At 70.9% G+C, this 115,343-nt stretch carries 92 protein-coding genes and 2 pseudogenes (1 of these 94 only partly in view); 45 read left to right on the top strand and 49 right to left on the bottom strand.

All coding sequences use genetic code 11. The annotated features are described in order from the left end of the window. Positions 1–592, top strand: partial view of an ABC transporter permease gene (locus tag ACFCXS_RS08495; protein ID WP_376642276.1) — the 3' end only. Its footprint begins 677 nt before the window's first position; 592 of the gene's 1,269 nt are visible here — the last part of the coding sequence; its start codon lies off the left edge, out of view; its stop codon occupies positions 590–592. Between the two features lie 295 nt (positions 593–887). Here the strand turns inward: ACFCXS_RS08495 and ACFCXS_RS08490 are convergent, their stop codons facing one another. Together ACFCXS_RS08490 and ACFCXS_RS08485 are read right to left on the bottom strand one after the other, a co-directional pair. Next, positions 888–2,237: a M16 family metallopeptidase gene (locus ACFCXS_RS08490; RefSeq protein ID WP_376642275.1), complete on the bottom strand. Its 1,350-nt coding sequence runs from the start codon at positions 2,235–2,237 to the stop codon at positions 888–890. Continuing rightward, positions 2,234–3,559 carry a M16 family metallopeptidase gene (locus ACFCXS_RS08485; RefSeq protein ID WP_376642274.1) on the bottom strand — a complete coding sequence of 442 codons (1,326 nt, stop codon included), beginning with the start codon at positions 3,557–3,559 and terminating at the stop codon, positions 2,234–2,236. Before ACFCXS_RS08485 ends, ACFCXS_RS08490 begins: the two co-directional genes overlap by 4 nt. Positions 3,560–3,741: 182 nt before the next feature. On the opposite strand from ACFCXS_RS08485, the gene ACFCXS_RS08480 reads away from it, so the two are divergent. Then, entirely contained in the window at positions 3,742–3,921 is a 180-nt protein-coding gene (locus ACFCXS_RS08480; protein ID WP_159030605.1) for a hypothetical protein, read from the top strand. A 103-nt stretch (positions 3,922–4,024) separates the two neighbouring features. On the opposite strand, the gene ACFCXS_RS08475 is transcribed toward ACFCXS_RS08480, so the two are convergent. Continuing rightward, complete coding sequence (locus tag ACFCXS_RS08475; protein ID WP_376642273.1) at positions 4,025–4,492, bottom strand: hypothetical protein; 468 nt, start codon at positions 4,490–4,492, stop codon at positions 4,025–4,027. Beyond that, positions 4,489–4,761 (bottom strand): helix-turn-helix transcriptional regulator, encoded by a 273-nt coding sequence (locus ACFCXS_RS08470; RefSeq protein WP_097216740.1) that lies wholly within the window; start codon positions 4,759–4,761, stop codon positions 4,489–4,491. The genes ACFCXS_RS08475 and ACFCXS_RS08470 overlap by 4 nt, the downstream gene beginning before the upstream one ends. Before the next feature lie 95 nt (positions 4,762–4,856). Here ACFCXS_RS08470 and ACFCXS_RS08465 point away from each other — a divergent pair, with 95 nt between their 5' ends. The 3 genes from ACFCXS_RS08465 to ACFCXS_RS08455 all read left to right on the top strand — a co-directional run bounded on the left by ACFCXS_RS08465 (position 4,857) and on the right by ACFCXS_RS08455 (position 7,415). Next, positions 4,857–5,846 (top strand): LLM class flavin-dependent oxidoreductase, encoded by a 990-nt coding sequence (locus ACFCXS_RS08465; RefSeq protein ID WP_376642272.1) that lies wholly within the window; start codon positions 4,857–4,859, stop codon positions 5,844–5,846. A 70-nt stretch (positions 5,847–5,916) separates the two neighbouring features. Further along, entirely contained in the window at positions 5,917–7,041 is a 1,125-nt protein-coding gene (locus tag ACFCXS_RS08460) for a hypothetical protein (protein WP_376642271.1), read from the top strand. After that, entirely contained in the window at positions 7,026–7,415 is a 390-nt protein-coding gene (locus ACFCXS_RS08455) for a hypothetical protein (protein WP_376642270.1), read from the top strand. Before ACFCXS_RS08460 ends, ACFCXS_RS08455 begins: the two co-directional genes overlap by 16 nt. Positions 7,416–7,668: 253 nt before the next feature. Here ACFCXS_RS08455 and ACFCXS_RS08450 read toward each other — a convergent pair whose 3' ends face one another. The 6 genes and pseudogenes from ACFCXS_RS08450 to iolC form a co-directional block, all read right to left on the bottom strand. After that, complete coding sequence (locus tag ACFCXS_RS08450; RefSeq protein ID WP_376642269.1) at positions 7,669–8,361, bottom strand: GPP34 family phosphoprotein; 693 nt, start codon at positions 8,359–8,361, stop codon at positions 7,669–7,671. Between the two features lie 53 nt (positions 8,362–8,414). Continuing rightward, positions 8,415–9,917, bottom strand: a complete 1,503-nt coding sequence (gene mmsA, locus ACFCXS_RS08445) for a CoA-acylating methylmalonate-semialdehyde dehydrogenase (protein WP_376642268.1) — start codon at positions 9,915–9,917, stop codon at positions 8,415–8,417. Between the two features lie 14 nt (positions 9,918–9,931). After that, on the bottom strand, positions 9,932–11,815 hold the full coding sequence (gene iolD, locus ACFCXS_RS08440; protein ID WP_376642267.1) for a 3D-(3,5/4)-trihydroxycyclohexane-1,2-dione acylhydrolase (decyclizing): 1,884 nt from the start codon (positions 11,813–11,815) through the stop codon (positions 9,932–9,934). Between the two features lie 83 nt (positions 11,816–11,898). Further along, a pseudogene (locus tag ACFCXS_RS08435) lies at positions 11,899–12,012 on the bottom strand (5-deoxy-glucuronate isomerase); the annotation flags it as partial. 100 nt (positions 12,013–12,112) lie between these two features. Then, the gene (locus tag ACFCXS_RS08430; protein WP_376642266.1) at positions 12,113–13,003 is read right to left on the bottom strand and encodes a deoxyribose-phosphate aldolase; all 891 of its coding nucleotides are present in this window, start codon (positions 13,001–13,003) and stop codon (positions 12,113–12,115) included. Continuing rightward, entirely contained in the window at positions 13,000–13,950 is a 951-nt protein-coding gene (gene iolC, locus ACFCXS_RS08425) for a 5-dehydro-2-deoxygluconokinase (protein ID WP_376642265.1), read from the bottom strand. Before iolC ends, ACFCXS_RS08430 begins: the two co-directional genes overlap by 4 nt. Before the next feature lie 451 nt (positions 13,951–14,401). Between iolC and ACFCXS_RS08420 the strand changes: the two genes are divergently transcribed. Then, positions 14,402–14,602, top strand: coding sequence for a helix-turn-helix transcriptional regulator (locus tag ACFCXS_RS08420; RefSeq protein ID WP_376642264.1), 201 nt, complete (start codon positions 14,402–14,404; stop codon positions 14,600–14,602). Between the two features lie 178 nt (positions 14,603–14,780). Here ACFCXS_RS08420 and ACFCXS_RS08415 read toward each other — a convergent pair whose 3' ends face one another. After that, positions 14,781–15,824 carry a zinc-dependent alcohol dehydrogenase family protein gene (locus ACFCXS_RS08415; RefSeq protein WP_376642263.1) on the bottom strand — a complete coding sequence of 348 codons (1,044 nt, stop codon included), beginning with the start codon at positions 15,822–15,824 and terminating at the stop codon, positions 14,781–14,783. A 154-nt stretch (positions 15,825–15,978) separates the two neighbouring features. Continuing rightward, a pseudogene (locus tag ACFCXS_RS08410) lies at positions 15,979–16,510 on the bottom strand (MMPL family transporter); the annotation flags it as partial. 160 nt (positions 16,511–16,670) lie between these two features. Between ACFCXS_RS08410 and ACFCXS_RS08405 the strand changes: the two are divergent. Continuing rightward, positions 16,671–16,910 carry a heavy-metal-associated domain-containing protein gene (locus ACFCXS_RS08405; RefSeq protein WP_362233182.1) on the top strand — a complete coding sequence of 80 codons (240 nt, stop codon included), beginning with the start codon at positions 16,671–16,673 and terminating at the stop codon, positions 16,908–16,910. A 283-nt stretch (positions 16,911–17,193) separates the two neighbouring features. Beyond that, complete coding sequence (locus ACFCXS_RS08400) at positions 17,194–19,431, top strand: heavy metal translocating P-type ATPase (RefSeq protein ID WP_376642262.1); 2,238 nt, start codon at positions 17,194–17,196, stop codon at positions 19,429–19,431. A 693-nt stretch (positions 19,432–20,124) separates the two neighbouring features. Here ACFCXS_RS08400 and ACFCXS_RS08395 read toward each other — a convergent pair. Both ACFCXS_RS08395 and ACFCXS_RS08390 read right to left on the bottom strand, forming a co-directional pair. Next, positions 20,125–21,414: a citrate synthase gene (locus tag ACFCXS_RS08395; protein WP_189588784.1), complete on the bottom strand. Its 1,290-nt coding sequence runs from the start codon at positions 21,412–21,414 to the stop codon at positions 20,125–20,127. A 179-nt stretch (positions 21,415–21,593) separates the two neighbouring features. Then, positions 21,594–23,873, bottom strand: coding sequence for an ATP-dependent RecD-like DNA helicase (locus ACFCXS_RS08390; RefSeq protein ID WP_376642261.1), 2,280 nt, complete (start codon positions 23,871–23,873; stop codon positions 21,594–21,596). Positions 23,874–24,463: 590 nt separating this feature from the next. On the opposite strand from ACFCXS_RS08390, the gene ACFCXS_RS08385 reads away from it, so the two are divergent. Both ACFCXS_RS08385 and ACFCXS_RS08380 read left to right on the top strand, forming a co-directional pair. After that, positions 24,464–24,634, top strand: a complete 171-nt coding sequence (locus tag ACFCXS_RS08385; RefSeq protein WP_157851227.1) for a hypothetical protein — start codon at positions 24,464–24,466, stop codon at positions 24,632–24,634. 55 nt (positions 24,635–24,689) lie between these two features. Then, complete coding sequence (locus tag ACFCXS_RS08380; protein WP_376642260.1) at positions 24,690–25,205, top strand: GNAT family N-acetyltransferase; 516 nt, start codon at positions 24,690–24,692, stop codon at positions 25,203–25,205. A 148-nt stretch (positions 25,206–25,353) separates the two neighbouring features. Here the strand turns inward: ACFCXS_RS08380 and ACFCXS_RS08375 are convergent, their stop codons facing one another. The 7 genes from ACFCXS_RS08375 to ACFCXS_RS08345 all read right to left on the bottom strand — a co-directional run bounded on the left by ACFCXS_RS08375 (position 25,354) and on the right by ACFCXS_RS08345 (position 34,996). Next, positions 25,354–25,671, bottom strand: coding sequence for a hypothetical protein (locus ACFCXS_RS08375; RefSeq protein WP_376642259.1), 318 nt, complete (start codon positions 25,669–25,671; stop codon positions 25,354–25,356). A 311-nt stretch (positions 25,672–25,982) separates the two neighbouring features. Further along, positions 25,983–28,166 carry a bifunctional polysaccharide deacetylase/glycosyltransferase family 2 protein gene (locus ACFCXS_RS08370; protein ID WP_376642258.1) on the bottom strand — a complete coding sequence of 728 codons (2,184 nt, stop codon included), beginning with the start codon at positions 28,164–28,166 and terminating at the stop codon, positions 25,983–25,985. 965 nt (positions 28,167–29,131) lie between these two features. Beyond that, positions 29,132–29,521, bottom strand: coding sequence for a D-ribose pyranase (gene rbsD, locus ACFCXS_RS08365; protein WP_376642257.1), 390 nt, complete (start codon positions 29,519–29,521; stop codon positions 29,132–29,134). Then, positions 29,518–30,420 carry a ribokinase gene (locus tag ACFCXS_RS08360; RefSeq protein ID WP_376642256.1) on the bottom strand — a complete coding sequence of 301 codons (903 nt, stop codon included), beginning with the start codon at positions 30,418–30,420 and terminating at the stop codon, positions 29,518–29,520. Before ACFCXS_RS08360 ends, rbsD begins: the two co-directional genes overlap by 4 nt. Positions 30,421–30,496: 76 nt before the next feature. Next, positions 30,497–32,446 (bottom strand): substrate-binding domain-containing protein, encoded by a 1,950-nt coding sequence (locus ACFCXS_RS08355; protein ID WP_376642255.1) that lies wholly within the window; start codon positions 32,444–32,446, stop codon positions 30,497–30,499. Then, a complete protein-coding gene (locus ACFCXS_RS08350) occupies positions 32,436–33,980 on the bottom strand; it encodes a sugar ABC transporter ATP-binding protein (RefSeq protein WP_376642254.1) in 1,545 nt (514 codons plus the stop codon). The genes ACFCXS_RS08355 and ACFCXS_RS08350 overlap by 11 nt, the downstream gene beginning before the upstream one ends. After that, positions 33,977–34,996, bottom strand: coding sequence for a LacI family DNA-binding transcriptional regulator (locus ACFCXS_RS08345; RefSeq protein WP_376642253.1), 1,020 nt, complete (start codon positions 34,994–34,996; stop codon positions 33,977–33,979). The genes ACFCXS_RS08350 and ACFCXS_RS08345 overlap by 4 nt, the downstream gene beginning before the upstream one ends. A 243-nt stretch (positions 34,997–35,239) precedes the next feature. Here ACFCXS_RS08345 and ACFCXS_RS08340 point away from each other — a divergent pair, with 243 nt between their 5' ends. Both ACFCXS_RS08340 and ACFCXS_RS08335 read left to right on the top strand, forming a co-directional pair. Further along, the gene (locus ACFCXS_RS08340; protein WP_376642252.1) at positions 35,240–35,605 is read left to right on the top strand and encodes a hypothetical protein; all 366 of its coding nucleotides are present in this window, start codon (positions 35,240–35,242) and stop codon (positions 35,603–35,605) included. A gap of 86 nt (positions 35,606–35,691) precedes the next feature. Beyond that, positions 35,692–36,342 carry a dihydrofolate reductase family protein gene (locus ACFCXS_RS08335; RefSeq protein WP_376642251.1) on the top strand — a complete coding sequence of 217 codons (651 nt, stop codon included), beginning with the start codon at positions 35,692–35,694 and terminating at the stop codon, positions 36,340–36,342. Between the two features lie 7 nt (positions 36,343–36,349). Here the strand turns inward: ACFCXS_RS08335 and ACFCXS_RS08330 are convergent, their stop codons facing one another. After that, positions 36,350–37,150 (bottom strand): MBL fold metallo-hydrolase, encoded by an 801-nt coding sequence (locus ACFCXS_RS08330; RefSeq protein ID WP_376642250.1) that lies wholly within the window; start codon positions 37,148–37,150, stop codon positions 36,350–36,352. Positions 37,151–37,236: 86 nt separating this feature from the next. On the opposite strand from ACFCXS_RS08330, the gene ACFCXS_RS08325 reads away from it, so the two are divergent. Beyond that, on the top strand, positions 37,237–37,830 hold the full coding sequence (locus ACFCXS_RS08325; protein ID WP_376642249.1) for an ABATE domain-containing protein: 594 nt from the start codon (positions 37,237–37,239) through the stop codon (positions 37,828–37,830). Between the two features lie 16 nt (positions 37,831–37,846). Here ACFCXS_RS08325 and ACFCXS_RS08320 read toward each other — a convergent pair whose 3' ends face one another. Next, complete coding sequence (locus tag ACFCXS_RS08320; protein WP_376642248.1) at positions 37,847–38,155, bottom strand: hypothetical protein; 309 nt, start codon at positions 38,153–38,155, stop codon at positions 37,847–37,849. 335 nt (positions 38,156–38,490) lie between these two features. Here ACFCXS_RS08320 and ACFCXS_RS08315 point away from each other — a divergent pair, with 335 nt between their 5' ends. The 3 genes from ACFCXS_RS08315 (at position 38,491) to ACFCXS_RS08305 (ending at position 40,845) form a co-directional block, all read left to right on the top strand. Then, positions 38,491–39,315: a Scr1 family TA system antitoxin-like transcriptional regulator gene (locus ACFCXS_RS08315; protein WP_376642420.1), complete on the top strand. Its 825-nt coding sequence runs from the start codon at positions 38,491–38,493 to the stop codon at positions 39,313–39,315. Further along, positions 39,302–39,511, top strand: coding sequence for a DUF397 domain-containing protein (locus ACFCXS_RS08310; RefSeq protein WP_376642247.1), 210 nt, complete (start codon positions 39,302–39,304; stop codon positions 39,509–39,511). The genes ACFCXS_RS08315 and ACFCXS_RS08310 overlap by 14 nt, the downstream gene beginning before the upstream one ends. 134 nt (positions 39,512–39,645) lie before the next feature. Beyond that, positions 39,646–40,845 (top strand): MFS transporter, encoded by a 1,200-nt coding sequence (locus ACFCXS_RS08305; RefSeq protein WP_376642246.1) that lies wholly within the window; start codon positions 39,646–39,648, stop codon positions 40,843–40,845. Positions 40,846–40,849: 4 nt separating this feature from the next. Here the strand turns inward: ACFCXS_RS08305 and ACFCXS_RS08300 are convergent, their stop codons facing one another. Both ACFCXS_RS08300 and ACFCXS_RS08295 read right to left on the bottom strand, forming a co-directional pair. Next, positions 40,850–41,653, bottom strand: a complete 804-nt coding sequence (locus tag ACFCXS_RS08300) for a sugar phosphate isomerase/epimerase family protein (RefSeq protein ID WP_376642245.1) — start codon at positions 41,651–41,653, stop codon at positions 40,850–40,852. A gap of 44 nt (positions 41,654–41,697) precedes the next feature. Then, the gene (locus tag ACFCXS_RS08295) at positions 41,698–42,672 is read right to left on the bottom strand and encodes a GNAT family N-acetyltransferase (RefSeq protein WP_376642244.1); all 975 of its coding nucleotides are present in this window, start codon (positions 42,670–42,672) and stop codon (positions 41,698–41,700) included. Positions 42,673–42,855: 183 nt separating this feature from the next. Here ACFCXS_RS08295 and ACFCXS_RS08290 point away from each other — a divergent pair, with 183 nt between their 5' ends. Continuing rightward, positions 42,856–43,428: a dihydrofolate reductase family protein gene (locus ACFCXS_RS08290; protein WP_376642243.1), complete on the top strand. Its 573-nt coding sequence runs from the start codon at positions 42,856–42,858 to the stop codon at positions 43,426–43,428. 116 nt (positions 43,429–43,544) lie between these two features. On the opposite strand, the gene ACFCXS_RS08285 is transcribed toward ACFCXS_RS08290, so the two are convergent. Beyond that, on the bottom strand, positions 43,545–44,594 hold the full coding sequence (locus ACFCXS_RS08285; RefSeq protein WP_376642242.1) for a LacI family DNA-binding transcriptional regulator: 1,050 nt from the start codon (positions 44,592–44,594) through the stop codon (positions 43,545–43,547). 333 nt (positions 44,595–44,927) lie between these two features. Between ACFCXS_RS08285 and ACFCXS_RS08280 the strand changes: the two genes are divergently transcribed. The 4 genes from ACFCXS_RS08280 to ACFCXS_RS08265 all read left to right on the top strand — a co-directional run bounded on the left by ACFCXS_RS08280 (position 44,928) and on the right by ACFCXS_RS08265 (position 49,420). Further along, entirely contained in the window at positions 44,928–46,079 is a 1,152-nt protein-coding gene (locus ACFCXS_RS08280) for a Gfo/Idh/MocA family protein (protein ID WP_376642241.1), read from the top strand. Beyond that, complete coding sequence (locus ACFCXS_RS08275; RefSeq protein WP_376642240.1) at positions 46,076–47,230, top strand: dihydrodipicolinate synthase family protein; 1,155 nt, start codon at positions 46,076–46,078, stop codon at positions 47,228–47,230. Before ACFCXS_RS08280 ends, ACFCXS_RS08275 begins: the two co-directional genes overlap by 4 nt. A gap of 32 nt (positions 47,231–47,262) precedes the next feature. Further along, the gene (locus ACFCXS_RS08270; protein WP_376642419.1) at positions 47,263–48,060 is read left to right on the top strand and encodes a sugar phosphate isomerase/epimerase family protein; all 798 of its coding nucleotides are present in this window, start codon (positions 47,263–47,265) and stop codon (positions 48,058–48,060) included. Positions 48,061–48,235: 175 nt separating this feature from the next. After that, a complete protein-coding gene (locus ACFCXS_RS08265; protein ID WP_376642239.1) occupies positions 48,236–49,420 on the top strand; it encodes a hypothetical protein in 1,185 nt (394 codons plus the stop codon). Positions 49,421–49,433: 13 nt separating this feature from the next. Here the strand turns inward: ACFCXS_RS08265 and ACFCXS_RS08260 are convergent, their stop codons facing one another. Continuing rightward, entirely contained in the window at positions 49,434–49,634 is a 201-nt protein-coding gene (locus ACFCXS_RS08260; protein WP_376642238.1) for an SCO3870 family protein, read from the bottom strand. Beyond that, on the bottom strand, positions 49,631–50,611 hold the full coding sequence (locus tag ACFCXS_RS08255; protein ID WP_376642237.1) for an EamA family transporter: 981 nt from the start codon (positions 50,609–50,611) through the stop codon (positions 49,631–49,633). The genes ACFCXS_RS08260 and ACFCXS_RS08255 overlap by 4 nt, the downstream gene beginning before the upstream one ends. Positions 50,612–50,746: 135 nt before the next feature. On the opposite strand from ACFCXS_RS08255, the gene ACFCXS_RS08250 reads away from it, so the two are divergent. The 3 genes from ACFCXS_RS08250 (at position 50,747) to ACFCXS_RS08240 (ending at position 54,627) form a co-directional block, all read left to right on the top strand. Continuing rightward, positions 50,747–51,664 carry a LysR family transcriptional regulator gene (locus ACFCXS_RS08250; protein WP_376642236.1) on the top strand — a complete coding sequence of 306 codons (918 nt, stop codon included), beginning with the start codon at positions 50,747–50,749 and terminating at the stop codon, positions 51,662–51,664. Positions 51,665–51,996: 332 nt separating this feature from the next. Next, entirely contained in the window at positions 51,997–53,829 is a 1,833-nt protein-coding gene (locus ACFCXS_RS08245; RefSeq protein WP_376642235.1) for a glycoside hydrolase family 3 protein, read from the top strand. A 114-nt stretch (positions 53,830–53,943) separates the two neighbouring features. Next, complete coding sequence (locus ACFCXS_RS08240) at positions 53,944–54,627, top strand: hypothetical protein (protein WP_376642234.1); 684 nt, start codon at positions 53,944–53,946, stop codon at positions 54,625–54,627. Positions 54,628–54,849: 222 nt separating this feature from the next. Here the strand turns inward: ACFCXS_RS08240 and ACFCXS_RS08235 are convergent, their stop codons facing one another. The 4 genes from ACFCXS_RS08235 to ACFCXS_RS08220 all read right to left on the bottom strand — a co-directional run bounded on the left by ACFCXS_RS08235 (position 54,850) and on the right by ACFCXS_RS08220 (position 65,229). After that, on the bottom strand, positions 54,850–56,991 hold the full coding sequence (locus ACFCXS_RS08235) for a DEAD/DEAH box helicase (protein WP_376642418.1): 2,142 nt from the start codon (positions 56,989–56,991) through the stop codon (positions 54,850–54,852). A gap of 98 nt (positions 56,992–57,089) precedes the next feature. Further along, positions 57,090–58,427 carry a BREX system ATP-binding protein BrxD gene (brxD, locus tag ACFCXS_RS08230; protein ID WP_376642233.1) on the bottom strand — a complete coding sequence of 446 codons (1,338 nt, stop codon included), beginning with the start codon at positions 58,425–58,427 and terminating at the stop codon, positions 57,090–57,092. After that, positions 58,424–61,255, bottom strand: coding sequence for a BREX-2 system phosphatase PglZ (pglZ, locus tag ACFCXS_RS08225; RefSeq protein ID WP_376642232.1), 2,832 nt, complete (start codon positions 61,253–61,255; stop codon positions 58,424–58,426). Before pglZ ends, brxD begins: the two co-directional genes overlap by 4 nt. After that, positions 61,255–65,229, bottom strand: a complete 3,975-nt coding sequence (locus ACFCXS_RS08220; protein WP_376642231.1) for a hypothetical protein — start codon at positions 65,227–65,229, stop codon at positions 61,255–61,257. The genes pglZ and ACFCXS_RS08220 overlap by 1 nt, the downstream gene beginning before the upstream one ends. 639 nt (positions 65,230–65,868) lie before the next feature. Here ACFCXS_RS08220 and ACFCXS_RS08215 point away from each other — a divergent pair. From ACFCXS_RS08215 to ACFCXS_RS08170, 10 genes are all read left to right on the top strand, one after another. Then, positions 65,869–66,531, top strand: a complete 663-nt coding sequence (locus ACFCXS_RS08215) for a hypothetical protein (RefSeq protein ID WP_376642230.1) — start codon at positions 65,869–65,871, stop codon at positions 66,529–66,531. Between the two features lie 125 nt (positions 66,532–66,656). Then, a complete protein-coding gene (locus ACFCXS_RS08210; RefSeq protein WP_376642417.1) occupies positions 66,657–67,562 on the top strand; it encodes a hypothetical protein in 906 nt (301 codons plus the stop codon). A gap of 22 nt (positions 67,563–67,584) precedes the next feature. After that, positions 67,585–67,884, top strand: a complete 300-nt coding sequence (locus ACFCXS_RS08205) for a hypothetical protein (protein ID WP_376642229.1) — start codon at positions 67,585–67,587, stop codon at positions 67,882–67,884. 56 nt (positions 67,885–67,940) lie between these two features. After that, positions 67,941–69,221, top strand: a complete 1,281-nt coding sequence (locus ACFCXS_RS08200; RefSeq protein WP_376642228.1) for a putative T7SS-secreted protein — start codon at positions 67,941–67,943, stop codon at positions 69,219–69,221. Positions 69,222–69,232: 11 nt separating this feature from the next. Further along, complete coding sequence (locus ACFCXS_RS08195; RefSeq protein ID WP_376642227.1) at positions 69,233–69,787, top strand: hypothetical protein; 555 nt, start codon at positions 69,233–69,235, stop codon at positions 69,785–69,787. Next, positions 69,780–70,436, top strand: coding sequence for a hypothetical protein (locus tag ACFCXS_RS08190; RefSeq protein WP_376642226.1), 657 nt, complete (start codon positions 69,780–69,782; stop codon positions 70,434–70,436). Before ACFCXS_RS08195 ends, ACFCXS_RS08190 begins: the two co-directional genes overlap by 8 nt. Next, positions 70,433–71,074: a hypothetical protein gene (locus ACFCXS_RS08185; protein ID WP_376642225.1), complete on the top strand. Its 642-nt coding sequence runs from the start codon at positions 70,433–70,435 to the stop codon at positions 71,072–71,074. Before ACFCXS_RS08190 ends, ACFCXS_RS08185 begins: the two co-directional genes overlap by 4 nt. 386 nt (positions 71,075–71,460) lie before the next feature. Further along, a complete protein-coding gene (locus tag ACFCXS_RS08180) occupies positions 71,461–71,886 on the top strand; it encodes a hypothetical protein (RefSeq protein WP_376642224.1) in 426 nt (141 codons plus the stop codon). Positions 71,887–71,968: 82 nt separating this feature from the next. After that, entirely contained in the window at positions 71,969–72,823 is an 855-nt protein-coding gene (locus ACFCXS_RS08175; RefSeq protein WP_376642223.1) for an inositol monophosphatase family protein, read from the top strand. 19 nt (positions 72,824–72,842) lie between these two features. Further along, entirely contained in the window at positions 72,843–74,108 is a 1,266-nt protein-coding gene (locus ACFCXS_RS08170) for a hypothetical protein (protein WP_376642222.1), read from the top strand. Here ACFCXS_RS08170 and ACFCXS_RS08165 read toward each other — a convergent pair. After that, a complete protein-coding gene (locus tag ACFCXS_RS08165) occupies positions 74,080–74,496 on the bottom strand; it encodes a hypothetical protein (protein WP_376642221.1) in 417 nt (138 codons plus the stop codon). The genes ACFCXS_RS08170 and ACFCXS_RS08165 overlap by 29 nt on opposite strands. Further along, positions 74,496–74,825 (bottom strand): hypothetical protein, encoded by a 330-nt coding sequence (locus ACFCXS_RS08160; RefSeq protein WP_376642220.1) that lies wholly within the window; start codon positions 74,823–74,825, stop codon positions 74,496–74,498. The genes ACFCXS_RS08165 and ACFCXS_RS08160 overlap by 1 nt, the downstream gene beginning before the upstream one ends. 153 nt (positions 74,826–74,978) lie before the next feature. On the opposite strand from ACFCXS_RS08160, the gene ACFCXS_RS08155 reads away from it, so the two are divergent. Further along, positions 74,979–75,236 carry a winged helix-turn-helix domain-containing protein gene (locus ACFCXS_RS08155; RefSeq protein WP_376642219.1) on the top strand — a complete coding sequence of 86 codons (258 nt, stop codon included), beginning with the start codon at positions 74,979–74,981 and terminating at the stop codon, positions 75,234–75,236. Positions 75,237–75,264: 28 nt separating this feature from the next. On the opposite strand, the gene pglX is transcribed toward ACFCXS_RS08155, so the two are convergent. From pglX to ACFCXS_RS08110, 9 genes are all read right to left on the bottom strand, one after another. Continuing rightward, complete coding sequence (gene pglX, locus ACFCXS_RS08150; RefSeq protein WP_376642218.1) at positions 75,265–79,092, bottom strand: BREX-2 system adenine-specific DNA-methyltransferase PglX; 3,828 nt, start codon at positions 79,090–79,092, stop codon at positions 75,265–75,267. Positions 79,093–79,249: 157 nt separating this feature from the next. Continuing rightward, positions 79,250–80,722: a hypothetical protein gene (locus tag ACFCXS_RS08145; protein ID WP_376642217.1), complete on the bottom strand. Its 1,473-nt coding sequence runs from the start codon at positions 80,720–80,722 to the stop codon at positions 79,250–79,252. Continuing rightward, on the bottom strand, positions 80,719–82,128 hold the full coding sequence (locus tag ACFCXS_RS08140; RefSeq protein ID WP_376642216.1) for a tyrosine-protein kinase family protein: 1,410 nt from the start codon (positions 82,126–82,128) through the stop codon (positions 80,719–80,721). Before ACFCXS_RS08140 ends, ACFCXS_RS08145 begins: the two co-directional genes overlap by 4 nt. Continuing rightward, positions 82,128–82,613, bottom strand: coding sequence for a hypothetical protein (locus ACFCXS_RS08135; RefSeq protein ID WP_376642215.1), 486 nt, complete (start codon positions 82,611–82,613; stop codon positions 82,128–82,130). The genes ACFCXS_RS08140 and ACFCXS_RS08135 overlap by 1 nt, the downstream gene beginning before the upstream one ends. Before the next feature lie 76 nt (positions 82,614–82,689). Beyond that, positions 82,690–87,153: a BREX system serine/threonine kinase PglW gene (gene pglW / locus ACFCXS_RS08130; RefSeq protein WP_376642214.1), complete on the bottom strand. Its 4,464-nt coding sequence runs from the start codon at positions 87,151–87,153 to the stop codon at positions 82,690–82,692. A gap of 330 nt (positions 87,154–87,483) precedes the next feature. Next, a complete protein-coding gene (locus ACFCXS_RS08125; protein ID WP_376642213.1) occupies positions 87,484–88,920 on the bottom strand; it encodes a S28 family serine protease in 1,437 nt (478 codons plus the stop codon). A 134-nt stretch (positions 88,921–89,054) separates the two neighbouring features. Further along, on the bottom strand, positions 89,055–89,447 hold the full coding sequence (locus ACFCXS_RS08120) for a hypothetical protein (protein ID WP_376642212.1): 393 nt from the start codon (positions 89,445–89,447) through the stop codon (positions 89,055–89,057). 143 nt (positions 89,448–89,590) lie between these two features. Further along, entirely contained in the window at positions 89,591–93,310 is a 3,720-nt protein-coding gene (locus ACFCXS_RS08115; RefSeq protein WP_376642211.1) for an ABC transporter ATP-binding protein, read from the bottom strand. 134 nt (positions 93,311–93,444) lie between these two features. Then, positions 93,445–94,296: a serine hydrolase gene (locus tag ACFCXS_RS08110; RefSeq protein ID WP_376642210.1), complete on the bottom strand. Its 852-nt coding sequence runs from the start codon at positions 94,294–94,296 to the stop codon at positions 93,445–93,447. A gap of 144 nt (positions 94,297–94,440) precedes the next feature. Between ACFCXS_RS08110 and ACFCXS_RS08105 the strand changes: the two genes are divergently transcribed. The 4 genes from ACFCXS_RS08105 to ACFCXS_RS08090 all read left to right on the top strand — a co-directional run bounded on the left by ACFCXS_RS08105 (position 94,441) and on the right by ACFCXS_RS08090 (position 99,406). Then, complete coding sequence (locus tag ACFCXS_RS08105; RefSeq protein WP_376642209.1) at positions 94,441–96,735, top strand: glycosyltransferase family 39 protein; 2,295 nt, start codon at positions 94,441–94,443, stop codon at positions 96,733–96,735. 80 nt (positions 96,736–96,815) lie between these two features. After that, on the top strand, positions 96,816–97,469 hold the full coding sequence (locus tag ACFCXS_RS08100) for a hypothetical protein (protein WP_376642208.1): 654 nt from the start codon (positions 96,816–96,818) through the stop codon (positions 97,467–97,469). A 178-nt stretch (positions 97,470–97,647) separates the two neighbouring features. Then, positions 97,648–98,271 (top strand): hypothetical protein, encoded by a 624-nt coding sequence (locus ACFCXS_RS08095; RefSeq protein ID WP_376642207.1) that lies wholly within the window; start codon positions 97,648–97,650, stop codon positions 98,269–98,271. A 325-nt stretch (positions 98,272–98,596) separates the two neighbouring features. Beyond that, complete coding sequence (locus ACFCXS_RS08090) at positions 98,597–99,406, top strand: endonuclease I family protein (protein ID WP_376642206.1); 810 nt, start codon at positions 98,597–98,599, stop codon at positions 99,404–99,406. Positions 99,407–99,444: 38 nt separating this feature from the next. Here the strand turns inward: ACFCXS_RS08090 and ACFCXS_RS08085 are convergent, their stop codons facing one another. The 3 genes from ACFCXS_RS08085 to ACFCXS_RS08075 all read right to left on the bottom strand — a co-directional run bounded on the left by ACFCXS_RS08085 (position 99,445) and on the right by ACFCXS_RS08075 (position 103,652). Beyond that, positions 99,445–101,136, bottom strand: coding sequence for a thiamine pyrophosphate-binding protein (locus ACFCXS_RS08085; protein ID WP_376642205.1), 1,692 nt, complete (start codon positions 101,134–101,136; stop codon positions 99,445–99,447). Then, complete coding sequence (gene speB / locus ACFCXS_RS08080) at positions 101,133–102,113, bottom strand: agmatinase (protein WP_030838119.1); 981 nt, start codon at positions 102,111–102,113, stop codon at positions 101,133–101,135. Before speB ends, ACFCXS_RS08085 begins: the two co-directional genes overlap by 4 nt. A 66-nt stretch (positions 102,114–102,179) precedes the next feature. Continuing rightward, positions 102,180–103,652, bottom strand: a complete 1,473-nt coding sequence (locus ACFCXS_RS08075) for a sodium:solute symporter (RefSeq protein ID WP_376642204.1) — start codon at positions 103,650–103,652, stop codon at positions 102,180–102,182. Positions 103,653–103,775: 123 nt separating this feature from the next. Between ACFCXS_RS08075 and ACFCXS_RS08070 the strand changes: the two genes are divergently transcribed. Together ACFCXS_RS08070 and ACFCXS_RS08065 are read left to right on the top strand one after the other, a co-directional pair. After that, positions 103,776–105,251 (top strand): PucR family transcriptional regulator ligand-binding domain-containing protein, encoded by a 1,476-nt coding sequence (locus ACFCXS_RS08070; RefSeq protein WP_376642203.1) that lies wholly within the window; start codon positions 103,776–103,778, stop codon positions 105,249–105,251. A 124-nt stretch (positions 105,252–105,375) separates the two neighbouring features. Next, complete coding sequence (locus ACFCXS_RS08065) at positions 105,376–106,164, top strand: phosphatase (protein WP_376642202.1); 789 nt, start codon at positions 105,376–105,378, stop codon at positions 106,162–106,164. Here the strand turns inward: ACFCXS_RS08065 and ACFCXS_RS08060 are convergent. From ACFCXS_RS08060 to ACFCXS_RS08050, 3 genes are all read right to left on the bottom strand, one after another. Continuing rightward, positions 106,157–107,065, bottom strand: coding sequence for an acyl-CoA thioesterase (locus ACFCXS_RS08060; protein ID WP_376642201.1), 909 nt, complete (start codon positions 107,063–107,065; stop codon positions 106,157–106,159). The two genes, ACFCXS_RS08065 and ACFCXS_RS08060, sit on opposite strands and share 8 nt — an antisense overlap. A gap of 35 nt (positions 107,066–107,100) precedes the next feature. Next, entirely contained in the window at positions 107,101–108,258 is a 1,158-nt protein-coding gene (locus ACFCXS_RS08055; RefSeq protein ID WP_376642200.1) for an acyl-CoA dehydrogenase family protein, read from the bottom strand. Between the two features lie 564 nt (positions 108,259–108,822). Further along, on the bottom strand, positions 108,823–109,437 hold the full coding sequence (locus tag ACFCXS_RS08050) for a TetR/AcrR family transcriptional regulator (protein WP_376642199.1): 615 nt from the start codon (positions 109,435–109,437) through the stop codon (positions 108,823–108,825). Positions 109,438–109,524: 87 nt separating this feature from the next. On the opposite strand from ACFCXS_RS08050, the gene ACFCXS_RS08045 reads away from it, so the two are divergent. Genes ACFCXS_RS08045 through ACFCXS_RS08030 form a run of 4 tightly spaced genes read left to right on the top strand, consistent with a single transcriptional unit; the run spans position 109,525 to position 115,185 of the window. Continuing rightward, positions 109,525–111,141, top strand: a complete 1,617-nt coding sequence (locus ACFCXS_RS08045; RefSeq protein ID WP_376642198.1) for a carboxyl transferase domain-containing protein — start codon at positions 109,525–109,527, stop codon at positions 111,139–111,141. Positions 111,142–111,155: 14 nt separating this feature from the next. Then, on the top strand, positions 111,156–113,072 hold the full coding sequence (locus ACFCXS_RS08040; protein WP_376642197.1) for an acetyl/propionyl/methylcrotonyl-CoA carboxylase subunit alpha: 1,917 nt from the start codon (positions 111,156–111,158) through the stop codon (positions 113,070–113,072). Next, complete coding sequence (locus tag ACFCXS_RS08035; protein WP_376642196.1) at positions 113,069–114,019, top strand: hydroxymethylglutaryl-CoA lyase; 951 nt, start codon at positions 113,069–113,071, stop codon at positions 114,017–114,019. Before ACFCXS_RS08040 ends, ACFCXS_RS08035 begins: the two co-directional genes overlap by 4 nt. Before the next feature lie 5 nt (positions 114,020–114,024). Beyond that, entirely contained in the window at positions 114,025–115,185 is a 1,161-nt protein-coding gene (locus tag ACFCXS_RS08030; RefSeq protein ID WP_376642195.1) for an acyl-CoA dehydrogenase family protein, read from the top strand. Positions 115,186–115,343: the final 158 nt, after the last annotated feature.

Here is a 115,343-nt window from a genome sequence, read left to right as displayed (position 1 = left end):
GGTGGAGGAGAAGAGCAGCCGTGTGGTGGAGTTGCTCCTCTCCACCATCCGCCCCTGGCAGCTCCTCGCCGGAAAGCTCATCGGCGTCGCGGTCGCCGGCCTGACCCAGCTCCTGCTGCTCGGCGGGGCAGCGGTGGCGCTCGCGCAGGGCACCGGCGCCCTCACCCTGCCGAGTGCGGTGGGCGGGTCGCTGGTGACGATGGGCGTCTGGTTCCTGCTGGGCTTCTTCCTCTTCGCCGCCCTGCTGGCCGCGGCCGCCGCCCGGGTCTCGCGGCAGGAGGACCTGCAAGGGGTGGTGCAACCGGTGATGCTGCTCATCACCACGCCGTTCGTGCTGGGCATCGCCCTGCTGAGCAAGGACGCGCACGACCCCTTGATCGAATGGCTGTCGCTCGTACCGCCGCTCAGCCCGATCCTGATGCCGGCCCGGATGCTGCTGGGCACCGCAGCCGCCTGGCAGGTCGCTCTCTCCCTGGTGCTGGCGGTCGCCGCGCTGGTGGGCATGACCCGCGTCGCGGGGCGGATGTACGCGGGCAGCGTGCTGCGCAGCGGCTCCCGGGTGCCCTTCGCCGAAGCGCTGCGGGTGCGCTAGTTCCCCGTCCCCGGCCGGCCCTCTCCTGTCCCCCTCCCCCGACTCCCTCTTCTGTCCCCCTCCCCCGACTCCCTTTTGTTCTCGACCCGACCCTCTGCTGTCCCCGGCCGACCCCCTGCCGGAAAACCTCGAAGGAGCACCTCATGAGCACCGCCCTCTGGATCGCCGTCGGTATCGCCGTTGTCGTCGCCGTTGTCGCGGGTATCAAGAAGAGCCGGGGCTGACCCGCCCGATCGGCTCGCACCGAGGGGCTGTGTCTCCGAGTGGTCACTCGCAGACACAGCCCCTCGGGCCGTCAGAAGGTCAGTTCGCCGGTGGCGCCCCTGCGCAGGGGCGCCACCGCCGTCCCGTCGGCGACGACCACCCCGGTGAAGTCGGCGGGCCGGAAGAACCGGCGGGCCGCCTCGCCGACCTGGTCGTGGGACACGCCGTCCAGCAGCGGCCCCCAGTTGTGCAACCAGTCGGCACCGACCCCGACATGCAGCAGGTTCGCCAGCCCGGACGCCAGGGCTCCCGGGGACGACATCGCCGTCGCGGTGGAGCCGGTCGCATACCTCCTGGCGGCGTCGGTCTCCCGCGCCGAGGGCGGGTCGGCGGCCATGCGTTCCAGTTCTTCCCTGATCACCGCGAGAGCCGCGACGGTGTGCTCGGCGGCGGTGTCGGCCTCGACCATCAGCGTCGAGGTACCCGGCACCGACTCCACACCCGAACCGAGCTGGTAGGCGTACCCCTTGTCCTCGCGCAGGCGCGTGACCAGCCGGGAGGCGAAGGACCCCCCGAAGACCAACTGGGCCAGGTGCAGGGCCGGGTAGCCCGGGTCCGTGCGGGGCAGGGCGGGGGCGGCCAGCCGGATCACGCTCTGGACGGCGCCGGGCCGGTCCACCTGCCGCAGGGGCCCGCCCGGGAACCAGGGCGGCACCTCGGGAACGTCGCCTTCGGGCCCGGGCTCCCACGCCCCGAACAGCTCGGTGGCCATGGCGACGGCTTGCGCCGGCTCCAGGTCCCCGACCAGCACGAGCACCGCGCCCCTGGCGCCCAGGTGCCGCGCGTGCAGTCGTGCCAGGTCGTCCCGTGTGCAGGCGGCGGCCTGTTCGGGCGTCGGCTGCCAGCGGGCGGCTCTCTCCTCGCCGTACCTCCGCCGCAGCAGGGCGTGCTGTGCGAGCGCCGCCGGCTGGTGGGTGGCCAGCCGTATGCGGCGTGCCAGCCGTTCGCGCTCGGAGGCGAGAGCTTCCTCGGCCGGTTGCGGCGCGGCGAGGGCACCGGCCAGCAGGGCGAGTACGGCGGACAGGCCGTCGGCCATGGTGTGACCGGTGACGGTGAGCTTGCGGGCGTCCGCGGAGGCGTCCAGGGTGGCGCCGTGCGCGGCCGCCGCCGCGTCGTGGTCGCCGGTGCCCCGGTGGACCGTGCCGCTCAGCAGGAGCCCGGCCAGCAGCTGGCAGTGCGCCACCTCCCCGGGTGCCGTGGCGGCGTAGGGGACGGTGAGCCGGATCTCCACCAGGGGGACGACGGGAGCCGAACACACCACGACGCGCAGTCCGTTGCCGAGAGTGAGGTCGGCATCGGGCAGCGGCAGCCGTCCCTGTGTGACGCTCGCCTCCGGCAGGCCGCCGTACGCGAGGAGTTCCCTCGCCGCACCACCGGTCATGCCGCCGTCTCCCGTGCGATGTCCCGCGGCACGGCCCGGCGTTCCGGCACGAAACGCACGACCGCCCGGTGGGAGGACCTGAGCCGGGCGGCCGCCCGGCTCACCTGTTCGCCGGTCACACCGGCGCGTACCAGCTCCGGCAGCTCATGGGTCAGCTCTGCCTGGCCGAAGAGCGTCTCGCGCAGGCCGAGCAGCTGTGCCCGGGTGCCCGCATCACCGAGTTCGCGCATCGCCCCGGCGGCCCAGCGGGCGGTCGTGGCACGGAGTCGCGCGGCGGCGACCCCGTGCGTCGCCAGCGCTTCCAGCGCGCCGTCGAGCGCGTCCAGGACGTGCTCAGCGCCTCGCTCGTGCTCGTGCACGGCGAACAGCGTCAGCAGATCCGGCCCCACCGTGTCCAGTGGCAGCCCGAAGAGACCGCAGCCCACCGAGAGGCTCTGCGCTCCGGTAGCCGCGGTCGGACCTCGGCGCAGCAGGGCGTCTCCGTCCTGTCCGAGCAGTGCCGCCAGGACAAGGTGGGCGAGGTAGTCGGAGCGTTCGGTGACCGGGTCCGGCATCCGGTAGCCCACCGCCACGGCGGGTGAACCGGCGTGCGGGTCGGCGACCGTCAGCCGCCTCTCCTCCCCCGGTGCCGGCTCGTGAGGATCGGACGGCCGTACCGTCGGACGCGCCGGCAGGTCCTCGAAGTGCCGGCGTACGAGACGTTCCGCCATGGGGCGGTCGAAGGCGCCGGTGACGGTCACCACGGCATTTCCGGGACCGTAATGGTCGGCGAAAAACCTTTCACACAACGCAATGTCGAAGGCGGCGAGGTCGACGGTTTCGCCGTACCCGTCCCTGGCGTTCTCCGAGCGCCGGTGCAAGGCCCGCGGAAGTGCCCAGGGATGGTTTCCGTACGGGCGATTGCGGACCATGAGCCGGATCTCCTCGTCGATCACCGCGGTCTGCGTGCGGAGGTTTCCCGCGGAAATGCAGGGCGAGCGCATTCGGTCCGCTTCGAGGGCGAGCAGCATTTCCAGTGCGGAGGCGGGTCCGGCAGCGTAATAAACCGTCACGTCCTGGCGGGTGCGGGCGTCACCGTAACCGCCGGCGCGTTGCACCCGTGGCAGATAACCCTCGGGCTCGGCGCCCCTGCCCCCTCGGAACATGAGGTGCTCGAAGAGATGCGCCAGGCCCGTGCGCCCTTCGGGTTCCGTGCGGAAACCGACGCCGTAGTGCACAGCAACACCGATCGAAGCGCCCACGGGATTCGGTGCCAGCAACACCCGGAGGCCATTGTCCAATACCAAGCGATGCAGCTGATCTCGGCTCATCCCGGCGAGCATAGGACCGAATCGAGTACCGGCTCAACACGGAGCGTTGACCGATTGCGGACAGTGTCCGCATGCGGTCAACTCCGTTGCCATCACGGCACCGTTCGAGGAATGGTTCTGCCACGGCCGGAGAGCGCGGTTGCCGAAATCGCCGATCCGGTCACCATCAGAAATCCGAGACAACGGGAGTCGACATGAACACCCAGTCCCTCATCAGCGGTTACTCCACCTACGCCGCCGCCGACGAGATCGTCCCGGCCGTGGAGGCCCCGGCCGCCACGATCACGATCACCACCTCGTCGCAGGCGTGCATCTCCGCCGCGTCCGCCGTCTCGGCCGTCTCGGTCGACAACACCTTCGACCACTCCTGCTGAACCGCGTGACCCGCTGAGAAAAAGGGGCGGGTGCCCACCGCCGCAATCGGTGGGCACCCGCCCTGTCGCACGAGATCCTGATTCCCGCTCCACGCCTGCCGAATCACTCGTCCTCGTCCTCGTCGGCGTCCTCGACGCCCACGCCGGACATTCCGAGGATGACGGAGGGCACGGCGGACGCGGTGAGCATGAGGGTCGTCAGCAGCGCGGGCATCCGCTCGATCATGTCGGGCCGGTTCTGGAAGACGACCATGAGCAGCACGACGACCATGCCGGCGCCGACCGCGCACTGGTAGCCGATGAAGGAGACCCGGTCGCGCAGTCCGCGCTCGCGTTCGTCCAGTCCCACCTGCGGCCGCTCGGCCACTCCGCGGGTCATCGAGCGCAGTACGCCCCACAGCAGCAGCCAGAGCACGAAGGCCACGAGCCACCACGAGTCGGAGAACGCGTTGCCGTCCGAGACGAACGACAGCACCACCATGACCGCGCTCAGCACACAGAGGGAGAGCGCCACAGGGCGCATGGGGCTGCGCGCCAGATCCGTCGTCCCGTTGACACCTTGCCGGCTCACGAGCGGTCCTCCTTGTTGTACAGCTGGGCGGAGAGGGGGGCGAAGGGCTTGCGGTTGAAGATCGCTTCCACCGGAAGCTCGAACACGTCGCTGAGCCGGAAGGCCAGGTCGAGGCTCGGGAAGTAGTCGCCCCGCTCGATGGCGCCGATGGTCTGCGGGTGCACCTCCACCAGCTTGGCCAGCGCGACGCGGCTGAGGCCGCGCTCGGCGCGGAGCACTCTCAGCTGGTTGTAGATCTGCATTCCCTCGCGATGACTCACTGGGCTCATGGAAAAAACGTAGTAGAAACACAACAGTTCGTCAAGGAACAGCAACAGCTCCGGCAGATGTCAGAGCACCAGCGACACAAGGAAGGTGACCAGCCGTGACCGCCGACAACGTGCTCCCGAGCGTGCTCGTGCCGAACATGCCGGAGACCCCGGACTCCCTGCGGCCCCACACCGAGCTGGTCCGCGACACCGGAGTGCGCCGCCTGTGGACAGGACAGTCGCTCAAGGTGGAGGCCCACCAGGCGTTCGCCCACCTCGCCGGCGCCGGGCTGCGCGTCCCCGTCGGCCTCAGCGTGACCCTCATGCCGCTGCGCCATCCGTACGAGGCCGCCCTCCAGGCCCGCTCGCTCGCCCTGCTGACCGGCCTGCCGGTGGTCGCCGGCTACGGCGTCGGCTCGACGGCGTTCGTCCGCAGCCTCAACGGACGCCCGTTCACCAGCCCGCGCACGATGGCCGCGGACTATCTGCGCACCGTCCGGGCCCTGCTCGACGGGGAGATCGTCGACCACGCCGGTGACTACCACCAGTTGCAGGGCCGGTTGATCCCCATGGAACATCCCCGTGTGGAGGTCGGCGTGGGGGTGCTGCGCCCCAACATGGCCCGGACCGCGGGCGGCGTCGCCGACGTCGCCATCACCTGGATGACCCCGCCCGCCTACGTCGCCGAGACCCTGCTGCCCGCCCTGGAGGAAGGGGCCAAGGAGAAGGACCGGGACACACGCTGCCGGGTCGCGACCGTCGTCCATGTCGCCGTGGAGCGCGAGGGCCGGGATCCGCACGTGCTCGCTCACACGGCCGCCTCCGGGCACCTCACCATGGAGCACTACACGGACATGCTGCGCCGGGCCGGTGTTCCCGTCGACCCGGCCGACCCCGTGGCCGGTGCCGCCGCCCTCGTGGAGAGTGGCACGTACCTGTACGGCTCGGCCGACCACATCGCCGCCGGACTGGAGCAGTACCGGAACGCCGGCGTGGACGAAGTGATCCTCAACTGCGCCGGAGTGATGTTCACCGAGGGACAGGCAGCGGCGCTGCGGGACACCCGGGAGATCATCGAGGCGGTCCGGCGGCGGAACGGTGGCTGAGCCGGCCGCATCCGAGCCGGCCGCGCCCGTGGGGCCACCGGCCACCGGACCGTCCCCCGGCACGGAGCCCGTGACCGTACGTGAGTACGGGACCCGCTATCTGCGGATCACCGTGCGGTACCACGGGGACGCGGGATTCAGCTGGCTGCGCGCCCCGGGCCCCGCCCACACCGTCCCGCAGCGCCTGCCCCCTGCGGCCGTCGAGGCGGCACTGCGCCGCGTGGACGAGGCCGTCGCTTCGGCCGCGGCCGGTGCCGGGACCGGAGCCGCCCCGGGCACCGCCGGGGCGCCACGCGGCGCCCGGCTCGCCCTGGGCGAACCGGCCGGTGGCCGCTGCGCGCGCGGCGGGGCGGCCGCACCGGACGCGGGCGTGCTCTACCGCGTGCCCGGCGCCGTCTCGGTGGCGCGCCTGCTGCCCTCGGGCGACGACACCGCCTTCCGGCTCTCGCTCGATGCGCTGGCGGATCTGGGCAGGACCCTGCGCATGCTGCACCAGCAGCCGTGGGACCTCCCGGAGCGGCCTCCCCACCCGGGAGTGCGACGGCTCACGACCTGGCTCTGTGGAGAGGAGGACGCTCCAGGAACGTCCCGGCTGCGCACGCTGGCCCGAACCCGGCTCGGTCCCTCGCTGTGGGCCCGGCTCACGGACTGGTCCGGGGCCGCGGACGAGCCACCCGGCGGCGGCGCGGTCCTGCTGCACGGGGCTCCCAGCACCGGCTGGCTGGTCCCCTCCACCACCGGTGGCCACACCGCACTGCTCACCGGCGAGGAGGTCACCGGCGGCGACCCGGCCCTCGATCTCGGCTGGGCCCTCGGCGAGTTGCACGAACTGCGCGCCGCCGCCGCCCGCGGCCTCGGCTCCGCCGGAAAGGGTCCGCCGGTCGACTACCCGGCCGCGGCCCACGCCCTGCTCGGCGGTTACACGGGCGGCGACGGCAGCGCCGCCGTCCCGCCGGGCACCGCACGCGCGGCCACGCTGCGTCTGGCCGTCCACATGCGGGACTTCGCGTCGTTCGTCGGCTGGCACGAGGACCTGCGGCACTACTGCGACCTGCTGGCGGAAGCACTCAGCGAGGACGGCACTCCCGGTCTTCACCGGCCCACGCCCCGGCCTCCCGCCGAGGGCGCCCTCTCGAAGACGTCCTCCGGACATCCGGCACATCAGAACGGATCGGACCCATGTCACGCACGATGAGATCTCTGGCGGGCGCCGCGCTGCTCGCCCTGGCGCTCTCCGCCCACGGCACGACCGCCCAGGCGGCACAAGGGTGGTCCGTCTCCCACGCGACGGCCACAGCCTCGGGAACGACCCGGTCCGTGGACTCGGGAGGGCTCCATCCCGACACCGCCGTCGAGGGAGAACTCCGCAACACCGGCTCCGGGTGCTACACACTCTGGATCCAGTGGATGGTGGACCTGACACCCGGGCCGCCGTTCAAGACGGGCACGCAGTGCGGCGCGGGTTCCGTCCCGGTCCGCTTCCAGAAGCCGGGCGGCCTGGGGACCACCTGGCTGAAGATCTGCCGCGACACGCAGCACACCGACTGCAGCCCGATCCGGTACATCTGACGCGACCGGCGGTCGACGGCCCGAAGCCGAGCGGGCGCCTCCCCGGGAGAACGGGGAGGGGCCCACGGCTGCCGGCTGCGAGCTCTGCGCGGACCGCCGCCGTCAGCTGCCGGCTGCGGGCTTGCGCGGAGCGCCGCCGTCAGTTGCCGGCTGCGGGCTCTGCGCGAACCGCCGGCGTCAGCTCCCGGCTGCGGGCTCTGCGCGAACCGCCGGCGTCAGCTCCCGGCTGCGGGCTCTGCGCGGAGCGCCACGGTCAGTTGCCGGCGACGATCGTCGTGGTCGCCGTCACGGCGACCAACACCGCCAGCGTCTCCTCCGCCGCGCGCACGACCTGGCGCACCGCCGCCGCGGACCACTGGCCGTGGGCGATCGCCTCCATGGCGTCCCGGCTCGCGCGCGCGTCGGCGTCCGGGAAAGCCAGCCGGTGCAGCTTCGCGCCGTGCAGCAGGGCCACCAGGCACGCCGTACGCTCGTCCGGCGTCGCTCCTCGAAGGACGACCTCGTCGAGCCGCCGCCGCACCGCCGCCTCCGCCGAACCGTCCGCCTCGGGATAGCGGCGCACGGAGAAGAGGCCGAGCACCTTCTTCTTCTCCTCCCGGACCAGGCCCTTCTCGATCAGGCCCCGGTTCGCCCAGGCCGCCGCGTCCGTCTTCAGCCGGGTGATCCAGTCCCTGGTCCTGCCCGGCTTGTCCCGGCCGGCGATGTCGGCGAGCGCCCTGTCCAGGGCGGATTCGCCCAGCGGCGTGGCGTCGACGACCGTCACCTTGTCGTCGCTCACCTCGATCCGGCCGGCCAGCGCCAGCTCCACCAGTAAGGCAGCGGAGATCGCCGGCGCCACCTTCGCCGTCTCCTTCGCCGCGCCGGACTCGTCGTCCAGGGAGAGGAGCAGGAGCTGCTCGCCCAGCGTCGTGGGGGTTTCCGTGGGGGGGTGCATCGGTGTGTGCATGCCCACAGTCTCCATGGGCGGACGCTCGCCCATGGAGGAGTGGCCGGTAGCGGTCAGTGGTTGCGCGGGAAGCCCAGGTCCACGCCCGCGGGGGCGTCGGCCGGGTCCGGCCAGCGGGTGGTGACGACCTTGCCGCGGGTGTAGAAGTGCGTGCCGTCGTTGCCGTAGATGTGGTGGTCGCCGAAGAGCGAGTCCTTCCAGCCGCCGAAGGAGTGGTAGCCGACGGGGACCGGGATCGGGACGTTCACGCCGACCATGCCGGCTTCGACCTCCAGCTGGAAGCGGCGGGCCGCGCCGCCGTCCCGGGTGAAGATCGCGGTGCCGTTGCCGAACGGGGAGGCGTTGATCAGGTCGAGGGCCTCCTCGTAGGTCTCGGTGCGCAGCACGGTCAGCACCGGGCCGAAGATCTCGTCCTGGTAGGCCTTCGCGGAGGTGGGCACCTTGTCGAGCAGCGAGATGCCGATCCAGTGGCCGTCCTCGAAGCCGTCGACCGTGAAGCCGGTGCCGTCCAGGACGACCTCGCAGCCCTCGGCCGCGGCGCCCTCGACGTAGGAGGCGACCTTGTCGCGGTGGACCCTGGTGATGAGCGGGCCCATCTCGGAGGCCGGGTCGTTGCCCGGGCCGATCTTGATCTTCTCGGCGCGCTCGCGGATCTTCTCCACCAGCTCGTCGCCGATCGAACCGACGGCGACGACCGCGGAGATGGCCATGCACCGCTCGCCCGCCGAGCCGTAGGCGGCGCTCACCGCCGCGTCGGCGGCCGCGTCGAGGTCGGCGTCGGGCAGGACCAGCATGTGGTTCTTGGCGCCGCCCAGGGCCTGGACGCGCTTGCCGTTGGCGGAGGCGGTGGTGTGGATGTAGCGGGCGATCGGGGTCGAGCCCACGAAGGAGACGGCCTTGACGTCCGGGTGCTCCAGGAGACGGTCCACGGCCACCTTGTCGCCGTGGACGACGTTGAAGACGCCGTCGGGCAGGCCCGCCTCGGACAGCAGCTCGGCGATCTTCAGCGAGGCCGAGGGGTCCTTCTCGGACGGCTTCAGCACGAAGGTGTTGCCGCACGCGATGGCGATGGGGAACATCCACATCGGCACCATCGCCGGGAAGTTGAACGGCGTGATGCCGGCGACGACACCGAGCGGCTGGCGGATGGAGGACACGTCGACGCGGCTGGCGACCTGCGTGGACAGCTCGCCCTTCAGCTGCACGCTGATGCCGCAGGCCAGGTCGACGATCTCCAGGCCGCGCGCGACCTCGCCGAGGGCGTCGGAGTGGACCTTGCCGTGCTCGGCGGTGATCAGCTCGGCGATCGCGTCCCGGTTGGCGTCCAGCAGGGCGCGGAACTTGAACAGGATCGAGGTGCGCTGGGCCAGCGAGGACTGGCCCCAGGTCAGGTAGGCCTCCTTGGCGGCGGCGACCGCCGCGTCCACCTCGTCGACCGAGGCGAACGCGACCTTCGTCGTCACCTCGCCGGTCGCCGGATCGGTCACCGGCCCGTGCGTGCCCGAGGCGCCTTCGACGGTCTTGCCGCCGATCCAGTGGTTGACGATCTTCGTCATGGCCGGGAACTCCTTCACAGATGGCGGCGTCGGGTGGAGACGTGCCGTTCGTACAGCTCACGTGCCTTGACCGCGGACGGCCGTGTCGCGGTCTCGGCCACGGGTACATCCCACCAGGCCTGCGCGGGAGGCGCGCCCGACACTGTGTCTGCCGTTTGGGTCTCGACGTAGACACATGTGGGAGTGTCGGCCGCCCGGGCCTCGGCGAGGGCCTCGCGCAGGTCCCGGACGGTCTTCGCGCGCAGGACGCGCATGCCGAGGCTGGCCGCGTTGGCGGCGAGGTCGACGGGCAGCGGTGCCCCGCTGTACGAGCCGTCCTCGGCCGGGAAGCGGTAGGCGGTGCCGAACCGCTCGCCGCCCACCGACTCCGACAGGCCGCCGATGGACGCGTAGCCGTGGTTCTGGACGATCAGGATTTTGATCGCGATGCCCTCCTGCACGGCCGTCACGATCTCCGTCGGCATCATCAGGTACGTCCCGTCGCCGACCAGCGCCCACACGGGCCGGTCCGGGGCGGCCATCTTGACGCCGATGGCGGCCGGGATCTCGTAGCCCATGCAGGAGTAGCCGTACTCCAGGTGGTACTGGTCGCGGGACCGGGTCCGCCACAGTTTGTGCAGGTCGCCGGGTAGGGAGCCGGCGGCGTTGATCAGGATGTCCGAGGCGTCGGCGATCTCGTCCAGGGCGCCGAGGACCTGGGGCTGGGTCGGACGGGTGTCGGGTTCGTCCACCTCGTAGCAGGCGTCGACGCGCTGCTCCCAGCGTTCCTTGTCCTCGGTGTACTCGGTGGCGTAGGTGCCGGCGACCCGGTGCGCGTGCAGCCGGAGGGCGTCGGTGAGCTCCTGCAGGCCGCTGCGGGCGTCGGCGACCAGGGGCTGCCCGGCCAGCTTGTGGCCGTCGTAGGGCGCGATGTTGAGGTTGAGGAACCGGACGTCCGGGTTGCCGAACAGCGTGCCGGAGGCGGTGGTGAAGTCGGTGTAGCGGGTGCCGACGCCGATCACCAGGTCGGCGGTGCGGGCGAGTTCGTCCGCGGTGGCGGTGCCGGTGTGGCCGACGCCGCCGACGTCCTGGGGGTGGTCGTGACGCAGGGAGCCCTTGCCCGCCTGGGTGGAGGCGACCGGGACGCCCGTCGCCCCGGCGAACTCGGCGAGGGCCTCCTCGGCGCGGCTGTGATGGACGCCGCCGCCCGCGATGACCAGGGGCCTCTTCGCCGAGCGGATGACCCGTACCGCCTCGGCCAGTTCCGCCGGGTCGGCGCCGGGCCGCCGTACGGTCCAGACGCGCTCGGCGAAGAACTCCTCGGGCCAGTCGTACGCCTCGGCCTGCACGTCCTGGGGCAGGGCGAGGGTGACGGCGCCGGTCTCGACCGGGTCGGTGAGGACGCGCATCGCGTTCAGCGCGGAGGGGATCAGGGCCTCGGGCCGGGTGATCCGGTCGAAGTACTTCGACACCGGGCGCAGGCAGTCGTTGACCGACACGTCGCCCGCGTACGGCACTTCGAGCTGCTGCAGGACCGGGTCGGCGGGCCGGGTCGCGAAGACGTCGCCGGGCAGGAGCAGCACCGGCAGGTGGTTGATGGTCGCGAGGGCGGCGCCCGTGACGAGGTTGGTGGCGCCCGGGCCGATGGAGGTCGTCACCGCGTGGGTGGACAGGCGGTTCGACTGGCGGGCGTAGCCGACGGCCGCGTGCACCATGGCCTGTTCGTTGCGGCCCTGGTGGTAGGGCATCTCCTCGGCGTGTTCGAGGAGGGCCTGGCCGATGCCGGCGACGTTGCCGTGGCCGAAGATGCCCCAGGTGGCGCCGATGAGACGCTGCCGGACGCCGTCGCGTTCGGTGTACTGGGCCGACAGGAAGCGCACGAGCGCCTGTGCGACCGTCAGCCTCGTCGTCGAGGTCATCGGTGTCCCTCCCTCGGGGTCGTCACGGATACGCGCCGCCCGCGGCGGGCGTTCACAGGGCGAGGGCGTGTGGCCCTCAGGGAGACCTCCGGCGCGGGGCCGTAGCGGGCGGGGAGTTGTCGCTCGCACTTCGCTCCTGCCAAAGCAAAGCGGCTTCCCGCGCCGGAGGCGATCTGGGCCCGGGACCTGCCCGGGAGAGGGAACGGCCGGACTTCCGCGCCACCGCCCGGAAGAGGGCGTCCCCGGTCTTTCGTGCCGTGGACCCGGGTGAAGGCGTGGGTGGTCATGACGCGGCCCTCACAGCAGTCCGACGGCGATGTCCACGGCGGCGGCCACATCGCCGTCCGCCGGATACAGCAGCGAGCGGCCGACCACCAGCCCCCGCACGGTGGGCAGTCGCAGGGCGCCGCGCCACTTCTCGTACGCCCCGGCCTGCTCCTCGGCGGAGCCCCCGACCTCCCCGCCGAGCAGCACGGCGGGCAGGGTGGAGGTCGCCATGACCTCGGCCATGTCGTCGGGGTTCTCGGTGACCGGCACCTTCAGCCAGGTGTAGGCGGAACTGCCGCCCAGACCCGAGGCGATGGCGATCGACTTGGTGACGGCCTCGGCGGAGAGGTCGTTCCTGACCTTGCCCTCGGGGGTGCGGTGGCTGAGGAACGGCTCGACGAAGACCGGAAGTCGGCGCGCCGCCATGTCGTCGATCGCGCGGGCGGTGGACTCCATCGTGGTGAGGGAGCCCGGGTCGTCGTAGTCGATGCGCAGGAGCAGCTTGCCCGCGTCGAAGCCCAGGCGCTCGATGTCCTCGGGGCGGTGGCCGGTGAAACGGTCGTCGAGTTCGAAGCGGGCGCCCTGGAGGCCGCCGCGGTTCATCGAGCCGAGGACGACCTTGCCCTCGAGGGCACCGAGCAGGAGCAGGTCGTCGAGGATGTCGGCGGTGGCGAGGACACCGTCGACGCCCGGGCGGGACAGCGCCAGACAGAGGCGTTCGAGGAGGTCGGCGCGGTTGGCCATGGCCATGCTGCGGCCGCCTGCTCCGAGGGCACCGCGGGCCGGGTGATCGGCCGCGATGATCATCAGGCGGCCGCTCGTGTTCAGCAGCGGCCGTCGGGTGCGGTGGGCGGCGGCCTCGGCGATCGCCTCCGGGCGGTGGCTGCGCAGGTGGACGAGCTCGGAGATGTCGACGGTCACCGGACGGCCCCCGCGGTGACGGCCGCCTCGATCTCGTCCGGCGTGGGCATCGCGGAGGAGCACTCCAGGCGGGAGGCGACGATGGCGCCGGCGGCGTTGGCGTGCCGCATGGTCTTCTCCAGGTCCCAGCCGGCCAGCAGACCGTGGACGAGGGAGCCGCCGAAGGCGTCGCCGGCGCCGAGGCCGTTGAGGACGTTCACCGGCAGGGGCGGGACCTCGGCGCTCTCGCCGTCGCGGTGCACGGCGAGGACGCCCTTGGGGCCCTGCTTGACGACGGCGAGTTCGACGCCCGCGTCGAGGAGGGCACGGGCTGCGGCGTGGGGTTCGCGCACGCCCGTGGCGACCTCCACCTCGTCGAGGTTGCCGACGGCGACGGTGGTGTGCCGCAGGGCCTCCGCGTAGAAGGGGCGGGCCGCGTCGGGGTCGGTCCAGAACATCGGGCGCCAGTCCAGGTCGAAGACCGTCGTGCCGGACTTGGCGCGGTGGGCGAGGGCCGCGAGGGTCGCCGTACGGCTGGGCTCCTCGCTCAGGCCCGTGCCCGTGACCCAGAAGACGCGGGCGTCACGGACGGCGTCGAGGTCGAGCTCGTGGGCGTCGATCTCCAGGTCGGGGGCCTTGGGCCGGCGGTAGAAGTACAGCGGGAAGTCGTCGGGCGGGAAGACCTCGCAGAAGGTGACCGGGGTGGGCAGGCCGGGGACCGGGGTGACCCAGCGGTCGTCCACGCCGAAGTCCCTCAGGGCCTGGTGGAGATAGGTGCCGAAGGGGTCGTCGCCGGTGCGGGTGATCACCGCCGTCCGCCGCCCCAGACGGGCCGCCGCGACCGCGACGTTGCTCGCCGAACCGCCGAGGAACTTTCCGAAGGACGTGACCTGCGGCAGCGGGACGCCGGTCTGGAGCGGATACAGATCCACTCCGATCCGCCCCATGGTGATCAGGTCGTACGTCATCGGTGTCCCCTCGATGCTCGGCTCTCCCCGGTTTTGTAGCCCCCTCTCGACGCCCTGTCAATGTTTTGTCCAGACATTCGGACCAGATCATGACAGCGCTTTCCACGCGGCGCCGTCCCAGTACGCACCCGCGTCCCCGGTTCCGAGTCTTCAACGCCCCGTCCCGGCCCGCCTCTCCGGTCGGCCGGAGAGGCGGGCCCGGGTGCGGAGTCAAGGAACCCCGCCGCCGCACCGGCACGCGCCTTTGACCCGGCTGTGTCACAAACTCTCCTCCCCTGTCACACATGTCGCGTGTACGCGGGTCTTCCGTCACACCCGACGCACAGGCCCTGCCCGGTCTCACCGGACGTCGTTGACCGGACACAGGCTTGTTGATCGCCAGCGCTGCGCCCGGCTCCCCCGGACGGCCGTCCACGGTCGCCGCCGTGGTGCGCGCGGGGAGGTGCACGTCATGACCGACCGAAGACTCTGGTCCTACAAGGAGATCGCGGCGCACATCCGGGTACAGCCGGACACCGTGCGGTCGTATCGAAAACACGGGCTGCTGCCCCCACCCGACCATGTCGAGGGCGGCAAGCCCTACTGGTACGCCGAGACGGTCCGGGCCTGGGTCGCCTCCAGGCCCGGCAACCGCGGCCGAAGAACGGACTGACCCGGTCCCCCCGCCCCGTGGCCCCCCCCCCCGGGGGGGCCCGCCCGCCCGCGGCGCGGGCCCGGCCACGCGCGGGGACCCGAGCGACCCCACCCCGCGCCCGGCCCCCCCCCCCCCCCCCCCCCCGCCCCCCCCCCGCCCCCCCCCCGGGGGGGCCCCACGGCCGTCCGCCGGCGCGTCAGCTCCACGGCTCGATGACCGTCGCTCCCGCTCCCGGAGCCGTCCCCATCGCCGCCAGCGCGGAGGGGACCGCCTCCAGCGGGATGGCCGACGTCACCAGCAGGTCGGGGCGCAGCACACCGCCGCGGACCAGCTCCAGCATCGGCGGGTAGCTGTGCGCGGCCATCCCGTGGCTGCCGAGGAGTTCGAGCTCCAGGGCGATGGCGCGGGCCATCGGCACGGGTGTCGTGCCGTCCGGCGAGGGCAGCAGGCCGACCTGGACGTGCCGGCCGCGGCGGCGCAGGCCGTTCACCGAGGCCGCGCAGGTGCCGGGCGAGCCGAGGGCGTCGAGGGAGAGGTGGGCGCCGCCGCCGGTGAGGTCGCGGACGGCCGCCGCGGTGTCCGGCACGGACGTGGCGTCCAGGCACTGCGCGGCCCCGAACTCCCGCGCCAGGTCCAGTGCCCGGGCCGACACGTCGACGGCCACCACCCGCGCGCCCGAGGCCGCGGCGATCATCACGGCGGAGAGTCCGACCCCGCCGCAGCCGTGCACCGCGACCCACTCTCCTGCCGCGATCCGCCCCTGCTGCACCACCGCCCGGTACGCCGTGGCGAATCGGCAGCCGAGCGAGGCCGCCGTCGCGAAGGACAGCTCCCCGGGCAGCGCCACGAGGTTCACGTCGGCGTGGTCCAGCGCCACGTACTGGGCGAAGGATCCCCAGTGGGTGAAGCCGGGCTGGGTCTGGCGCTCGCACACCTGGTGATCGCCGGCCGCGCAGGACGGGCAGGTGCCGCAGGCGCAGATGAACGGCACGGTGACCCGGTCGCCGGGCCGCCATCCGGTCACCCGCGCGCCTACGGCCTCCACGACCCCGGCCAGTTCGTGCCCGGGCACGTGCGGCAGGGCGATGTCCGGGTCGTGGCCCTGCCAGCCGTGCCAGTCACTGCGGCACAGACCGGTGGCCTCGACCCGCACGACGACCCCGTGCTCCGCGGGCTCCGGGTCAGCGACCTCCCGCACCTCGGCCGTCTCCCCGTACCGCTCGAACACCACGGCCCGCATGGACCCACCCGCCTTCCGTTCCTGTCCGGGACGCCGACCGCCCGCGCGCCCGGGTCGGTCGCCCTCGGGTCGTCGGCGCCCGGGCCGGGTGCCTCGGTCGGTCACGCCAGCTCCGGTCGCCGGCGCCCCGGCCGGTCGCGCCTCGGAGGGAACGCTAGCCCCGGGTCCCTGCCTTGTCCCGGGCCGGGCCCTGCTCCCCCGCCGCCGTCTCCTGCTCCCCTGCCGGTTCCCGATCCCCCGCCGGTTCCCGCTCCCCGGCCGAGACCGGCTCGCCCTCCGTGAGGCCGAAGCGCGTGTGAAAGCGGCGCAGGGGGCCCGGGGCCCACCAGGTGGCGCGGCCCGTGAGGCGCATGACCGCGGGGACCAGGAGACTGCGGACGATCATCGCGTCCATCAGGACCGCCAGGGCGATGCCCAGGCCGAGCATCTTGGTGTTGGTCACCCCGGGAGGTGCCTATCGCCACCATGACCACCGCCAGGATGACCGCCGCCGCCGAAATCAGCCCGCCGGTGCGCTGGAGGCCGTGGCGAACGGCCCGATCGTGGTCGCCGGTGTGGTCGTACTCTTCCTTGATCCGGGAGAGCAGGAACACTCCGTAGTCCATGGACAGGCCGAAGGCCACGCAGAACATCAGGACCGGCAGGGTCGTCTCGATGGACCCGGGGCTGGTGAAGCCGAGGGCGCCGAGCGGGAGGCGTACGTCAAGGAGCTGAAAGAGGCCCTTCTGCGATACCTGCGACCGCTGGCGGGGGCGTCGTGCACTGATACCCCCTAGGGGTACAGTTGGTGGTGCGGATCCCCCAGCGGACCCCATAGCCCCACCTGCCTCTGCGAGGAGTAACGACATGACCGCCCAGACCGACACCACGGGCCCCGTCACCACCGTCTTCAAGGTGAGCGGCATGAGCTGCGGACACTGCGAGGGCGCGGTCTCCGGCGAGATCTCCCAGATCTCCGGCGTGAGTTCGGTGACGGCCGTCGCCAAGACCGGCGAGGTCACGGTCGTCTCCGCGACGCCGATCGACGACGAGGCCGTGCGCGCCGCCGTCGACGAGGCCGGCTTCGAACTGGCCGGCCGGGCCTGAACCACCCGGGTACGGCGGCCGGCAGGTCCGAGACACGCCGGCCTTGCACCGGCCGCCAGGTAGGTCCGAGACCCGTCCACCCGGCACCTGCCGCCACGTCCGAGACACGCCGGCCCCGCACCGGCCGCCAGGTAGGTCCGAGACCCGTCCACCCGGCACCTGCCGCCAGGTCTGAGACGCGCCGACCCTGGCACTCGTACCCGTGTACGGGCCGTACGCCGCCGCCCCGGCCCGTACGGCCCGTCCCGCTTTCCGGGCGCCCTGCATCTCCAGGAGTGAGGACATGACCAGCACCACCGCCAAGGCACCGACCGGCCGGGAGCCCGCGCCGGCCGAGGTCGAGCTGCTCATCGGCGGGATGACCTGCGCCTCCTGTGCGGCTCGCGTCGAGAAGAAGCTCAACCGCATGGACGGCGTCACGGCCACGGTCAACTACGCGACGGAGAAGGCACGGATCGCCTACCCCGAGGGCACCGAGGTCGCCGATCTGATCGCCACCGTGGTGAAGACCGGCTACACCGCCGAGGAGCCCGCACCCCCGCGACAGGAGCCCTCCGGCACCGAGGAGGACCCCGAGCTGTCGGCCCTCCGGCGGCGCCTCACCGTCTGCGCCGCCCTCGCCCTGCCCGTCGTCCTGCTGGCGATGGTCCCGGCCCTGCAGTTCGACGACTGGCAGTGGCTCTCGCTCACCCTCGCCGCGCCGGTCGTCGTCTGGGGCGGACTCCCCTTCCACCGGGCCGCCTGGACGAACGCCCGGCACGGCGCCGCCACCATGGACACACTGGTCTCCCTGGGCACGCTCGCCGCGTTCGGCTGGTCCCTGTGGGCGCTGTTCCTCGGTGACGCGGGCATGCCCGGCATGCGGCACCCGTTCGAGTTCACCGTCGCGCGCGGGGACGGCGCCTCCGCCGTCTACCTGGAGGTCGCCTCCGGCGTCACCGCCTTCATCCTGCTGGGCCGCTGGCTGGAGGCCCGCTCCAAGCGCCGTGCCGGAGCCGCGCTCCGGGCGCTGATGGACCTGGGCGCCAAGGACGTGGCCGTGCTGCGGGACGGGCGCGAGGTGCGGATCCCGGCGCAGCGCCTCGTCGTCGGCGACCGGTTCGTCGTGCGGCCCGGGGAGAAGATCGCCACCGACGGCACGGTCGTCGAGGGCACCTCCGCGGTCGACGCCTCGATGCTGACCGGCGAGTCCGTGCCGGTGGATGTGGCGGCCGGGGACACGGTCACGGGCGCGACGGTCAACGCGGGCGGCCGGCTGGTCGTCGAGGCCACCCGGGTCGGCGCCGACACCCGGCTCGCGCGGATGGCGAAGCTGGTGGAGGACGCGCAGAGCGGCAAGGCCGAGGTGCAGCGGCTCGCCGACCGGGTCTCGGGGATCTTCGTGCCGGTGGTGCTGCTGATCGCCGTCGCGACGGCCGGGGCGTGGCTCGGGCTGACCGGGGACGGCGTCGCCGCGTTCACGGCCGCCGTCGCGGTCCTGATCATCGCCTGCCCGTGCGCGCTGGGCCTGGCCACCCCGACCGCGCTGATGGTCGGCACGGGCCGGGGCGCCCAGCTCGGCATCCTCATCAAGGGCCCCGAGGTCCTGGAGTCCACACGCCGGGTGGACACCGTGGTGCTGGACAAGACCGGCACGGTCACGACCGGCCGGATGACCCTTCAGGAGGTGCACGTCGCCGAGGGCACCGACGAGAAGGAGGTGCTGCGGCTCGCGGGCGCCGTCGAGCACGCCTCCGAGCACCCGGTGGCCCGGGCGATCGCGCGGGGCGCCGAGGAGAGTGCCGGTCCACTCCCGGACGTCGAGGGCTTCGTGAACGTCCCCGGGCGGGGCGCACGCGGGCGCGTGGAGGGCCGCGACGTCGCCGTCGGGCGGCTCTTCGACGACGTCCCGACGGAGCTGGCCCGTGCGCGGTACGAGGCCGAGCGGTCCGGGCGTACGGCCGTCCTGGCCGGCTGGGACGGGACGGCGCGGGCCGTGCTGGCCGTGGCGGACGCGGTCAAGGAGACCAGCGCCGAAGCCGTGCGGGACCTGCGCGCGCTGGGGCTCACACCGGTGCTGCTGACCGGGGACAACCGGACGGTGGCCGCGACGGTGGCCGCGGCCGTCGGGATCGAGCAGGTGGTGGCCGAGGTCCTGCCCGAGGACAAGGTCGCCGCGGTACGGCGGCTGCAGGCCGAGGGGCGGGTCGTCGCCATGGTGGGCGACGGCGTCAACGACGCGGCCGCGCTCGCCGCCGCCGATCTGGGCCTGGCGATGGGCACCGGCACGGACGCGGCGATCGAGGCGGGTGATCTGACCCTGGTCCGCGGCGATCTGCGGGTGGCGGCGGACGCGATCCGGCTGTCCCGCCGGACCCTGGCCACGATCAAGGGCAACCTGGTGTGGGCCTTCGGCTACAACGTGGCCGCGCTCCCGCTGGCCGCCGCGGGTCTGCTCAACCCGATGATCGCGGGGGCCGCGATGGCCTTCTCGTCGGTCTTCGTCGTCACGAACAGTCTGCGACTGCGGACATTTCGGTGAAGTCGCCCGAATTCCACCTAAGTTCACGGCGAACGTGATTTGAGCCCCTCTGGAGTCCCGGGCCCGGCTCACATAAGCTCTTCACAAGGCTCGCGCATCTTCCTTACGCTGGAGCCTCGGGGCGGGATATCCGAGGCTCTTGCGCATCTAACGGACATATGCAAGAGACGCAGATCACAGTGATGTGAACGTAACCATCTGAGGGGTTCGACGGTCTAAGTTGACGATGTCAGGGAGCGTCTTGGGGGGCGCCATCTGACATCTGGGGATGTCTTGGGGGACTTCTCCAGTTGGGGGTACCTCCCTGCTCGAACGAAGTTGAGAGCTTGGGGGAGCGTTGCCGGGGCACGTACGCCGGGAAGCTTTGAGCGGCCCTCCCGGGCGTGCGCTGTCCCGGCAGAGCGCACACCACAGCAGTAGCGCACACCCAGCAGTACGACGAGTTCTGCTCGTTCTGCTCAACAGCGATTCAGGCGCTGTCCTCACAGACGCCCGGCCGGATCCCGTGGGGGGAATCCGAACCGGGACTGGGAAGGCGCCCTGGACGTCGGCCCGTGGGGGGACCGACGCCGGGGCGCCTTCTTCATTGCGTAAGAAATCACGTGAGGGATCACGAATCCCGTGGGAGATCACGCAAAAGCCCCCGCACCCGGCAAGCGGATACGGGGACCTGAGGCGCTACTGCTCCTGCGCTCAGCGCTCCTCGACGGGCACGAAGTCGCGCTCGACCACACCCGTGTAGATCTGGCGCGGGCGGCCGATGCGGGAGCCCGGCTCCTTGATCATCTCGTGCCACTGGGCGATCCAGCCCGGCAGCCGGCCGAGGGCGAACAGGACCGTGAACATCTCGGTCGGGAAGCCCATGGCCCGGTAGATCAGACCCGTGTAGAAGTCGACGTTCGGGTAGAGGCTGCGCTGGACGAAGTAGTCGTCGGAGAGCGCGTGCTCCTCCAGCTTCAGGGCGATGTCCAGCAGCTCGTCGGACTTGCCGAGAGCGGACAGCACGTCGTGCGCGGCGGCCTTGATGATCTTGGCGCGCGGGTCGAAGTTCTTGTAGACCCGGTGGCCGAAGCCCATCAGGCGGACGCCGTCCTCCTTGTTCTTCACCTTGCGGATGAAGGTGTCGACGTCGCCGCCGGAGTCGCGGATGCCCTCCAGCATCTCCAGCACGGACTGGTTGGCGCCGCCGTGCAGCGGGCCCCAGAGCGCGTTGATGCCGGCGGAGATCGAGGCGAACATGTTCGCCTGCGAGGAGCCGACGAGGCGGACCGTGGAGGTCGAACAGTTCTGCTCGTGGTCCGCGTGCAGGATCAGCAGCTTGTCGAGCGCGGAGACCACGGTCGGGTCCAGCTCGTACTCCTGCGCCGGGACCGAGAAGGTCATGCGGAGGAAGTTCTCGACGTAGCCGAGGTCGTTGCGCGGGTAGACGAACGGGTGACCGATCGACTTCTTGTACGCGTACGCGGCGATCGTCGGGAGCTTGGCGAGCAGGCGGATCGTGGAGAGGTTGCGCTGGCGCTCGTCGAACGGGTTGTGGCTGTCCTGGTAGAACGTGGACAGCGCCGAGACGACCGAGGAGAGCATCGCCATCGGGTGGGCGTCGCGCGGGAAGCCCTTGTAGAAGTTCTTGACGTCCTCGTGCAGCAGGGTGTGCTGCGTGATGTCGTTCTGGAACACCGAGAGCTCGTCGACGGTCGGCAGCTCGCCGTTGATCAGCAGGTAGGCGACCTCCAGGAAGGTGGAGCGCTCGGCCAGCTGCTCGATCGGGTAGCCGCGGTACCGCAGGATGCCCGCTTCGCCGTCCAGGTACGTGACGGCGGATTTATACGCGGCCGTGTTGCCGTAACCGCTGTCCAGCGTCACCAGACCGGTCTGGGCGCGGAGCTTTCCGATGTCGAAGCCCTTGTCACCGACGGTGCTGTCGATCACCGGGTAGGTGTACTCGCCGTCGCCGTACCGCAGTACTACAGAGTTGTCGCTCACGTCTTCCCTCACCGACGTTGTGCCTCATCTTCGAGGTTGCCCTGACTGTCTCTACCATCCCCCACTTGGCTCAGGAGAGTGCACTCGGGGTCGACCATCGGGCCTATTGACGGCACTGAGTGCCGCCAACTTGCTCATCCTGCCCCCTGTGTTCCCCTTCCGGAAGTGTCTTGTGACCTTCACGACTCATTTGATCGATCATTTTTTGCGGAACCGAGCCGGAAGTCGAGTGCCGTGCACCGCCGGCCTGCCGAAACGGTGCGCACCGCCTGGCCGATCGCCTTGCGCGAACCGACGAGGACGACCAGCTGCCTGGCCCGGGTGACCGCCGTGTAGAGCAGGTTCCGCTGGAGCATCATCCAGGCGCCCGTGGTGACCGGGATGACGACCGCCGGGTACTCACTGCCCTGGGAGCGGTGGATCGTCACGGCATAGGCATGTGCCAGCTCGTCGAGCTCGTCGAACTCGTACGGCACCTCCTCGTCCTCGTCGGTGAGCACCGTCAGGCGCTGGTCGACCGGGTCGAGCGAGGTGACCACCCCGACGGTGCCGTTGAAGACACCGTTCTTGCCCTTCTCGTAATTGTTGCGAATCTGGGTGACCTTGTCGCCGACACGGAACACCCGTCCGCCGAATCTCTTCTCGGGCAGGTCGGGGCGGCCCGGGGTGACGGCTTGCTGGAGCAGGCCGTTGAGGGTGCCCGCGCCGGCCGGGCCGCGGTGCATGGGGGCGAGGACCTGGACGTCCCGGCGCGGGTCCAGGCCGAACTTGGCCGGAATGCGGCGGGCGGCCACGTCGACGGTGAGCCGGCCGGCCTCCTCGGTGTCGTCCTCGACGAAGAGGAAGAAGTCCTTCATGCCGTCCGTGACCGGGTGTTGGCCGGCATTGATCCGGTGCGCGTTGGTCACCACCCCGGACTGCTGGGCCTGCCGGAACACGCGGGTGAGCCGGACCGCGGGGATCGGGCCGCCGTCGGCCAGGAGGTCGCGGAGCACCTCCCCCGCGCCGACGCTGGGCAGCTGGTCGACGTCCCCGACGAACAGCAGATGCGCCCCCGGCGGGACGGCCTTGACGAGCTTGTTGGCGAGCAGCAGATCCAGCATGGAGGCCTCGTCGACGACCACCAGGTCGGCGTCCAGCGGGCGGTCCCGGTCGTAGGCCGCGTCACCGCCCGGCTTGAGCTCCAGCAGGCGGTGGACGGTGGAGGCCTCGGCGCCGGTGAGCTCGGCCAGGCGCTTGGCGGCCCGGCCCGTGGGGGCGGCCAGCACGACCTTCGCCTTCCTGGCGCGGGCCAGCTCCACGATCGAGCGGACGGTGAAGGACTTGCCGCAGCCCGGGCCGCCCGTGAGGACGGCGACCTTCTCCGTCAGCGCCAGCCGGACGGCGGCCTCCTGCTCGGGGGCGAGCTCGGTGCCCGTACGCCCCTTCAGCCAGCGCAGCGCCTTGTCCCACGCCACGGTCCGGAAGCCCGGCATACGGTCCTCGCCGGTGCGCAGGAGGCGCAGCAGCTGGGCGGACAGGGAGAGTTCGGCGCGGTGGAAGGGGACGAGGTAGATCGCGGTGACGGGCTCTCCGCCGTCCGGGCCGGGCACCTTCTCCCGTACGACACCGGGGTCCTCGCCGTCCTCGGGCGGTTCGGCCAGCTCGGCCAGGCACTCGATGACCAGGCCCGTGTCGACCTGGAGGAGTTTGACAGCGTCCTTGATCAGCTGCTCCTCGGGGAGGTAGCAGTGGCCCTGGTCGGTGGACTGGGACAGCGCGTACTGCAGGCCCGCCTTGACGCGCTCCGGGCTGTCGTGCGGGATGCCGACGGACCGGGCGATCTTGTCGGCGGTGAGGAAGCCGATGCCCCAGACGTCGGAGGCGAGCCGGTACGGCTGGTTCTTCACGACCGAGATGGAGGCGTCGCCGTACTTCTTGTAGATGCGCACGGCGATGGAGGTGGACACCTCGACGGTCTGGAGGAAGAGCATGACCTCCTTGATGGCCTTCTGCTCCTCCCAGGCGTCGGCGATCTTCTTCGTCCGCTTGGGGCCGAGGCCGGGGACCTCGATGAGGCGCTTGGGCTCCTCCTCGATGACCTGGAGGGTGTCCATGCCGAAGTGCTGGGTGATGCGGTCGGCGAAGACCGGGCCGATGCCCTTGACCAGGCCGGAACCGAGGTAGCGGCGGATGCCCTGGACGGTGGCGGGCAGGACGGTCGTGTAGTTCTCCACGTGGAACTGCTTGCCGTACTGGGGGTGGGAGCCCCAGCGGCCCTCCATGCGCAGGGACTCGCCGACCTGCGCGCCGAGCAGGGCACCGACGACCGTGAGGAGGTCACCCGCGCCTCTGCCGGTGTCGACCCGGGCGACCGTGTAGCCGTTCTCCTCGTTGGCGTACGTGATGCGCTCGAGTACGCCCTCCAGCGTGGCCAGTCGCCGCTCGCCCGTCTGGGCGGCCCCCGCCTGATCGGTCATGATCCGACCGTACCGCCCGGGTAGGACAGTGCGGTGGCGTCGGACTTCCGGAGCGGCCCTTCGCAGGAAGCGACCGATCAGTATGCGGCCGGGGGTTCACCTTTCACTCTGAGTCCACAAGAGAGCCGGAAACTTTACAGTTCAAGCATCCAGGCTGCCCTTTTTGTGGTTCGGTCACATGGAAGAATTCAGGGGTCCATGAAAAAAAGGGGGGCGGACTCGATTCCGGAGCGACCGTGATGCCGATGCGTCCCCCAGGCCCGAGCTCCCCCGGGCGCGCGTACAGGGCGGGCACCCTCCTCGTCGGCCTGTGCGCCGTCAGCACGTTGACCCTGCTCGTGACGGCTCCGATGTCCGGGCACCGCGCGATCGTGGCCCCGGGAACTTCCGCGCCGAACGGGAGCACACCCGGCCCTCACCTGCCGAATGCGGCACCCCTGCCGTAATTCCCGCCCCTCCCCGGTCCGGAGCCGACTTGATCCGCCGGCGCTCCCCTTTTCTCCGGCACCGCACGACGACCGACGACCGACGACCGACGACCGACGACCGACGACCGACGACCGACGACCGACGACCGACGACGAGGAACGATGTCACCCCAGGCCCAGAGCGTCGCCCTGTGGATCATGTCCCTGGCCATCAACATCACGGCGGCTTGCGCGGGGATCGTCTGGGGCTGGGAAGCCTTCGCGCAGTTTCTGCTGCCGGCGTTCGGGTCGGTGGTGGGGGCGTCGATGGTGAGCTACAGCCTGCGGCGCTGAGGGCGGACGAAAGTCGATTGCCGCCCCGCGAGGCGCGTGCGTAATGTCCTTCGGCATGTCCCCGACCCTGCGCACCCCGCGGCTGTTGCTCGACGCCTACAGGCCGGACGACGAGGAGAGCTTCGTCGCTCTGTTCCAGGACACGCGGGTGTCCCGGTGGATGGGAGACGGGCCTGCCGCCGAGGCGGAGGACCGGGCGCTGTTCGGGCGGATCTTCAGCAAGGTGTACGCGGGGCGCCTGTTCGACGTGTGGGCGGTCCGCCGTGAGGGGCTTCTGGTCGGGCACGCGGAGATCAAGCGGACCGAAGAGGCCGGTGGTCACGAGATCGTCTATGCGCTGGGACCCGAGGTCTGGGGCAGTGGCCTCGGCACCGAGCTGGCGGAGGCGCTCGTGGGTTACGGCTTCGAGGCGCTCGGGCTGACCGAGGTGCACGCCACCGTGGCCGCGGAGAACAAGGCGTCGCTGCGCCTGCTGGGCAGGATCGGGTTCGAACACACCCGGGACGTCGTCGAGGACGACGGCGCTCTCACGCGCGTGCTGACCCGCCGCCTCCAGGCGCGCTCCCACTGACGTACGAGAACAGCGGCCTTCTGTGCAGGGAAGGCCGAGTCGGAGGCCGGTACGGCGAGGAAGACCGGGTCTTTCTCGCCGTAGCCGGAACCGCCGGGCAGGGGCGCCGGGCGCCCGCACCGTCTCGGCCGCACAGCACGCCAGGAGGTCAGGGGGCCAACACGGGCCGCATGACGCCTCTGGTCTCTTCCTGCTCGACCGCCGCTGCGCCGTCGTCGCACCGGGTCTCCTGCGGCGTCAGGCCCTGGGGCCCGAAGAGCACACCCCAGACGATGTCTTCGAGACCCTGCCTCTGCACGCGGGTGGTCTGGCAGGAGGAGGCCTGGCCCTGGTCGCGGTCGGGCAGCGCGGCGGTGTGGGCCGCGACGGGAGCAGCCCAGGCCAGGGCTGCCGCGAGGACGATGAAGGTCGCGCCGGCCGAATGCGCGAGCGAACGGTGCACGGAGTGCAGTCGGGAAGTTTTCATGATCACACCCTGAGCGCAGAGGCGCCCGGGAGAAAGGCTGACGGCCCCGAGGGCGCGCCAACTCAACCCGATCGTGCGATGCGACGGGGGCCATCGAGCGAGCGGGCGCCGGCAAGGGGCGGCGTCGGAGCGTGCCCGTGCCGTCGGTGACCCCGGGGCCGCAGTGGCCCCGATGGCCCCGGTGCCGTGCCGTCGGTGGCCCCGGTGGCCCCGGTGAACAGGGCGGCCCGGTGAACAGGGCGGCCCCGGTGAACAGAGGGGCCATTCGGCACAGGAGGGATCCGCACCGCCCGCCCCGCCCCCCGGCCGGTTCACGGCCCGCGGGTGGAGGGCTGTGGCGGCAGCATCACGTCTCCGCTGCGGCCGAGCCGCTGCCAGGGCAGTCGGTAGCCGTTGATCGCGGTCAGACAGGCCTGGAGGAGGACCAGGTACATCACCTGGCGGTAGACGATCTGCTGGAGCGGCAGCGCCCACAGGGGCCGGAGCGATTCGCCGTCGAGGTGGAAGGCGTACGCGGCGCAGAGGGCCTGCACGGCCAGCACGCCGCTCCAGGCCAGCACCGTGGTGAGCGGGTTCCCGAACACCAGGCCGTACAGGGCCAGTATGTCGATCAGCGGCGCGAGCAGCGGGGTGAGGATCTGGAAGACGGCCAGCAAGGGCAGACCGAGACGGCCGAAGCGGCCCGCGGGGCCACGCTCGACAAGCGCGTGCCGGTGCTTCCACGCCGCCTGCATCGTGCCGTAGCTCCACCGGTAGCGCTGGCGCCACAGTTGCCGCAGGGAGACCGGTGCCTCGGTCCAGGCGAGGGCGTCCGGCACGTAGCGGATCTCCCACCCGGCCCGGTGCAGGGCCATGGTGATGTCGGTGTCCTCGGCGAGGGTGTCCGCACTCACCATCCCGGCGTCGCGCAGGGCCTCGACGCGAAACGCACCCACGGCACCGGGAATGGTGGGCATGCAGTGCAGCAGGTCGTACATGCGGCGGTCGAGGTTGAAGCCCATGACGTACTCGATGTGCTGCCACCGGCCGAGCAGGCGCCGCCGGTTGCCGACCTTGGCGTTGCCCGCCACGGCGCCGACGCCGGGGTCGGCGAACGGCTGGACGAGACGGCCGACGGTCGAGGGGGCGAAGACGGTGTCGGCGTCCAGCATGACGACGAGGTCGTGCGAGGCCCGCAGGACGCCGTTGTCGAGGGCGGACGGTTTGCCGCCGTTGGGCTGCCGGACGACGGTGACGTTCTCCAGGGCGAGGGACTCCGCGAGGTCTGCGGTGCCGTCGTGGGACCCGTCGTCCACGACGATGATCTCGACGGGGTGGTCGCTCGCGGCGAGCGACACGAGTGTCTTGCGGATGCACAGCTCCTCGTCGTAGGCGGGTACGACGACGCTGACAGGCCGGGTGACGGCTCGCAGGGCGCCGGTGGGCCCGCGCCGGTGGCGACGGGCGTGATGGCGGGCCAGCACGAGCAGGAGCACGCATCGTGCGAGGACCAGCGAACCGACCACCAGCAGCAGCACGCCGAGGGCCGACACCACCGTCCCCGACACGGTGACAGCGGCCACGAAGATGCGGCCCTGCCACAACTCCCCCGAGCCGACGGGGCTGGTGAAACGGTCGGTGCCGACGAGGTCGGCGAGAGTGGTGAAGCGATACCCCTGGGCCTTCAACCGGGGGATCAGACGGTCGAGGGCTTCGACGGTCTGTGACCTGTCTCCTCCCGCGTCGTGCAGGAGGACGACCCCGCCGGCCGGCGCCTCGGGCATGGCGGCGTCGGCGATGGCCCGGGCGCCCGGCCGCCGCCAGTCGCTGGTGTCCTGGTCGATGAAAGCCAGGACGTAACCCTTCTCGCCCAGACGCCGCGAGACGGTCCACGCCCGGTTGTCGAGGGCCGAGGTGGTCGAGGAGTAGGGCATCCGTATCAGCGACGTGTTGATGCCCGCGGCCCCGGCGAGGGCGAGTTGGGTCAGCGCGAGCTCGCGGTCGACGCTGCTCGCGGACCGGGTGGCCAGGTCCGGGTGGGAGAAGGTGTGCGCACCGACCTCGTTGCCGGAGCGGATCACGCGGCGCAGGACGTCCGGGTGCCGGACGGTCTGTTGCCCGGTGACGAAGAAGGTGCCGGGCGTGCCGTAGTGGTCGAGAACCGCCAGTACGCGGGGCGTCCAGACGGGGTCGGGGCCGTCGTCGAAGGTCAGCACGACGGTCTTGGCCGGTGGGTGGTAGGTCCGCAGGTGGTCGCGGGTGGTGTCGACGACCGGGCCGCCTCCGGCGATCACGCGGGGGACGCCGTCGGTGGGCCGCCCGGCGCGGGCCTCCTGGTCACCGGTGAAGCCCCGCGTGGTGTACCCCTGGATCAGGAGGACCGATACGAGGAAGGCCAGCAGGACGACGGGGACGGCGATGCGGAACCGGTGCCGCGGTGGCAGGGGCGCTCGCGTCCGCCGCGGGCCGGACGGCCTCGGTGGGCGGCCTGGTGACCGGTGCGGGCGCCGCCGCATCAGGAAGCCCCGCCCACCGATGGCGCGGAGGGCAGGAGGGTGGCCGTGGAGCCGGACGGCGCCACGGGGCTGGGGGCCGGCGCCGGCGGCTGGGAGCCGGCCGGCGGCGTCTGCGCCGGGGGCTGGGGCGCCGGGGGGGCTGTGGTCGGCGGAGCGGGCGGGGGCGATGCGGGGGTGGTGCCCGTGCCGGGCGCGGGGGCGGTGCCCGTGCCGGGGGTGGGAGTGGGAGCGGCGGGATCACCGGGGGTCGCGGGCTGCCCAGGTGAGGTTGGTGCTTGCGGTTCTGATGTGTCAGGGCGTGCCGGTGAGCCGAGCGGTGGATCCCCGGGCAACCGGGGCGGAGCGACGGGAGCGCCGGGTCGGGCGGCTTGCGGAACGAGCAGGGCGCTCGGGGAGCCGGGACCCACGCGGCCGGACGCGGGAAGCTCGCCGGGTGCCTGGGGCGGCCGGCCGGGTGTGCGGGGTGCCGGTGCGGCGGGTCCGGCGATGTCGCCGGGCAGGATGGCCCCCGGGGCGAAGGGAGTTGCTCCCATCAGGCTCAGGCCCAGAACCGCCATGTACGTGGCCGCGGCGGTGGCCAGTCCGTAGCCGGTGCGTCGCAGATACCGAGCACGCCTGCCTGTGGAGTCGACGAACACAGGCGTGCTCCGCTCACCCGACGACCCTTGCCCTGTATGCCCCCTATTGGCCCGAAGAAGCACCATAAATTCAGCGTACGCCGCTGCGGCACGGGAGAGTTGTCCGGGAAACCGGCAAGAATTTCTTACTCCGCCGTGCAACCCTTCCCGCCTCCCGGGGGTCGTACTTGGTGTCAGGGCCCTCGGGGGTGGGATCCGGGGGGATCGTGGGGCTCCTGGCGGGAGGGGAAAAGCCGAGGGGGCCCGGTCGACGGACCGGGCCCCCTCGAAACGTTCAAGGCCTCCTGCTCCCCTTCGGGGTGCCGGAAGAAGCCCTCTTCGCAGGTGTCAGAAAAAGACCCCGCATCGCAGCAGGACGTTCGCGTACGGCCGTGCCTCGCCCGTGCGGACGATCAGCCGGGCCCCCGCGGACAGCTCCTTGAGCCGTTCGTGCGACACCAGGTCCAGCCCCGGGAACTGCCCGTCCAGCAGCGACGCCGCCTCCGGGTTGGCGTCCCGCAGCTCCCGCGCGGCTGTCGCCCCCTCGACCACCAGCTCGGCCAGCAGCCCGTCCAGCACCTCGGCGAACGACGGCACGCCCGCCCGGAAGGCCAGGTCCACCACCCGCGGGCCGTCGGGGATCGGCATGCCCACGTCGCACACCAGCACCCCGTCGCCGTGGCCGAGCCCGGCCAGCGCTCCGGCGAGGTGACGGTTCAGTATTCCGGCCTTCTTCATGACCCGGCGACCTCCGCCGCCGTCGGGAAGGACGCCTGGGCGCCCTCCTTCGTCACGGTCACGGCACCCACCCGAGCCGCGTACGACGCCGCCCGGGCCAGCGACTCGCCCGCGCCCAGCCGGTAGGCCAGCGCCGCGGTGAAGGAGTCTCCCGCCCCCGTCGTGTCCACCGGGTCCACCTTCACGGCCGGCACCCGCGAGACCCCCTCCGACGACGCCACCAGCGCGCCTTGTCCGCCCAGCGTCACCACCACCGACCTCGGACCCTTGGCGAGCAGTATCCGCGCCCAGTCCTCGGGGGTGTCCCCGACGGCGGAGTCGCCCAGGATCACCTTCGCCTCGTGCTCGTTCACGATCAGCGGGTCGCAGGCCGCCAGCAGCTCCGAAGGAAGGGGGCGCGGCGGCGAGGGGTTCAGCACGAAGCGGCTCTCGGGAGCCAGGTTCCGTACGGCCTCCACCACCGTCTCCAGCGGGATCTCCAGTTGCGCCGACACCACCTTGGAGCCCTGGAAGAGGCACCCCGCGGCCCTGACGTCCTCGGGGGTGAGGCGGCCGTTGGCGCCGGGCGAGACGACGATGCTGTTGTCCCCGGACGGGTCGACCGTGATCAGGGCGACGCCGGTCGGCGCACCACCCACCAGGACGCCCACCGTGTCGACGCCCGCCTCGCGCTGCGAGTCCAGCAGCAGCCGGCCGTGCGCGTCGTCGCCGACCCGGGCCAGCAGGGCCGTGCGGGCACCGAGCCGGGCGGCGGCGACCGCCTGGTTCGCGCCCTTGCCGCCCGGGTGGACCGCCAGGTCGGAGCCGAGCACGGTCTCGCCGGCACCGGGCCGGCGCTCCACTCCGATCACCAGGTCGGCGTTGGCCGACCCCACGACCAGCAGGTCGTAGTCGTACATGAGTTGCTCCCCACGTGAGTGACATGGCCGGGTGGTCGCCACACGTCGTGGACCACCACCCGGCCGTTCCCCGATGTCAGCCGCTGAAGCCGGCCACGTTCTCCTTCGTGACCACCTTCACCGGCACCTTGACCGTCTCCTCGACGTCCTTGCCCTGGAGCGCCTTCAGGGCGTTGTCCACGGCGATCTTCCCCAGCTGGGACGGCTGCTGCGCCACGGACGCGTACAGCGTGCCGCCCTCGACGGCCTTCAGACCGTCCGGCGTGCCGTCGAAGCCGACCACCGAGACCGACTTGCCGGCCCTGGAACCCAGGGCCTTGATCGCGCCGAGCGCCATCTCGTCGTTGGCGGCGATGACGCCCTGGACGTCCGGGTGGGCCTGGAGCAGGTTCGACATGACGTCGAGGCCCTTGGTGCGGTCGAAGTCGGCGGGCTGCTGGGCGACGACCTGGATGCCCGGGTAGGCCTTGAGGCCGTTCGCGAAGCCCTGCGCACGCTCCCGGGCCGCGGAGGTGCCGGCCTGGCCCTGGAGGATCACGATCTTGCCCTTGCCGCCCAGCTTGTCGGCGACGGTCTTGGCGGCGAGTTCACCGCCGGCGACGTTGTCGGAGGCGACCAGGGTGTCCACCGCGGCCTTGTTGACGGTCCGGTCGACGGCGATGACCGGGATGTCGGCCTTGTCGGCGGCCTTCACGGAGTTGCTCGCCGCGTCGGAGTCCACCGGGTTGACGATGATCGCGCCCAGGTTCGAACTGGTGTAGTTCTGCAGCTGGTTGGCCTGCTGGGAGGCGTCGTTCTGGGCGTCCGTGACGGTCAGGTCCACGCCCAGCTTCTTCGCCTCGGCCTGGGCGCCCGCCCGGATCTGCACGAAGAAGGGGTTGTTGAGTGTCGACAGCGACAGGCCCATCCTGGGCTTGTCCGCGGCGGCGGAGCCGTTGTGCAGGAACGACGTGGCGCCGACGATCGCGACGGTGACCACGGCCGCGAGCCCGTAGGTCGCCGCCTGCCTGCCCTTGCCTCCCTGGGAGGCACCGGCCACCGGGGTCGCCCCCGCCTTGCGCCGCAGCGTGTCGAACAGCACCGCGAGCGCGATGACGACGCCGATGACGACCTGCTGCCAGAACGCCGAGACGTTCAGCAGGTTCAGCCCGTTGCGCAGCACCGCGAGGATCAGGGCGCCGATGAGGGTGCCGGAGGCCTTGCCCGTGCCGCCCGCGAGGGAGGCACCGCCGATGACGACGGCGGCGATCGCGTCCAGCTCGTAGCCGTCGGCGGCCTGGGGCTGCGCGGAGGACAGCCGGGCCGCGAGCACGACACCGGCGACCGCGGCGAACACACCGGAGAAGGCGTAGATGGCGAGCTTCTGCTTCTTCACGCGCAGGCCGGACAGCCGCGCGGCCTCCTCGTTGCCGCCGATCGCGTACATGGAGCGGCCGATGTAGGTCCGGCCCAGCACGAAGGCCGCGATCAGGCCCATGACGACCATCACCAGGACCGGCACCGGCAGCCAGCCGCCGAGGGTGTCGCCGAGGTGGGAGACCGAGTCGGGGAAGGCGATCGGGGAGCCCTCGGAGATGACGAGGGACAGGCCGCGGGCCACGGACAGCATGGCCAGGGTGGCGATGAACGGCGGGAGCTTGCCGTAGGAGATCAGGATGCCGTTGACCAGGCCGCAGACGATGCCCGTCGCTATGGCGAGCAGGACGGCGAGGACGACCGGGACGCCCGCCGAGGTGGCGCTCCAGGCGAGGACCGTGGCGGACAGCGCGGCGACGGAGCCGACCGACAGGTCGATGCCCGCGGAGACGATCACGAAGGTCACGCCGAAGGCGAGGACGGCCGTCACGGCCGCCTGCACGCCGACGTTGAGGAGGTTGTCCGTCGTCAGGAAGTCACCGGACAGCGCCGACATCGCGATGACGAGGACGATGAGCGCGGTGAGCGCCCCGTTGTCGAGCAGGAGGCGGCGCAGGCCTCCCGAGGCGCCACCCGCGCCCGTCGTGCTCTTGAGCGTGTCAGTGGCCACGGGAGGCCTCCGTTCCGGTCGTGCTGGTTGTCGTACTCGTGGTCGGCGGGGCACTGACGGCGAGTGCCATCACGGCGTCCTGGGTCGCCTCGTCGGCGGAGAGTTCACCGGCGATCCGGCCCTGTGCCATCACCAGCACCCGGTCGCTCATGCCGAGCACCTCGGGCAGGTCGCTGGAGATCATCAGGACGGCCGCGCCGGCGGCGGTGAGTTCGTTGATCAGCTGGTAGATCTCGACCTTGGCACCGACGTCGATGCCGCGCGTCGGCTCGTCGAGGATCAGCACCTTGGTGTCGGCGAGCAGCCACTTGCCGATGACGACCTTCTGCTGGTTGCCGCCGGAGAGCGTGCGCACGTGCTGGCCGAGTCCGGCCATCCGCACGCCGAGCTGCTTCGCGATCCGCTCGGCGGACTCGCGTTGGCCCTTGAGGTCGACGACCCCGGCGCGGGTGGCCGACCGCAGCGTCACCAGGCCCAGGTTCTCCTCGACCGAGGCGTCCAGCACCAGGCCCTGGCCCTTGCGGTCCTCGGGCACGAGTCCGATGCCTGCGGTCATCGCCGCGTTGACGTCGTACTTCGCGATCGGGGCGCCGGACACCTTCACGGTGCCCTTGTCGTACGCGTCGGCCCCGAAGACCGCCCGCACGACCTCGGTACGGCCCGCGCCGACCAGCCCGGCGATGCCGACGACCTCACCGGCGCGCACCTCGAAGCCGACGTCGTGGAAGACGCCGTCCCGGGTGAGTCCCTCGACGGACAGCAGCGCGGCGCCCCGGTCGGCCCGTTCGCGCGGGTACTGCTGCTCGATGGAGCGTCCGACCATGAGCCGCACGAGCTCGTCCTCGGACGTCGACGCGGGTACCTGGCCGACGCTCTTGCCGTCCCGGATGACCGTCACCCGGTCGCCGAGCGCGGCGATCTCCTCCAGGTGGTGCGTGATGAAGACGATGCCGACGCCGTCCTCGCGCAGCGCGCGCACGATCGCGAAGAGCTTGTCGACCTCCTCGGAGGTGAGCACGGCGGTCGGCTCGTCCATGACGAGCACGCGCGCGTCCAGGCTGAGCGCCTTGGCGATCTCGACCATCTGCAGGCGCGCGATGCCGAGTTCACGCACTCGCGCGCCGGGCGCCACGTCCACGCCGACCCGCTTCAGCAGGACCTCGGCGTCGGCCTCCATCCTCTTCCGGTCGATCATCCCGAACCGGCGGGGCTGGCGCCCCAGGAAGATGTTCTCGGCGACCGTCAGATCGGGTACCAGGTTGAACTCCTGGTAGATGGTGGCGATCCCGAGCCGCTCGGAGTCCTGCGCACCCTGGATGCGGGTCTCCTCGCCGCCGACCAGGATCCGCCCGGCGTCGGGGGTGTAGGCGCCGGAGAGCATCTTGATGAGGGTGCTCTTGCCGGCACCGTTCTCACCGAGCAGGACGTGCACCTCGCCGCGGCGCAGATCGAAGTCGACGCCGTCCAGCGCGACCACGCCCGGGAAGGTCTTCCGTATGCCCTCGATGCGCAGCAACTCGTCCGCGTTGCTCACGTCGTGCTCCTTTGCACTGGGGTGTGGTTCTCGCCGCACGAGCGGCGTACGACGAGCCGGGCGGGGAGGGTCACGGACTCGCCGGGACGTCCCTCGATGCGGTCGACCAGGGCCCGTACGGCGGCCCGGCCCAGCTCGCCCGTGGGCTGGGCGATCGCGGTGATCGGCGGATCGGTGTGCACGAACCACCGGATGTCGTCGAACGCGGCCAGCGCGAGGTCGTCCGGTACGCGCAGGCCACGCGCGCGTACGGCGTCCAGGGCGCCGAGCGCCATCAGGTTGTCCGCCGCGAAGACGACCTCGGGCGGTTCGGCCAGGTCGAGGAAGCCCTCGGTGACCGACCGGCCGCTCTCGGCCTGGAAGTCGCCCTGCCCTATGTAGGCGTCGGGCAGTTCGAGCCCGTAGGCGGCGAGTGCCTCGCGGAAGGCCTCGACGCGCTCCTGGCCGGTGGTGGTCGCCGCCGGGCCCGCGATGATCGCCAGCCGCCGGTGCCCGAGCCCGTGCAGGTGCGCCACGAGGTCCCGCACGGCGGTCCGGCCGTCCGCCCGCACCACCGGCACGTCCGCGCCCGGGATCCACCGGTCCACGAAGACCATGGGCGTCCCGGCCCGTACGGCGTCCAGCATCAGCGGCGAGCCGCCGTCCGTGGGTGAGACGAGCAGGCCGTCGATGCGGCGGTCCAGCAGGTTCCGTACATGGTGGTCCTGGAGGTCCGGCCGCTCGTCGGCGTTGCCGATGATGACGCTGTAGCCGAGCGCGCGGGCCTCCTCCTCGACGGAGCGGGCCAGCTCGGTGAAGTAGGGGTTCATCACGTCGCTCATGACCAGGCCCAGGGTGTGGGTCTGGTCGGTGCGCAGGGAGCGGGCGACGGCGTTCGGGCGGTAGCCCAGGGTCTCGACGGCGGCGAGCACGCGGGTGCGTGCGTCGGCGCTGACCGACGGGTGATCGTTCAGGACGCGCGAGACCGTGGCGACGGATACGCCGGCCTCGGCAGCGACGTCCTTGATGCTGGCCACCGCCGCTCCACCTCCTTGTGGATCAGTCGTGGGAGCACCGGGTGGGTGCTCGTGGAATCGATTACATCGACGGATGGATGGAATCGATTACACGGCGGTAAATCAAGACCCCGCCGGTACGTCGCAACCGGATCGTGATGTCGCGGGAGGCGACCCGGCGGGTCAGGGTGGAAGGAGGAGGTCCGTTTCGACGGCCGGTTGCACGGCGAGGTCCACGGCGAGGTCCACGGGGACGGAGGAGCCATGACGGCAGCGACTCGCGACGACGTACCCGTCGCTCTCGGAGGCGACGGCGTAGAGGTGCGCAACATGCCGATCGGCGGCGGTATGTCGATCAGCTACATCACTCTGCCCCAGGGCACGGACATGGGCCCGGCTCTCAAGGGTCTGCCCGACGACGCGTGCCAGTGCCCGCACTGGGGCTATCTGCTGAAGGGCCGGATCCGGATGCGGACGGCCACCGGCGAGGAGGAGTACGAGGCGGGGCAGGCGTACTACTGGGGTCCCGGGCATGTGCCGCTCGCCCTGGCGGACACCGAGTTGGTGGAGTTCTCCCCGGACGCGGACTTCAAGCAGGTGATCGACCATGTGGTGGGGCAGGCGGGGTGAGCGGGGCTTTCTGATGCGTCGGGCCCGGACCGATGAGTTTCACCGGCCCGGGCGGTCTCCCTTGTATCGACCACAGGAGGAGCGCCGTGTCCCAGTTGCTGCGTGTGCAGAACTTCAACGTCTCGAGTGACGGCTTCGGTGCCGGTGAGGGCCAGAGCCTGGAGAGGCCGTTCGGCCATGCCGACCCCGGGGAGATGTTCGCCTGGGCCGGTGCGACCGCGAGCTGGCCCAACCGCACCGGCCCGGGCGGCAGTCGCGGCCTCGACGACTACCTGACACGCGACTTCGCCAACAACATCGGCGCCGAGATCATGGGCCGCAACAAGTTCAGTCCGCAGCGCGGCCCCTGGGAGAACCACGAGTGGCAGGGCTGGTGGGGCGACGAACCGCCCTTCCACACGCCCGTGTTCGTGATGACCCACCACGAGCGCCCCTCGTTCACGCTCTCCGACACGACGTTCCACTTCGTCGGCGGGGATCCGGCCGAGGTCCTCGCCCAGGCGCGCAAGGCGGCCGGGGGCAAGGACGTCCGGCTCGGGGGCGGGGCGACGGTCATCCGGCAGTTCCTGGACGCCGACCTGGTCGACACACTGCACGTGGCGGTCTCGCCCGACGTGGTGCTCGGGTCCGGCTCACGGCTGTGGGAGTCCCCCGAGGAACTGCTCGACCGCTTCCACCGCGATGTCGTGCCGAGCCCGAGCGGGAAGGTGACGCATCACCTGTTCTGGCGGAAATGACGTCAGGTCAGGCGTCCTTGCCCCAGTCCAGCTGGCCGGCGAGCCCGGCGGTGGTGAAGGCGGCTTCCAGTTGCTCGCGGCCCTCGGTGAAGTGGGCCCAGCTGTCGTAGTGGACGGGGACCACGCGGCGGGCGCCGAGGATCCGCGCGGCCTCGGCGGCCATCGCGCTGTCCAGGACGATGACCTGGTTGTCGAAGAGGACGGGGAAGCGGGGAGCGCCGGCGAAGAGCACGGCGGTGTCGACGGGGCCGAAGCGGCCGGCGATCTCGCGGACCGCGTCGAGTGAGGCGTTGTCGCCGCTGACGTAGACGGTGGGCAGGCCCTCGCCGGTCAGGACGAAGCCGACGACCTGGCCGGTGAACGCCTCGACCTGCTCGCGCGGGCCGGGGCCGTGCAGAGCCGGGACGCCGGTCACGGTGACCGTGCCGCCCCCGGGCCGGTCCAGTTCGACGGACTCCCAGTCGGCCAGACCCCTGACCTTGTCCCCCAGGCTCTCGCGCAGGCGCTCACCGCCGCCGGGCGTGGTCAGGGTCAGCGGTATGCCGGGGAGCAGGGCCCGGCCGGAGGTGTCGAGGTTGTCGGGGTGCTCGTCGTGGGAGAGCAGCACCACGTCCACATCGCCGAGGTCGGCGGGCGTGGCGGTGGCGGGCGCGGTCTTGGTCAGGAGCGGGCCCCCGGGCCGGGCGTAGTCGCCGGGGGCGTCGAAGGTCGGGTCGGTCAGGAAGCGCAGGCCGCCGTACTCGAACAGGGCGGTCGGACCGCCGAGGGCACGGACGGGGATGTCGGTCGTCACGGGAACAGAAGACATGCAGCACCTCACGGATAGATGCGGGCGAACCGTGAGACGACCGTAGCCGCTTCTCACGGATGCGGGCAAGCCGTACCATGAGAAACATGGAGGAGCCCGTGACAGAACAGCCCGCCCCGCCGCCCGCCCAGGGCGAGGAGGAGCACTACTCCCTGGCCCTCGCCAACACCGCGCTCGCACTTCCCGGCGGGCGCACGCTCGATCTCCTGGGCACCCCCGCGCAGGCGAACCACTGGCTGACCCAGCGCGACCTCGCCCCGGTCGACGCCGGCATGCGGGAGATGTGCGCGGCCCAACTGCGCTCACTGCGCGAACAGATCAGGTCCCTGTTCGCCGCCCACGTCGACGGCGTACCCGCCCTGCCCGCGGCGGTGTCGGCCGTCAACGACGCGATGACCAGGGTCCCCACGGCCCCGCTGCTGCGGTGGGACGACAAGACCGGCCCCTACCGCACGGCCCCGCACCCCACCACCGCGATCGTCGACCTCGCCCTGGCGACCCTCGCCGCCGACGCCGCCGACCTGCTCACCTCCCCCGCGGCCGAGCGCCTCACCGCCTGCGGCTCCCCGCCCTGCAACCGCTACCTGCTCCGCCACGGCCGCCGCCACTGGTGCTCCACCCGCTGCGGCGACCGCGCCCGCGCGGCCCGGGCGTACGCCCGCCGCACCGAGCAGCAGTGACACCGTCCCCTCGCCGTCACGACCGGGGCGCCTGGGCAAGCCGCGCTCCCCTGCTCTCGGCGACCCTTTTGACGTCCCGCAGGGACTCGCTGAGCCGCCGAGCCAGGTAGTGCAGTTCCTCGCTCGTCACCCGGCGCTCCGCGAGGAGTTCGGCGGCATGCCCGAGCAGCCGGTCCGCCATCTCGATCTGCACGTCCTCGATCTCGTCGGCGAGCCGTGAGACGTAGCCGGTTCCGTCGCCCACGAGGTAGCACGGCTTGCCGTCTCCACCGGTCCAGGGCAGGAGCCGCCCGGCCACCACGCGGTCGCACGCCCCGCCGGTCATGCGCTCACCTCCGCCATCAGGTAGGGGCGCACCAGCCGGTTGTCCTCTCCCCGGAGGGGACGCCCGTCCGGACGGCAGCAGACCGCCGGGCACACGTACGGGGGCGGGGGTGGGAGCGGTGAATCCGATCGCCGACGCTTCCCCCTGGGAGGGAAGAGGAACCCGAGAAGCGGTTCGAGGAGCCGGGCGATGAGGTCTGCCATGTCTGTCTGCCTGCCTTCTCATCTGTGGTGACTGCGTTCTGTTGCGGATCACTCACAGAGTGGGGTCGGCTCTGGCTACCCTGCCAGGGGGTGGAACTTGACATCGCGCTTGTCAAGAAGGGGAGTTGGCCGATGGACGAACGCCGCATGCTTCGAACACCGCGTCAGAAGTACGGGGAGGAGCTGCGACTGAGGCGGACCGCCGCCCGCCTCACCCAGGAGGAACTGGGTGACCAGGTGGTGTGCTCGCCCACGCTGATCAGCCATTTCGAGGCCGGCCGGCGCCTCCCCAAGCCGGATGACGCGCGGCGGATCGACCGGGCGCTGGGGACGGACGGGTTTTTCGCGCGGTGGCTGGAGGACCTGGAGTCGCACTACACGGACCATTTCGCGGCGGTGGCGGAGCTGGAGCAACTAGCTATGCAGATCCAGCAGTTCGCGCTCTCTCTGGTTCCCGGAGTGCTTCAGACCGACGGCTACGCACGCGCCCTGTTCGGGGCCTACCGTCCGAACCACACGACCGAGGAACTTGACAAGCTCGTTGTCATTCGAACGCAACGCCGTCGAATCCTCGATGGGCCCGATCAGCCCGTCGTCTGGACGCTGCTCGACGAGGCAGTCCTCCGCCGTCGCGTAGGCGGCCCGCGGGTCATGGCGGAGCAGTTGCACAAGATCGCGAACATGGCCGAGTCGGGACGGCTGCGCCTGCACGTCCTCCCCTACGGCGTGGGGGCACACGCGCTCATGCAGAGTCTGCTCACCCTCATGACCTTCGAGGACTCGGCCCCGGTGGCCTACGTCGAGGGATTCCAGACCGGCAACTTGATGGACGAACCGGCTCTGGTGAGTGCCTGTCAGACCGCCTACGCTCTGGCGCTGAGCGACGCGTTGTCGCAGCAGGAGTCACTGGCCCTCGTCAGGGCGGCAGCGGAGGAACATACGCATGATCGGCAGTGAGCACGTCGCCCTCACCAGCTGGTACAAGTCCAGCTACAGCGGCGGCGATCAAGGCGAGTGCCTCGAAGTCGCCCCCGGTCGCCCCGACGTCCCCGTACGGGACAGCAAAGCCGCCCCCGGTCCCACCCTCGTCTTCTCGCGGAGCGGCTGGGCCATGTTCGTCGGTGCCGTCAAGGACGGGCACATAGGGGCCTAGGAGAGGCCACGCCTTCGGCCGGAATGCGACATCACCCCTGACCGGCACGGGTGCCGTCGCAGACCTGCCAGCCACCTCCCGGGGTCCCCTGCTGGAGTGAGCGGGACGCGCTGTCTCCCACAGGACGGATCGCCATGCCGGCACCGACCCCCGCCTCGCTCCACGACCGGCCCTCCGCCTCCCGGCCCCCACGCGGAGGGTGGGCTGCCGTGGTCTCGGTGGCGCTCGGGATCTTCGCCATCGTCACCACCGAGATCCTGCCGATCGGCCTGCTGACCTCCATCGGGGCCGACTTCACCGTCTCGGACGGGATGGCCGGGCTGATGATGACCATGCCCGGCTTCCTGGCGGCGGCCGCGGCTCCCCTGGTCACCGCAGCCACGGCACGCTTCGACCGCCGCCTGATGCTCTGCGCCTTCACGCTCCTCCTGGCCCTGGCGAACTTCCTCGCCGCGGCGGCGCCCGACTACTGGCTCGTGCTGGTCTCCCGGGTCATGGTCGGCATCACGATCGGCGGCTTCTGGTCGATCGGGGCCGGTCTCGCGGAGCGGCTGGTGCCGCCGGAGTCGGCCGGCCGGGCAACGGCCGTGATCTTCTCGGCCGTTCCGCTGGGGTCCGTCCTCGGGGTGCCGGCCGGCACCCTCGTCGGGGAACTCGCCGGATGGCGGACGGCCTTCACGGCGATGGGGGTCCTCACCGTCGGGGTGCTGGTCATGCTGCTGCGCCTCGTGCCGCCGCTGCCCCCGGTCCGGGCCACCCGCCTGAGCGTCCTCGGCGGCCTGCTGAGGACCACCGGCACCCGCCTCGCGCTGCTGCTGACGTTCCTCGTGGTGCTGGCCCATTTCGGCACCTACACCTACGTGACCCCGTTCCTGGAGCGGGTCACCCACGCCGGCGGCGGCACGATCACCGCGTTCCTGCTGCTCTACGGGGCCGCAGGCGTCCTCGGCAACTGGCTGGGCGGGGCCTGGGTGGGCCGGCGTCCGCGCACCGTCCTCGGCCTCGCGGCCGGCCTGATCGGCGCGGCGACCCTGCTGCTTCCGGCCCTGGGCCGATGGGACGCGGGCGCGGTGGCGCTGCTGTTCGTGTGGGGCATGGCCTACGGCGCCGTCCCGGTCGCCTCGCAGACCTGGTTCTCCCGGGCGGCCCCGGACGCCCCGGAGGCGGCGTCGGTCCTGTTCACCGCCTCTTTCCAGGCGACCATCTCGACCGGCGCACTCCTCGGGGGCGTCGCCTTGGACCGCGGCTCGCCGTCCGCGGTCATGCTGCTGGGCGGGTGCGTCGCCCTGCTCGTGGTCCCGGCCGTGGGAGCCGCCCGGTCCACCGAGGGCTGAGGCGTCACGCCGACTCGTTCAGCAGCCTGCTCAGATGCTCACGCCCGGGCTCCAGGAGATCGGGCAGCGGCGCGGCCTCGTCGTACCAGCGCTTCTCGTACTCCCAGCAGAGCCAGCCGTCCCAGTTGTGGCGGGAGAGGACCTCGACGCACTCGGCCAGGGGCAGCACGCCCGCGCCGAGCGGCAGCGGGGTGGTGTCCTCGACGGAGGCGATGTCCTTGACCTGGACGTAGCCGAGGTGGGGAGAGAGGGCCGCGTAGGTCTCGGAGGGCTGTTCGCCGCCGAGCCAGGTGTGCATCACGTCCCAGAGGGCGCCGACCTGGCGGTGGCCGACGAGGCCGAGGATCCGCATGGCGTCGGCGGCGGTGCGGTGGGAGTCGTGGGTTTCGAGGAGGATGCGCACGCCCAGGTCGTTCGCGTGCTCGGCGGCCGTGCCCAGGCGCCGGGCGGCCGTCGCGTCGGCCTCCTCGGGGGTCTGGACGTCGAGGTCGCCGCCGGGGAAGACGCGGATGTACGGGGCGCCGAGGTCGCGGGCCAGGTCGAGGAGGGCGCGGATCTCGGCCAGGACGGGCTCGTCGTCGCCCGGCGCGGCGACCCGTGCGTAGCCCGCCAGGCCCAGGAGCTCTACGCCCGCTCCCTTGAACTCGGCCGCGACGTCCGCCCGTTCGGCAGGGCCGAGGCCGGTGTGGACCGGTTCCTCGGGATAGGTGCGCAGCTCCACGCCGTGATAGCCGTGGGTGGTCGCGAGCCGCAGGACGTCGGGCAGGGGCAGGCCGGGGACACCGAGGGTGGAGAACGCCAGCTTCATGTGGACGGACCCTACCCGGCACCCCCGCCTACGACTCCTCTCCATCACTCCTGTGTTGCGTCAAGACCCAGCCGCCAGTCCTGGCCGGTCAGGTCCTGGCCGAAGGAGTGGTGCGGTTTCTCCGCCACCAGCACGAAACCGTGGCGCCGGTAGATGCGGCGGGCCGCGCCGAGGATGTCGTTGGTCCACAGGACGACCTCGCGGTAGCCGGTCTCGCGCGCGAAGTCGACCAGCGCCCCGACCAGGCGGTCGCCGATACCGAGGCCGCGCGCGTCCGGCTCGACGAGCAGGAGCCGCAGGCGGGCCGCGCCGGGCGTGTCGTCCCGGACGCACATCACGCACCCCACCGGCCGGCCGTCCAGCTCGGCGATCCAGGTCCGCTCCAGGTGCGGGTCGTGGTCCTCGCCGTAGTCGGCGACGATCCTCGCCACCAGTGCCTCGTAGCCGGCGTCGAAGCCGTACTCGGCGGCGTAGAGCGCGGCGTTGCGCTGCACGATCCAGCCGAGGTCGCCGGGGGCCGGTTCGCGCAGGACGACGTCCTCGGGGCGAGGGGCACGGCCTTCGCCTTCGCCTTCGCCTTCGCCTTCGCCTTCGCCTTCGCCTTCGCCGAGGATCGTCCGGACGGTCCGCATGGCCTCCGCCAGCCGGGGGCGGTCCTCGGCCCGGACCGTGTCCAGCATCGACCCGACCGTCTCCCGCGCCCGCTCGTCGAGCAGGGCGGCGGCCTCCCGGCCGGGGGCGGTGAGCGTGATGCGGCGGCGGCGCGGGTCGGTGTCGGACGGGCCGCGCTCGACCAGCCCGTCCTCCTCGAACTTGTTCAGGATGCGGGTGAGGTATCCGGCGTCGAGGTGCAGTTGGGCTCGCAGGTCGGCGGCGTCGGTACGGGGAGCGTGGGCCAGCTCGTACAGGACGCGGGACTCGGTGAGGGTGTAGGGGGTGTAGAGCCGGCGGCCGTAGTCGAGGGCGCCGATGACGTTCGTGTAGAAGCGGTTGAAGGAGCGGATGTCCTGGACGGTCATGGCGTCGAACCCCCGATACTTGACTGAGTCAGAGATATCTGCGAACCGAGCCTAGCCGTCCAGGACATCCGGGACCAGGCACGGGATGATCAGACCGGGAGATGACCGGAGACGGCCGATGAGTTTCTCCGTATGCCGCAGTCAGAAGAAGAGAATCCGACACGAGATACCGAGGAACCCACGATGCGCACCCTGATCAGCACCGCGTTCATCTCGCTCGACGGCGTCGTCGAGGCCCCGGGCGGCGAGCCCGGTTACCGGAACTCCGGATGGACCTTCAAGCACACCGAGTTCCTCCCCGAGGCGTTCGAGATCAAGGGGCGGGAGCAGAAGGAGGCCGCGGCGATGATGATGGGCCGCACCAGCTATGAGGCGTTCAGTGCGGTGTGGCCCGACATGGAGGACTTCGCCGACTACAAGGTGATGCCGAAGTACGTCGTCTCCACCACCCTCGCCGAGGAGAACCTCGTGTCGAACTGGGGCGAGACGACGATCCTCCGCTCGCTCGACGAGGTCGCCGCCCTGAAGGAGACCGAGGGCGGCCCGATCATCGTGCACGGCAGCGCCTCCCTGAACCACGCCCTCTCCGACGCCGGCCTGATCGACCGTTACCACCTGCTCGTCTTCCCGCTCCTGCTCGGAGCGGGCAAGCGGCTCTTCAGCGCCACGGACAAGGACGCCCAGAAGCTGCGGCTCGTCGAGCACGAGGCCTACGCCAACGGCCTGCAGAAGAACGTCTTCGACGTCGTCCGCTGACGAGCCGATCAGCCACGATCCAGCCGGTCCGGCGTCGAGGACGAGGGCGTTCAGGCCGGATCGGGGGCCTGGGGGCGGCGGCCCCCGGCAAGGCCGGGACGGCGAGGCCCCAGGACCTAGGAAACCCGCGGCACCCCCGAGGACCCCCGCACCATCAACTCCCCCCGCACGGAGGCGATCCCCCCGTGCGGTGCCTCCTCGCGCCCCATCGCGATCCGGCCTGCCCGGGCCCCCGCCTCGGCCAGCGGCAGCCGCACGGTCGTCAGCGACGGCACCGCGTCGATGCTGAACGGCAGGTCGTCGAAGCCCGCCACCGACACGTCCTCCGGGATCCGCAGCCCCGAGTCCCGCAGCGCGGCGCACGCGCCCAGTGCCACGGAGTCGTTCGCCGCGACGATCGCCGTCAGCGACGGGTCACGCCGCATCAGCTCCAGCGTCGCCTCGTAGCCGGACCGCCGGTCGTAGCGCCCGTGCACCGTCCATCGCGGGTCCTCCTCGATGCCGTGCGCGGCCAGCGCGGCCCGGTGGCCCTCCAGCCGGTGACGGGTGGTGGTCCGCTCCTCCGGGCCCGCGATGTACCCGAGCCGCCGGTGCCCCAGCCCGATGAGGTGCTCGGTCAGCTCCTGGCCGCCGCCGCGGTTGTCGAAGGTCAGCGCGATCGCCCCGGTGTCCGGCGCCTGCGGCCGTCCGCACAGCACGACCCGCGTCCCGGCCTCGACCAGCTTCCGCACCTTCGCGTCCATGGCCGCCTTGTGCGGCGCGTCCTCGATCGCCCCGCCGGTCAGCACCACGGCCGCCGCCCGCTGCCGCTGCAGCAGCGTGAGGTACGTCAGCTCCCGCTCGGGAGAGCCACCGGTGTTGCAGACCACCGCGAGCCTCTCCCCGCCCGCACGTCCGCCCGGCCCGCCGATCTCGCCCTGGATCGCGCTCGCCATGATCCCGAAGAACGGGTCGGCGATGTCGTTCACCAGGATTCCGACCAGGTCGGAGGTGGCGGCGGCCAGGGCGCTCGCGGGCCCGTTGAGCACGTAGTCCAGCTCGTCCACGGCCTTCAGCACCCGCTCGCGGGTGGAGGCCGCCACGGGGTAGTTCCCGTTCAGCACGCGCGACACCGTCGCGGGTGAGACCTGTGCGCGGGCCGCCACATCCGCCAGGGTCACCGTCATCTCGTCGTCCTCCGGTCGCGCATCTCGTCTCCGCCCTCGTACACACTCAGACCACAGGCCATGGTTCCGGGCAGAACAGCAGGTGGACCGCCGCTGCCCTGACGAACCCATGGCCATGGTTCCGAGCAGACCTTAAGCCCCCGACCCCCTGTTGTTCGCCCCCTCGAACAACTCGTCCTGGTCACGGTCTTGTCCGGACCAGGGTTCAGAGGCTAGCTTCTTCGTAGATAGAAAGCGCTTGCTGCAACGCTCACCAGTCCCACGGCCGACCGACGGGCCGCCTGTGAAGGGTGGGGCGTACGCGGCGCGACGACCGCGTACGAAGGGAACGACGTGACACGCAAGACGGTGCGTATCGCCATGAACGGCGTGACCGGGCGCATGGGCTACCGCCAGCACCTGGTCCGCTCCATCCTCGCCCTCCGCGAGCAGGGCGGCCTCGACCTCGGCGACGGCACCGTGCTGTGGCCGGAGCCGATCCTGGTCGGCCGCCGCGAGCACGCGCTGAAGGCGCTGGCCGAGCAGCACGGGCTGGAGCACGTCTCGACGGACCTGGACGCGGTCCTCGCCGACGAGACGGTCGACATCTACTTCGACGCGCAGGTCACCTCCGCCCGCGAGGAGGCCCTGAAGAAGGCCATCGCGGCCGGCAAGCACATCTACACCGAGAAGCCGACCGCCACGGGTCTGGACGGCGCCCTGGAGCTGGCCCGGCTGGCGAACGCGGCCGGCATCAAGCACGGCGTCGTCCAGGACAAGCTCTTCCTCCCGGGCCTGCTGAAGCTGAAGCGCCTCATCGACGGCGGCTTCTTCGGCCGGATCCTGTCCGTGCGCGGCGAGTTCGGCTACTGGGTGTTCGAGGGCGACTGGCAGAGCGCCCAGCGCCCCTCCTGGAACTACCGGTCCGAGGACGGCGGTGGCATCGTCGTCGACATGTTCCCGCACTGGGAGTACGTGCTGCACGAGCTCTTCGGCAGGGTGAAGTCCGTCCAGGCGCTCACCGCCACGCACATCCCCCAGCGCTGGGACGAGAACGACAAGCCCTACGACGCGACGGCCGACGACGCCGCCTACGGCGTCTTCGAGCTCGACGGCGGCGCGATCGCCCAGATCAACTCCTCCTGGGCCGTCCGCGTCAACCGCGACGAGCTGGTGGAGTTCCAGGTGGACGGCACGGAGGGCTCCGCGGTGGCGGGTCTGCGCAACTGCCGCGTCCAGCACCGCAGCGCCACCCCCAAGCCGGTCTGGAACCCGGACATCCCCGCCACGGAGGTCTTCCGCGACCAGTGGCAGGAGGTCCCGGACAACACCGAGTTCGACAACGGCTTCAAGGCCCAGTGGGAGCTGTTCCTCAAGCACGTCTACGCCGACGCCCCCTACCACTGGGACCTGCTGGCCGGTGCGCGCGGTGTGCAGCTGGCCGAGCTGGGCCTGAAGTCCTCGGCGGAGGGCCGCCGTCTCGACGTGCCGGAGGTCCAGCTGTGACCATCCGGCTGCCCGACGGGCCGAACGGCCTGCGGACGTACGAGCCGCGCACCGAACCGTTCGCGGTGAGCCCCGGGAGGCCCTTCACCTCCCGCACGGTCTTCTCGGCCGCGCACGTCGTCGCCGACCCGTACGCCGACGTCTCCCCCGACTCGCCCGCCGCCGTCGACTGGGACCTGACCCTCTCCTTCCGCCGCCACCTGTGGTCGCACGGGCTGGGCGTCGCCGAGGCCATGGACACCGCCCAGCGCGGCATGGGCCTGGACTGGGCGGGCGCCGCCGAGCTGATCCGCCGCAGCGCCGCCGAGGCCAAGGCGGTCGGCGGTCTGATCGCCTGCGGCGTCGGCACCGACCAGCTGACCGGCCCGGCGACCCTCGCCGAGGTCCGCGCCGCCTACGAGGAGCAGCTCGCCCTCGTGGAGGAGTCCGGCGCGCAGGCCATCCTGATGGCGTCCCGGGCGCTCGCGGCGGCGGCCTCGGGCCCCGAGGACTACCTGGAGGTCTACGGCCACCTGCTGCGCCAGGCCTCCGAACCGGTGATCCTGCACTGGCTCGGCCCGATGTTCGACCCGGCGCTGGAGGGCTACTGGGGCTCGTCCGACCTGGACGCGGCGACGGACACGTTCCTGGAGGTCATCGCCGCCCACCCCGACAAGGTCGACGGCATCAAGGTCTCGCTCCTGGAGGCCCGGCGCGAGATCGACATCCGCCGCCGGCTCCCGCAGGGCGTGCGCTGCTACACCGGCGACGACTTCAACTACCCCGAGCTGATCGCGGGCGACGAGCAGGGCTTCAGCCACGCGCTGCTCGGCATCTTCGACCCGCTGGGACCGCTGGCCGCGGAGGCGGTCCGGGTCCTGGACACGGGCGACACGCAGGGCTTCCGGGGGCTGCTGGACCCCACGGTCGCTCTCTCCCGCCACCTCTTCCAGACCCCGACCCGGTTCTACAAGACGGGGGTCGTCTTCCTCGCGTGGCTCGCGGGCCACCAGCCGCACTTCACGATGGTCGGCGGCCTGCAGTCGGCCCGCTCGCTGCCGCACCTCGCGAGGGCGTACGAACTGGCCGACGGGCTGGGCCTGTTCCCCGACCCGAAGCTGGCGGAGGAACGGATGAAGACGCTGCTGAGCGTGTACGGGGTGAACCAGTGAGCGGGTCGCTGGAGCGCTTCTCCATCAACCAGATGACGGTGAAGCAGCTGTCGCTGCCGGAACTGGCCGACGGCTGCGCCCGGCTGGGCATCCGCAACGTGGGGCTCTGGCGCGAGCCGGTGCAGGCACACGGGCTGGAGGCCACGGCCAAGCTGGTCCGGGACGCCGGGCTGACGGTGACGACGTTGTGCCGGGGCGGCTTCTTCACGGCGATCGATCCGGCGGAGCGCGCGGAGGCACTGGCGGACAACCGCCGTGCGATCGACGAGGCGGCGGTCCTGGGCACGGACACCCTGGTCCTGGTCTCGGGCGGGCTGCCCGCCGGCTCCCGGGATCTGCACGGCGCCCGTGAACGCATCGCGGACGCCCTGGCGGAACTGGGCCCCTACGCGCGGGAGCACGGCGTCCGGCTGGCCATCGAGCCGCTGCACCCCATGTACGCCTCGGACCGCTGTGTGGTGTCGACCCTGGCCCAGGCCCTGGACCTCGCCGAGCGTTTCCCGGCGGACCAGGTCGGTGTCACCGTCGACACGTACCACATCTGGTGGGACGACACCGCGCCCGCGCAGATCGCCCGGGCCGGTGCGGGCGGCCGCATCCACACCTTCCAGCTGGCCGACTGGACGACCCCCCTCCCGGAGGGTGTCCTCACCGGCCGCGGCCAGATCGGCGACGGGTCGATCGACATGCGGGAGTGGCAGGACCACGTGGAGGCGGCCGGCTACACCGGCGCCATCGAGGTGGAGCTGTTCAACGACGTCCTGTGGGCCCGGGACGGCCAGGAGGTCCTGGCCGAAACGGCCAAGAGGTTCACCGAACACACCCGCTGACCGGCCCCACACCGGGCCGCTGCCCCGCCCCGCCGACCGAGGGGGCGGGGCAGCGGCCTGTGTACGGGCGGTCCGTGCCGTTCCGGATGCAGCCGCCCCCCGGGCGTGACACGCTTTTCCCAAGGACTCGGCCGGTCTCAGTGCTCTCCCTTCCCCTCGCCCCGATCGGACGGCCATGGCTGACTTCCTCGTCAACACCACCAAGTCCGGCGACCAGCTGCAGCCCGCCGTCGACGCCCTGTTCGGCACGCAGTTCCTGGAGCTGTGGTCGGACGAGAGCGACTTCGTCATCAAGGGCCAGTTCCTGGGCGACGACGGCGACAAGCTGGGGGACGAGTTCGCGGTCAGCGCGCAGCCGGCGGACGGGCCGGGGGTGCGGCCGCTGTGGCCGTCCGTGCTGTCCGCCGGGATCAGCGGCCAGTTCGCCGTGTGGCTGGAGACGCCGTTCGGCACACCGGGCCCCAGCCCTCGCGTGAAGCTCCAGCGGTTCACCGAGGGCCGGAAGTCCGGTCCGGAGATGCTGGTCACGGAGGACGCGGACCCTCAGGTCAGGCCGTGCCTCGCGTTCATGATCGACGGTGGCGTGCTGGTCACCTGGGCGAGCCGGCGCCCCGACCGGCGCATCCGCGCGCGGCGCTTCCACGCGGACGGCGGCCCCGCGACACCGGAGTTCACGGTCAGCACCACCGAGGGCTTCCACGAGAAGCCCGCCGCCTCCATCCTCACCAACGGCAACGTGGTCGTCGCGTGGTCGACGGACCCCTCGTCGATCGGCGGCGGCCGGCTCGCCCTGCGGTTCTTCGACTTCGAGGGCAACCCGCTGGGCGGGGAGATCCAGCCGGACGTAGGCGGCTTCACCGGGGTCAACGCGATCACCCTGCTCGACAGCGGGCGCTTCGTCGTCGCGCACATCGAGGGCATCCACCCCAGCGACCTGGGCAAACCGCAGACGACGGTGGCCGCGAGCATCTTCCAGCCGGACGGCACCGAGACCTTCGACATCACGGCCGGGAACCCCAGGGGCGTCACCCGGAGCTCCCCGGCCCTGTCCCGGCTGCCGAACGGACGCTTCCTGATGGCGTGGGTCGAGGAGAGCGCGGACACGCACGACACCGTGCCGACGGTGATGGCCAAGGTCTGCTCGGAGAGCCAGGGTTCACTCGGCGACCCGGTGCGGGTCAGTACGGCGGACCCCGGGCACCGGTCCCACACCTGCGCCGCGACGGCCTTCGGCAACGGCCCGGAGAGCGTACTGATCACCTGGGACGACGACAGCCACCTGGACGGCGACACGGGCTTCGGCGTACGGGCCCGCACCTTCCACGTCAGCCCGCCGGGGATGCTGGTCGCGGCGTCCTAGAGCACCGCGGAGCTCAGTTCGAGCGCGGTCGGCCGTCCCGGACCCAGGTCACCACCACCAGCGCCGCGGTGACGTACATCAGGACGCTGAAGGTGGCCACGGATTCGACGTACTGCTCGTATCCGTTTGCGCGCAACTGGAGCGCAAGCGCGCCCAGGGCGGTGCCCAGCACCGCGGTGACCGCGGACATGGCGACGAACGGGGCCTTCGTCATGGGTACTTCCTCCAAGACACGAGACGACTGGTCGATGCCGAGACTACCTCGGCCGCGCAACCGTCGCCGTGTGCTGGAGCAACGAAAGAACGTGTGGCGGGGGGCAGTTGGCCGGCCGGGCGACGGTGCGGGGCCAGGGACGCCAGCCCCACCCCGCCCACCAGGAGCGCCGCCGCGCACCACCGCAGCGGGCCGACCGGCTCGCCCAGGAACAGGAACGCCGACGACATGCCGAACACCGGGACCAGGAGGGAGAACGGGGCCACCGTGGAGGCGGGGTGGTGGCGCAGGAGGAATCCCCACGCGCCGAAACCGAAGACGGTGGTGATCCAGGCGACGTAGAGGACCGTGCCTGCGCCCTGCCAGTCCAGGGCGCGCAGGGCGGCCAGGTCGCGGGAGGGGCCCTCCGTGAGGAGGGAGAGGGCCAGCAGGGGCAGGACCGGGACCGTGCTGACCCAGACCATGAAGTTCAGGGCGTCGGGCGGGGCCGCCCTGCGGGTGAGGACGTTCGACACGCCCCAGCACGCCGCCGCCCCGACGACCAGGGCGAAGGCGCCGAGCGGGCCGGAGGTGCCCTCGTCCACGGCTGCCACGGCGATGCCGGCCAGGGCGGTCAGCATGCCCAGCAGGCGGACGCGCGAGGGCCGTTCACCCAGGGTCAGGGCCGCGACCGCCGCGGTGAACACCGCCTGGACCTGCAGCACCAGGGAGGACAGGCCGGCCGGCATGCCCGCGTCCATGCCGACGAAGAGCAGGCCGAACTTCGCCACCCCGAGGACCAGACCGACCGCCACGATCCACTTCCACGCCACCTTCGGGCGGCCCACGAGGAACACCGCCGGGAGTGCCGCCGCCAGGAATCGCAGGGCGGAGAAGAGCAGGGGCGGGAAGTGGTCCAGGCCGATCTCGATGACCGTGAAGTTGACGCCCCAGACGGCGGCGACCAGGACGGCGAGGGCGAGGTGTGACGGGCGCATGCCGTGAGCATCGCCCTGGACGACCGTGAAGCACCAGCGACGATTACTGCATGGTTGGATGAAGCATCGCTGAGCGAACCTTGAGCGGTCCACCCCGCAGATTCGAGCGGCCCGCTCGGCAGAAAGGGGCACTTCGTGCTCGACCTCCAGCGCCTGCGCGCCCTGCACGCCGTCTCCGTGCACGGCACCGTCGGCGCCGCCGCGCTCGCGCTCGGATACACGCCCTCCGCGGTGTCGCAGCAGATCGCCAAGCTGGAGCGGGAGACCCGGACCGTCCTGCTGGAGCGGGAGGGCCGGGGCGTCCGGCTCACCGACGAGGCCCGCCAGCTGGTGTCGGCCGCACGGGAGTTGCTGGCCATCGTGGAGCGCGCCGAGACCGAGCTGGAGGAGCGGCGGGGCCTGCCGTCGGGGCGGTTGACCGTCGCGGCGTTCGCGTCGGCGGCCCGGGGGCTGATGCCGGGGGTGCTCGCCGAGCTGAGCCGTCGGCATCCCGCCCTGGACGCCCGGCTGTCGGAGGTCGACCCGCATCTGTCCGTCGACCTGGTGGCGAAGGGGGCCGTCGACCTCGCCGTCGCGCACGACTGGGACATCGCGCCGCTGCCCGCCCCGCCGGGTCTGGAGCAGGCGGTCATCGGCGACGACCTGTGCGACCTGCTCGTCCCCGAGGGGCACCCCTTCGCCGGGCGGACCGCCGTACGGCGGGAGGAGCTGGGCGGGGAGCGGTGGATCTGCCAGCCGCCGGGGCGGGTCTGCCACGACTGGCTGCTGCGGACGCTGCGCACGGCCGGGCACGAGCCGGACATCGTCCACCAGGCCGACGAGAATCCCACCCTCGTGGCCCTGGTCGCGGCCGGGCTGGGTGTCGCGCTCATCCCGCGCCTGGGACGCGGGCCGCTGCCCGCCGGGGTGGTGGAGGTGCCGCTCGACCCGATGCCGGTACGGCGGTTGTACGCGCTGTGGCGGACGGGGGCGGCCCGGCGGCCGGCCATCGTGGAAACCGTACGGGTGCTCGGTGAGCAGTGGCCGGAAGTGACGGCTCATCCGCCCCGTTGACCTCCTGGTTCCCCCTGCGTACCGACTTGCGGAAATCCGGGCCGGGTCGGGAACCCGGAGCGGACCGGCCCCGTCCAATCGCCGGCCACCGGAGAGTCACCACGGTGCGGTGTCGGCCCTCGCCACTGGCTGCGATCGCTGACCACCCTCTCCGCCGTACCGCGGCCGGCGGCACCCGCCGCCATCGGCGCGCCCCCCTCCAACCGCGCCGGTGGCGGCCCCTTCGCGGTTGCTGCGCGTTCCCTTGACTGGCAGAAACTTCCCGGATATTCGTGACGTCTTGGAAGTTTCCTTCAGTGGATCCGAGCGGATCACCTCCGGAAGGAGCGCACGTGCAGGACACCGGCACGGGAAGCACGGGAAGCACCGCACAGCCCTCCAGACGCACCGTCCTCGCCGCCACGGCCGGCGTCACCGCCGCCCTCGCGGCCGCCGGGCCCGCGCACGCCGCCGCCCCGGACGACAGCCGGCTGCGCGCCCTGATCTCCCGCATGACGCTCGAGGAGAAGGTCGGCCAGCTCTTCGTGATGCGGGTCTACGGCCACTCCGCCACCGCCCCCGACCAGGCCGACATCGACGCCAACCTCAAGGAGATCGGGGTCCGTACGGCCGCCGAGCTGGTGGCGAAGTACCGGGTCGGCGGCATCATCTACTTCACCTGGGCGCACAACACCCGCGACCCGCACCAGATCGCGGAGCTGTCCAACGGCATCCAGAGGGCCTCCCTCGAACTGCCGCGCGGGCTGCCGGTGCTCATCTCCACCGACCAGGAGCACGGGATCGTCGCCCGGGTGGGCGAGCCCGCGACGCTGTTCCCGGGCGCCATGGCCGTCGGCGCGGGCGGGTCCCGGTCCGACGCGCGGACGCTGGGGCGCATCTCGGGCGCCGAGCTGCGGGCGATGGGCATCCGGCAGGACTACTCCCCCGTGGCCGACGTGAACGTCAACCCGGCCAACCCCGTCATCGGCGTACGCTCCTTCGGCGCCGATCCGCGGGCGGTGGCCGCGCTGGTGGCCGCCGAGGTCGCCGGGTACCAGGGATCCGGGGTCGCCGCGACCGCCAAGCACTTTCCCGGGCACGGGGACACCAACGTGGACAGCCACACCGGCTTCCCCACCATCACGCACAGCCGGGAGCTGTGGGAGAAGCTGGACGCTCCCCCGTTCCGGGCGGCCATCGCCGCGGGCATCGACTCGATCATGACCGCCCATCTGATGGTCCCGGCCCTCGACGACTCCGGCGACCCGGCCACCCTCTCCCGCCCGATCCTCACCGGCATCCTGCGCGAACGCCTCGGCTACGACGGGGTCGTGGTCACCGACTCCCTCGGTATGGAGGGCGTACGGACCAAGTACGGCGACGCCCGGGTGCCGGTGCTCGCGCTGAAGGCGGGCGTGGACCAGCTCCTCAACCCGCCCGACCTGGACCTCGCGTGGAACGCCGTCCTGACGGCCGTGCGCGGGGGCGAGCTCACCGAGGCCCGGCTCGACGAATCGATCCTGCGGGTGCTGCGGCTGAAGTCCCGCCTGGGGCTGTTCCGTTCGCCGTATGTCAGTCACGGCGGTGTGGACCGGACCGTCGGGACCCGGGCCCACCGGGCGGCGGCCGGCCGGATCGCCGAGCGGACCACCACACTGCTCGTCAACGAGGGGCGGCTGCTGCCCCTGTCGCGACGCCGGTACCCCAAGGTGCTGGTGGTCGGCGCCGATCCGGCCTCGCCGTCGGGCACGACCGGCCCGCCCACGGGCGTGCTCGCCGGCGCGCTGGGCGAACTGGGGTTCACCACCACCGCCCTGCCGACCGGCACGGCCCCGTCCGCCGCGACCGTCGCCAAGGCCGTCGCGGCGGCGCGAGAGGCGGACGCGGTGGTGGCCGCCACGTACAACGTCACGGCGGGCAGCGCCCAGAAGACGCTGGTGGAGCAGCTCGTGGCGACCGGGCGGCCGGTCGTGGCGGTGGCGATCCGCAATCCGTACGACGTGGCCCGGCTGCCCTCCGTGCGGGCCTGTCTGGCCGCCTACTCCTGGACCGACGTCGAACTGCGGGCCGCCGCACGGGTGATCGCCGGGCGGGTGAGGCCGCGCGGGAAGCTGCCTGTGCCGGTGCAACGGGCGGATGATCCGGAACAGGTGCTGTACCCCGTCGGCTACGGGCTGTCGTACTAGGCGTACGCCAAAGACCGTGCGCACCACCCCCAACGTGCGCAAACCGCCCTGTGTGCCTGGCGTGCGCCGCTACGGCGGGTCACGCTGGGCGAGCACACTCGGGGGGTTTCGGCGATGCGTGAGCAAAGTGGTGTGGGGGTGGTCTGCGGGCTCCTGGTCCTGATCGGCGCGCTGCTGACCGGCTGCCAGAGTCCGTCGGAAGGCATGGCGGAGGCGGGAGGCGTGGCGGAGGACGCCCGGCCGGGCGAGCCGGCGACCGGCAGGACCGGGACGACCACCACGGTGTCACCGGTGCCGGCCCGGCCTTCCGGGTACGGGACGGTGTTCCTCGCGGTCGGCGAGTGCTCCTCGTTCGGGACGACGAGCTTCACCGAGGCGTCCTGCACCGGTGAGCGGGCGGCGGCCCGGGTCGTGGCGCGGCACGACGGCACGGTGCGGGACGGGCCGCGCTGCCCCCCGGCCACCGACTTCGTGCTGCACATCAGCGAGCAGCGGCCCGCGTTCGACGAGGACGGCGACGGGACGGTCCCGCAGGGCTACGCCTGCATGCGCAACCTCCAGCCGCCGCATCCCGGCGACCCGGGCGGCGGGGGCGGGCCCCGCACGATCGTCGGCGACTGCGTCTACGGCTCCGGCGACGGGAAGGTCCGCGAAACGGCCTGCGACGGCACGGGCGAGCGGCAGCCGCAGTACAAGGTGGTCCGGGCGGTCGCCGAGCGGGCCGACTGCCCCGGCCCGACCGCCCTGTACGTGCGGCTGGGCGGGAAGCGGCCCGTGGGGTGCGCCCGGCCGTTGTGAGCGCTGGCCATACGGACGGCGGTCGGCATCGACCCGCTGGCGGCAGGCGGCCGAGCCCCAAGGGCAGCAGCACCCAGCTGGGGGCGCTCTTGGACCATTCCTACAGCTAACCGGCTGCCCGCCCCTCGGAGAAGGCAGCTCCTTCGTCTGCTGGACGAAATCTGCTTCCTGACAACCACGCAGCCCCAGCGCCGCCACACCGCAGGAACTCAGCGCCTGGCGCTATTGGCGACTTAGCGTGGTAAGTCGCACCGCTTCGGTGAGGACCGCACGAGCTCCGTCCTCGTCAGCGGTGCGCGCGGCAAGCGTCGCCTCGGCCAGTCGGGCGGGAAGTGCCTCCGAGAACTTGAGGCCGCGTACGGCCCGCCCATCGACTTCGGGCAAGCACAGCCCCGACGTGGCCTCCGTGATGGCAGCCTTCCAGCGAGCCGGTGTCAGATCGTCGCGCAGGCGGAGCCAGTGGTCCTCAAAGCGGCGGTGCGTAGCCGCGACGGATGGCAGCGAGGCCGCCAGCATGGCGTTCGCCCGATGCCCGGCCCATGTCCACCAGCGAATGTCGCCGTCCGCGAGCCGGGTGATCACTGTCCCACCCGGGTGCACGGTGTGGAGGTGTCCGTCGCGTGCCTCGGTGAGCCTGACGGTGGCTCGCCTGGTCAGGCGTACGGGAGGATCCTGACCCAGCAGGATGTCACGGGCCGCGCGGGTCAGCGCGAACGAGCGGATGCGTTCGCTGCCGAAGCCGTTCCAGCGGGCACGTCCCCCCTCCTCGGCCGGTTCCACGTAGCAGCGTCTGCGACGCCAGTCGATGTATGTCACCAGCCAGCTGCGCCCGGCCAGCAGCAGCTTGCGCGGGCCGGTGACCTCCTCCGTGAGCAGGTCCGGGTCGGTGCGGCCGATCTCGGTGCGGCCGGTGCAGACGGTGAACTCGGGCGGGGCGGTGAACACCGCGGTGAGATTCATGAAGTGGCGGTGCCCGTAACGGCGTTCGGCCTCGGGCCCGATGAACAGCAGATCCCCGTCCTGTTCCAGGAATCCCTGTTCCACCAAGTGGCGCGCAACGGGTTCGGCGCCCGGCCCGAACGGGCCAATACCTCTCCACCACTCCTGCCAGAGGTTCCTGCCGACCCGGCGTTCCTGCAGGCACAGGGCCAACAGCTGCTGGGCCACCAGGTGGCGGGGCTCGGGCGGGGCCACGACTGGTTCCACCCAGCCACGGGACCACTGCAGGAGGAGGGCGGCTGCGGAGAGCAGCCCGGCGTCGCCGAGGGTGAGGAAGAGGCAGTTGCGGGCGCTTCCCGGACGCCGTCCGGTGCGGCCGAGGCGCTGGAGAAAGGAGGCCACGGTGGGCGGTGCGTCGATCTGGATGACACGGTCCAGGTCGCCCACGTCGATGCCGAGTTCCAGGGTGCTGGTGGAGACGATCACGCAGTCGCGTGCCTCGGCGAAGGCATCCTCGGCACGCCGGCGTTCGTCCACGGACAGGGAGGCATGGGACAGGAAGGTCGTCACGCCCTTGAGGCGCAGCTGTTCTCCCAGTTCTTCGACTGTGCGGCGGCTCTCGCAGAAGACCAGGCGCTTCTCGCCCCGGTGCAGGCCGGCGATGACGGTCGCCGCGTTGGCGACGGAGCCGACGTAGTCGAGTTCGATGTCTCCGGGTGGTGGCAGTGATGATGCCCCGGATGCCGCCTTGGGGGCGGCTGCTCCTTGCGGAGCGGATTCGGTCGGGTGGGGAGCGACGACCCGGGCGGGGCGTCGCCCACGCCCCGAGCCCTGGAGCCAGGCGAGCAGCTCGCCTGGGTTGCCGACGGTTGCCGACAGGCCGACGCGTTGCAGCGGGCGCCCGGCGACACGGCTCAGGCGCTCCAGGACGGCGAGCAGATGCCAGCCCCGGTCGTCGCCCGCGAAGGCGTGCACCTCGTCGACCACGACCGCGTGCAGCCCGGAGAGGAAGGCCCGGTGGTCGACGTGGGTGCTCACCAGCATGGATTCCAGGGACTCCGGCGTGGTGAGGAGGATGTCGGGACGGTCGGCGAGGAGACGGCGCCGCCGGGGCGTGGTGACGTCACCGTGCCACAGCTCGGTGGTGCGGCCGAGCCATTCCGTGTAGGTCCGCAGCCTGGGCCACAGATTGTTGAGTAGGGCTTTGAGGGGGCACACGTACAGCACGCTGGTGCCCTTCCAGCCGTGCCGGTTCATGCGCGTCAGCAGGGGAAAGACGGCCGCCTCGGTCTTGCCCCCGGCCGTGGGGGCGAGCAGTAGGGCATCCTCGCCGCCGAGGAGCGGTTCGACGGCCGCTTCCTGGAGCGGGCGAAGAGTGCGCCAGCCCAGAGAGTTGACGATGTGGTGGCCGAGAACCGGGTCCAGGAGGTCGAGGACGTCGACGTGCTCTCCCTCGCCGACGGGCCCGTTCTCCTCTGCCGGTTCGTCCCCGTCGGCCGGCTCCCTCAGGCTCTCCGGCGCCGTCACTGCACGTCCAGGTCCAGCTCGATCTCGTCGGCGCTGACTGCGGCGCTTCGCTCGGTCTCGGTGAGTTCGGCACGGTTCAGGGTGAGGGCGTAGTGCTCCCGGGGATCGAATTCCGGGAACTCCTCGACCCGGTCGAGGACGTCGGCGACCAGCTTGCGCAAATACAGCCTGGGGGCGACACCGACCTTCCCGCCGAGTGACCCGGCGACCGCGTGGGCCAGCTCGTCGAGGTAGGCGTCGGAGACCCGCGCGGTGATGCGGTCGGGGTTGCGGGCGACCCCGGTGTACAGATCGCGCGTCCTGCGGCCCAGTTCGGCGAGCGCCGGCAGGTCGAAGCCGGGCAGGCGCAGCTGGACGGCGCGCGACGAGTCGAAGCGGGGGTCGGTGGTGAAGTCGGTGACCAGGCGCTGGGCGAGGGGTGCGAGACGCTGGACGCCCTGCTGCCCGTCGTAGAAGGCGGGGGTGCCGGTGATGACGAGGAAGAGACCGGGGAAGCGACCCGCGTCGATTTCGTCCAGGAGCTGGCGCAGCGCATTGAGGGATTTCTCCCGCACGTCGGAGCGCACCCGCTGGAGTGTCTCCACCTCGTCCAGGACGAGCAGCAGTCCGGGGTGCCCGCAGTCGCGCAGGACGGTGAGCAGGCCCTGGAGGAAACCGAGGGCGGCGAAGTGATCGAGATCCCCCCGTACGCCCGCGGTGCGTTTCGCCGAGGCGGCCACGGAGCGCTGTCCGCCGAGCCAGGCGATCAGTGCCTCGGCGTGTGCGCTGTCACCGCGGGCCACGGCCTGTCGGTAGCCGCGCAGTGCTGCGGAGAAGGCCGGCGTGGTCCGGGCGACGGCGGTGAGCCGCTGCTCCAGCAGCTCGTCTACGGCCTGAGTGAGCGCAGTCTCGTCGTCGTCGGCGATGTCACCGCCCGCGAGGACTTCCTCCTCCAGGGCGTAGAACCAGGAGTCGACGACCGCGCGGAGGGCGGAGGGCTGGTGTGTGGCCGTGGCAAGCCGTTCCACCAGTCGGCGGTAGACGGTCTCCAGGCGGTGCAGGGGCGTCTCGGTTTCGGAGATCTGCACCTCGCTGACGGCGAGGCCGCGCCGTTTGGCGCGCTCGGCGAGCCAGCGGGCGAAGAAGGTCTTGCCGGAGCCGTACTCGCCGCGCAGCGCGTGAAAGGCGGAACCGCCTCGCGTGACAGTGGCGAGATCATCGTCGAGGGCGGTCTCGAAGCGTTCGAGGCCGACGGCGAGCAGGCCGAGGCCCGACTGCGGGACCGTGCCACGACGCAACGCGTCGATGACGTCCCGCCGCCGCGCTGAACTCACGGCGGCTCCGGGTGTGTTCATGCGCCGTCCCCCAGGAATTGCTCTTCGAGGAGCGCTTTGTTGAGCTGCACCGTACGACCGGACGCCACGAGCTGGATCACGGGATAACCGTCGATGTTGAGCAGGCGTTCCATCACAGTGACGAAGCGTTCCGGATTGCGCTGGGACCGTCCGGTGGCCGCCTGCGCGGCAGCTACCACCGCGCCCGGGGACAGCTTCCCGCCCGCCGACATCAGCGCGTCGATCGCGGCGGCGACCGCTCGGTCGCCCTTGGCGTCCTGGACGCCTCGGACGAACTCGCGCTGGGCCCTGTACGGCTCGGAGCGGACGATCCGATCGCCGAGGCCTCCCGGAGCGTACGCCCCGGGCGAGGCCGGAGCCTCCGGCTCCTGCCGCACCGCACGGTCCGCTGTCCTGTCGGTCTCGGTCGCCGGGGCACTCCCCTCGGGGGCGCCGGCTCCGGGCACCTCCGCTGCACGGGCTTCTCCGACCGGAGCTGCAGCGGGCTGCTCCGCGGCAGCGGGCGTAGCCTCCTGCCTGCCGTGCCACCAGGCGGGTGCAACGCGTTCGGACGGCAGCAAGGTCCACCCTTCTGGGACCAGCTCGGCAGAGGGCACGAGGGTGATCACCGGGACGGTGACCTCGGCAAGAGAGGCACCGCCGTGGTACCCGGCCTGCCGGGTCGTATAGCGCAGGTCCTCCCGCCAGGGCAGGACGACCTTGCGGCCGCGCACCCCCACCCGAGGGCCGAAGAAGGCGATCTCGCCGTCCCCGGCGGTGCCGGTGCGCCACCGCGCACCCTCCACCCCGTCGGCGGCCATCGCCTGGTGCCCGCGTGGGGTGCGGTCGAGGACATGGCCGTGGTCGGAGACGAGGACGACGGGCCTGCCGTAGTCGCGGGCCGCGTTCAGCAGGTACGGCAGTTTCGCGATGTCACCGAGCCGCCAGCGGCCGCGGGCGATGCCCTCGCGGCCGTCGGCCAGGGCGTCGTCGATGGTGTTGACGACGACGGCGACGATGTCGTCGGACGCCAGGGCCTGCAGCAGCTCGGGTGCCAGCCGGTGACCAGGGGGGCCTTCGTAGCCGCCCTTGTGGAAGAGCTGGGCGCCCCGGTCGCGGTGCCTCTTCTTCCAGAACGAGGTGAATCCGGCGCGTTCCTTGTCCTGACCGCCTTCCTCAGGCCGGCCGCACAGCAGCGAGGCACGGCTGGTCCTCGTCACCGACGGCAGCATCGACACGGCGGCCAGCCGCGTGGCCTGCTCGTTCGGCCGGGGCCGGGGCACCACCTCGGTCCACACGCGCACATCCAGTTCCCCGGCGAGCTGCACCGCCACGTCCGCACTCATACCGTCCAGGACGATCAGCAGGGGCCTGCCACCACCTCGGGCGAACGGCGCGACCACCTCCGCCAGGACGTTCTCGATGAGCAGGGCACCGCCCGGCGCCTGCTGCGAAGCGCCCTCGGTCCAGATGGCCAGCCGCTGGGCGAAGGCTTCGTCCAGCCCGGCCCGGCGTGCCCGTACGGCTCCTATGAGCCGCTCATAGGAGCCCGCGACCACCGGGTCCCGGGTGTCGTCTCCCTCAGCCAGGATACTCACGGCCAGGTCCGCCCACCCCGAGGAGGCCATGTGAGCCCGAACCGTGCGGCCCACCGAATCCGTGGCGGGCAGTGGCGTGTGCAGCCAACGCACCAGACGCACCGCGGTGCGGGCTGTCTCGGTCGAGTCGCCGTAGACGGTACTGAGCTGATGCTCCGTCAGTTCCCGGAGGGCGTTCTCCGCAGGACCCGCCGGTCCGTCGAGGAGACCGGCGAGGGTACGCAGCCGGGCCCGGTAGCCGGACGGGAGCAGCCGGTCGGCGCCGAGCAGAGGGCTGAGCCGGGCTTGTGTCGCGAGCCGGTCGGCATGTTCGAGGACGGTGAGGACACGTCCGCGTGCCTCGTCGCGCTGGGAGCCGCTGGCCTCGGCCTGCGCGATCCAGCGGCTGAGCACACCGGTCGCGGCGTCGGCGAAGGGGCGCAGCGCCTCGAAAGACGGCAGAGCCGAGCCGAAGAGGGTGCCCAGCGCGAATCCCGCGGCCTCGGGGGCGGTAGCGGACAGCGCCGCTGACGCGAGGGCCCCGAGCGGCAGGGCGTCCTGCCCCCGGCCGTCGGAGGCCAGGGCCATCAGCGTGGCGGCGGCGGGTCCCACGGCCTGCGTGAGCCACTCGGCGATCCCGTCCCGCTCCGCGGTGGGCAGCGCGGCGTAGGAGGCGGGGCCGTACGGGGTGCGGGACCAGGCGAACAGTGTGTCGGCATCCAGGTCGAGCGTGTCGGAGGCCGTGTCGCCGAGGCGGAGCCGCTGGGCGAGCAGCGCCCGTACCGCGCGGTCGCGGGTCAGGACGGCACCTGCCCGCGGCCAGCCGCCGTCCACCGGTTCGGCCTCCAGCAGCGCGTCGAGCAGCCAGCGTTCGCCGGACATGCGGCTGTCCAGGTCGGTCGCGCCGAACAGTTGCTTGACGATGTCCGCGCGGTCGACGGACAGCGGACGGTGGTGCACGGCGTGGGCGCGCAGGTCCCAGCCGACCTGGTCGACGGGCACCTGCCCGGTGACGACGAGCACGTCGGCACCGGCTGGGTCCGCCTCGGTGCGATGGCGCTGCCAGGCGTCCGCGACGCCCAGCAGAGAGTCCTGGTCGGTGATCCGGACCCGGTGGTCACGGCCCTCGGCGCGGACGGTGAACTCGGCCTCCCGGCCCCGGTCCTCGTAGACGGCGTCGACCAGGACCAGCCGCCTGCCCTCGGCCTTGGGCAGTTCGGCCTGGAGCAGCACCTCGATCGCGCGGCGGCCGACGACGGGACGTGCGGCCATCAGCGGCCACCTCCGGTCCCGTGTTCTCCGCCCTCCGTGCCGTCGACGGCACGCCAGAGGATCTCCACGGCCGTGTCCGGGTGTTCCGCGCGGAACACCTCGATCTCTCGCCGTATGGCTGTCAGTTCGGTGCTGAGCAGGGCTTCCAGCCCTGCCGCGCCGACACTGATGACCCTGCGGGCGGCGCGTGCCGGTGAACCGGGTGCTGCCGCCGTACCGGACGGCTCCCCGGCCGGTGTCTGCCCGGCTCCCGTCCCGTCGGCGGGGTCGGTGTGCCGCGAGGACACGGGCGGGTTCCCGTGCTCCGAGAGCGGGATTTGCTCCGGGCCGGAGGCGGGAGGCTGCGGCGGGAGGGGGGCCGTCCGCTCCGTGCGGAGCGCCGCGTCGAGGATGGCCATGGCGGTCTCCGGCACCGTGCGGAGCACCGGCACCAGGGGCCGCTCGAACTCGGACGAGCGGGCCGCCTCGGCGATCTGGTTCAGGAGTCGCCCGGCGCGGTCACCCACGCTGTCGTCACGGTCACGGAGCCCGTGGACGCTCTTCAGCAGCCGCCAGTCGACGGCGTCCAGAGCCTCGAGGACGGTCTCGGCGCTGTCCATGGCGTGCGCCAGCTCCCGGGCGGGTGTCTCGTGGGAGACCTTCGCCAGCTCCTCGATCAGCGCGGTCGCGTCGTTGCCGTGTCGGCTGAGCCGGGCCAGCAGCGCCGCGGCCTCGCGCAGGATCGCCGTGCGCGGTGCGGGGGCATCACCGTCCAGGCCGAGCAGGCCGGAGTGCCGCTCCAGGGTGGTCCGCAGATCCGAGACGTTCCTCTCCAGCTTCTCGACCCGGTCGCGCACACCGGCGGCCAGGCTGTTCACGTTCCGCGCGTACGGGTGCGGCTTGGCAGCTACGCCGAAGAGGTGGCCGGCGTGTTCGCGGGCGGTTTCGTACACGTCCTTGTCGGGCAGCGGCTGGGCGCGCAGGGCCCAGCCGGGGCCGATCGACGACAGCTCGGGCGCTGCGGCCTCACGTCCCGAGACGTCGACCCAGGCCCGGTCGTCGAGAAGGGCGTAGGCGGCGATGAGGAGGTTGACGATCTGCGGGTCGAGGCCGGCGTAGCCGAGAGGTTCCTCGGTGATCCAGCGGCGGATGTTCTCGACGCGCAGCAGTTCCCGCTCGCCGTTCTGGGCGGCGGCCTGGTTGATGCGGGTGCGCCAGTCGGCGCGCAGTACGAGCGGGCCGTCGTGGACGGTGCCGAGCTCCAGCGGTTCCACGAGCCGCTTCACGGTGAACAGGTGACCGTTGTCGACCTCGATGCGGCCGTCCTCGTCCATCGCGCGGGTGATCCACTCCAGGGTGGTCCGCAGCTCGCGCGGGGTGACCGCCTCCCGCCGGCCCGAGCGGTCGGGGCCGAAGTCGGGATGCTTGTCGTAGAGCGCCGCGAACATGCCGCCGGCCAGGTGCAGGACGTTGTCGGAGAACGTCTTGCCGCCTTCGGGTTCCGGCCGGGGGAACTCCGGCTGGAGCGACAGCACGTGGCGGCCCTCGACCACCTCGGCGGACTTGGTGCCCTCCGTCGGCGCCGAGATCCCGTACACCTCACCGAGCGCGTCGACGAGCGTGCCGGTCAGGGTGTCGCGGCCCACCTCCAGCGCACGCCGGATCTTGACGCGGTCGTCGGGCCCGTAGTTGCCGGTGAACTCGTCCAGCCGGTTCCGCTCCAGCAGGAAGTTGATCTTCACGAGCTGCCCGAGCTGGGCCTTGCGCTGTTCGGAGAGGAAGTCGGGCAGCCACACCAGGGTGGGGGCGGTGACCGTTTCATTCAGCTTCTGGAACCGCTGGTAGTCCCAGGTGGGAAAGCGGTTGTGGTTCTCGTCGAAGGGATAGTCGACGACGAAGCGGATGTTGCCCGTCATGCTGGGGACGAACTGCTCGTCGGAGAGCCTGCCGGCGTCGGCCACGTTGCCGAAGACGAACTCCACGGTCCGCTTCGTGCCCCGCCAGACGATCTCCCGTTTGTCGACGAATTCTCCCTCCGTCACGTCGAGGAGTTTCCACAGCTGCTCGCGCACCCACATCCGCCGCGGGCCGTCCTTGTCCTCCCCTTCCACCCGCTTGAGCAGCGGCTCGATGTCCAGGTCGGACAGGTGCAGGGAGAAGACCGGGTCGGTGTCGCCCTCGCTGCGCAGCTCGGTGGGGAACTCGCCCTGCAGGGCCTTCATGCGCTCGACGACCTTTTCGCCAACGGGCACGGTCCGTGAGTGCACGGAGCCGTGGTTGAGGGCGGCGAGCCGCGCGCCGGTGAGCCGGCGCAGGGCCGGCACGTCGGGGGCGAGCGCGGCGAGCAGCAGCGTCTTCACGAAGCGGTCGTCGGCGAGGAAGTCGTCGTTGGTCTGGTCCCTGCCGTACTTCTTTAGCAGGATCTCGCGCGCTTTGGTGTAGAACTTCTCGGCCGCCTCCGACTCGTGCGCGAGCTGGTCGGTGAAGGCCGCGCCGGTGCCGTCGACGAGGACGTCCCACAGGTCACCGAGCGGGATCAGTTTGCCGAGCGGGGCGTCGGCGTTCTTCTCCAGCAGCTGCTGCACCAGCTTCAGGCCACTGCGCTCCCGTTGAAGCGCGCCGGACAGCGCCACGAGCACGTTGAGCAGGGCGGGCGAGAGCGGGTAGACGGCGCGGAAGTCCTCCCAGCCGGCGCGGGTGGCCCCGCTGTCGTCCAGGAGGACGTCCTTGACCTGCTGGTTGGAGTTGTCGATACCCCTGAATGCGGACCGAAGGACCTCCTCCTGGCCGTCCCGGGGCTTGAGCACCCGCTCCCTGATGATCTCCGGGAGGTTGCGGTCCTCCAGGTTGATGACGGTGAAGCGCTCCTGCAGATACTGCAGCGCCTGCTCCATGTTCTGCACGTCGGAGCCGAGGATGTCCTTGCCGATGAGCTGGGACAGGTCGCGCTGGCGGGAGATGAAGGAGACGATCGGCACGGGCCGGTCGGCGTTGCCGGACTCGATCAGCTTGACGAGCTGCTGGATCTGCTCGTTGACCCAGGTGCGCTCCCGCATCCGGGCCTGGAGCCACAGGATCAGCTCGTCGAGGAACAGCACCACGCCGTCATAGCCCAGGCCGCGGGCGTGCTTGCTGATCTCGCTGAGTCCGTCATCCAGTGACACGTACGCGTCCGCGCTGCCGGCCGCGCTGGCCGCGTAGGACTTCATGGGTCCGCTGATCAGCGCGGTCACCAGGCGTTCGCGCGCCGGATCACCCGCGGGCGCGGAGAACGCCCGGTTGAGTTCCTCACCGGTCCAGGGGCCGGTGGCGGCGGCACCGATCGGCGTGAGCCCGTCGCCACCGGCGGCCGGTGCAGGGGCGGCGGTGATGGGCGCGAGGCCGTCACTCGCAGGCTGTGCGGTGGTGGCGGCGGGCAGCAGCCGTACGAAGGCCTCGTCCCCCAGGGACTGCCGCAGTGCGCGGGCGTCGGCGATCAACGAGTCCGACTTGAACACCGAGGGGGTGGAGGCGTCCTCGTGCTCCTCACGCACGGTCTTCACATAGCCGCCGAGCAGTGCGGACTCCAGGTTGGCGGCGCCCACCAGGTGGTACGGCACCATGAGGAACTTCCTGCCGGGCAGCCAGTCGTCGTGGTCCGCGATCACCTCGCGCAGCCGGCGCTTGCCACGCACCGCCGTGTCGCCGTTGAGGACGGCGTGGAGCACGGTCAGGAAGTGGCTCTTACCGGAGCCGAACGAGCCGTGCAGATAGGCGGCGTAGGAGGTGTTCTTCCGTACGGCGGCGCGGACCAGCCGCAGTGCCTTGTCGAACTCCTTCGCGAGCTGCTCGGTGACGACGTAGTCCGCCACCGAACCGGCCGACTCCGAGCCGAAGCCCTGGGACAGCGCGATCTTGAAATCGCCGGCGTGGGCGTCCTCCCTGATGTCGAGAACGTCCCTCAGTACGACCTTGCCGCCACCCCTGGCCATCCGCCGCTCCAGCTCCCCGCTCATGTCCCTTCCGGCCTGCGGCCGGCTACCCGGCGGAGCCGACCGGTCACCGGGGCCCCGCACGCCACACTCAATCCTGCCAGCTTGGGCGGGGCGGGAGTGATGGTGTGCGGAGATGGGGCCATTATGGCCGCTATGGGAGGGATTTGAGGTCATCGACGGGCTTGACTTCCGTCATCCCCAGAAGAGTTCCTGCACGATGATCTGCGGATCCTCGACGCGCCGGATGAAGGTGTAGATCAGTCAACCGCTTCCGTGATCGAAGAGGAGGATGCGGGCGCCTTCGGCCTGCCCGACTCCGCCACGTGGCGGTTGGCGGCAACGACATCACGAATCAGAGACTGGTCCGCCTGGGCGCACTGCGCAGCCGAACCTCGATGTCGGTGTCGCGATGCAGCAGCCCGTTACGGGATGTCTCCCATCCGGGGCTCCTGGGGTTCGCGTTCGACCGGTGCGGCCGCGTTTCACAGACTTCGTTGCGTGACGAAACGGTGACCATGCGACCCTTTCGCCCGCGGTAGCTTCTGTGGCGATTTGCCCGGTTGGATGGCCGGGCTTGACGTAAACCAAACTGGTGCCACCCAAGTCACCTGGATACCGTTGGCAGGCTCATGAGAACCCTCGCCCCACCGGGAGTCATCCGTGAACGGCCGCCCCACCTTGCTCGCAGCCGCTGCGCTGACCGCTGTAGCGGCCCTGTCGCTGTCCGCCTGCGGGGGCGATGACGGCAACTCCAAGGGCAATGACAAAATTGCGGGAGCGGATGCGGGGGACGAATCGGCGTCCTCGACTTCGCCGAGCCCCAGCGCCCCGGACACCGCCAACCGGCTGGACATTGCGGTGCCTGAAGACATGAAGAGCATCTTCGAGGACTGGAAGACCGGGGATACCGCGAAGGACGCCGCGCTGGCCGACGCCGAGCGGGCACTCAACTCGGTTGACGACGCGATCGCCCGAGGCGACACAAAGTCGAAGGCGCTCGCTTTCTACTACCAGGACGATGCACTTATCAGTGAAGTCAAGTGGGTCCAGGCATGGATTGACGCAAACATCTCCTGGAAAGGGACCATCCGCTATTTCGACCCACAGGTGACGCTTCGCAACAAGAACACAGCCGTCGTCATCTATTGTGCGGACGACAGTAAGGCATACAACAAGGACCGAAAAACCGGCAAGGTGGACAAAACCCCAGCCAGCGACAGCCCCTACGTTCTTTACAACACTCGCTTGGAGAAGAACAACGAGGGCGTGTGGGTGACCACAGGCCTGAACACCAAGAGGGGGCACGAGCGTTGCGGAGGCTGATGACACCAACCCGGATCGGAACCACTGGCCTTCTGGCTCTGATTCTGGGAGGACTCCCGAATGCCGCATGGGCAACACCGGGACCCGCTCCTTCCGTAACCGAAGTCGACTCCGACACATCGGGCATGGTCGACGGCGCCGCCCTCTCGGCGTCCGCTGGAGGCGTGATTGTCTTCGACCGCTCGAAGAACGGCAGTGGCGAATCGGCCGGGGCCGTCACATCGACCACCTCGTGGAATCCGCCCGCCTGCTACTACGCTCCGAAGTACACACCCGAGGAGATCGAGTCGCAGATGCGGCAGGTGTGGGAGAGTAGCGCGCCCAGTCCCGAGTGGTCCCTGAAGACCCAGAACTACTTCGTCAAGGGCAAGCCCTACAAGGACTTCAACAAGGACAAGGAGGGCGAGGGCTACTGGTGGGACGCGTACACCACCGAAGGGCACGAGGCGGACCCCGCGGCCCAGGACTGCGACGAGATGCCTTTCTGGGTCGACAAGGGCGACGCGCCGCCGGCTGAGATTCCGCAGGCCATTACGTCCGAGATGCTGGCCCAGCTCGCTTACGCCGAGATCCGCGTCCCGTCGACGAAGGTCGAGCTGGCTCCTGAGGGCACCACGAAGGTGAACCTGCCGACGTGGGCGTGGCTGGACACGGCGAAGTTCAAGCCGGTCTCCGTCACCGCGCGCGTGCCCCTCCTCGGCATTGAGGCGACGACCGCCGCTGAGCCGGTCTCGCTGAAGATCACCCCGGGTACGGACGACGCAGTCACGTACCCCGTCTCCGGCGCATGCCAGAACGCGGACGACTCCATCGGTGAGCCCTACGTCAGGGGCAAGGCCGGTCAGACCCCGCCTTGCGGCGTGAAGTATCTCCGGTCGTCCGGCGACGGCTCGTACAAGCTGCAGGCCACCGTCACGTGGAAGATCCACTGGACCGGCACCGGCGTGAACGGTGAACAGACTCTGCCGGACGGCACGTTCGGCGCCGAACAAGACGTCGTGGTTCAAGAGATCCAGGCCGTCAACCGCTGACGGTCGTACACGGGGAGTGAGCATGTCCAAGGGGTCGGATCTCCAGGTCGACTTCCACCTGCTGTCCACGAGCGCGAAGCAACTCCGCGACATTCGCCACGAGTTCAACGGCCTGGGCGAATGGAAGAAGGACGTCAGGGCCGTCGTCGGTGACGCCCGCGTCCAGGAGGCCATGGGCGATTTCGTGGACAACTGGGACAAGAACCGCAAGCGCCTGATCAAGGAGATCGAAGAGGTCGGAGAGATGGTCGAGGCGACGCGCGACGCCTTCAAGGGTCTCGACGACGATCTGGCCAACGCCACCAAGGGGAAGAAAAAGTAGCGACTTGAGCCCCGACCAACCGACGGCGCTCGTTACTGCGCACGGGGGAATCTTGCATGGCACGGCCGACTGACTGGTCTCCGCTCGCCAAAGCGGATCCTGTTCCTGGTGAGCCGGACGGGATCCGCGACGAGGTCACGCACATGAAGAAGATCGCCAAGAAGCTCCGTGATCAAGCGGCAGCCATGCAGGCGATCGCCGACAGCGATGGCCTGAAGGGGAAGTACGCGGACAAGATCGGCGAGAAGGCGCGCGGACTGTCCAAGCGGCTCGATCTCGCCGAGGACCGTTACCGGGAAGTCAAGGGGCACCTCGACGACTGGGCGGACGACATGGAGACCGCCCAGAAGAAGGCCGACCGGGCTCTGCAGGACGCCAAGGACGCCCAGCGAACCCTGGACGCCCATAAGACGGATGACACGAAGGGCGGCACGAAGAAGGACTCCGACAAGGGCGGAGCGTCCGAGGATCCTGCCGTCAAACGAGCCGAGGAAGACTTGGAGGAGGCACGCCGGAAGCTGAACTCGGCGGTGTCCTTCTATGACGAGCGCGCGGACCACTACGCGAGCAAGATCCGGTCGTCGATCGATGATGACATGGAAGACAGCTGGTGGAATGACTTCAAAGCGTGGGTCGGCGACGCTGACTGGCTTGACGGGCTGGCCGAGGCGTTGAGCTGGATCGCGACGGGCCTCTCCGTTCTGGCGATTTTCTTCCCGGCTTTCGGTGTCGTGGCCCTGGCGCTGACTGGGGCGGTCGCCTTGATCCATTTGACCCAGGCCTTAACCGGAAATGGGTCGTGGTTCGACGTTCTCATGGACATCGGCGCACTGAAAATGGCGAGAAATGGCATCAAAGCCGCCAAGGCGATCAAGGGGCTGCAGAAGGGCGCTCGCGAAGTCGCGGAGGGCCTTGCCAAGAAGCAGGCCAGGCAGGAAGCACAGCGCGCGAGTTCTGCCGCGCGACGCGCAGGAGGCAAGGCCGGCCGCCTCCACAGGACCGCCGACTTCCAGAAGGCCAAGAGTGCTGCCCGCCAGGTGAAGCAGGCTGAGCTGCCCCAGCCCACCTTGCGGGAGTCGGCCAGCGCGTTCGGCGACAAGGCAATCATCAAGCAGGTGAAGGACATCAGGCTCTGGCGCGATCAGTTCCCCACCAGCGTGACGCTGAACGAAGGCGCGGCTTCAGCCGGCAAGCACCTCAGCGCCTACCAGGGATCGTGGATCGTGGGCACTGGCCTCGATGCCGGCGACAAGCTGGCGGGCGAGCTGCCATGGACGTCCGACGAATACGATCGCACGAAGGCGCGGATCTCCGCTCCTGTCGGTTCCCAATGGTGAGGGACAAGCTGGTGACGGACGAATCAAACGCGGCACCGCAACGCCGACCGCGCAAGGTGCGCCAAGGACGCGTGCGGAACCCAGGTCAGCGCTCCCCGCGCATTTCTTCCAAGGCGATCCGCTCGGCGCGGGCGGCCCAGGACGCGGCTCATGGCACCTCACAGGTCGGCTCCTCCCAAGCTGAATCTCGCGAGGAGCTGCGCGGCGACCGATACCGATACACGCTACTGGCAATCTGCATGCTGGCGTTCGTGCGGGTTGCCCTTTCGATGGCCACGAGGAGGATCCAGGGCGAAGCGCTTCTGCCGCTTCCGACCTGGGAGTGGAGCGCGGCTGCTCTCACCCCTCTGCTGGTGTTGCTCCGATTCCGGGATCCGGCTCTGCGAGGGAGGGTGTTTCAGCTGGAGTCGCACCTGCGGTTCTTCAGCGGCTTCTATCTCGTTTACGCCCTTCCCTTTGCCCTGCTCGACGGCCGCTGGCAGCTCTGGCCTGCGGCCGTCTTCAGCGTTTCGGTGTTCGTCGGCATCTGGTACACGAACAAGCAGCAAAGCGCCGAACATGGCTGAGGCCACCTCCCCACCCACCGGTTACCGTCTGCTTCTCCCTTCGGGCTGGGTGCAGATTCCACTGCGCCAAAGCAAAACAGAAGAAATCGTGCACAGGATTGTCACCGATGCATTCCGGCGCGCACCCGGTGACATACCGCGCGACAAGCTGACACCGCTCCGACTTGAGATGGAACGCAGACTCCGTGCAGCCATCGCGGACGCCCGGAAGGCCAAGGCGCTGGAGATCTACCTGCCGATGCGGCTGTCGGGCGAGATGAACCTCGGCGCATCGATCGTCGTCTCCGAGGCTCGGCTGCCCTCACACTCCGCTCCCGATGCCTCCGACGTAGCGGTTTCCCATCCGACCGAGGTCGCCGCACGTTTGATCTCCCGGAGCCATGGCACGGAGTTGGATCTGAGCAGTGGAGAGATCGACGGTGCCCTCGCGGTGCGGCAGGAACGCGTCATGCCCGCCGATCCCGGCCACGGAGCTGAAATGGCCAGTCGCAGAGTGGATTACCTGGTGTCCGTGCCCGGCGATCCCAGCAGGTGGTTCGTGGCCGCTTTCTCCACCATCGGAGCCGGCAACCCGCAGGACGACCTGGCCGACGCGCTCGTCGAATGGTTCGACGCGCTGATGGCGACCTTCCGATGGAGCTGGGCATGACGGAGAACTGGGTCGATCTGGAGCACGAGTTCGATCTCGTCATCGACTACGACGCGAGCCTGTGGCTCGAAATTCCACCCCGTTGGGATGCGGAGTCATGGAGTGATATCGACTCCTGGGCAAGCGAGTGCGCCGAGTTGTTCTGGCGGTCACACGCCCAGGACCCGGGCGAGTCCGGGATCGCGTTTCTCGCGGGTACGCTGCGTCGCTGCGCGGACGCCTTCGCGCCGGAACGGTTCGACACCCGGGCTCTGCTGCATATCGCCTCGCCGACGAGTATGCCCCTGCCTGTCTTCGCCGCAGTGCGGCCTGCAGAGGAGGAAGGCGAACGCGAGGCGGCACTGCGTGCCCTGGTGCAGGCAGGAGATCCGGACGCAGTAGAGCCTCCGGTCGTCGAGATGTTCCACACGGAGAATCTCGGGGAGGGTGTGCGCGCACTGCGGTACGTGCGCCAGGACGACGCCCCGGAGGTGCTGGCGGGGCTGAGGTACGCCTGGCACGACGATGAGATCGCTACGGATACGGTCCTGTGGACCGCCACAGACGACGTCGGTCAGGTCATCCGGGCTGCGAAGGACATCGAGAAGCTGGCGCACAAGATCCAGATCCGTATCTGGGACGTGCACCCGGAGGACTGAAGCGCGGCCAAGTTGCCGCGGCCCGGCGCGTATACGGTCAGTTCAGGCAGACCAGGCAAGAGCGGACTACAAGGGGCTTCCCTTGAGGCAGCACTTGCGTGATGGGCGGGGGCGGCGCGTCGTACATGGGGGTGGCGGGGCGGCCCTGGTCAACGTGCCATCGGAGATCGCCACCTCCTATCTCGTCCGTACGAAGGGGCTGCTCGGTGAGATCGCGCCGACGAGTCAGGGGTTCGTTCGGGACGCGGGATCAGCTCACGCCCGTGGTCAGGTCGTGTCGTCACGGGGATCGGCTCCTTGGACGGTGGTGTCTCGACGACCATAGCCGTCGTGTGTCACTGGCCGGGCTCCAGCTGCCGCCCCGGCTAACTAAAGGCAGGTATCACATGTTCCTGATGGGCGCGTTGCTGGCTGCAGGTCTGGTCACTGCAGTGGTGGGCATCGTGGTGGTCCCCATCCTGCTGAGCCACCCGCCGCTGCCCGTGCCCAGAATCTACGCGCTTGTCGCCTTGATCCTGGCTTCCTCGGCGGTGGCGGTGTACTGCTACGGCTGGTTCTCCGTCACCGCTGGAGGGCCTTTCCCTGAACTGTGCACGAGCCGGAACGACGCCGGCGCCGACTTGGCGGCCATCAAGCAACAGTACTGGCCCCTTCGAAACGTCTGCGTGTACTCCGACGGGTCGACCATGGAGTACGTCTCGATGTCGGTCACCGTGTGCGTATGCCTGCTGGCGGGTGCCGCCCTCGTCTCGGCCGGCACCTCCGTATACCTGCGCAGCCGGCGTACCGCCGTCTTCCGCGGCTGTCCGTGACTGTGCCAAGGTGCTGCCCGAGCCCTTGGCGCAGTCAAACGCGCACGCACCGTCACCGCTCTGAGCCGCAGGAGGATTCTTGATGTCCGTTGCCCAGTTGTGGGACGACCTCGCCGAGCGGCTTCATCCGGTCTTCGCGGAGTACCGCGGCCACATCGCGGATCTCCCCGTCGAGGTCAAGGCCGACAAGACCCTCCTCACGGAGGCGGACGTCACGGTCCAGCAGATCATCATCGACGCGATCCGGGCGAGGGAGCCGGCCGCCGTGGTCATCGCGGAGGAGGACGAACGCCAGGGCACGCGGGATGAGGTGGCGAGCGCCGGCGGCCGGGTCTGGGTGATCGATCCCATCGACGGAACAGCGGAGTTCGTCCAGGAAGGTCGAGTCGAGTTCTGCTCGGTGGTGTGCCTGCTGGAGGACTGGCTGCCTGTGTCGGCCTTCGTCCTCGCCCCGGAACTCGGGGCGGGGAGCACTCCACTCGTCGTGACGGCGGATGCGCGTGAGCGTCGACTCACTCTCAATGGCGAAGTCGTCACTCCCCCCGCCCGTCCCGGCCGGGAACGGTGGATCTCCGCCACCCGCAGCGAGGGGGCACCTCCCCGGGGTTTCGACCCGGAGGCCGAGAAGGCGGGGTTCCTCCTCAAGACGCGCACGACTTCCCAGACGCTCGACATGGTCCGCACCGCCGTCGACCTCAGCCTCCACACAGACTCCCCCCTGCCGCCTTTCGAGCTGTTCTGGCGACGTAAGCAGAAGGTGTGGGACGGGATCGCAGGCCTGTGCCTCGGCACGGCCGCGGGACTGCGCCACTGCGACGAGAACGGCCAACCGCTTTCAGCGGCTCCGGCCTTCTTCAGCCAGGCCGAGCCCGTCTTCGCCTCCACGGTCATGGGGAAGCCGGAGATCGTCTCCTGGTTCCTCGACGCACCTCACTGACGCACAGAGCGGTCGGCCGATGACACAGCGGAACACAGACGTCCTCCTCGATGTCACGTCCTTCATCAGCGCGGAGGACTTCCTGCTGGCCCAGAACAGGGCCGCGCAGCCCGACGATCCGTTCGCCCGGCAGTGCTTCGTGGAGATCGTGCAGTCGCTCATCTTCATGTCCCGGGTCCACGTGGCGCACCCCGTGCTGTCGAACCCGCGCCCGGAGGACTTCGGCGAGCGGCCCCTGCTGTTGCGCGAACTCATGCGCGCGGGCCTCGCCCATACGCTCCAGGCCGACCGCGACCAGCAGCAACGCGCGGCGGACCTGGTGGATACCGCTCTGCGTGATCTCGAAAGCGTCCACGGGATCACCAGCATGGCGCGCTTCGTGGAACAGGCGTTCACCATCGACCGTGCCAGCGCCGGATCACAGACCGCCCTGTCCACCCGCTTACGCGGCTGGAGCTCGTTCCAGGAACAGAAGGTCCGGAGCACCACCGGCCACCACTCCGACCGCATCCCCACCCGGGACGGGGTCGAAGAGGACGGCTTTGGAGACTGGGCTCGCGCCGCGGCGGTCATCCTCGCGGGACCGTTGCGGGACATCACGGCTCCCGGCCAGGGCAAGTACCTCATGGCCACCCTCGCGAGAGGCATGAAGTACCAGGCCCGAGCGGAAGCGGCCGAGATGACGTACCAGTCACACCCACTCCGCAGGGACTTCTCCCTCACGTTCGACCTCACTCGTGACGGAGCGGAAGGCGACGCCGTACTCGACCTCATCCAGGCGGTGCGGGGTATTCACGACACCCTCAGCCGCGCCGCCGGGCAGGGCGACGCCCATCGGGTGCGGTTGCTCGAACTGGAACTGCCCCTGCTGGGAGGGAGGCTGTGGGAACCGGCTGAGGCCGGCCGCCTCGACGACCAGCGCTGGATTGCCCTCGTCGTCCGGCGCGTATGCGAATACCGCGAGCGGGCCGCAGACCTTCGGCAGGCCGTGGAGCGCTGCGTCACCGACGAGGACTATCTGCGGCTCGCTCGCGACATCGAAGGCGTGAAGCATCAACTCCTTGATCGTCTGGGGCTGCGCAAGGCCGAGATGTCGCCCATGGAGATGGAGATGGTGAACTCGGTGGCGTCCGTAACCCAGGTGGCGACGGGCGTGCCCGTCGTCAGTGGTCTGTGGTTCGGGGCGCGGACCCTGGGCAAGCAGTTCGCGTTCGTGGGGTCTCAGTCCTTCCAGCGGTTCCTATACAAGGAGTTCCTCAACGCGTGGAAGCGGGCGGGTCGCTGACGGGGCCGCGTCCTTGGTCTCCGGCGTTCTCTGTGCCCTTGGTGTCTTCGGCGTTCTCGGCTTCCTCGGTCTCCCCTGTGTCCGGTACCGGCAGGCGAGCCCCGCGGGACTCGGCGACGCGGAGGGCGTCGGTCAGGCACTCGGCGAGCCGGAGTCCCGCGTAACGGACCTCGGTGTACGGCGAGGTCGGGTCGTCCAGCACCTTGCGGGCGAGGCCGAGCACGTCAGTCGCGGTGGCGAGCTGCACGGCTTCCATGTTGTCGGCGAGGCGGGAGAGGTAGCCGCCGTTGTCGCCCGTGGACAGGTAACACGGTTTGCCGTCCGGGGAGGGCCAGGGCAGCAGGCGCAGGGGGGTCGGGGGTGTGAGGTGGTGTGCCGGTGGGGTCATCAGACGGCCACCCCCTGGGCGCCGATCAGGTACTCGTCCGGGTCGATGCCGAAGTCGGCGACGAGGTCGAGGTCGAGGTGGCGGCACCGCCAGAGGGCGGCCTCCTGTGCGTGGGCGAGGAGGTAGGGGCGCACGAGGCGGGAGTCGGCGCCGTCGAGGGGGGTGGGGAGGCCGTAGGGCGAGCGGGGATGAGGGAGGTATGCAGGTGGGGGTGTGATGTGGCGTACGGCGGTGGGGTGCGGTTGGTGGGGGGTGCGGCGGTGTTTGCCGGTGCCGGGGGTGAGTAGGAAGCCCAGCCAATGGGCGGTTCGGCGGATAAGGTTCCGCATGTCGGTCTGCTCCGTTCAGATCGGCCACTCCCCCGGACGGCTTGCACCCGTCGCGGGGGTTTTCTAAGGCATGTACCACGGTACGCCATGGGTGCCATTGGTGCACCATGGGCCGCCGATCCGGGTTCCGGTGCACCAGGCGAAGCTGAGGGCATGGCCCAGTACGAATGGCAGCGGATCGCACACGCCATTGAGGAAGAGATCAGGTCGGGACGCATCCCGCCCGGCGGAGCACTGTCCAGCATCACGCGGCTCGCCGAGACATACGGCGTTGCCGACCGAACCATCCGGCGCGCACTCCGGGACCTGCGCGAGCGAGGACTCATTGAGACCCTGCCGCACAAGGGGTCTTTCGTGGTTGATGTGCTACCGCCCGCCGACGCGGGCGAGGAAGACGGGACTGCCGACTGACGGCAGCCCCGTCCCGACCTTCCAACCGCTACTCCGCGACCCTGCGCCCGCCCCGCTTCTTCTCAGGTCGCCAGTCGCCGAGTTCGGCCTCCGAGAGGCGGCGGTTGGCGAGGCCTCGGTTCAGTGCGGTCTGGAACTCCTTGGCGGGGTTGTCGCCCCACTCCTCGTCGTGCTTGTCGTACCACTGGCGGACCCAGGGCATGACCTCCAGGAGCCCGGCCAGCAGCGGGACGAAACGCGGGTCTTCCCTGGGCCAACCGTCCACATTCTCACGGTCGTTGATCAGATTGACCAGCGCCTCGGCCTGGTCACGGTGGTTCCAGCCGGCCCAGCCGAGAAGGAGGGACGGGTCTCCGTCCGGGGAGACGCCGGGATAGGAGATGAACCGCTCCTTCGGCACGTCGAGCTTGCCGCGGTTGGACCAGTAGGAGTGCTTGAGGAAGTCGGCGCTCGTGTACTTCGGGGGCACCTTGATGCTCAGGCGTTCCCCGGTGCGGTCCTCCTCCCGCTGCTGTTCCCACACTCGCTCCCACTGAGCGCGCTTGCGCAAGCCGGACTCCTTGTAGCGGAGGGCGGCGAGGTGCGGGACGTGCTCGGGTTCGATGACGGCCGCGAGGACGGAGGCGAGGGAGGCGTCGGGCTTGTCGAGATGGTCTGCGGCGTAAAGCGCGGCAACCGCCTGGACGTCCTCGTCGTGGCGCAGGGCATCGGCGAGTTGGAAGACGGTGAGTGTGCGGGGCGAGGTGTAGTCGCCGCGCTCCTCGAACCACAGGTCCTCGCGCTCGGCAGCGTCCAGCAGCCAACCGCGGAGGGCGGCGGCCTCCCGCTTCTTCCAGGGTTCGGTTGACCAGCGTCGCTTGTACTCAGGGCGCTCGATCAGCCGGATATCCTTGTTGGACTCAATGATGTCGAGCCGCGCCTTCACGACCTGCTTGTAGGCGTCGGGCCACTTGTCCGGTACGTCGGCGACGGCGGTCTTGGCAGAGTCGTGCCGATCGAACCAGGCAGTTTCGACTTCGCCTGCGTCGACCTTTCCCTTCAAGACGATCTCGAAGGCTCGCTGCCCGAGTTTGAGTTTCTCCGGCACCTCGGCGTCGCTCAGCTCGACAGGGTTACCGGGCAGCGTGGTCCGGGTGACCTCCTTAGGAGTGAGCAGGCCATAGACGCCGTACACGGTCCAGTCCAGCTCCTCTTGCAGGAGGATCATGCGGGAGCGGATGCGCTCCTGAGCGCCCTTCGCATCAATCAAGGCGCCACGGTTCGGGGCGCCAGAGGCAGCGATGACGGAGGGTTCGTGCTCGGCAAACTCTCGAGCTAGACGATCGAGTTCGCGGGCGTAAACCAGAGGGAGGTCCGGAGGTAGGGGGAATTTCAAGAGTTTCGTCGCGTTGAACTGATAGAAGCGCTCCCAAGCCTGCGACTTGAACCCTTCATTGACCCCCTGGCTTCCCTTGTCGTGACTGACTTGCTTCAACCAAAAACACGCCGTTGAGGAATTAAGCAAGCCCGTCAATCCAAGGTAGTCATCTTCGCCATTCGGGGAATCAAGGAGAATGACGGGGGCGGTTTGCTTGAATACTCGCCCACCTCGATGCAGGGAGAAGTTGTTATGTGTTGCGACCTCTGCGTACGCCACGAGAAACTCTGACCAATAGCGCTTCGGGGTAAAGCTAGAATATTCGTACCAGGTAAGCCCCTGATCTTCCTGCGTGCCAGCCAGAGCCTTCCGGTTATTAAGAAGGGTGCGGGCTGCCCAGAGGACCCTTTCTTCTGCGGTGGTAATCTCAGCAGTCCGAGACAGGTCACTATATGGGAAGATTGCCAGATTATTTGATTCGATGCTCCAATCGCGAATATCACTTCCCCCGATGGATGGGCGCACACGTTCCTGTCGAATGCCGAGGCGTCGATTGGCGTCATGAAGCTCGTAGGCATCGTCCTCGCGCGTGACTGCGCAGAATCCGATGCTATCAACGCGTGACTTCAGGTGGACTTTTGCAGCGTCACTGAGATGCTTCATGACATCAGAAGCGCCGCCGCCGGAAAGTGACCACGGGTGCGCGGCAAAGGAGCTACGGTCTGCGTCGACAACTGAAACCCACTCGGACTCGCTACCAGGGTTCCGAGCCTGCCGAAGAATTGCTTGCCAAACGATCCCTTGAGCGGCGTCGCTAGGGTGCCCAGGCTCCCCTCGCATCCCCAGCACAGCCCGAATTGGATTCGCCTGCCGTGCCACCTGATGCCGCCCAACAAGAATTACTGTCGGCGTTCCGTGCCCCGGAATATATGCGCCCGACGTATCAATAATGTGCGTCAGCTCTAGACCCGGGTAAGCATCTCGTCGCTTAGTATTCGGATCCTTATACGGCCCCCCATGAAAGAACGACTCAATCAGAACCTTGCCAAACTCCCGCTTCATGAACGAGTTCGCCGTAATCTGACCGGTGTAACCCCCGTCCCGGTGGCTACCACCAGCCCGCACCGCAAGCTCGAAAATCCTCTGGGCGAACGGAACGGACAGCGCGTACTGCCGCGAGCATGCCCAGTACGCCTTCCGATAGTTCTCGTTCTCCTGCTTGTCCTTCACGGTGATGTACGGCGGATTCCCCACCACCACGTGATACGACCCGCGCCCCAGCAGGTCCACTTCCTTTACGTACTCGTCGACGTCCTCCGTCCGGTACGTGAACACCTCGCCCCGCTCGACATCGTCCAGCGTCTGTCCTGCGCCCTGTCCCGCGTCCCGCCCGTGCAGCAGCGAGTCCGCCACCGCCACCCGCACCGGCATCGAAGGCATACGCCGCAACTCCCGCTCGCCGCCCTCCTTCAGCGCGGCCACCAGCAACCGGAACCGCGCGATGGACACCGCGTACGGGTTCTTGTCCGCCCCGTGGACCGACTCCAGGGCACGGCGGATGAGCCGCCACTTGTCCGTGCCAGGCTCCAGTTCCCGCCACTTTTTCAGCAGCCGGTGGAACATGCCCAGCAGGAAGTGCCCCGACCCGCACGCCGGGTCGATGCAGCGCAGGCCACGGACCTCGCCGTCGTCGTCCACCTCACCCCGCCACCCATCCGGTCGGTGCTTCCACACCGGGTCGAGGCCGAACTCCTCCACCGCCGGTTCCAGCGTCAGGTCGAGGATGAACTCCTCCACAAACACCGGCGTCTGAAGCAGCGCATAGGTCTTGCGGGCGTACTCGGAAAGGTGCTGGTAGAGGTCGCCGAGGAAACGCGTGTCCAGCTCGGGGTCCGTGAAGTCGTAGCGGATCTCGCCGTCCGCGCCCCGCTCACGCCAGAAGGCAAGCAGCCGCCGGGCAGCCGTGTACGACGGTGTGACCTCCCACATGGGGTTGTGCCGCTCGTCGAAGAGGGCCGCCGCCGTGGGATGCGCGTCGGCGAGGGCCTTGAAGGACGCCTTCAGCCAGTCGCGGTCGTTCTGCTCCGGGTGGATGCGGAAGTGGTCGTCGTGGCGGTCCTGGGCCTCGGCCAGCCGGTCCTCGGTGCCCGAGGGGCCCTCACGGCGCGAGGGGCCTGACAGCCAGGCCTCCGGGATCAGGCCGTTGTCCTCGCTGAAGCGGACGAAGACGCAGGCCAGCACCCATGCCGCGGCGATCTGGACCAGACGGTCCTCCAGCCAGCTCTCGTAGTGCTGAGGAGCAGTACGTGCCGACTCCACGGCATCGTCGTACTCCGCCCGCAGTGCGCCCTCGAACTCCTCCAGCGCAGCCCGCTCCCTGAGGTCCTCGACCAGCAGTGCGACCTGCTTCTGCAAGTCCTTGCGCAGCGCCTCCCACTTCTCGCGGCTCAGCGACGCACCCCGCTCGCCCTGCTCACCACGGGCTTCCTCAGACGACACCGGCGGAACCTCTCCATCCAGAACAAACCTGCCGTGACCACAGACGTAGCCGCACGGCCGCACCGCTCTGTAGCTACACCGCGGCACCCGCCCATCCTGCCAGCCCGGTGAGACAAACCGGGAGCGGCGGGCGGCCTCACAGACTCCCCGACCCGGTCTACGCCTTCGGCCGCGGCACGCCCCCCTTGCGGCCCAGGCCGAACGCGATCCGGTACACGTCCGGCAGGTCCAGGCGGCCGTCGCTGCGGGGCTTGGTCATCACGCCCAGTTCGATCAGTTCGGTGATCAGCCGGGGCAGGTCCTGCGGGTCGCGCGGGCCGGTGCGGACCTTGTCCGGGGTGTCCGCCTGGGCGTACTGCGCGCCTTCCTCGGCCAGTCTGGCGGGCAGGCCCGCGTCCTTCCACGCGCCGAGCACCGTCGGCTCCGGGATCGGAACCTGGTAGTCGGCGAGCGGCTCTATCGCCAGCCGGACCCAGGGGGTGTCCTCCTTGACCTCCTTCACACGCCGCACCGACGCCTGCTGTACGCCCGCACGGATGGCTTCGTGGTGCAGGGCCCGCTCATGTGCCGGGTGTTTCGTGCGCGTGGTCTCGGCAGCGGTGGACAGGGACTCCAGGAAGCTGCGAGGGCTGACCTGTCCGCGGCCGTCCATGAGGTGGTTCGGCAGCCAGTCGTACGTCCTACCCCTGCGGACGTTGTTGCCCATGAGCGGGTCGGCGATCTCCTCGAAGACGCGTTTCTGGGTCTCCGGGTCGCCGGACAGCAGCGGTGGCGGGGCATGGCGGGCGCCGGCGGCCTCGGGCAGCCAGCCTCCGGTGATCGTGCGGAAGCGCTCCGCCGTGTCTCCCTCCTCGTTGCCGAGGTAGTGGAACAGCAGGCCGTAAAGGTCGGAGTGGGTCCACTCCAGGCCGGCCGAGTAGGCCGACAGCTTGGACGCGTCGGCGAAGTGGTGGCTTGCGGCCTCGAACATGTCTGGGCGGACGAACACCTTCAGGCGGATGTTGCGGGTGGCGAAGCGCATCAGGAGGGCCAGCCGCAGGATGCCGCTGATCAGCCGGTCCGCCTGCCTGCGGTCGCTGTGGAGGTGCTCCAGGGCGTCGAAGAGGAGCAGGTGGACGATGTTCTCGTCGTAGGCCTGGCGGTCCGCCTGCTCGATGGTGCGCTCGGCCGGGCCGGGGTGGGCGCGCACCCAGGCGATCTTGGCGGACCACTCGGTCAGATCCCGCAGTTCGGGCAGGCCCAGCGCGGTGAGCAGGACCGTGTACCAGACGTCGTACGGGTCCTCGCCGGCCTCCAGCAGGCTGCCCAGGACCAGCGGGCCTGGGTAGCACTCGGACCGCATGGCCAGGCCGTATCCGGGATGCACCCGGAGCCGGTTCAGGCGGTTGATGCGGTACTCCTTGGCGGCGACGGAGCGCAGGGTCTCGTCGAGCAGCGACCAGTACCAGAACGTCTTGCCGACGCCCCGGCCGCCCTGCACCACCACGTTGTCCACGTAGAGGGCGCTGCGGTGCGAGTCGGGGGTGAAGAGGGTGTGGGGCGTGGGGTGGCGGGCGTCGCCCGTGATGGCGTCCGCCAGGGCCGCCGACAGCAGGTCCCGGTACTCGTGTGCGGACAGGGCCTCGGTCATCGTGTTCCTTCCGGGTCCCCGAGGGCGTCCTCGATCAGCGGGGTGACGGTGGCCAGGAACTCACGGTACGCGGCCTGGACGAACGCCCGGTCCCACCAGTCCGGCGCGTTCACCGAGTCCATGCCCACCAGGCCCTGGTCGAAAAGGATCGGGGCGGGCGAGTGCGGGGCCCAGTCGTCGTTCAGGGAGGGCGCGAAGGGCACCGCGTCCGACGAATCGTCGGGCGGGCCGTCACCGCCTCCCACCTCACCCGGCGCGACCTCGTCGTAGAGCACCTGGCAGCAGGCGAAGGCATGCTCCCGGAACGACTTCAGGTAGTCCCGCATCGAGAAGTGGACGGAGTCCGGCACCATCGACGCCACCATGCGCAGCTTCTCGCGGATGCGGGGCGCCTGACCAGTGGACTGCCACGCGGTGAACAGGTCGCCGTAGCCCGCCCAGGTCTGGGTGTTGTCGGCCGCGAACAGCAGTGCCGCGTCACACAGCTGGGAGATCGTCACGGCGGCGATGTCGTGAATGCCGGCCCGGCTGTCCAGCAGGACGACGTCGGGGCGGCGGCCGGTGTCGCCGTCCCGCTCGATCGCGTCCTCGCAGGCCTCGATCGCCTGCTCCAGGCGACGCCTGAAGGACACGCCGGGCAGGTCGGAGTAGACGCGGTTCAGTTTGTCGACGTAGGTGTACGGCATGCCGGGCGTGCCCTCGCCGCGGGCGGGGGCGACCCAGAGTTCGCCGTAACGGTGGCGAGGGTCGTAAGGGGTGCGCGTCACCAGCTCCAAGCCCTCGGCGTTGCCTACCGCGGCCTCCACCAGGTGGTCCACGATGCCGTGGCGGGGCATGTTACGGCCCGCGAGCAGCGGGCCGGCGCCCGGGGACTCCAGGTCGAGGTCGACCACCAGGACGGCGTGGCCCCGGTCGGCCAGGTGCCGTGCGAGGACCGCGGTCGCCGTGGTCCGGCCGACGCCGCCCTTGAAGCCGTACACCGCCGTGCGGTGGCCGCGGGTGCGACCCGCGTCGGGGTCGGGTGCGCTCACCCTGGCCCAGTCCTCGCCGACCACGGTGTTGTCGAGGATGTGGACTGTGCCTGCCCCCTCGGCTGCCGGTCCGGCGGGGTCGGCGACCACTCTGCGGGAGCGCAGTACGGCGTCGGCGGAGAACATCTGCGAGGCCCGGACCACCGGCTCGTCGGACCGGTATCGGCCGAGGTGGCCGGTGAACTCCGCTTCCCAGGAGCCGAGGAGCCGGGCCGCCTCCTGCTCCCTGCCGGTGTCGTCGACGACGAGGGAAAACCGTCCGAGCACATCCCTCACCAGGACGACGTCAAAACCCTGCCCGGCCACGGTGCGGGCGGCCTCAGCGGCGTAATGCCCCGCCGCGTCGAAGCCGACGGGGAAGGATGGAGACGTCATCACGTGAGCTTTCCGTTACGTCGGGCCTCTTGGTGCAGAACGAGAATGCGGTGTGCGGCGGTCCGGCGACGCTCCACCATCTCGGCCTGGGCGTAACCGCCGTCGTAGTAGCGAAACTTGACGTGCCACTTCTTGAAGACACGCAGGTCGCCGTCGAGTACCGCGTGGAGCTGTGCCCCGGCCCGGCCGTGCGCCAGCAGTCCGATGTCCCTGATCAGCTCGTTGACATGGCCGAACTCGATGATCCGGCCAGGGTCCCCGGGGTTCTCGGCCCAAGGCTTGGACGACGGCTTCGCCTCACCGGGCTTGGGGTCCATGCTCACCTCGGTGAACCGCAGCAGCAGGCTCTTCGTCGCGCATTCCGCCGCGAAGCCGTAGAGGTGGTCCGCGGCGGGCAGCCGCCCGTCGTCGCGGAGGTAGTCGGCGTCCCGGAAGTGGCGCTCCCCGGCGGAGGCGAAGTGGTCTTCCTGCTTGAGTTCCGGCACCCGACGATCTTAGGTCGGGCACTGGGCGGAGGTGAGGCGAATCCGGGGACAAGGTGCTTGCCGGATCGGGCGGTTGTCAGCCGGTCGCCCTCAACTTCCCCGCCTCTTCGCCCCTTTCCGTCCGCTCGGCCACAGGCGCCTGGCCCTTCAGCTCCTTCAGGAACAGCCCGCGCAGAGGCTCCCATTCGCTGGCGCGGTCCACGACGTCCACGGTGCGGCCGTCCAGTGCCGGTGAGAGTTCCGGGTCCTCCATCGGCACCAGCAGCCACAGGCCGTAGGGGGCGTCCGCCGGGCGCCGGGCGGCCTCCTGGAGCGCGACCAGGGCCTCACTTCCGCCGGATGTCCAGTAGCGGGCCATGAGGGACGCCTCGTGGGCAAGAAGCACCGTGCGCGGGCCCGTACGCTCCGCCAGCGCGGCGGCACGGGTGACAAGCCGCTCGGAGGCCACGCGCGTGTACGACGCGAGACCTGCGCCGATCGTGCCGGAGCCGGTCAGCGCGGCGTCCGCCCGCAGAAGCGCCTGCCACTCCACCCCGTGCTCCGCGGCCAGCTCCCGCAGCACACCGAGGAACAACTCGTCCATCGACACCGGTACGACCCCGAAGCGCTCCGCCAGTCGCTGTGCCACGCCGGGCAGTTCCGGACCCTTGACGGTCAGGGCAAGGAAGCCGCCGCGCCTGCGGGCCGCCTCCAGCCGGGCGGCCATCAGCCGGCGCGGGTCCCGCCCCAGCGCCAGCTCGCTCTGCGCCGCGCGCATCAGGCTGCCGGTGCTGGTCAGTGCGGATACCGCTGATCCGGCGGCCCTCGTGTCCGCCGTCTCGCGGGCACGCGGCATGAACCGCTTGCGCTGATGGTCGTAGTCGAGCGGGAAGTCGGTCTGTGCCAGGGCCTCTTCCAGCTCCACGTACGTCGTGTCGGCCAGGACCGACAGACCGGGGAAACGCGCACGGATGCGGGTCACCAGGTCCGCGGTGCTGATGCCGTCGCCCGCGCGTACCCCCGCGGGGGCCTGGGAGATACGTAGCGCGCGGGCCAGATCGAGGTCGAACGGGTACAGCTCCAGTCGCGGCGAGACCCCGACATCACCAGCCATGGCCGCCGCCAGGTCGACGAGCCTGGTGTCGGCCAGGGACATCATGCCGTCGGGGGCGGGCACCGCACGCAGCTCACGCAGCACCGTCGCCCGGCCCGGCAGCGGGTCACGGACGGCCAGTTTCGCCGCGGCCGCGCCGAGAGCGGCGGCGTAGTCGGCGAGTTCGGCGGGGGTCGGGTCGTCGGAGCCGGGCTGGTCCTCCAGAGCCAGCACCACCCGGCCGCCGCGCCGCAGGAGATCGAGCCTGTTGGGGGGTTCGACGTCTGCGGTGGCCTCGTCTCGTTTCCGGGTCTCCGTGTCCACCGCAGCGCGTACCACGGCGAGCGCCTGAGCCAGGCTGTCGGCGGCCTCGTCCTCCTCCGCCGCGCCGTGCCGGGCGCGCAGCTCGCCGGCGAGTTCCTCGGCGGTCATCACCCTGCCCTGCTCGGACAGGATGGCGATCAGCTCGTTGCGGACGCGCATCAGCCACGGCAGGGCCGCCCACTGCTCGACCGCGGCCAGCTGGTGCTTGGAGACCGTGGGCTGGCTGATGCCAAGGGCCTTGGCGATGGCCGACTGGGCGGGCCACGCCTCCAAAGGGGCACCGCCGGGAAGCTGGAGCATGGTCCGTACGACGTCCGCGCTCTTGGACCGGCGCTTGCCCTCCGGAGGCGTGAGCCGGGCGGCAAGCGTCTCCACCGACTCCAGCGCCTCTTCGGGTGCGTCGGCCGGAACCGTCACCGGCCTGCGGGTGGCAGGGCGCTTGCGCAGGGCCTGCGTCCACTGGCGGTGCCGCCGGTTGAGCTCCTTGCGGATCAGATTGCCCGCTCCCCGCGCACGGGAGATCGCGTGCGGAGGGACCTCCAGCAGAGCCTTCACGGTCGACGCGCCCAGCCCCGCGGCCACGGACACCGCACGGGGCGACAGGCCGGCCGCCTCCAGCGGAGTGTCCAGATCCGCCGCCGCGGCGGCCTGCTCGCGGGCGTCCTCGATGTCCTCCGCCACCATGCCGACCGTGGCGGGCGTGGTGGCCGGGGGGGCCGCGTCGGCCCTGCGGAAGATCCGGCGCCACGCCTCCTGCATGTCGCGCAGGCTGTCGTAGCGCTGCTCCACGTCGCGGTGCAGCGCACGCTCGAAGAACTCGGTCAGGCCCTCACTCAGCGCCTGGTCGAACAGCTCACCGGCGACGTACAGCTTGGCGTCGAGCACCGTGCGCGGGTCGATCTGGCCGTCCCCCCACACCGGACGCACACCCGAGGCCATCTCGTGCAGGGTGACCGCGGCGGCGTACCACTCAGCGTGATCGTCGTAGCGCTCGCGGCGGCTGTCACCGAGGAACGGGTCGAGATAGCCGCGGGTGCCCGCGTGCAGGTCCTGGTCGGGCGCGTCGGCCAGGGAGAAGTCGAACAGCATCAGCTGCCAGGACCCGTCGCTGCGCTTGAACAGGCCCAGGTTGTCCGGCTTGATGTCGCGGTGCCGCACCCCTCGGGCGGCGAGGCTGTCGAGGGCGGCGAAGAGATCGTTGCCGAAGCGCTCCAGCTGGCCGTAGCCCAGCGCTCCCACCCCGCGCAGCCGGGAGCCGAGGCTGACCGGGTCCTTGTCGGTGGGTGAACGGAAACCGCCCGCGTACTCGATCTCCAGTACCGTACGGCCGCCAAGATCCCGCGCGTCGGCGAGGAGCTTCACGATGTGGCCGCCGCCGACCTCGCGCAGGGCTCGGGCCTCCGCGTAGAGGCGGGCGTCCTTGTCGTGGTCGAGCGCAATCTTGAAGACGCGGAGGGCGTCTTCCTCGGCGTCCGGCTCGTCCCCGATTCGCCGGACCAGCAGGGCACGGGCGGTCGCGCCGGTGCCCAGCACCCGGGCGACCGTCCAGGCGTCGCCGAGCGACTGGCCCGGCTGGACGGTCAGCGGGTCCGGCACCGGCGCCCCGGACGGTTCGGGGGTCGCCGCGTCGGCCTCGGCCGCATCGAGCAGGCGCAGGAACTCCTCGGCTGACGGCAGCCGGTACCGGGCGTCGGTCTGCGTGGCCTGGAAGATCAGGTCGTCCAGGGCCGCGGAGATGCCGTCGGCCACCGCGTACGGGTGCAGTCCGCCCTCGGCGGCCAGCCGGTCCACGAGGGCGCTGCGCCGGTCGGCCGGCGGACGTCCGGTGAGCAGCAGGTAGGCGAGGCTGCCCAGACCGAAGACATCGAGGTCGACGGGGTCGGCGAACTCCTGGTCCGTCTCTGGCGCGAGATACACCTGGGCGACATCAGCGATCAGCCCGGCGTCCAGCGGGGTGTCCCCCAACGAGCGGTGCAGTGTGGTCTCGAAATCACGGGCGGCCGTCTGCCAGTCAGCGATCCGCAGCACCGGCTCGGAGCCGTCCTCCCGCGCCGACACGTACACCGAGCGCGCGGACAGGGCGCGATGGTACAGGGACCGGTTGTGCGCGTAGCGCACCGCCTCAGCGAGCTGCCGTACCAGGTCAAGGCGGACCTCGGGGGTCAGCCGACCGCCGTACGCGTCGAGGTAGGCGTCGAGGCGCAGGTCCGAGGCGCGGTGGCGGAAAAGGATCGCCGGGCCGCTGACATGCTCGCGGATCTGGACGGCCTGAACGATGCCGCGGTGGTTGATGCCCTGCAGGACCTGGTACTCGCGCAGGGCCGCTCGGTCCACCGCCTGCCGCTGCTGCGCCGACGCGGCCTCTCCGACCAGGTATATCCGTACCCGGCCGTACTCCTGGACCAGGCGGTCGTCCCGTTCGGCGAGCCGGTCCTCCCAGCCGGGGCCCGCGTCGAGGGCCCGCGGCTCAAGGCGCCAGCCGTCCCCGAAACGCAGGTGCGCCGTCGAGTGGCTGACACCGATCCGCTTCATGAGCGTTTCGAGGAACTGGACCTTCTGCGGCGTGATGCGCCAGCTCTCGCGCTCGGGCGGAAGGCCCAGCAAGGCGTCCCAGACCCCAGGCAGGCCACTGCCGCCACCGTTGCGGCCGAATACCGAGGTCCGCTGGAACTCGTCGAGCTCGCTGACGAGATCCGGGCTGTGCAGGAACACGGCCGGCTTGATGAAGGGCACCCGGCGCGGGTCCGAGCCCATCGCACGGGCCGCCCGCTCGAGCTGGCCCTTGAGCTCCTTGGCCTTGAGGTCGGTCAGATGCAGAGGGCTCTTGAGCGTCCGGACCCGGTCCCCGTGGAACTGCCAGGTGTCACCATGGTTCACCAGCCGCCCCGGATGGCCCTTCAGCTCCAGCAGGTACAGCCCTCCGGGCACCGCGATCAGCAGATCGCACTCGTTGACGCGCCCGGACGGGCCGGTGAACTGGAACGTCACCCACGCACGGTACGGCTCGGCGTCCGGCATCAGCTGCCGCACGTGCTCCAGGCCCTCCTGCTCCCATGCGAAGCCGGAGCGCCGGGGCTGGAACCAGCGGGTACGACGGGGCGGCGGGCCCGGCTTCGGTGCGGACGGCCGCTCGGCTGGCGTCACCGGGAGACCTCCTGCTTCTGGTCGAATGGGCACAGCCAGGCGTCAAGGACCTGGTTACGGTGACATGCCCTCGTCCGCCGATTTTGGCCGCGATCTGCGTTCTCGCGGAAGTAAATGCACCTTGCTCGGTGCTCAGGAAAGCATCGTAGTCGGTCCTGGTCGGCCGGTTGGGCGCTGTGGAAAGCGGGCCATTCGATCATGGGAGAACCTCGCCTGCCGAAGCTGGCTTCCTCTGGAGAGGCGACGAGGCCGAGGACTGGACGCCAGACATGCGAACCGCCTCCCGTTTCCCAGTGGGCCGAGAGGCGGTCGAGTACGGGGAGCGGGCGGCTACGGGCGCAGCGTCATCTCGCGCTGCACGTCCCGCTTGTCGAGCTTGGCGTCGAACTTCGCCAGCGGCTTCGCCGCCTGCGGGTCGGCCTGCACCGCGCCGGGCGCGACACCGGCCCAGTCGAGGATGCGGGCGGTGGCGAGGGCCTTCTGCTCGGGCACGAGGCCCGCGACGTTGGCGCCGTGGTTCATGCCGGGGGCGGTGAAGACGTAGGAGTCCTTCGCGCCCTTGCCCACGCGGAACGGCTCCGCGCCCCACGGGTCGTTCTGGCCGTAGACGAACAGCATGTGGCGGGCGTTGTGCCGGACCCAGGTGTCCACGTCACGCATCGCCGACGGCTGGAACTTCATGGGGATGTCCCGGGGGACGAAGTTCCGGGGCGGCTGGTAGCCGTAGCGGATGTACCGCTTCTCGACGTGCGGGAACTGGATGGTCGGCGCGCCGAGCTGGGTGCCGGCCTGGTAGTAGTACGGCGTGTAGGTGCTCAGGCCCTGGTCGGCGTAGGCGGAGAAGCCGGAGATGGTGTCGACGGAGTCCCAGATCGCGTCGTCGGTGGCGTTCTTGGCGTCGGCCGGGATCTGGTCGCAGTCGGACAGCAGGCTGTACTGCCAGAAGCCCCACACGTAGTCGAGGACGGTGGCCTCGTAGGCCTTGTCCAGGCTGCCGATGGTGGTGAAGGTGAGGCCGTTCTCCTCGGCGTAGGCGGCGTACTTCTTCTCCAGCGGCTCGCGGCGCACCAGCGCCTCGCGCTGCACGGCGTTCAGCCGGTCGCGGCACTCCTTGGTGCCGACGCGGGCGAAGAAGCGGTCGTAGGCCGAGTCCTCGTGGTTCACCACGTCGTTGGGGGCGACGTAGGCGACGACGCCGTCCATGTCCCGCGGGTAGAAGCGCTCGTAGTAGGTGGCGGTCATGCCGCCCTTGGAGCCGCCCGTGGAGATCCACTTCTTGCCGTAGATGCCCTTCAGCGCCTTGAAGACGCGGTGCTGGTCGCCGGCGGCCTGCCAGATGTCCAGCTTGGACCAGTCGGCCGGGGCCGGCCGGGACGGGGTGAAGAAGCGGTACTCCAGGGAGATCTGGTTGCCGTCCACGATCTGGGTGGGCTCGCTGCGGCGGGGCGTCGTGGAGACGTTGTAGCCGCTGGTGAAGAACACCGTCGGGCGCGAGACGTCCTTGTGCAGCACGGTGATGCGCTGCTGGAACGTGCCCTTGGAGGGCTTGCGGTGGTCGACCGGCTGCGTGTAGTTCAGGACGAAGAAGCGGTAGCCGGTGTACGGCTTCTCCTCCACCAGGCTCATGCCCGGTATGGAGAGCAGTCTCTCCTTGATGTCGGTGGTGCTGTCGGTGCCGGCGGCGTCGGCGGCGGTGGCCGCTCCCGCCGTGCCCAGTGTGCCTATGAGCACCGTGAGCGCCAGCAGCCATCTGAGCGCCTTGCGCATGCGCACTCCCCTGTGAGACAGATGTGCGCCGGAAGCTAGCGGACCAACTCACCGGAGCACCAGGGGACATAGGGAAAACCCTGTGCGCGCGGGCGTGTTACGGGGGCGTCAGTACAGGTTAGAGGGGTGCGGCGTCAGCAGAGGATCCAGCCGGAGCTGAACTTCCCCCGGCCGACCTGTCCCTTGAGCCAGACGCAGCGGCGCCCGGCGTGCACGGTCACCGGGCCGGCGTGGTGGGCGTACCTGCCCTGGTCCACGACCGGCCGGTTGCCGCGCGCCTGCACGCTCACCGACATCGTGCGCCGGGCGCCGGGCTTCTTGGTGAGGGTGGCGGCGCAGACGTAGCCGCCGCGCTTGTAGACGAGCACGGTCCCGGTGGAGAACGGCAGGGTGCGGACCTTGCGCCCGGGGCAGAGCGCGTGGGTCGCCGCCTGCGCCTCGCCCGGGGCCGCGACGGCGAGCAGCCCGGAGGCGGTCAGCACGGCCAGCCCGAGCCCGAGCCGCCGGCGTATCGCTCCACTGTGCACTGTCGTCCTCCCGTACCGCGTCGTCTGCGACCGTCGGCGTACGCCTATGGGGAGTCCCCCGCGACCATCGGCGTACGCATGTACGGACGCATGACGTATGTCGGATGGTTGCACGAGCGTTACGGAAACGCGGTCAGGGGTGCTCAGCGGGACACGCCGACCGGCTCCTCCGGCTCTGCGGCGCCGATGAAGGTCCGCCACAGCTGCGCGTACCGCCCGCCGCGCGCGATGAGCTCCTCGTGCGTGCCGTCCTCGGCGACCCGGCCGTGGTCCATGACGACGACCCGGTCGGCGCGGGCGGCGGTGGTGAGGCGGTGGGCGACGACCAGGGTCGTGCGGCGGCCGGCGAGGCGGTCGGTGGCCTGGTTGACCTGTGCCTCGGTGGCCAGGTCCAGAGCGGCCGTGGCCTCGTCGAGCAGCAGCACGTCCGGGTCGACCAGCTCGGCGCGGGCCAGCGCGATCAGCTGGCGCTGCCCGGCGGACAGGTTGCGGCCGCGCTCGGCGACCTCGTGGAGGTAGCCGCCCTCCAGGGTGGCGATCATGTCGTGCGCGCCGACCGCACGGGCCGCCGCCTCGACCTCGGCATCCGTGGCGTCGGGACGGCCGTAGGCGATGGCGTCGCGCACGGTGCCCTGGAAGAGGTACGCCTCCTGCGGGACGACCCCCAGACGGTGCCGGTACGAGGTGAGGTCCAGGGCCCGCAGGTCGGTGCCGTCGACGGTGACCCGGCCGCCGGTGGGGTCGTAGAAGCGGGCCACGAGCTTGACGAGGGTCGACTTGCCCGCGCCGGTCTCGCCGACGAAGGCGACCGTCTGCCCGGCCGGGATCCGCAGGTCGACCCCGCCCAGGGCCTCCTCGTCGGTCCCGTAGGCGAAGTGCACGTCCTCGAAGGCGATGTCGCCGCGCAGCGACAGGACCTCCAGCGGTTCGTCGGCGGACTTCGTCGACGTCGGCTCCCGGAGCAGCTCCTGGATGCGGCCCAGCGAGACGGTCGCCTGCTGGTAGCCGTCGAAGACCTGGGAGAGCTGCTGCACGGGCGCGAAGAACAGGTCGATGTAGAGCAGGTACGCCACCAGCGAGCCGATGGCGAGCGTCCCGTCGTCGACCCGGGCCCCGCCCACGATCAGCACCGCGGCGGCCGCCACCGACGACAGGAACTGCACGAACGGGAAGTACACCGAGATCAGCCACTGGCCCCGGATGCGGGCCTGACGGTAGCTGTGGCTGCGCTCGGCGAACCGCCGCCCGCCGTCCCCCTCACGCCGGAAGGCCTGCACGATCCGCAGCCCGGACACCGACTCCTGCAGATCGGCGTTGACCACCGACACGCGTTCGCGGGCCAGCTCGTACGCCTTCACGCTCGCCCGGCGGAAGAAGAACGTGGCGATGATCAGCGGCGGCAGCGTCGCGAAGACGACCAGCGCGAGCTGCACGTCGAGCACCAGCAGCGCGACCATGATCCCGAAGAAGGTGACGACCGAGACGAAGGCCGTGACCAGGCCCGTCTGCAAGAACGTCGACAGCGCGTCGACGTCGGTCGTCATCCGGGTCATGATCCGCCCGGTCAGCTCGCGCTCGTAGTAGTCGAGCCCGAGGCGCTGGAGCTGGGAGAAGATCTTCAGCCGGAGCGAGTACAGGACCCGCTCGCCGGTGCGCCCGGTCATCCGGGTCTCGCCGATCTGGGCCGCCCACTGCACGACCACCGTCAGCAGCCCCAGCAGGGCCGCCGCCCACACGGCGCCGAGCGCGGCCTCGGTGACGCCCGAGTCGATGCCGTGCCGGATCAGCACCGGCAGCAGCAGGCCCATGCCCGCGTCGGTGGCGACCAGGGCGAGGCTGATCAGCAGCGGCAGCCCGAAGCCGCGCAGCAGCCGGCGCAGACCGTAGGAGTCCTCCGGCCGGACGGCCCTCGCCTCGTCGACGTCCGGGACGTCGGTGGCCGGGGGCAGCGCCTCGACCTGGGCGAGCAGCTCGGGGGTGGCCGGGCTCTCCGCGAGGGCGGTGTCCTTGCGCTCGCGGTCACCGGTCCACAGCCTGGGGGTCACCCCGCGCTCGGCGTCGAACTCGGCGTCCAGCTCGTCCCGGACGGAGGTGTCCTCCTGCGGGCAGGCCGGCGGGGTGTGGCCCGGGGAGACCGCGCCCAGCTCGTCGGGGTCGGTGAGCAGGCGCCGGTAGAGGGCGGAGCGCTCCTGGAGCTCCTCGTGGGTGCCGATGTCGGCGAGGCGGCCGCCGTCCAGGACGGCGATGCGGTCGGCGAGGTTCAGGGTGGAGCGGCGGTGGGCGATCAGCAGGGTGGTGCGGCCCCTCATGACGCCCTTCAGGGCCTCGTGGATCTCGTGCTCGACCCGGGCGTCCACCGCGGAGGTGGCGTCGTCCAGGACCAGCAGGCGCGGGTCGCTGAGGATGGCGCGGGCGAGGGCGACGCGCTGGCGCTGTCCGCCGGAGAGGGTGAGGCCGTGCTCGCCGACGGTGGTGTCGTAGCCCTCGGGCAGCTCGGTGATGAAACGGTCCGCCTGGGCGGCGCGGGCGGCCTTCTCGATCTCCTCGAGGGTCGCGTCCGGGCGGCCGTAGGCGATGTTGTTGCGGACCGTGTCGGAGAAGAGGAACGAGTCCTCCGGGACCAGCCCGATCGCCGCCCGCAGGGACTCCAGGGACAGCTCGCGCACGTCGTGGCCGCCGACCAGGACGGCCCCGCGGGAGACGTCGTAGAAGCGCGGCAGCAGCAGGGAGACCGTGGACTTCCCGGAGCCGGAGGAACCGACCACGGCGAGGATCTCGCCCGGGCGGATCTCGAAGCTCAGCCCGTCGAGGACCGGCCGGCCGGCGTCGTAGCCGAAGGAGACGTCGTCGAACTCGACCGTCGCGGGGGCGTCGGCGGGCAGGTCCTTGTGACCGTCCTCGATCGACGGCTCGGTGTCGATCAGCTCCAGGACCCGCTCGGTCCCGGCCCGGGCCTGCTGGCCGACGGTGAGCACCACCGCGAGCATGCGGACCGGTCCGACCAGCTGCGCGAGGTAGGTGGAGAAGGCGACGAACGTGCCGAGCGTGATGTGCCCGCGCACCGCCAGCCAGCCGCCGAGGGCGAGCATCGCGACCTGGCCGAGCGCGGGGACGGCCTGCAAAGCCGGGGTGTAGACCGAGTTCAGGCGGATGGTGCGCAGCCGCCCCGCGAACAGCCGGCGGCCGACCTCGCGGAGCTTGCCCGTCTCCTGCTCCTCCTGGCCGAAGCCCTTCACCACGCGGACGCCGCTGACGGCGCCGTCGACCACGCCCGCGACGGCGGCGGCCTGGGCCTGGGCGTACCAGGTGGAGGGGTGCAGCCGGGTGCGGCTGCGCTTGGCGATCCACCACAGGGCGGGCGCGACGGCCAGGGCGACCAGGGTGAGCGGCACGGACAGCCACGCCATGATCGCCAGCGAGAGCAGGAAGAGCATGAAGTTCCCGATGGTCATCGGGAGCATGAAGAGCAGGCCCTGGATCAGCTGGAGGTCGCTGGTGGCACGGCCGACGACCTGGCCGGTGGACAGCTCGTCCTGGCGGCGGCCGTCGAGCCGGGTGATCGTGCCGTACATCTCCGTCCGCAGGTCGTGCTGGACGTCGAGGGCGAGCCGGCCGCCGTAGTAGCGGCGGATGTAGGTGAGGACGTAGACGACCAGGGCGGCGACGATCAGGAGACCGGCCCAGGTGGTCATGTCCCTGGTGTGGTCGCTGATGACGTCGTCGATGATCACCTTGGTGATCAGGGGCACGAGGGCCATGACGGCCATGCCGGCCAGCGAGGAGCCGAGGGCGAGTACGACGTCCTTCGGGTGGCGCCACGCGTAGGCCCACAGTCGTCGTGCCCATCCCCGTTTCGGTGTCACGCCGGTACCTTCCAGTCGTCCTGCTCTGCCGGAAGGCACCAACGCGATCGGGAGCCGTTTTCATCCCGCCGTAACAGTTTCGATTCCTGTTCGGGTACGAGCGGACGGCGGGGTGAGGGGCGGGCCGGTCCCGGTCAGCTCGCCGCCAGGTCCTTGTGGATGACCTTGGCCACGGCCTGGATGGTGGTGATGCCGTAGTTCATCGTGCTGTTTCCGTGGGTCAGCACCGTCATCACGTAGTCGTGGCCGCCGCCCTTGAACGCGCCGACGCTGTGCACCCGCCACCCGTTGGAGGAGCGCTGCAGCCAGCCGTTCTTGACGGCCACGGTGACGCCCGAGGGCACGCCGTACGGGGTGCCCCAGCGCTGGGACGACACGACCTGGCCCATCAGCTTGAGGATGTAGGACCGCGCGTTGTCGCTCAGGACCGCGTTCTTGGCGGTGAGGAGCTTCAGCAGCTTCTGCTCGTCGGTGACGGTGATCTGCGTCAGGCCCCAGTAGCCGTTCGCCCCGGGCTTGGTCTGCGTCATGCCGGCGGCCGCGAGGAAGTTCTTGATCTTCGTCATGCCGAGCTGCTTCCACAGGGTGGTGGTCGCCGCGTTGTCCGACTTGGTGATCATCGCCTTGGCGAGGGTGTTCTCGCGGTCGGTGAGGTACCGGTTCGATTTCTTCGCGTCCCACAGCAGCGTGGCGAGGACGGTGACCTTGACGACGCTGGCCGAGTCGTAGGCGGAGCTCGCGCGCAGGGTGCAGGTGGTGTTGGTGCTGCGGTCGTGGAGGCCGACGGCGACCGTGCCCTTGCGGGTGGCCAGCGCGGCGGTGATGTCCTTCTTCAGCTTGGTGGCCAGCCCGGCCTTGGCCGAGGTGCAGCTCACGGCCGGAGGGGCTGCGGAGGCGGGCGTGGCGGCGGCTACGAGCGGCACGAGCACGCCGGTACCCACGGCCGCTGCCAGCACTCGCGCACGGCGGGATATCCCAGAAGTCATGCCCCCCTTGACACACGGACGCGGCCGAAAGGTTGCACGGACAACGGGAGCTTGTGCGAGTCGTTACCGGGAGCCGACCGGATTCACAGGCGGCACACGGCTTCGGCACAGCGGCCTCCCACCGGGGCTCCCCACCATGCCGGGGTGACATCTGCCACCGAACCCCAGCTCCGGACCGCCGAGTCCCCGCCGCCCCCGCCGAAGGACGCCGCCCCCGCGCCGCGTTGGTCCCTCCCCGCACTGTTCGCGATCCTCGCCCTGGCGGCGGTCCTCTACTCCTGGAACCTGTCCGGCTCCGGCCTCAACAGCTTCTACAGCGCCGCCGTACTGAGCGGCACCGAGAGCTGGAAGGCCTGGTTCTTCGGCTCGTTGGACGCCGGGAACTTCCTCACCGTCGACAAGCCGCCGCTCGCGCTGATGGTCATGGGCCTGTCCTGCCGGGTCTTCGGCTACGGCACCTGGCAGATGATGGCGCCGATGATCGTGGCCGCGCTGGCCACCATCTGGATCCTGCACACCTCCGTGAAACGGGTGTTCGGGCACGCGGCGGCGGCCGTCGCGGCCCTCGTCCTGGCCCTCACGCCGATCACGGTCGCCATCAACCGGGACAACAACCCCGACACCCTGCTGGTGTTCCTGATGGTGGCCGGTGCGGCTCTGGCCCTGCGTGCCACGCGCGACGGCCGGCTGCTGCCGCTGCTCGGCTCGGCGGCCTGCTTCGGGCTCGCCTTCAACACCAAGATGCTGCAGGGGTACATCGCGCTGCCCGCGGTGTTCGCGGTCCATCTGTACGCGGCGAAGCCGGCCGTGGTGAAGCGCGTCGTCCACCTGGCGCTCGCCGCGGTGGTACTGGCCGTCTCAAGCTTCTGGTGGGCCGCGGCCGTGTCGCTGGTCCCGGCCTCCGAGCGGCCCTACATCGGTGGCTCGACGGACGGCTCCGCCTGGAACCTGATCATGGGCTACAACGGCCTCGGCCGGATCCTCGGCGGCGAGGGCAACGGCGGTGGCGGCGGGGGCGGAGGCGGCGGCTTCTCCGGAACCGCGGGCCTCGGCAGGATGTTCAACGACATCCTCGGCGGTCAGATCTCCTGGCTGATCCCCTTCGCGGGTGTCGCGCTCGCCGGCGGCCTGGTGCTGTGCGGCCGCGCCCCGCGCACCGACGCCACCCGGGCCGCACTCCTGCTCTGGGGCGGCTGGACCCTGCTGCACTACCTGACCTTCGCCCTGGCCGAGGGCACCATGCACCCGTACTACACGACCGCACTCGCCCCGGGCATCGCGGCTCTGTGCGCGGGCGGCGGGGCGCTGCTGCTGCGGGCGTTCCGCTCCGGCGGGCGGTGGGTGTGGGTGCTGCCGCTCGCGCTGGGTGTCACGGCCGTCTGGGCGGCTGTGCTGCTGCGGCGGGCCTCCGGCTGGAACACCTGGCTGTGGCCGGCCGTCCTGGTCGTCATGGCGCTGGCCGTGGTGGGGCTGTTCGCCTTCCGCTCCGGCACCTCGGGACGGCGGCTGCGGCTGCTGGCGGTGTCGGTGACGGCGGCCGTCGTCGCGGCGGTGGCGGGTCCGGCGGCGTACGCCTGGTCGGTCCCCTCGTCGGGAGCGGGCGGCGGCATGGGCGGTACGAATCCGACGGCGGGACCGACCACGGGCAGCGGCTTCGGCGGCCCCGGGGGCGGGGGCGGCCGGGGCTTCCCGGGCGGTGCGGGTGGCGGGGAGCTGCCGGGCGGCGGCGCCCGGCAGGGCGGCAATGCCCAGGCCGGTGACGGCTTCCCCGGGGGGAGCTTTCCCGGTGGCGGGAGGCCGTCGGGTGAGATGCCGTCGGGTGGAATGCCGTCGGGTGGGCAGAGCGGGCAGGCTCCCGAAGGGGCGGGCGGCTCCGGCGGTACGCCCCCGGCCGGAACCGGAACCGACGATGACAACAGCACCGGCACCGGCACCGGCACCGGCACCGGCGGCATGGGGCGTGGCGGCATGGGCGGCGGTGGCGTGAGCAGCGAGCTGATCGCCCACCTGAAGAAGCACCAGGACGGCGCCGAGTGGCTGCTGGCGGTGTCGAGTTCGCAGAGTGCCGCCCAGCTCATCCTGAGCAGCGGGGAGCCCGTCATCTCCATGTGGGGCTGGTCGGGCAGCGACAAGGCGATGACGCTCGCCAAGCTCAAGGAGCTGGTGAAGAAGGGCGAACTGCACTACGTCCAGCTCGGCGGCGGCATGGGCGGCGGCCCGGGCGGCGGCTCCACCGTCAGCTCCGAGGTCACGGCGTGGGTGCAGAAGCACGGCACGGCGGTGAAGGAGAGCGACTACAGCGAGAGCGCGAGCTCAGGCTCTGCTTCCGGTTCCGGTTCCGGTTCCGGTTCCGGTTCTGGTTCCGGTTCTGGTTCCGGTTCCTCGACGGGGTCGAGCCGGTCGGCCGTCTACCGTCTCGACCCGTCCGACGTCGGCTGATCCGCCATAACCCAGCATGATCGAACGGCCCCCGACTTCCCGGTCCGGGGCCGTTCCCCTGTCCCCGATCATGGACACCTGTGTCCGGCGAACGGGTGAAGGGAAACGCAGCGGTGGGCTACTGCCTGGAGATGAGCACCGGCGACATGAGAACGGTGGTGCGGCTGCTCATGGCGGTGGAGCGGACCGAGCAGCAGGAGCACACCCTCGCCCGGGTGCGCACGGAGTGCGAGCGGACCGACGCCCGCTTCCGTGAGCAGGGCATCGACCTCGACATCTCCATCGGCCGGGCCCTGGACGAGCTGATCGACGGCACCCCGAGCACCGATCTCTGCCCGGCGTACAGCTACGCCTTCTACCAGGCCGTCGCGGCGCACTTCTCCGACCCGACCGACCTCGGCACCTGGCGCGGGCCGACCTGGTTCCACGCCATGGACGACGAACTGGCCCGGCACGGCGTACCGTCCGACCTGCTCCCGGGCACGTTCCTGTTCAGCGGCCCGCCGCTGCGGCTGCCGCACCCCGGCGACGCGGTGCCCGCGATCGGCACCCTGCCGACCCGGCGGGCAGCCGCCCTGGCCGATGCCTACGGGCGTGTGCTCGACCGTCTCGATCCCGAATTCCGTGGCCCGGCCCGCCGGTTCGCCGACGCTCTGCGTTTCGAGGCGGAGGAGTGGGAGGGTGCGCGACAGCTCGGGACGAACCCCGACACCCTGCTCTTCTGGTTCCACTGACCTCTGCCGGAACTCTTGACGCCGCCTTTCCCGCCGGGATACTTGCGGTCCACAGGGCGCCAACTGCCGTGCCATGCAAGGGCTTTGAGTGAACGGCGGCGCCACTTGTCCGAGATCCCGAACGTCGTGCGAAGTTTCGCAAGTTTCGTGACGACCACCCCCACAGGAGGATCCGCACATGAGACCACTCACGGCACTCGTGAGCCCACGCAAGGCACTCGTCGCCACCCTGACCGCCGCCCTGCTGGCCGGCCCCGGTGTCGCCCAGGCCGCCACCGACCAGGCTCCGCCCGCCCCGGCCCGGGACCGCGCCGCGGCGGCCACCATCACCTGGTCCCTCGTCCGCGCGAGCAACCCCACGGCGGACCAGCGCTCCGCCTATGACCTCATCACGAAGGCCATGAACGCGGCGGTGGCCCGCTACAACAACCTCAGCGACCTGGGCAAGACCCTCACGGTCCGCTACGAACCGGGCGTTCCCACCGCCGACGGCAACATCAACGGCACGATCCGCTTCGGCAGCAACCGCAGCTACATGAGCGAACGGACGGCCCTGCACGAGATCGCCCACACCATCGGCGTGGGCACCAGCTCGGGCTGGTCCCGCCTCGGCGGCAGCGGCACCTGGACCGGCGGCCAGGCCACCGCCCTCGTCAAGCAGTACGACGGTTCGGGCGCCAAGATCTCCACCGGCGGCGGCCACTTCTGGCCCTACGGCCTGAACTACGACAACGAATGGTCGGGCACGGCGGCCGACCGCCATGTCCGCATCGTCGCCGCGATGGTCCGCGACGGCCTGTAGGACCCACCGCGGCGGCCGTCGCACAGCCCAGGTGCGTCGGCGCGAACATCCGCAGCACCGCCGGGAGCAGGACCACCGAGGGCCCGGGCGCCGCAAGCGCCCTCGCGAGGTCCTGCCCCGGTCGGCGGACTCGAACCGTCACCCGGACCGAACGGCCCCCGATCCACCCGCGGGCGGCTGTTTTGGTGCGTCAACTCGCGTAGAACACGACCGACTTGCCGGTTTCCGTCACCTGATTGCCATGTCGGATTCATTTACACGGCCGCATGTCCATGTCACTCTCCCGATTGCCGCCTCCGATCAACCCGCGTAGATGGGACCCCACATGCTGGCGACAACACGGATACGCCGATGGAAGCCCGTGGCTCTGGCCACGGCCGCAGCCCTGGCCGGCCTCACCGCGTCCACCCTGACCGCCACCCCGGCCGCGGCCACGACGACCGCGTACGACACGACGTACTACAAGAACGCGGTCGGCAAGACGGGGACGAGCCTGAAGTCCTCCCTGCACACGATCATCAGCGCCAACGTCTCGAAGATCTCGTACTCCGCGGTCTGGAACGCCCTCAAGGTCACCGACCAGGACCCGAACAACAGCAACAACGTGATCCTGCTGTACAGCGGTGTCTCACGCAGCAAGTCCCTCAACGGCGGCGACCTCGGCGACTGGAACCGCGAGCACACGTGGGCCAAGTCCCACGGCGACTTCGGCGAGGTGACCGGCCCCGGCACCGACCTGCACCACCTGCGCCCTGCGGACGTGCAGGTCAACAGCATCCGCGGCAACAAGGACTTCGACAACGGCGGCAGCACGGTCAGCGGCGGGGGCGGCAGCCTCACGGACTCCGACTCCTTCGAGCCGCGCGACGCCGACAAGGGCGACGTGGCCCGCATGATCCTGTACATGGCCGTGCGCTACGACGGCGGCGACGGCTTCGCCGACCTCGAGCCGAACGAGAAGGTCAGCAACGGCAGCAACCCCTACATGGGCAAGCTCTCCGTCCTCAAGCAGTGGAACGAGCAGGACCCGCCGAGCGCCTTCGAGGAGAAGCGCAACCAGGCCATCTACGACACCTACCAGCACAACCGCAACCCGTTCATCGACCACCCGGAGTGGGTCGAGGCGATCTGGTAGCGATCACTGAGACTGAACTCCCCTCCCGCGACGGGAGTTCAGTCCGAGCCCAGGTGGGTCGGCGCGAACATCCGCAGCACCGCCGGGAGCAGGACCACCGAGGGCCCGGGCGCCGCGAGCGCCTTGGCGAGGTCCTGCTCCAGGTTCTCCGGGGTCGTCCGCACCCCGGGGACGCCGAAGGACTCCGCCAGCGCCACGTAGTCCGGCCGGGTCAGTTCCGTCGCCGTCGCCTCGCCGAACGCGTCGGTCATGTACTCGCGCAGGATGCCGTAGCCGCCGTCGTCGACGATCAGCCAGGTGACGTTCAGGTCGTACTGGCGGGCCGTGGCCAGCTCGGCGATGGAGTACAGGGCCCCGCCGTCGCCGGAGACGGCGAGGACCGGGCGGGTCGGGTCGGCCACCGCCGCGCCGAGTGCGGCGGGGAAGGCGTAGCCGAGGCCGCCGGCGCCCTGGGCGGAGTGCATGTGGTTGGGGCCCTTGGCGTCGAAGGCCGACCAGGCCCAGTACGCGAGGATCGTCATGTCCCAGAAGGACGGGGAGTCGGCGGGCAGTGCCCTGCGGACCGACGCCAGGACGTCCTGTTCCAGGGTGAGTTCCTGGCCGGCGATGCGCTCGGCGACCCTCGCGAGCACCTCCCGGGCCCGGTCCGCCGCCGTCGCGTCCTGGCGTTCGGACACCGTCTCCAGCAGCGCCTGCAAGGCGAGGCGCGCGTCCGCGTGGATGCCCAGCGCCGGATGGTTGGACTCCAGCTTGCCGACGTCCGCCTCGATCTGGACGACCCGGCCGCGCGGCTTGAACGTGTGGTAATTCGAGGAGAGTTCGCCGAGGCCGGAGCCGACGACCAGGAGGACGTCGGCGTCCTCCAGGAAATCGGTGGTGTGCCGGTCCTCGATCCACGACCGGAGGGACAGCGGGTGCTTCCAGGGGAAGGCGCCCTTGCCGCCGGGCGTGGTGACCACCGGGGCCTGAAGCCGCTCCGCCAGTTGCCTCAGCTTGCCGGAGGCGTCCGCCCGGACCACTCCCCCGCCCGCGATGATCGCCGGACGGGCGGCCCTCGACAGCAGGTCGGCGGCCACGGCGGTCAGTTCGGGGCGCGGCGGCAGCTCCTCGGGGAAGGCGTCGCCGCCCGTCACGACGGGGATCGCCGTCTCGGCGAGCAGCACGTCCTGCGGGATCTCCACCCACACCGGGCCGTGCGGGGCGGTCAGCGCCGACGTCCAGGCCGCCTCGATCGCGGAGGGGATCTGCGACTGGGTGCGGACGGTGTGGACGGACTTGACCACGCCCCGGAACGAGGCGGCCTGGTCCGGGAGTTCGTGCAGGTAGCCGTGGCGGCCGCCGCCCAGGCCCGCCGTCGGGACCTGGCTGCTGATCGCCAGCACGGGCGCGGAGGCCGCCGCCGCCTCCTGGAGGGCCGCCAGGGAGGTCAGGGCCCCCGGGCCGGTCGACAGCAGCAGCGGCGCGGCCTCACCGGTGATCCGGCCGTAGGCGTCCGCCGCGAACCCGGCGTTGTTCTCCACCCGCAGGCCGATGTACCTCAGGTCCGAGCGGCGCAGGGCGTCGAACATGCCGAGGGCGTGCTGGCCGGGCAGCCCGAAGACGGTCGTCGCGCCGAGCCCGGCCAGCGTCTCCACGACCAGGTCTCCGCCGGTGCGGCCGGGAGGAGGGTTGAGGGCGGCCTCCGTCTGGGCGGGCGTGGGGCGGAGCACCAGGTCGTGGTCGTGAGTCACTTGGCTTCCGAGTCCTTCCGGGCCGCGGCGATCTGGCGGGACATGATCGTGGTCAGTTCGTAGGCCGTGTGGGACGCGGCCACCGACGTGATCTCCGCGTGATCGTACGCGGGGGCCACCTCGACCACGTCCGCGGAGACCAGGTTGCAGGAGGCCAGCCCGCGCAGGATCTCCAGCAGTTCGCGCGAGGTCATGCCGCCGGCCTCGGGGGTGCCGGTGCCGGGGGCGTGGGCCGGGTCGAGGCAGTCGATGTCGATGGAGATGTACAGCGGCCGGTCGCCGATGCGCTGGCGCAGCTGGTCGGCGACCTCGTCGGCACCGCGCCGGTAGACGTCGGCGGAGGTGACGATGCCGAAGCCCATCTTCTCGTCGTCGGTCAGGTCCTGCTTGCCGTAGAGCGGGCCGCGGGTGCCGACGTGGGACAGGGCGGAGGTGTCGAGGATGCCCTCCTCGACCGCGCGGCGGAACGGGGTGCCGTGCGTGTACTCGGCGCCGAAGTAGGTGTCCCAGGTGTCGAGGTGGGCGTCGAAGTGCAGCAGGGCGACCGGGCCGTGCTTCTTCGCGACCGAGCGCAGCAGGGGCAGGGCGATGGTGTGGTCGCCGCCGAGGGTCATCAGGCGGGCGCCGGTGCCGAGCAGGTCGTCGGCGGCGGCCTCGACGGTCTCGACGGCCTCGTTGATGTTGAACGGGTTCACGGCGATGTCGCCGCCGTCCGCGACCTGGGCGAGGGCGAACGGGGAGGCGTCCTGCGCCGGGTTGTACGGGCGCAGCAGCCGGGACGCCTCACGGATGGCGTTGCCGCCGAAGCGGGCACCCGGCCGGTACGAGACACCCGAGTCGAACGGCACGCCCACGACGGCGACATCGGCCCGGCCGACCTCGTCCAGCCGGGGCAGCCGGGCGAAGGTCGCCGGCCCCGCGTACCGGGGGACGCGGGAGGAGTCGACAGGCCCGCGCGGAGTCTCGTTGCTGCTCATGAAGAAATGCTCTCTTTCCTACGCTTCATCGCGTGTGTACTGCTATGCGCTGCTTGTACTACGACTCTACTGGGGAGCCGCGACCGGTTCGGACGCGAGTTCGGGAGACCGGCCCGCGAGCCGCTCGCGCCAGGCGGTGAGGACGGCGGCGTCGGTGGCGGGGGTGGCCAGGGAGACGACCAGGTAGGCGGCGAGGGAGGCGAGCAGGCCGTAGTAGACGGGCTCGTTGGCGAGGATGCCGTACGTCGCCATCAGCACGACGACCGCGAGTCCGCCGGCCACGACGGAGGCGAGGGCGCCGTGGACCGTGCCCCGCTTCCAGACCAGTCCGCCCAGGATCGGCACCAGCAGGCCGCCGACGAGGAGGTTGTAGGCGACGGTCAGGGCCTCCACGACGTTGTCGATCGCGATGGCCGTGCAGATGACCGCGAGCCCCATGATCAGGATGAAGAGACGGTTGCCCTTCACCTCGTCATGGTCGTCCGCGTTGTCGGCGGGCGCCTTGCCGAGGCCCCGCAGCCGGGACCAGATGTCGTTGCTGGCGACGGTCGCGCAGGCGATCAGCGCGCCGGAGGACGTCGACATCACGGCGGCGAGGGCGGCGGCCAGCACGAGTCCGCGTACCCCGACGGGCAGTTCGTCCTTGACGATGGTCGCGAAAGCGTCGTCGGGGCTGCCGAGCTCGGGGTACAGCACCTTGGCCGCGGTGCCGATCACGGCACCGGCGAGGGCGTAGGCGAGGCAGTAGGTGCCGGCGACGGTCCCGCCCCACTTGGCGGTCCTGTCGCTGCCGGCGGTGAAGACGCGCTGCCAGATGTCCTGTCCGATGAGCATGCCGAAGGTGTAGATCAGCACGTAGGTGAAGATCGTCTCGCCGCCGATACCCAGCGGGTCGAAGTACGCGGTGGGCAGCTGCGCCTTCATCTCGCTGAAGCCGCCCGCCTTCACGACGGCGATGGGCAGCAGCAGGAGCAGCACGCCGATGGTCTTCACGACGAACTGCACCATGTCGGTCAGCGTGATCGACCACATGCCGCCGAGGGTGGAGTACGCGACGACGATCGAGCCGCCGAGGACGATCGCGACCGTGCGGTTCATGTCGAACAGGACGTCGAAGATCGTGGCGTACGCGATGGTCGAGGTGACGGCGAGCATCAGCGTGTACGCCCACATGACGACACCGGAGACGACCCCGGCACGCCCGCCGCCGTAACGCAGGTCGAGCATCTCGGAGACGGTGTAGACCTTCAGCCGGGCGATGCGGGCGGAGAAGAAGACGGACAGGGCGAGCAGGCCGAGGCCGATGGTGAAGACCATCCAGGCGCCGGACAGGCCGTACTGGTAGCCGAGGCCCACCCCGCCGATCGTGGAGGCGCCGCCGAGGACGATCGCCGCCATGGTGCCGGAGTACATGGCCGGGCCGAGGCGGCGGCCGGCCACGAGGAACTCGCTCTTGGAACGGGCACGGCGCATGCCCCACCAGCCCATGGCCAGCATGCCGGCCAGGTACACGACGATGACGGCGTAGTCGACGGCCATGAGGGCCTCCTTCGATCGGTGTCGCCGGCGGGTGACGAGGACTGACCTTAGGTGGCCGGAAAGCGACTGCGAAGTGTACGTTTCATCCATTCGAGCCGGTGCCGGATGGAGGGAACGCACACCATGCCGGATCCGGCGGTTCCGCCCACCCCGCCCGTCCCGCTGACCGCGCTGCTGGCCCGCGAGGACCTTGGCCTGCGGCAACTCGCGGGCCCGTCCGCCGAGGACGTCGTCGTCCACTGGGTGCACACCTCGGAGATGGCGGACCCGTATCCCTATCTGCTGGGCGGTGAGCTGCTGCTCAGCGCCGGGGTGCACATCCCGGACGCGGCGGGAGCGGGGACCTCCTACTTCGACGACTACGTCTCCCGGATCGTGGCGGCGGGCGGCGCGGCCCTCGGCTTCGGGGTGGCTCCCGTGCACGACACGGTGCCGGAAGGGCTGGTCGCGGCCTGCGCCTCACGGGGCCTGCCCCTGCTGGAGGTGCCGCCCCGGACCACCTTCTCGGGCGTGGCCCGCGCGGTCTGGCAGCTGATGGCCCGGGCCCGTCTGGCCGAGCTCCGCCACGTCACCGAGGCCCAGCAGAGCCTCGCCGCCGCCGCGTCGCGCCCCGACCCGGTCCCCTCGGTGCTCCGGCAACTCTCGGGGCGACTGGGCGGCTGGGCCGTGCTGTACGGACCGGAGGGCGCGGAGATCGCCTCGGCGGGACGAAAACCCGGGGACGAGCCACGGGCGGCGCTGACCCGGCTGGCGGCGGTGGTGGGGCCGGCCCGGGCGGGGGCGCCCGTCCCCTCCTCCGCCACCGACTCCGTCGCCGGTCTGCACCTGGCCGCCTACGGCCTGGGGGCCGGGCACGGGTTCGTGCTCGGCGTCGTCGCCGCGCAGCGGACCCCAGGCGACCACACCGTCGCCTCCGTCGCGGCCGTCCTGCTGTCGTTGCTCACCGGCGAGCAGCAGAGCGGCACCGGTGCCGCCCGCTCCTCCGCGCTGGTGCGGCTGCTGCTGGGCGCACCGCCCGAGGAGGTCGCGGGGTTGCTGGGCGAGGGGCCGTGGCTCGTGGTGCACGCCCGGCCGGACGGGGACGGCGCCCCCGGCCCCGTCGCGGCCTCCGCCCTGGGCGCCGCGCTCGGGTCCGCCCTGGTCGACCCGGCGGGCGACGCCGTACGCGTCCTGGTCCCGGCCGGCCGGGCACCGGAGCCGCTGCCCGGCTGGACCCTGGGCGTCAGCGCCGCGGTCGCCCCGCACGACTGGCCCACCGCCGACACACAGGCCGCCCGCGCCCTGGCCCGGGCCCGCGCCACCCGCTCCCCGCTGCAGCGGCACAGCGCACGCCCCGCCCTGGCCGACCTGGTCCCGTCGCAGGAGGCGGCGGTCCACGCCCGTGCCGTCCTCGCTCCCGTCACGGCCCACCCCGCCCTCACCGAGACGCTGCGCACCTGGCTGTCCCTGCACGGCAGCTGGGACCGCACGGCCGTCGCCCTGTCCGTGCACCGCAACACCGTGCGGCAACGCGTCGCCCGTTGCGCGGCCCTGCTGGAGACGGACCTCGACGACCCGGACGTACGGATGGAACTCTGGTTCGCGCTGCGGCACGTGTGAGCGGGACCGGCACGTCCGACCGGTGATCTGAGTACGTGAGCGGGGTCCCGCTGAGTACGTGACGCACGTCCCAGCGCTCGATACGCCAGGGACGCCCCCGGTCGGCTGCCTCACAATGGATGGCATGCCGATATCCGGGACACCCAGCCGCGCCGAACTCGTCGAACACCTCGTCAGGACGCGCATCGCGGGCGACGTCGCCACCCCCCGCGAGAACAACCTCTCCCACTACCGCAAGCTGGCGAACAGCGACCGCCACTACTGGCTCGGACTGGAACTCGGCGACCGCTGGAACGACGAGCAGGACGTCCTCGCGGTCATGGCGGAGCGGGTCGGCGTGAACGACGACCCCGAATACCGGTACGGCCAGGACACCATCGACCCGGAGCTGACCGTCGACGGCCTGGAGCGGATGGCCGGGCGGCTGCGCAAGGCGGCGGACGGGCAGCAGCGCGTTCTCTTCGCCACCGGCCACCCCGGTGGCCTCCTCGACGTGCACCGCGCGACCGCGTCGGCGCTGCGCGCGGCCGGCTGCGAGATCGTCGTCATCCCGGACGGGCTGACGACCGAGGAGGGCTACGTCATGCAGTTCGCCGACGTGGCGGTCCTTGAGCACGGCGCCACCCTGTGGCACACCCACTCGGGCGAACCGATGAAGGCGATCCTGACGGCCCTGGAGCGAGTGGGCCGCCCGCTGCCCGACCTGGTGGTCGCCGACCACGGCTGGGCCGGCTACGCGGGACAGCACGGCGTGGACTCCGTCGGCTACGCCGACTGCAACGACCCGGCCCTGTTCATCGCCGAGGCCGAGGGCACCGTGCAGGTGACGGTCCCCCTCGACGACCACGTGATCAGCCCCCGCCACTACGACCCGATGACGGCGTACCTGCTCGCGGAGGCGGGCCTCAGCTAGGGTCCCGCTCGCGCGGGACGCGGACGACGCCCTCCTGGATGACGGTGATGGCGAGCCGTCCGTCCTGCGTGTAGATCCGTGCCTGCCCCAGTCCCCGGCCGCCGTGCGCGGACGGGGACTCCTGGTCGTACAGCAGCCACTCGTCGGCGCGGAACGGCCGGTGGAACCACATCGCGTGGTCGAGCGAGGCCCCGACGACGTCCCCGACGGCCCAGCCACCGCGCCCGTGCGCGAGCAGCACGGAGTCGAGCAGGGTCATGTCGGAGACGTAGGTGGCGAGGACGACGTGCAGCAGGGGGTCCCCCCGGACGGAGTCTGGGGGAGGATCGTCCGCGAGCTTGCCGTTGGTGCGGAACCACACCTGCGAGTGCGGCTCGCGCGGCTCGCCGAACCGGCCGTAGGGCGGCTCGTCGACGTAGCGGAGATCGACCGCGGCCCGGGCCTCGAGGAACTTCTCCACCACTACGGGGTCGAGATGCCCGTACTCGCGCAGCCGCTCCTCGCCGGTGGGGAGGGTCACGGGATCGGGCGAGGCGGGCATCGGCTCCTGGTGATCCAGCCCGTCCTCGTGCACCTGGAACGATGCCGAGAGGTGGAAGATCGGCTTGCCGTGCTGGACGGCGACCACCCGGCGGGTGGTGAAGGAACGGCCGTCGCGGATCCGGTCGACGGTGTAGACGATGGGCGCGCCGGGGTCGCCGGGGCGCAGGAAGTACGCGTGCAGCGAGTGCGCGGGCCGGTCCTCGGGGACCGTGCGTCCGGCGGCGACGAGCGCCTGGGCCGCGACCTGCCCGCCGAAGACCCGGGGGACGACGGCGGACCGGGACCGGCCTCGGAAGATGTCCTCCTCGATCTGCTCGAGGTCGAGCAGATCGAGGAGGCTCTGGAGTGCATTGCTCATGGCAACTGTTGTACCGGCCAATGACTACGGTCGGCTTACAGGCCCATGTTCTTCGCGATGATCGACTTCATGATCTCGCTGGTGCCGCCGTAGATGCGGTTGACGCGGTTGTCCGCGTACAGGCGGGCGATGGGGTACTCGTTCATGAAGCCGTAGCCGCCGTGCAGCTGGAGGCAGCGGTCGATGACGCGGTGGGCGACCTCGGTGCAGAACAGCTTGGCGGAGGCGGCCTCGGCGGGGGTGAGCTCACCGGCGTCCAGGGCCTCGGTCGCGCGGTCGGCGACGGCCTCGGCGGCGTCCACCTCGGCCTGGCAGGCGGCCAGCTCGAACTTGGTGTTCTGGAAGGACGCCACCGTCTTGCCGAAGACGGTGCGGTCCTGGACGTACTGCTGGGCGAACCGCACCGCGGCCTTGGCCTGGGCGTAGGCGCCGAAGGCGATGCCCCAGCGCTCGGAGGCCAGGTTGTGGCCCAGGTAGTAGAAGCCCTTGTTCTCCTCGCCGAGAAGGTCCTCGACGGGGACCTTGACGTCGACGAAGGCCAGCTCGGCGGTGTCGGAGGTCTTCAGGCCGAGCTTGTCGAGCTTGCGGCCGACGGAGTAGCCCTCGGACTTGGTGTCCACGGCGAAGAGGGAGATGCCGTGGCGGCGGTCCTCGGCGGTCGGGGCGGAGGTGCGGGCGCAGACGATCATGCGGTCGGCGTGGACGCCGCCGGTGATGAAGGTCTTGGCGCCGTTGAGGACGTAGTGCGTGCCGTCCTCGGAGAGCTTGGCGGTGGACTTCATGCCCGCGAGGTCGGAACCGGTGCCCGGCTCCGTCATCGCGATGGCCCACATCTCCTCACCGGAGACGAACTTCGGCAGGAAGCGCTTCTTCTGCTCGTCGGTGGCGAGCATCTTGATGTAGGGCAGGGCGAGCAGCACGTGCACACCGGAGCCGCCGAACGCGACGCCCGCGCGAGCGGTCTCCTCGTACAGCACGGCCTCGAACTTGTGGCTCTCCAGGCCGGCGCCGCCGAACTCCTCGGGCACGTTGATGCCGAAGATGCCCAGCTCACCGAGCTTGTAGTAGAAGTCGCGGGGCGCCTGGCCCGCCGCGAACCACTCGTCGTACACGGGTACGACCTCGGCCTCGATGAAGGCGCGAAGGGTCTCCCGGAACGCCTCGTGATCCTCGTTGAACACCGTACGGCGCACGCCGCCACCTCCAGGCTCCACATGTCTAAGCGCTTGCTCAGTCAAAGATACCGGCGAGTATCGACGAGCGTCCAGGGAGGGGGTGGGGAGATGCTCGTCACGCCGGTGGGGAGGGGCGATACCTCCGGGGTGCAGGGGGGGGCGAAGCCCAGCCGGGGGGTGGGGCGAAGCCCCCGCCGGGGTGAGGGGAAGCCCCGCAGGAGTCCGGCGCGGAGCCCGAGGCTGGCGCACCTCTTGCCCGACAACTCCGGGCGGGCGGGAACCCCCCGGGGGTGCAGCGGGCGAAGCCCCCGCCGAGGTCCGGGGCGAAGCCCCGAGGCTGGCGCGCCCCTTGCCCGACAACTCCCGGCGGGCGGGAACCCCCCGGGGGTGCAGGGGGCGAAGCCCCCGCCGAGGTCCGGGGCGAAGCCCCGAGGCTGGCGCACCCCTTGCCCGACAACTCCCGGCGGGCAGGAACCCCCCGGGGTGCAGGGGGCGAAGCCCCCGCCGGGGAACGGGGCGGAGCCCCGGAGCGAGCCCGGCCTCCTGGCCGACAGTTTCGGGCGGGTGGGTGGGCAAAGGCCGCTAAACCCCTGCCGCGGCGAACGCCCCCCGGGCCATCCGGTGCAGCAGCTCCGCCGTAGCCCCCCGCCCCGGCAACGACCCACCCCTCCCCAGATGCGGAGTCGAGTTCAGCAACCCGAACACCGAGTGCACCGCCGACCGAGCCGCAGGCTCCCCCAACCCCGGGTACACCTCCCGCACGACCCCCACCCACAGCTCCACGTACTGCCGCTGCAGCTGCCGCACCATCTTCCGGTCGCTGTCCCGGAGGCGATCCAGCTCCCGGTCGTGCAGGGTGATCAGAGGCCGGTCGTCGAGCGCGAAGTCGATGTGCCCCTCGATCAGCGAGTCGAGGACCACCTCCGCCCTCGCACCCCCGCCCGCATCCCCGTCCGCCTCCGCGTCCGCCAGCCTCCGCTTCGCCCCCGTCAGCAACTGCCCACTGATCCCCACCAGCAGCTCCGCGAGCATCGCGTCCTTGCCCGCGAAGTGCCGGTACAGCCCGGGCCCGCTGATCCCGACCGCGGCACCTATCTCGTCGACTCCGACCCCGTGGAAGCCCCGCTCGGCGAACAGCCGCGCGGCCTCCTTGAGGATCTGCTCACGGCGGGTGGGGGCGTCGGTTCTGGTGGCCATGAAATCAATTCTAGACAGGGAGGTTAGCGGTCGTTAACCTGAAGGAAATGCGTTAACGCTCATTAACAAGGTGAGGGGACCCGCAGGATGCACGAGGCACCGGAGCTCACGAGCGCGGCAGACCCCGCGTCGGAGGCCTTTCGGGCCAACGAGGAGGCGCACCACGCCCTCGTCGAGGAGCTGCGCACCAAGCTCGCCGCCGCCGCACAGGGCGGCGGCGAGAAGGCCCGCGCGCGCCACACCGCGCGCGGCAAGCTGCTCCCCCGCGACCGCGTCGACACCCTCCTCGACCCGGGCTCGCCGTTCCTGGAGCTGGCCCCGCTCGCGGCCGACGGGATGTACGAGGGCCAGGCCCCGGCCGCCGGCGTCATCGCCGGAATCGGCAGGGTCAGCGGCCGCGAGACGGTGGTCATCGCCAACGACGCCACGGTCAAGGGCGGCACCTACTACCCGATGACCGTCAAGAAGCACCTCCGCGCCCAGGAGGTCGCCCTCGACAACCGCCTCCCCTGCGTCTACCTGGTGGACTCCGGCGGCGCCTTCCTCCCCATGCAGGACGAGGTCTTCCCCGACCGGGACCACTTCGGCCGCATCTTCTACAACCAGGCCCGCATGTCCGGCGCCGGCATCCCCCAGATCGCCGCCGTCCTCGGCTCGTGCACGGCCGGCGGGGCGTACGTCCCGGCGATGAGCGACGAGGCGGTGATCGTCCGCAACCAGGGCACGATCTTCCTCGGCGGCCCGCCCCTGGTGAAGGCGGCCACCGGCGAGGTCGTCACGGCGGAGGAGCTGGGCGGCGGCGAGGTCCACTCCCGCGTCTCGGGCGTCACCGACCACCTCGCGGAGAACGACGCGCACGCCCTGCGCATCGTCCGCACGATCGTCTCCACCCTCCCCGCGCGCGGGGCCCTCCCCTGGGAGGTCACGGAGGCGACGGAACCCAAGGTCGACCCGCACGCCCTCTACGGCGCGGTCCCGGTCGACTCCCGCACCCCCTACGACGTGCGCGAGATCATCGCCCGGGTCGTCGACGGCTCCCGCTTCGCCGAGTTCAAGTCCGAGTTCGGCCAGACGCTGGTCACCGGCTTCGCCCGGATCCACGGCCACCCGGTGGGCATCGTCGCCAACAACGGCATCCTGTTCTCCGAGTCCGCCCAGAAGGGCGCCCACTTCATCGAGCTGTGCGACCAGCGCGGCATCCCGCTGGTGTTCCTGCAGAACATCTCGGGCTTCATGGTGGGCAAGGACTACGAGGCGGGCGGCATCGCCAAGCACGGCGCCAAGATGGTCACGGCGGTGGCTTGCACCCGCGTGCCGAAGCTGACGGTCGTGGTCGGCGGCTCGTACGGCGCGGGCAACTACTCGATGTGCGGCAGGGCGTACTCCCCCCGCTTCCTGTGGATGTGGCCGAACGCCAAGATCTCGGTGATGGGCGGCGAGCAGGCCGCCTCGGTCCTCGCGACCGTCAAGCGGGACCAGCTGGAGGGCCGCGGCGAGTCCTGGCCCGCGGAGGACGAGGACGCCTTCAAGGCCCCGATCCGCGCCCAGTACGAGCGCCAGGGCAGCGCCTACTACGCGTCGGCCCGCCTCTGGGACGACGGTGTCATCGACCCGATGGACACCCGTCAGGTGCTGGGCCTGGCCCTGACCGCCTGCGCCAACGCGCCCCTGGGTGATCCCCAGTTCGGCGTCTTCCGGATGTGAGGGGACGGACGACGATGTTCGAGACAGTGCTGGTGGCCAACCGGGGCGAGATCGCCGTACGCGTCATCCGGACACTGCGGTCGATGGGCGTGCGCTCGGTGGCCGTCTTCTCCGACGCGGACGCCGACGCCCGGCACGTCCGCGAGGCGGACACGGCGGTCCGGATCGGCCCGGCCCCCGCCTCCGAGAGCTACCTCTCCGTGGAGCGCCTGCTGGAGGCGGCGGCCCGCACGGGCGCGCAGGCCGTCCACCCGGGCTACGGCTTCCTCGCGGAGAACGCGGCCTTCGCGCGCGCGTGCGCCGAGGCGGGCCTGGTCTTCATCGGCCCCCCGGCGGACGCCATCGCGCTGATGGGCGACAAGATCCGGGCCAAGGAGACGGTCCAGGAAGCCGGGGTTCCGGTCGTGCCCGGCGGACGCGACCCGGACCTGGCCGAGGCGGCCCGCGAGCTGGGCGCGCCCGTGCTGCTGAAGCCCAGCGCGGGCGGCGGCGGCAAGGGCATGCGCCTGGTGCGGGACCTGACGCGGCTGGAGGACGAGATCGCGTCGGCCCGCCGTGAGGCCCGGGCCTCCTTCGGCGACGACACGCTCCTCGTGGAGCGCTGGATCGACCGCCCCCGCCACATCGAGATCCAGGTCCTGGCGGACGCCCATGGGCACGTGGTGCACCTCGGTGAGCGCGAGTGCTCCCTCCAGCGCCGCCACCAGAAGATCATCGAGGAGGCGCCGAGCGTGCTCCTCGACGAGGAGACCCGTGCGGCGATGGGTGAGGCGGCGGTCCAGGCGGCCCGCTCGTGCGGTTACCGGGGCGCGGGCACGGTGGAGTTCATCGTCCCCGGCAACGACCCGTCGTCGTACTACTTCATGGAGATGAACACCCGCCTCCAGGTGGAACACCCGGTCACGGAGCTGATCACCGGCCTCGACCTGGTCGAGTGGCAGCTGCGGGTGGCGGCCGGCGAGCCCCTCGGCTTCACCCAGACGGACGTACGGCTGACCGGTCACGCGGTGGAGGCCCGCATCTGTGCCGAGGACCCGGCCCGGGGCTTCCTCCCCTCCGGCGGCACGGTCCTGAGGCTGCGTGAGCCGCAGGGCGACGGCGTCCGCACCGACTCGGGCCTCACCGAGGGCACGGAGGTCGGCAGCCTCTACGACCCGATGCTCTCCAAGGTCATCGCCTACGGCCCGGACCGTGCGACGGCCCTGCGCAAGCTCCGGGCGGCCCTGGCCGGGACGGTGACGCTCGGCGTGCAGACGAACGCCGGGTTCCTGCGCCGTCTGCTCGCCCACCCGGCCGTGGTCTCCGGCGACATGGACACCGGCCTGGTCGAGCGCGAGGTGGAGGACCTGGTCCCGGCGGACGTGCCGGAGGAGGTGTACGAGGCGGCGGCTGCCGTACGCCTCGATGCCCTGAAGCCGGAGCCGGGCGGCTGGACGGACCCGTTCTCGGTCCCGAGCGGCTGGCGCCTGGGCGGCGCACCGAAGCCGGCCACCTTCCCCCTGCGGGTGCAGGAGCCCCTGGAGCACACCCCGCGCGGCACGGCCACGGTCACCACCGACCGGGTCTGCGTCACCCTGGACGGCGTCCGGCACACCTTCCACCGCGCCGCCGACTGGCTCGGCCGCGACGGCGACGCCTGGCACGTACGCGACCACGACCCGGTCGCCGCGTCCCTCACCCGCGCCGCCCACGGGGGCGCCGACTCGCTGACCGCCCCGATGCCCGGCACGGTGACGGTGGTGAAGGTCGCCGTCGGCGACGAGGTGAGCGCCGGTCAGAGCCTGCTGGTGGTGGAGGCGATGAAGATGGAGCACGTCATCTCCGCGCCGCACGCCGGCAAGGTCACCGAACTGGACGTGGCACCCGGCACCACGGTCGCCATGGACCAGGTGCTGGCGGTCATCGCACCACACGAGGAGGCGGCGGAATGACAGTCCCAGGGCTTCCGACGGCCGTCCCGAGCAGGGACCTGCCCACCCGCGTCCGCATCCACGAGGTCGGGGCGCGCGACGGCCTGCAGAACGAGAAGGCGACGGTCCCCACGGAGGTCAAGGCCCGGTTCATCCACCGCCTGGCCGAGGCCGGCCTGACGACGATCGAGGCGACCAGCTTCGTCCACCCCAAGTGGGTGCCCCAGCTGGCGGACGCGGAGCAGCTGTTCCCGATGGTCGCCGACCTGCCCGTCGCGCTCCCGGTCCTGGTCCCGAACGAGCGCGGCCTGGACCGCGCGCTGGCGCTGGGCGCCCGCCGGGTCGCCGTCTTCGCCAGCGCCACGGAGTCCTTCGCCAAGGCCAACCTCAACCGCACGGTGGACGAGGCGCTGGCGATGTTCGAGCCGGTGGTGACCCGCGCGAAGGCCGATGCGGTCCACGTCCGCGGCTACCTGTCGATGTGCTTCGGCGACCCCTGGGAGGGCGCCGTCCCGATCGCCCAGGTGGTGCGGGTCTGCCGCGCCCTGCTGGACATGGGCTGCGACGAGCTGAGCCTGGGCGACACGATCGGCGTGGCCACCCCCGGCCACGTGGTGGCGCTCCTCGCAGCACTGGACGAAGCGGGCGTTCCACCCGCCACCCTCGCGGTCCACTTCCACGACACCTACGGCCAGGCCCTCGCCAACACCCTCGCGGCGCTCCAGCAGGGCGTCACGACGATCGACGCCTCCGCGGGCGGTCTGGGCGGCTGCCCGTACGCGAAGTCCGCGACCGGCAACCTGGCCACCGAAGACCTCGTGTGGATGCTGCGGGGCCTCGGCATCGACACCGGAATCGACCTCGGCCGCCTCGTCGCCACGAGCGCGTGGATGGCCGCCCACCTGGGCCGACCCAGCCCGTCCCGCACCGTCCGAGCCCTGTCCCACGAGGACACCGAGGAGCACTGATCACCATGGACTACCGTCTCTCCCCCGAGCTGGAGGAACTCCGCCGTACGGTCGAGGAGTTCGCGCACGAGGTGGTGGCGCCGAAGATCGGCGACTTCTACGAGCGGCACGAGTTCCCTTACGAGATCGTCCGCGAGATGGGCCGCATGGGCCTGTTCGGCCTGCCCTTCCCCGAGGAGTACGGCGGCATGGGCGGTGACTACCTGGCCCTCGGCGTGGCCCTGGAGGAACTGGCGCGGGTCGATTCCTCGATCGCCATCACCCTGGAGGCCGGCGTCTCGCTGGGCGCGATGCCGATCCACCTCTACGGCACCGAGGCGCAGAAGCAGGAGTGGCTCCCCCGCCTCTGCTCGGGCGAAGTCCTGGGCGCGTTCGGCCTGACGGAGCCGGACGGCGGCAGCGACGCGGGCGCGACCCGCACGACGGCACGCCTCGACTCCGCCACGAACGAGTGGGTCATCAACGGCACGAAGTGCTTCATCACCAACTCGGGCACGGACATCACGGGCCTGGTGACGGTCACGGCGGTCACGGGCCGCAAGCCCGACGGCAGGCCGCAGATCTCCTCGATCATCGTCCCGTCCGGCACACCGGGCTTCACGGTCGCGGCCCCGTACTCCAAGGTCGGCTGGAACGCCTCGGACACCCGCGAGCTGTCCTTCACGGACGTCCGGGTCCCGGCGGCGAACCTCCTGGGCGAGGAGGGCCGCGGCTACGCCCAGTTCCTGCGCATCCTCGACGAGGGCCGCATCGCGATCGCGGCGCTGGCGACGGGTCTGGCGCAGGGCTGCGTCGACGAGTCGGTCAAGTACGCGAAGGAACGCCACGCCTTCGGCAGGCCGATCGCCGCCAACCAGGCTATCCAGTTCAAGATCGCGGACATGGAGATGAAGGCCCACACGGCCCGCCTCGCCTGGCGCGACGCGGCGGCCCGCCTGGTGTCGGGCGCCTCCTTCAAGAAGGAGGCGGCCCTGGCCAAGCTCCACTCGTCCACGGTCGCGGTCGACAACGCCCGAGAGGCCACCCAGATCCACGGCGGCTACGGCTTCATGAACGAATACCCGGTGGCCCGCATGTGGCGAGACTCCAAAATCCTCGAAATCGGCGAGGGCACGAGCGAGGTCCAGCGGATGCTGATCGCGCGGGAGTTGGGGTTGGTGGGCTGACGCAACCACTCTTGCACGCCGAAGGCTGGTGGGGCCCAGTTAAAGCGGGGCACCCACCATCGAAAAAAATTAGAGAAAAAATAGCAAGAAGGTACAAAAGGATAATGACAACATCGGGGGAATTGAATTACAGCAACACCAAAAGAAAAAAAAAAAAC

This window comes from Streptomyces sp. NPDC056373 (genome assembly GCF_042262425.1).
In the GTDB taxonomy this organism is placed as follows: domain Bacteria; phylum Actinomycetota; class Actinomycetes; order Streptomycetales; family Streptomycetaceae; genus Streptomyces.
Note: the sequence above shows the minus strand (reverse complement) of the source record. Positions and strands in the feature narration are given on the sequence as shown.

Coding starts and splice junctions, on each gene's coding strand:
- ACFCXS_RS08490 (WP_376642275.1), bottom strand. CDS start 2,237: ATGACCGGTGGTGCGGCGAGGGAACTCCTCGCGTACGGCGGCCTGCCG.
- ACFCXS_RS08485 (WP_376642274.1), bottom strand. CDS start 3,559: ATGCTCGCCGGGATGAGCCGAGATCAGCTGCATCGCTTGGTATTGGAC.
- ACFCXS_RS08480 (WP_159030605.1), top strand. CDS start 3,742: ATGAACACCCAGTCCCTCATCAGCGGTTACTCCACCTACGCCGCCGCC.
- ACFCXS_RS08470 (WP_097216740.1), bottom strand. CDS start 4,761: ATGAGCCCAGTGAGTCATCGCGAGGGAATGCAGATCTACAACCAGCTG.
- ACFCXS_RS08455 (WP_376642270.1), top strand. CDS start 7,026: ATGTCACGCACGATGAGATCTCTGGCGGGCGCCGCGCTGCTCGCCCTG.
- ACFCXS_RS08450 (WP_376642269.1), bottom strand. CDS start 8,361: ATGCACACACCGATGCACCCCCCCACGGAAACCCCCACGACGCTGGGC.
- mmsA (WP_376642268.1), bottom strand. CDS start 9,917: ATGACGAAGATCGTCAACCACTGGATCGGCGGCAAGACCGTCGAAGGC.
- iolD (WP_376642267.1), bottom strand. CDS start 11,815: ATGACCTCGACGACGAGGCTGACGGTCGCACAGGCGCTCGTGCGCTTC.
- iolC (WP_376642265.1), bottom strand. CDS start 13,950: ATGACGTACGACCTGATCACCATGGGGCGGATCGGAGTGGATCTGTAT.
- ACFCXS_RS08420 (WP_376642264.1), top strand. CDS start 14,402: ATGACCGACCGAAGACTCTGGTCCTACAAGGAGATCGCGGCGCACATC.
- ACFCXS_RS08415 (WP_376642263.1), bottom strand. CDS start 15,824: ATGCGGGCCGTGGTGTTCGAGCGGTACGGGGAGACGGCCGAGGTGCGG.
- ACFCXS_RS08405 (WP_362233182.1), top strand. CDS start 16,671: ATGACCGCCCAGACCGACACCACGGGCCCCGTCACCACCGTCTTCAAG.
- ACFCXS_RS08400 (WP_376642262.1), top strand. CDS start 17,194: ATGACCAGCACCACCGCCAAGGCACCGACCGGCCGGGAGCCCGCGCCG.
- ACFCXS_RS08390 (WP_376642261.1), bottom strand. CDS start 23,873: ATGACCGATCAGGCGGGGGCCGCCCAGACGGGCGAGCGGCGACTGGCC.
- ACFCXS_RS08385 (WP_157851227.1), top strand. CDS start 24,464: ATGTCACCCCAGGCCCAGAGCGTCGCCCTGTGGATCATGTCCCTGGCC.
- ACFCXS_RS08380 (WP_376642260.1), top strand. CDS start 24,690: ATGTCCCCGACCCTGCGCACCCCGCGGCTGTTGCTCGACGCCTACAGG.
- ACFCXS_RS08375 (WP_376642259.1), bottom strand. CDS start 25,671: ATGAAAACTTCCCGACTGCACTCCGTGCACCGTTCGCTCGCGCATTCG.
- ACFCXS_RS08370 (WP_376642258.1), bottom strand. CDS start 28,166: ATGCGGCGGCGCCCGCACCGGTCACCAGGCCGCCCACCGAGGCCGTCC.
- rbsD (WP_376642257.1), bottom strand. CDS start 29,521: ATGAAGAAGGCCGGAATACTGAACCGTCACCTCGCCGGAGCGCTGGCC.
- ACFCXS_RS08360 (WP_376642256.1), bottom strand. CDS start 30,420: ATGTACGACTACGACCTGCTGGTCGTGGGGTCGGCCAACGCCGACCTG.
- ACFCXS_RS08340 (WP_376642252.1), top strand. CDS start 35,240: ATGACGGCAGCGACTCGCGACGACGTACCCGTCGCTCTCGGAGGCGAC.
- ACFCXS_RS08330 (WP_376642250.1), bottom strand. CDS start 37,150: ATGTCTTCTGTTCCCGTGACGACCGACATCCCCGTCCGTGCCCTCGGC.
- ACFCXS_RS08325 (WP_376642249.1), top strand. CDS start 37,237: ATGGAGGAGCCCGTGACAGAACAGCCCGCCCCGCCGCCCGCCCAGGGC.
- ACFCXS_RS08320 (WP_376642248.1), bottom strand. CDS start 38,155: ATGACCGGCGGGGCGTGCGACCGCGTGGTGGCCGGGCGGCTCCTGCCC.
- ACFCXS_RS08315 (WP_376642420.1), top strand. CDS start 38,491: ATGGACGAACGCCGCATGCTTCGAACACCGCGTCAGAAGTACGGGGAG.
- ACFCXS_RS08310 (WP_376642247.1), top strand. CDS start 39,302: ATGATCGGCAGTGAGCACGTCGCCCTCACCAGCTGGTACAAGTCCAGC.
- ACFCXS_RS08305 (WP_376642246.1), top strand. CDS start 39,646: ATGCCGGCACCGACCCCCGCCTCGCTCCACGACCGGCCCTCCGCCTCC.
- ACFCXS_RS08300 (WP_376642245.1), bottom strand. CDS start 41,653: ATGAAGCTGGCGTTCTCCACCCTCGGTGTCCCCGGCCTGCCCCTGCCC.
- ACFCXS_RS08295 (WP_376642244.1), bottom strand. CDS start 42,672: ATGACCGTCCAGGACATCCGCTCCTTCAACCGCTTCTACACGAACGTC.
- ACFCXS_RS08290 (WP_376642243.1), top strand. CDS start 42,856: ATGCGCACCCTGATCAGCACCGCGTTCATCTCGCTCGACGGCGTCGTC.
- ACFCXS_RS08285 (WP_376642242.1), bottom strand. CDS start 44,594: ATGACGGTGACCCTGGCGGATGTGGCGGCCCGCGCACAGGTCTCACCC.
- ACFCXS_RS08270 (WP_376642419.1), top strand. CDS start 47,263: ATGACGGTGAAGCAGCTGTCGCTGCCGGAACTGGCCGACGGCTGCGCC.
- ACFCXS_RS08265 (WP_376642239.1), top strand. CDS start 48,236: ATGGCTGACTTCCTCGTCAACACCACCAAGTCCGGCGACCAGCTGCAG.
- ACFCXS_RS08260 (WP_376642238.1), bottom strand. CDS start 49,634: ATGACGAAGGCCCCGTTCGTCGCCATGTCCGCGGTCACCGCGGTGCTG.
- ACFCXS_RS08255 (WP_376642237.1), bottom strand. CDS start 50,611: ATGCGCCCGTCACACCTCGCCCTCGCCGTCCTGGTCGCCGCCGTCTGG.
- ACFCXS_RS08240 (WP_376642234.1), top strand. CDS start 53,944: ATGCGTGAGCAAAGTGGTGTGGGGGTGGTCTGCGGGCTCCTGGTCCTG.
- brxD (WP_376642233.1), bottom strand. CDS start 58,427: ATGAACACACCCGGAGCCGCCGTGAGTTCAGCGCGGCGGCGGGACGTC.
- pglZ (WP_376642232.1), bottom strand. CDS start 61,255: ATGGCCGCACGTCCCGTCGTCGGCCGCCGCGCGATCGAGGTGCTGCTC.
- ACFCXS_RS08220 (WP_376642231.1), bottom strand. CDS start 65,229: ATGAGCGGGGAGCTGGAGCGGCGGATGGCCAGGGGTGGCGGCAAGGTC.
- ACFCXS_RS08210 (WP_376642417.1), top strand. CDS start 66,657: ATGGTCGACGGCGCCGCCCTCTCGGCGTCCGCTGGAGGCGTGATTGTC.
- ACFCXS_RS08205 (WP_376642229.1), top strand. CDS start 67,585: ATGTCCAAGGGGTCGGATCTCCAGGTCGACTTCCACCTGCTGTCCACG.
- ACFCXS_RS08200 (WP_376642228.1), top strand. CDS start 67,941: ATGGCACGGCCGACTGACTGGTCTCCGCTCGCCAAAGCGGATCCTGTT.
- ACFCXS_RS08190 (WP_376642226.1), top strand. CDS start 69,780: ATGGCTGAGGCCACCTCCCCACCCACCGGTTACCGTCTGCTTCTCCCT.
- ACFCXS_RS08185 (WP_376642225.1), top strand. CDS start 70,433: ATGACGGAGAACTGGGTCGATCTGGAGCACGAGTTCGATCTCGTCATC.
- ACFCXS_RS08180 (WP_376642224.1), top strand. CDS start 71,461: ATGTTCCTGATGGGCGCGTTGCTGGCTGCAGGTCTGGTCACTGCAGTG.
- ACFCXS_RS08175 (WP_376642223.1), top strand. CDS start 71,969: ATGTCCGTTGCCCAGTTGTGGGACGACCTCGCCGAGCGGCTTCATCCG.
- ACFCXS_RS08170 (WP_376642222.1), top strand. CDS start 72,843: ATGACACAGCGGAACACAGACGTCCTCCTCGATGTCACGTCCTTCATC.
- ACFCXS_RS08165 (WP_376642221.1), bottom strand. CDS start 74,496: ATGACCCCACCGGCACACCACCTCACACCCCCGACCCCCCTGCGCCTG.
- ACFCXS_RS08160 (WP_376642220.1), bottom strand. CDS start 74,825: ATGCGGAACCTTATCCGCCGAACCGCCCATTGGCTGGGCTTCCTACTC.
- ACFCXS_RS08155 (WP_376642219.1), top strand. CDS start 74,979: ATGGCCCAGTACGAATGGCAGCGGATCGCACACGCCATTGAGGAAGAG.
- ACFCXS_RS08145 (WP_376642217.1), bottom strand. CDS start 80,722: ATGACCGAGGCCCTGTCCGCACACGAGTACCGGGACCTGCTGTCGGCG.
- ACFCXS_RS08140 (WP_376642216.1), bottom strand. CDS start 82,128: ATGACGTCTCCATCCTTCCCCGTCGGCTTCGACGCGGCGGGGCATTAC.
- ACFCXS_RS08125 (WP_376642213.1), bottom strand. CDS start 88,920: ATGCGCAAGGCGCTCAGATGGCTGCTGGCGCTCACGGTGCTCATAGGC.
- ACFCXS_RS08110 (WP_376642210.1), bottom strand. CDS start 94,296: ATGACTTCTGGGATATCCCGCCGTGCGCGAGTGCTGGCAGCGGCCGTG.
- ACFCXS_RS08095 (WP_376642207.1), top strand. CDS start 97,648: ATGAGACCACTCACGGCACTCGTGAGCCCACGCAAGGCACTCGTCGCC.
- ACFCXS_RS08090 (WP_376642206.1), top strand. CDS start 98,597: ATGCTGGCGACAACACGGATACGCCGATGGAAGCCCGTGGCTCTGGCC.
- speB (WP_030838119.1), bottom strand. CDS start 102,113: ATGAGCAGCAACGAGACTCCGCGCGGGCCTGTCGACTCCTCCCGCGTC.
- ACFCXS_RS08075 (WP_376642204.1), bottom strand. CDS start 103,652: ATGGCCGTCGACTACGCCGTCATCGTCGTGTACCTGGCCGGCATGCTG.
- ACFCXS_RS08070 (WP_376642203.1), top strand. CDS start 103,776: ATGCCGGATCCGGCGGTTCCGCCCACCCCGCCCGTCCCGCTGACCGCG.
- ACFCXS_RS08065 (WP_376642202.1), top strand. CDS start 105,376: ATGCCGATATCCGGGACACCCAGCCGCGCCGAACTCGTCGAACACCTC.
- ACFCXS_RS08060 (WP_376642201.1), bottom strand. CDS start 107,065: ATGAGCAATGCACTCCAGAGCCTCCTCGATCTGCTCGACCTCGAGCAG.
- ACFCXS_RS08050 (WP_376642199.1), bottom strand. CDS start 109,437: ATGGCCACCAGAACCGACGCCCCCACCCGCCGTGAGCAGATCCTCAAG.
- ACFCXS_RS08045 (WP_376642198.1), top strand. CDS start 109,525: ATGCACGAGGCACCGGAGCTCACGAGCGCGGCAGACCCCGCGTCGGAG.
- ACFCXS_RS08040 (WP_376642197.1), top strand. CDS start 111,156: ATGTTCGAGACAGTGCTGGTGGCCAACCGGGGCGAGATCGCCGTACGC.
- ACFCXS_RS08035 (WP_376642196.1), top strand. CDS start 113,069: ATGACAGTCCCAGGGCTTCCGACGGCCGTCCCGAGCAGGGACCTGCCC.
- ACFCXS_RS08030 (WP_376642195.1), top strand. CDS start 114,025: ATGGACTACCGTCTCTCCCCCGAGCTGGAGGAACTCCGCCGTACGGTC.